General features: G+C 67.1%; 104 protein-coding genes and 1 riboswitch (2 of these 105 only partly in view). Of the genes, 53 read left to right on the forward strand and 51 right to left on the reverse strand.

Annotated elements, in window-relative coordinates; all coding sequences use genetic code 11:
• Positions 1-2358 carry the 3' portion of a penicillin-binding protein 1C gene (gene pbpC, locus K5K93_RS17680; protein WP_222388562.1) on the forward strand. The gene continues 27 nt to the left of window position 1, outside the view, so the window shows 2358 of its 2385 coding nt (coding positions 28-2385); the start codon falls outside the window, past its left edge; its stop codon occupies positions 2356-2358.
• A 274-nt stretch (positions 2359-2632) separates the two neighbouring features.
• Here pbpC and K5K93_RS17685 read toward each other — a convergent pair whose 3' ends face one another.
• Entirely contained in the window at positions 2633-3214 is a 582-nt protein-coding gene (locus K5K93_RS17685) for a ferritin-like domain-containing protein (protein WP_033831761.1), read from the reverse strand.
• 30 nt (positions 3215-3244) lie between these two features.
• Complete coding sequence (locus K5K93_RS17690) at positions 3245-3727, reverse strand: peroxiredoxin (RefSeq protein WP_222388563.1); 483 nt, start codon at positions 3725-3727, stop codon at positions 3245-3247.
• A 258-nt stretch (positions 3728-3985) separates the two neighbouring features.
• Between K5K93_RS17690 and K5K93_RS17695 the strand changes: the two genes are divergently transcribed.
• Entirely contained in the window at positions 3986-4876 is an 891-nt protein-coding gene (locus K5K93_RS17695; protein ID WP_025877033.1) for a DnaJ C-terminal domain-containing protein, read from the forward strand.
• A 249-nt stretch (positions 4877-5125) separates the two neighbouring features.
• On the opposite strand, the gene pilH is transcribed toward K5K93_RS17695, so the two are convergent.
• Positions 5126-5497 carry a twitching motility response regulator PilH gene (pilH, locus tag K5K93_RS17700; protein WP_005410644.1) on the reverse strand — a complete coding sequence of 124 codons (372 nt, stop codon included), beginning with the start codon at positions 5495-5497 and terminating at the stop codon, positions 5126-5128.
• A gap of 88 nt (positions 5498-5585) precedes the next feature.
• The gene (locus K5K93_RS17705; protein WP_222388564.1) at positions 5586-6581 is read right to left on the reverse strand and encodes a YhdH/YhfP family quinone oxidoreductase; all 996 of its coding nucleotides are present in this window, start codon (positions 6579-6581) and stop codon (positions 5586-5588) included.
• 152 nt (positions 6582-6733) lie between these two features.
• Here K5K93_RS17705 and hflK point away from each other — a divergent pair, with 152 nt between their 5' ends.
• From hflK to K5K93_RS17730, 5 genes are all read left to right on the forward strand, one after another.
• Positions 6734-7870 carry an FtsH protease activity modulator HflK gene (hflK, locus tag K5K93_RS17710; RefSeq protein ID WP_093818645.1) on the forward strand — a complete coding sequence of 379 codons (1137 nt, stop codon included), beginning with the start codon at positions 6734-6736 and terminating at the stop codon, positions 7868-7870.
• On the forward strand, positions 7867-8730 hold the full coding sequence (locus K5K93_RS17715) for a protease modulator HflC (protein ID WP_025877040.1): 864 nt from the start codon (positions 7867-7869) through the stop codon (positions 8728-8730). The genes hflK and K5K93_RS17715 overlap by 4 nt, the downstream gene beginning before the upstream one ends.
• Positions 8731-8796: 66 nt before the next feature.
• A complete protein-coding gene (locus K5K93_RS17720; RefSeq protein ID WP_089236459.1) occupies positions 8797-8982 on the forward strand; it encodes a DUF2065 family protein in 186 nt (61 codons plus the stop codon).
• 294 nt (positions 8983-9276) lie between these two features.
• Entirely contained in the window at positions 9277-10569 is a 1293-nt protein-coding gene (locus K5K93_RS17725) for an adenylosuccinate synthase (protein WP_025877044.1), read from the forward strand.
• A gap of 144 nt (positions 10570-10713) precedes the next feature.
• Complete coding sequence (locus tag K5K93_RS17730; RefSeq protein ID WP_222388565.1) at positions 10714-11370, forward strand: hypothetical protein; 657 nt, start codon at positions 10714-10716, stop codon at positions 11368-11370.
• A 30-nt stretch (positions 11371-11400) separates the two neighbouring features.
• Here K5K93_RS17730 and K5K93_RS17735 read toward each other — a convergent pair whose 3' ends face one another.
• Positions 11401-12057 (reverse strand): M23 family metallopeptidase, encoded by a 657-nt coding sequence (locus K5K93_RS17735; RefSeq protein WP_222388566.1) that lies wholly within the window; start codon positions 12055-12057, stop codon positions 11401-11403.
• Positions 12058-12061: 4 nt separating this feature from the next.
• Positions 12062-13027 carry a L,D-transpeptidase family protein gene (locus K5K93_RS17740; RefSeq protein WP_222388567.1) on the reverse strand — a complete coding sequence of 322 codons (966 nt, stop codon included), beginning with the start codon at positions 13025-13027 and terminating at the stop codon, positions 12062-12064.
• Positions 13028-13261: 234 nt separating this feature from the next.
• Between K5K93_RS17740 and K5K93_RS17745 the strand changes: the two genes are divergently transcribed.
• Positions 13262-15388 carry a methyl-accepting chemotaxis protein gene (locus K5K93_RS17745; RefSeq protein WP_222388568.1) on the forward strand — a complete coding sequence of 709 codons (2127 nt, stop codon included), beginning with the start codon at positions 13262-13264 and terminating at the stop codon, positions 15386-15388.
• An 84-nt stretch (positions 15389-15472) separates the two neighbouring features.
• On the opposite strand, the gene K5K93_RS17750 is transcribed toward K5K93_RS17745, so the two are convergent.
• The 3 genes from K5K93_RS17750 to K5K93_RS17760 form a co-directional block, all read right to left on the reverse strand.
• A complete protein-coding gene (locus K5K93_RS17750; RefSeq protein WP_222388569.1) occupies positions 15473-15763 on the reverse strand; it encodes a hypothetical protein in 291 nt (96 codons plus the stop codon).
• A 14-nt stretch (positions 15764-15777) separates the two neighbouring features.
• The gene (locus K5K93_RS17755; RefSeq protein ID WP_222388570.1) at positions 15778-16326 is read right to left on the reverse strand and encodes a hypothetical protein; all 549 of its coding nucleotides are present in this window, start codon (positions 16324-16326) and stop codon (positions 15778-15780) included.
• A 103-nt stretch (positions 16327-16429) separates the two neighbouring features.
• The gene (locus K5K93_RS17760; protein WP_222388571.1) at positions 16430-21313 is read right to left on the reverse strand and encodes an autotransporter domain-containing protein; all 4884 of its coding nucleotides are present in this window, start codon (positions 21311-21313) and stop codon (positions 16430-16432) included.
• Between the two features lie 370 nt (positions 21314-21683).
• On the opposite strand from K5K93_RS17760, the gene K5K93_RS17765 reads away from it, so the two are divergent.
• Complete coding sequence (locus K5K93_RS17765) at positions 21684-22364, forward strand: alpha/beta hydrolase (RefSeq protein WP_261311870.1); 681 nt, start codon at positions 21684-21686, stop codon at positions 22362-22364.
• Here K5K93_RS17765 and K5K93_RS17770 read toward each other — a convergent pair.
• A complete protein-coding gene (locus tag K5K93_RS17770; protein WP_222388573.1) occupies positions 22361-22849 on the reverse strand; it encodes a hypothetical protein in 489 nt (162 codons plus the stop codon). The genes K5K93_RS17765 and K5K93_RS17770 overlap by 4 nt on opposite strands.
• 21 nt (positions 22850-22870) lie before the next feature.
• Entirely contained in the window at positions 22871-24967 is a 2097-nt protein-coding gene (locus K5K93_RS17775) for a catalase (protein WP_222388574.1), read from the reverse strand.
• A 118-nt stretch (positions 24968-25085) separates the two neighbouring features.
• On the opposite strand from K5K93_RS17775, the gene K5K93_RS17780 reads away from it, so the two are divergent.
• From K5K93_RS17780 to K5K93_RS17790, 3 genes are all read left to right on the forward strand, one after another.
• Complete coding sequence (locus K5K93_RS17780; RefSeq protein ID WP_222388575.1) at positions 25086-25808, forward strand: AraC family transcriptional regulator; 723 nt, start codon at positions 25086-25088, stop codon at positions 25806-25808.
• Between the two features lie 75 nt (positions 25809-25883).
• A complete protein-coding gene (locus K5K93_RS17785) occupies positions 25884-27260 on the forward strand; it encodes an amino acid permease (RefSeq protein ID WP_025877063.1) in 1377 nt (458 codons plus the stop codon).
• Between the two features lie 102 nt (positions 27261-27362).
• A complete protein-coding gene (locus K5K93_RS17790) occupies positions 27363-27773 on the forward strand; it encodes a VOC family protein (RefSeq protein ID WP_222388576.1) in 411 nt (136 codons plus the stop codon).
• Positions 27774-27873: 100 nt separating this feature from the next.
• On the opposite strand, the gene gcvP is transcribed toward K5K93_RS17790, so the two are convergent.
• Positions 27874-30741, reverse strand: a complete 2868-nt coding sequence (gene gcvP, locus K5K93_RS17795; protein WP_093818633.1) for an aminomethyl-transferring glycine dehydrogenase — start codon at positions 30739-30741, stop codon at positions 27874-27876.
• 61 nt (positions 30742-30802) lie between these two features.
• Positions 30803-30905, reverse strand: a riboswitch (glycine riboswitch).
• A 299-nt stretch (positions 30906-31204) separates the two neighbouring features.
• Between gcvP and K5K93_RS17800 the strand changes: the two genes are divergently transcribed.
• From K5K93_RS17800 to K5K93_RS17810, 3 genes are all read left to right on the forward strand, one after another.
• The gene (locus K5K93_RS17800; protein WP_222388577.1) at positions 31205-32431 is read left to right on the forward strand and encodes a multidrug effflux MFS transporter; all 1227 of its coding nucleotides are present in this window, start codon (positions 31205-31207) and stop codon (positions 32429-32431) included.
• A 141-nt stretch (positions 32432-32572) separates the two neighbouring features.
• Positions 32573-33469, forward strand: a complete 897-nt coding sequence (locus K5K93_RS17805) for a siderophore-interacting protein (RefSeq protein ID WP_222388578.1) — start codon at positions 32573-32575, stop codon at positions 33467-33469.
• A 77-nt stretch (positions 33470-33546) separates the two neighbouring features.
• On the forward strand, positions 33547-33939 hold the full coding sequence (locus K5K93_RS17810; RefSeq protein ID WP_025877073.1) for a hypothetical protein: 393 nt from the start codon (positions 33547-33549) through the stop codon (positions 33937-33939).
• Between the two features lie 120 nt (positions 33940-34059).
• Here K5K93_RS17810 and K5K93_RS17815 read toward each other — a convergent pair whose 3' ends face one another.
• The 4 genes from K5K93_RS17815 to K5K93_RS17830 form a co-directional block, all read right to left on the reverse strand.
• Entirely contained in the window at positions 34060-36024 is a 1965-nt protein-coding gene (locus K5K93_RS17815) for a M2 family metallopeptidase (protein WP_222388579.1), read from the reverse strand.
• Positions 36025-36561: 537 nt separating this feature from the next.
• Complete coding sequence (locus K5K93_RS17820; RefSeq protein WP_222388580.1) at positions 36562-38211, reverse strand: phosphoethanolamine--lipid A transferase; 1650 nt, start codon at positions 38209-38211, stop codon at positions 36562-36564.
• Positions 38208-38960: a phosphatase PAP2 family protein gene (locus tag K5K93_RS17825; protein ID WP_222388581.1), complete on the reverse strand. Its 753-nt coding sequence runs from the start codon at positions 38958-38960 to the stop codon at positions 38208-38210. Before K5K93_RS17825 ends, K5K93_RS17820 begins: the two co-directional genes overlap by 4 nt.
• Before the next feature lie 112 nt (positions 38961-39072).
• Positions 39073-40776, reverse strand: coding sequence for a glycosyltransferase family 39 protein (locus tag K5K93_RS17830; protein ID WP_222388582.1), 1704 nt, complete (start codon positions 40774-40776; stop codon positions 39073-39075).
• Positions 40777-40908: 132 nt separating this feature from the next.
• Here K5K93_RS17830 and K5K93_RS17835 point away from each other — a divergent pair, with 132 nt between their 5' ends.
• Together K5K93_RS17835 and K5K93_RS17840 are read left to right on the forward strand one after the other, a co-directional pair.
• Positions 40909-41619 (forward strand): response regulator transcription factor, encoded by a 711-nt coding sequence (locus K5K93_RS17835; RefSeq protein ID WP_093818626.1) that lies wholly within the window; start codon positions 40909-40911, stop codon positions 41617-41619.
• On the forward strand, positions 41609-42889 hold the full coding sequence (locus K5K93_RS17840; RefSeq protein ID WP_222388583.1) for a sensor histidine kinase: 1281 nt from the start codon (positions 41609-41611) through the stop codon (positions 42887-42889). The genes K5K93_RS17835 and K5K93_RS17840 overlap by 11 nt, the downstream gene beginning before the upstream one ends.
• Before the next feature lie 87 nt (positions 42890-42976).
• Here the strand turns inward: K5K93_RS17840 and K5K93_RS17845 are convergent, their stop codons facing one another.
• Complete coding sequence (locus K5K93_RS17845; protein ID WP_025877085.1) at positions 42977-43366, reverse strand: VOC family protein; 390 nt, start codon at positions 43364-43366, stop codon at positions 42977-42979.
• Between the two features lie 156 nt (positions 43367-43522).
• On the opposite strand from K5K93_RS17845, the gene K5K93_RS17850 reads away from it, so the two are divergent.
• Together K5K93_RS17850 and K5K93_RS17855 are read left to right on the forward strand one after the other, a co-directional pair.
• On the forward strand, positions 43523-44773 hold the full coding sequence (locus tag K5K93_RS17850; protein ID WP_025877087.1) for a DUF819 family protein: 1251 nt from the start codon (positions 43523-43525) through the stop codon (positions 44771-44773).
• 173 nt (positions 44774-44946) lie between these two features.
• Positions 44947-46089: a DUF3103 family protein gene (locus K5K93_RS17855; RefSeq protein ID WP_222388584.1), complete on the forward strand. Its 1143-nt coding sequence runs from the start codon at positions 44947-44949 to the stop codon at positions 46087-46089.
• 329 nt (positions 46090-46418) lie between these two features.
• Here the strand turns inward: K5K93_RS17855 and K5K93_RS17860 are convergent, their stop codons facing one another.
• Both K5K93_RS17860 and K5K93_RS17865 read right to left on the reverse strand, forming a co-directional pair.
• Positions 46419-46643 carry a CstA-like transporter-associated (seleno)protein gene (locus K5K93_RS17860; RefSeq protein ID WP_025877091.1) on the reverse strand — a complete coding sequence of 75 codons (225 nt, stop codon included), beginning with the start codon at positions 46641-46643 and terminating at the stop codon, positions 46419-46421.
• The gene (locus tag K5K93_RS17865; protein ID WP_093818622.1) at positions 46643-48724 is read right to left on the reverse strand and encodes a carbon starvation CstA family protein; all 2082 of its coding nucleotides are present in this window, start codon (positions 48722-48724) and stop codon (positions 46643-46645) included. The genes K5K93_RS17860 and K5K93_RS17865 overlap by 1 nt, the downstream gene beginning before the upstream one ends.
• Before the next feature lie 269 nt (positions 48725-48993).
• On the opposite strand from K5K93_RS17865, the gene K5K93_RS17870 reads away from it, so the two are divergent.
• Positions 48994-49845, forward strand: a complete 852-nt coding sequence (locus K5K93_RS17870) for a pirin family protein (protein ID WP_025877095.1) — start codon at positions 48994-48996, stop codon at positions 49843-49845.
• A 195-nt stretch (positions 49846-50040) separates the two neighbouring features.
• Here K5K93_RS17870 and K5K93_RS17875 read toward each other — a convergent pair whose 3' ends face one another.
• The 4 genes from K5K93_RS17875 to K5K93_RS17890 all read right to left on the reverse strand — a co-directional run bounded on the left by K5K93_RS17875 (position 50041) and on the right by K5K93_RS17890 (position 55084).
• The gene (locus K5K93_RS17875; RefSeq protein WP_093818619.1) at positions 50041-50499 is read right to left on the reverse strand and encodes a hypothetical protein; all 459 of its coding nucleotides are present in this window, start codon (positions 50497-50499) and stop codon (positions 50041-50043) included.
• Between the two features lie 196 nt (positions 50500-50695).
• Entirely contained in the window at positions 50696-51415 is a 720-nt protein-coding gene (aqpZ, locus tag K5K93_RS17880; protein WP_261311871.1) for an aquaporin Z, read from the reverse strand.
• Between the two features lie 121 nt (positions 51416-51536).
• Positions 51537-52400 carry a pirin family protein gene (locus K5K93_RS17885; protein WP_222391114.1) on the reverse strand — a complete coding sequence of 288 codons (864 nt, stop codon included), beginning with the start codon at positions 52398-52400 and terminating at the stop codon, positions 51537-51539.
• 620 nt (positions 52401-53020) lie between these two features.
• Positions 53021-55084 (reverse strand): 3-hydroxyacyl-CoA dehydrogenase NAD-binding domain-containing protein, encoded by a 2064-nt coding sequence (locus K5K93_RS17890; protein WP_025877101.1) that lies wholly within the window; start codon positions 55082-55084, stop codon positions 53021-53023.
• Between the two features lie 235 nt (positions 55085-55319).
• Between K5K93_RS17890 and rpoE the strand changes: the two genes are divergently transcribed.
• The 3 genes from rpoE to K5K93_RS17905 all read left to right on the forward strand — a co-directional run bounded on the left by rpoE (position 55320) and on the right by K5K93_RS17905 (position 58412).
• The gene (gene rpoE, locus K5K93_RS17895) at positions 55320-55940 is read left to right on the forward strand and encodes an RNA polymerase sigma factor RpoE (protein WP_032977088.1); all 621 of its coding nucleotides are present in this window, start codon (positions 55320-55322) and stop codon (positions 55938-55940) included.
• Positions 55937-56812, forward strand: coding sequence for a sigma-E factor negative regulatory protein (locus K5K93_RS17900; RefSeq protein ID WP_222388585.1), 876 nt, complete (start codon positions 55937-55939; stop codon positions 56810-56812). The genes rpoE and K5K93_RS17900 overlap by 4 nt, the downstream gene beginning before the upstream one ends.
• 76 nt (positions 56813-56888) lie before the next feature.
• Complete coding sequence (locus tag K5K93_RS17905; RefSeq protein ID WP_222388586.1) at positions 56889-58412, forward strand: DegQ family serine endoprotease; 1524 nt, start codon at positions 56889-56891, stop codon at positions 58410-58412.
• 54 nt (positions 58413-58466) lie between these two features.
• On the opposite strand, the gene K5K93_RS17910 is transcribed toward K5K93_RS17905, so the two are convergent.
• Positions 58467-58628, reverse strand: a complete 162-nt coding sequence (locus K5K93_RS17910) for a hypothetical protein (protein WP_222388587.1) — start codon at positions 58626-58628, stop codon at positions 58467-58469.
• 314 nt (positions 58629-58942) lie between these two features.
• On the opposite strand from K5K93_RS17910, the gene lepA reads away from it, so the two are divergent.
• The 6 genes from lepA to recO are packed head-to-tail and all read left to right on the forward strand — an operon-like array spanning position 58943 to position 64304.
• On the forward strand, positions 58943-60736 hold the full coding sequence (lepA, locus tag K5K93_RS17915; RefSeq protein WP_049465871.1) for a translation elongation factor 4: 1794 nt from the start codon (positions 58943-58945) through the stop codon (positions 60734-60736).
• A 54-nt stretch (positions 60737-60790) separates the two neighbouring features.
• Positions 60791-61585, forward strand: a complete 795-nt coding sequence (gene lepB, locus K5K93_RS17920) for a signal peptidase I (RefSeq protein WP_025877111.1) — start codon at positions 60791-60793, stop codon at positions 61583-61585.
• A gap of 34 nt (positions 61586-61619) precedes the next feature.
• The gene (locus K5K93_RS17925) at positions 61620-62003 is read left to right on the forward strand and encodes a DUF4845 domain-containing protein (RefSeq protein WP_140228078.1); all 384 of its coding nucleotides are present in this window, start codon (positions 61620-61622) and stop codon (positions 62001-62003) included.
• The gene (gene rnc / locus K5K93_RS17930; protein WP_222388588.1) at positions 61993-62673 is read left to right on the forward strand and encodes a ribonuclease III; all 681 of its coding nucleotides are present in this window, start codon (positions 61993-61995) and stop codon (positions 62671-62673) included. The genes K5K93_RS17925 and rnc overlap by 11 nt, the downstream gene beginning before the upstream one ends.
• Positions 62670-63566: a GTPase Era gene (gene era / locus K5K93_RS17935; protein ID WP_025877117.1), complete on the forward strand. Its 897-nt coding sequence runs from the start codon at positions 62670-62672 to the stop codon at positions 63564-63566. The genes rnc and era overlap by 4 nt, the downstream gene beginning before the upstream one ends.
• 18 nt (positions 63567-63584) lie before the next feature.
• Complete coding sequence (gene recO / locus K5K93_RS17940) at positions 63585-64304, forward strand: DNA repair protein RecO (RefSeq protein ID WP_222388589.1); 720 nt, start codon at positions 63585-63587, stop codon at positions 64302-64304.
• Positions 64305-64943: 639 nt separating this feature from the next.
• Here recO and K5K93_RS17945 read toward each other — a convergent pair.
• Entirely contained in the window at positions 64944-65666 is a 723-nt protein-coding gene (locus K5K93_RS17945) for a response regulator (protein WP_025879186.1), read from the reverse strand.
• A 128-nt stretch (positions 65667-65794) separates the two neighbouring features.
• On the opposite strand from K5K93_RS17945, the gene rlmD reads away from it, so the two are divergent.
• Complete coding sequence (gene rlmD, locus K5K93_RS17950; protein ID WP_222388590.1) at positions 65795-67129, forward strand: 23S rRNA (uracil(1939)-C(5))-methyltransferase RlmD; 1335 nt, start codon at positions 65795-65797, stop codon at positions 67127-67129.
• Positions 67130-67190: 61 nt separating this feature from the next.
• Here the strand turns inward: rlmD and K5K93_RS17955 are convergent, their stop codons facing one another.
• Complete coding sequence (locus K5K93_RS17955; RefSeq protein WP_222388591.1) at positions 67191-67811, reverse strand: hypothetical protein; 621 nt, start codon at positions 67809-67811, stop codon at positions 67191-67193.
• Between the two features lie 94 nt (positions 67812-67905).
• Between K5K93_RS17955 and K5K93_RS17960 the strand changes: the two genes are divergently transcribed.
• The 8 genes from K5K93_RS17960 to K5K93_RS17995 all read left to right on the forward strand — a co-directional run bounded on the left by K5K93_RS17960 (position 67906) and on the right by K5K93_RS17995 (position 73987).
• Positions 67906-68391: a CYTH domain-containing protein gene (locus K5K93_RS17960; RefSeq protein ID WP_222388592.1), complete on the forward strand. Its 486-nt coding sequence runs from the start codon at positions 67906-67908 to the stop codon at positions 68389-68391.
• Between the two features lie 48 nt (positions 68392-68439).
• Positions 68440-69147 carry a DsbA family oxidoreductase gene (locus tag K5K93_RS17965; RefSeq protein WP_222388593.1) on the forward strand — a complete coding sequence of 236 codons (708 nt, stop codon included), beginning with the start codon at positions 68440-68442 and terminating at the stop codon, positions 69145-69147.
• 161 nt (positions 69148-69308) lie between these two features.
• Positions 69309-70316: a beta-N-acetylhexosaminidase gene (gene nagZ / locus K5K93_RS17970; protein WP_025879181.1), complete on the forward strand. Its 1008-nt coding sequence runs from the start codon at positions 69309-69311 to the stop codon at positions 70314-70316.
• Positions 70316-70870: a hypoxanthine-guanine phosphoribosyltransferase gene (locus K5K93_RS17975; protein WP_025879180.1), complete on the forward strand. Its 555-nt coding sequence runs from the start codon at positions 70316-70318 to the stop codon at positions 70868-70870. Before nagZ ends, K5K93_RS17975 begins: the two co-directional genes overlap by 1 nt.
• An 81-nt stretch (positions 70871-70951) precedes the next feature.
• On the forward strand, positions 70952-71698 hold the full coding sequence (locus tag K5K93_RS17980) for an S-methyl-5'-thioinosine phosphorylase (RefSeq protein ID WP_222388594.1): 747 nt from the start codon (positions 70952-70954) through the stop codon (positions 71696-71698).
• A gap of 88 nt (positions 71699-71786) precedes the next feature.
• The gene (locus tag K5K93_RS17985) at positions 71787-71993 is read left to right on the forward strand and encodes a cold-shock protein (RefSeq protein WP_019183439.1); all 207 of its coding nucleotides are present in this window, start codon (positions 71787-71789) and stop codon (positions 71991-71993) included.
• A 277-nt stretch (positions 71994-72270) separates the two neighbouring features.
• Entirely contained in the window at positions 72271-73539 is a 1269-nt protein-coding gene (locus K5K93_RS17990) for an NAD(P)/FAD-dependent oxidoreductase (protein ID WP_222388595.1), read from the forward strand.
• Between the two features lie 178 nt (positions 73540-73717).
• Entirely contained in the window at positions 73718-73987 is a 270-nt protein-coding gene (locus tag K5K93_RS17995; RefSeq protein WP_025879177.1) for a hypothetical protein, read from the forward strand.
• Between the two features lie 21 nt (positions 73988-74008).
• On the opposite strand, the gene pdeM is transcribed toward K5K93_RS17995, so the two are convergent.
• Genes pdeM through K5K93_RS18015 form a run of 4 tightly spaced genes read right to left on the reverse strand, consistent with a single transcriptional unit; the run spans position 74009 to position 79698 of the window.
• Positions 74009-74650: a ligase-associated DNA damage response endonuclease PdeM gene (pdeM, locus tag K5K93_RS18000; RefSeq protein ID WP_222388596.1), complete on the reverse strand. Its 642-nt coding sequence runs from the start codon at positions 74648-74650 to the stop codon at positions 74009-74011.
• Entirely contained in the window at positions 74640-77099 is a 2460-nt protein-coding gene (locus tag K5K93_RS18005) for a ligase-associated DNA damage response DEXH box helicase (RefSeq protein WP_222388597.1), read from the reverse strand. Before K5K93_RS18005 ends, pdeM begins: the two co-directional genes overlap by 11 nt.
• Positions 77096-78703, reverse strand: a complete 1608-nt coding sequence (locus tag K5K93_RS18010; protein ID WP_222388598.1) for an ATP-dependent DNA ligase — start codon at positions 78701-78703, stop codon at positions 77096-77098. Before K5K93_RS18010 ends, K5K93_RS18005 begins: the two co-directional genes overlap by 4 nt.
• Positions 78700-79698 carry a ligase-associated DNA damage response exonuclease gene (locus K5K93_RS18015; protein WP_033831729.1) on the reverse strand — a complete coding sequence of 333 codons (999 nt, stop codon included), beginning with the start codon at positions 79696-79698 and terminating at the stop codon, positions 78700-78702. The genes K5K93_RS18010 and K5K93_RS18015 overlap by 4 nt, the downstream gene beginning before the upstream one ends.
• Positions 79699-79812: 114 nt before the next feature.
• Between K5K93_RS18015 and K5K93_RS18020 the strand changes: the two genes are divergently transcribed.
• Positions 79813-81450 carry an acyl-CoA dehydrogenase family protein gene (locus K5K93_RS18020; RefSeq protein ID WP_222388599.1) on the forward strand — a complete coding sequence of 546 codons (1638 nt, stop codon included), beginning with the start codon at positions 79813-79815 and terminating at the stop codon, positions 81448-81450.
• A gap of 171 nt (positions 81451-81621) precedes the next feature.
• Here K5K93_RS18020 and K5K93_RS18025 read toward each other — a convergent pair whose 3' ends face one another.
• From K5K93_RS18025 to K5K93_RS18035, 3 genes are all read right to left on the reverse strand, one after another.
• Positions 81622-82032, reverse strand: a complete 411-nt coding sequence (locus K5K93_RS18025; RefSeq protein ID WP_025879171.1) for a hypothetical protein — start codon at positions 82030-82032, stop codon at positions 81622-81624.
• 149 nt (positions 82033-82181) lie between these two features.
• A complete protein-coding gene (locus K5K93_RS18030; RefSeq protein ID WP_025879170.1) occupies positions 82182-82523 on the reverse strand; it encodes a hypothetical protein in 342 nt (113 codons plus the stop codon).
• Between the two features lie 124 nt (positions 82524-82647).
• Positions 82648-83823, reverse strand: a complete 1176-nt coding sequence (locus tag K5K93_RS18035) for a thiolase family protein (protein ID WP_222388600.1) — start codon at positions 83821-83823, stop codon at positions 82648-82650.
• 181 nt (positions 83824-84004) lie between these two features.
• Here K5K93_RS18035 and K5K93_RS18040 point away from each other — a divergent pair, with 181 nt between their 5' ends.
• Entirely contained in the window at positions 84005-86842 is a 2838-nt protein-coding gene (locus K5K93_RS18040; RefSeq protein ID WP_222388601.1) for an autotransporter serine protease, read from the forward strand.
• Between the two features lie 81 nt (positions 86843-86923).
• Here K5K93_RS18040 and K5K93_RS18045 read toward each other — a convergent pair whose 3' ends face one another.
• Complete coding sequence (locus K5K93_RS18045; protein WP_093818602.1) at positions 86924-88021, reverse strand: Glu/Leu/Phe/Val dehydrogenase dimerization domain-containing protein; 1098 nt, start codon at positions 88019-88021, stop codon at positions 86924-86926.
• A gap of 272 nt (positions 88022-88293) precedes the next feature.
• On the opposite strand from K5K93_RS18045, the gene K5K93_RS18050 reads away from it, so the two are divergent.
• Positions 88294-89373, forward strand: a complete 1080-nt coding sequence (locus K5K93_RS18050; protein WP_093818601.1) for an HDOD domain-containing protein — start codon at positions 88294-88296, stop codon at positions 89371-89373.
• 3 nt (positions 89374-89376) lie between these two features.
• Here the strand turns inward: K5K93_RS18050 and K5K93_RS18055 are convergent, their stop codons facing one another.
• From K5K93_RS18055 to K5K93_RS18065, 3 genes are all read right to left on the reverse strand, one after another.
• Positions 89377-90945 (reverse strand): phospholipase D family protein, encoded by a 1569-nt coding sequence (locus tag K5K93_RS18055; protein WP_222388602.1) that lies wholly within the window; start codon positions 90943-90945, stop codon positions 89377-89379.
• 279 nt (positions 90946-91224) lie between these two features.
• Positions 91225-91923 carry an RNA pseudouridine synthase gene (locus K5K93_RS18060; protein ID WP_222388603.1) on the reverse strand — a complete coding sequence of 233 codons (699 nt, stop codon included), beginning with the start codon at positions 91921-91923 and terminating at the stop codon, positions 91225-91227.
• A gap of 46 nt (positions 91924-91969) precedes the next feature.
• Entirely contained in the window at positions 91970-92470 is a 501-nt protein-coding gene (locus tag K5K93_RS18065; RefSeq protein WP_059064772.1) for a M48 family metallopeptidase, read from the reverse strand.
• A gap of 61 nt (positions 92471-92531) precedes the next feature.
• On the opposite strand from K5K93_RS18065, the gene K5K93_RS18070 reads away from it, so the two are divergent.
• Both K5K93_RS18070 and K5K93_RS18075 read left to right on the forward strand, forming a co-directional pair.
• Complete coding sequence (locus K5K93_RS18070; RefSeq protein WP_105165037.1) at positions 92532-93089, forward strand: DUF2058 domain-containing protein; 558 nt, start codon at positions 92532-92534, stop codon at positions 93087-93089.
• A gap of 106 nt (positions 93090-93195) precedes the next feature.
• Entirely contained in the window at positions 93196-93462 is a 267-nt protein-coding gene (locus tag K5K93_RS18075; protein WP_025879161.1) for a DksA/TraR family C4-type zinc finger protein, read from the forward strand.
• A 628-nt stretch (positions 93463-94090) separates the two neighbouring features.
• Here the strand turns inward: K5K93_RS18075 and K5K93_RS18080 are convergent.
• Together K5K93_RS18080 and K5K93_RS18085 are read right to left on the reverse strand one after the other, a co-directional pair.
• Positions 94091-94684 (reverse strand): mechanosensitive ion channel family protein, encoded by a 594-nt coding sequence (locus K5K93_RS18080; RefSeq protein WP_222388604.1) that lies wholly within the window; start codon positions 94682-94684, stop codon positions 94091-94093.
• Between the two features lie 35 nt (positions 94685-94719).
• On the reverse strand, positions 94720-94899 hold the full coding sequence (locus K5K93_RS18085) for a hypothetical protein (RefSeq protein ID WP_032977115.1): 180 nt from the start codon (positions 94897-94899) through the stop codon (positions 94720-94722).
• A gap of 126 nt (positions 94900-95025) precedes the next feature.
• On the opposite strand from K5K93_RS18085, the gene K5K93_RS18090 reads away from it, so the two are divergent.
• From K5K93_RS18090 to K5K93_RS18100, 3 genes are read left to right on the forward strand one after another with little or no spacing between them, the layout of a single operon-like run.
• Entirely contained in the window at positions 95026-95604 is a 579-nt protein-coding gene (locus K5K93_RS18090) for an RNA polymerase sigma factor (protein ID WP_093821119.1), read from the forward strand.
• Positions 95601-96125, forward strand: a complete 525-nt coding sequence (locus tag K5K93_RS18095; protein WP_222388605.1) for a hypothetical protein — start codon at positions 95601-95603, stop codon at positions 96123-96125. Before K5K93_RS18090 ends, K5K93_RS18095 begins: the two co-directional genes overlap by 4 nt.
• A 12-nt stretch (positions 96126-96137) precedes the next feature.
• The gene (locus K5K93_RS18100) at positions 96138-97016 is read left to right on the forward strand and encodes a DUF4097 family beta strand repeat-containing protein (protein WP_117310986.1); all 879 of its coding nucleotides are present in this window, start codon (positions 96138-96140) and stop codon (positions 97014-97016) included.
• Between the two features lie 49 nt (positions 97017-97065).
• Here K5K93_RS18100 and K5K93_RS18105 read toward each other — a convergent pair whose 3' ends face one another.
• The 3 genes from K5K93_RS18105 to K5K93_RS18115 form a co-directional block, all read right to left on the reverse strand.
• Positions 97066-97248 (reverse strand): hypothetical protein, encoded by a 183-nt coding sequence (locus K5K93_RS18105; RefSeq protein WP_025879072.1) that lies wholly within the window; start codon positions 97246-97248, stop codon positions 97066-97068.
• Between the two features lie 11 nt (positions 97249-97259).
• The gene (locus K5K93_RS18110) at positions 97260-97508 is read right to left on the reverse strand and encodes a YkgJ family cysteine cluster protein (RefSeq protein WP_261311978.1); all 249 of its coding nucleotides are present in this window, start codon (positions 97506-97508) and stop codon (positions 97260-97262) included.
• Between the two features lie 275 nt (positions 97509-97783).
• On the reverse strand, positions 97784-99145 hold the full coding sequence (locus K5K93_RS18115) for an Hsp70 family protein (protein ID WP_222388606.1): 1362 nt from the start codon (positions 99143-99145) through the stop codon (positions 97784-97786).
• Positions 99146-99324: 179 nt separating this feature from the next.
• On the opposite strand from K5K93_RS18115, the gene K5K93_RS18120 reads away from it, so the two are divergent.
• Positions 99325-99660 (forward strand): zinc ribbon domain-containing protein YjdM, encoded by a 336-nt coding sequence (locus K5K93_RS18120; RefSeq protein WP_025879075.1) that lies wholly within the window; start codon positions 99325-99327, stop codon positions 99658-99660.
• Between the two features lie 7 nt (positions 99661-99667).
• Here K5K93_RS18120 and K5K93_RS18125 read toward each other — a convergent pair whose 3' ends face one another.
• Complete coding sequence (locus tag K5K93_RS18125; RefSeq protein WP_093821191.1) at positions 99668-100825, reverse strand: transglutaminase domain-containing protein; 1158 nt, start codon at positions 100823-100825, stop codon at positions 99668-99670.
• A gap of 229 nt (positions 100826-101054) precedes the next feature.
• Here K5K93_RS18125 and K5K93_RS18130 point away from each other — a divergent pair, with 229 nt between their 5' ends.
• The 4 genes from K5K93_RS18130 to K5K93_RS18145 all read left to right on the forward strand — a co-directional run bounded on the left by K5K93_RS18130 (position 101055) and on the right by K5K93_RS18145 (position 103931).
• Complete coding sequence (locus K5K93_RS18130; protein ID WP_093821129.1) at positions 101055-101657, forward strand: hypothetical protein; 603 nt, start codon at positions 101055-101057, stop codon at positions 101655-101657.
• Between the two features lie 49 nt (positions 101658-101706).
• On the forward strand, positions 101707-101886 hold the full coding sequence (locus K5K93_RS18135) for an oxidoreductase-like domain-containing protein (protein ID WP_222388607.1): 180 nt from the start codon (positions 101707-101709) through the stop codon (positions 101884-101886).
• Positions 101883-102500 carry a DUF998 domain-containing protein gene (locus K5K93_RS18140; RefSeq protein ID WP_222388608.1) on the forward strand — a complete coding sequence of 206 codons (618 nt, stop codon included), beginning with the start codon at positions 101883-101885 and terminating at the stop codon, positions 102498-102500. Before K5K93_RS18135 ends, K5K93_RS18140 begins: the two co-directional genes overlap by 4 nt.
• Before the next feature lie 96 nt (positions 102501-102596).
• Positions 102597-103931: an AcvB/VirJ family lysyl-phosphatidylglycerol hydrolase gene (locus tag K5K93_RS18145; RefSeq protein WP_314818555.1), complete on the forward strand. Its 1335-nt coding sequence runs from the start codon at positions 102597-102599 to the stop codon at positions 103929-103931.
• Between the two features lie 94 nt (positions 103932-104025).
• On the opposite strand, the gene mprF is transcribed toward K5K93_RS18145, so the two are convergent.
• On the reverse strand, positions 104026-106590 hold the full coding sequence (gene mprF / locus K5K93_RS18150; RefSeq protein WP_032977132.1) for a bifunctional lysylphosphatidylglycerol flippase/synthetase MprF: 2565 nt from the start codon (positions 106588-106590) through the stop codon (positions 104026-104028).
• Positions 106591-106782: 192 nt separating this feature from the next.
• On the opposite strand from mprF, the gene K5K93_RS18155 reads away from it, so the two are divergent.
• Positions 106783-107130 carry a RidA family protein gene (locus tag K5K93_RS18155; RefSeq protein WP_025879081.1) on the forward strand — a complete coding sequence of 116 codons (348 nt, stop codon included), beginning with the start codon at positions 106783-106785 and terminating at the stop codon, positions 107128-107130.
• Positions 107131-107213: 83 nt separating this feature from the next.
• Here K5K93_RS18155 and K5K93_RS18160 read toward each other — a convergent pair whose 3' ends face one another.
• On the reverse strand, positions 107214-107588 hold the full coding sequence (locus K5K93_RS18160) for a hypothetical protein (protein ID WP_222388609.1): 375 nt from the start codon (positions 107586-107588) through the stop codon (positions 107214-107216).
• Positions 107589-107745: 157 nt separating this feature from the next.
• Here K5K93_RS18160 and K5K93_RS18165 point away from each other — a divergent pair, with 157 nt between their 5' ends.
• Complete coding sequence (locus K5K93_RS18165; RefSeq protein ID WP_222388610.1) at positions 107746-108033, forward strand: hypothetical protein; 288 nt, start codon at positions 107746-107748, stop codon at positions 108031-108033.
• Between the two features lie 376 nt (positions 108034-108409).
• On the opposite strand, the gene rnfB is transcribed toward K5K93_RS18165, so the two are convergent.
• From rnfB to K5K93_RS18195, 6 genes are all read right to left on the reverse strand, one after another.
• Complete coding sequence (gene rnfB, locus K5K93_RS18170; RefSeq protein WP_032952130.1) at positions 108410-108823, reverse strand: Rnf electron transport complex subunit RnfB; 414 nt, start codon at positions 108821-108823, stop codon at positions 108410-108412.
• A 24-nt stretch (positions 108824-108847) separates the two neighbouring features.
• Positions 108848-109438, reverse strand: a complete 591-nt coding sequence (locus K5K93_RS18175) for an HAD family hydrolase (protein WP_025879084.1) — start codon at positions 109436-109438, stop codon at positions 108848-108850.
• 75 nt (positions 109439-109513) lie between these two features.
• Positions 109514-111586 carry a methionine--tRNA ligase gene (metG, locus tag K5K93_RS18180; protein ID WP_222388611.1) on the reverse strand — a complete coding sequence of 691 codons (2073 nt, stop codon included), beginning with the start codon at positions 111584-111586 and terminating at the stop codon, positions 109514-109516.
• Between the two features lie 102 nt (positions 111587-111688).
• Positions 111689-112138 (reverse strand): DUF2147 domain-containing protein, encoded by a 450-nt coding sequence (locus K5K93_RS18185; RefSeq protein ID WP_222388612.1) that lies wholly within the window; start codon positions 112136-112138, stop codon positions 111689-111691.
• A gap of 392 nt (positions 112139-112530) precedes the next feature.
• On the reverse strand, positions 112531-112935 hold the full coding sequence (locus K5K93_RS18190; RefSeq protein WP_222388613.1) for a VOC family protein: 405 nt from the start codon (positions 112933-112935) through the stop codon (positions 112531-112533).
• Positions 112932-113573, reverse strand: the 3' portion of a protein-coding gene (locus tag K5K93_RS18195; protein WP_222388614.1) for a serine hydrolase domain-containing protein. Its footprint extends 429 nt past the window's final position; only the last 642 of its 1071 coding nucleotides appear in the window; the start codon falls outside the window, past its right edge; it ends in the stop codon at positions 112932-112934. The genes K5K93_RS18190 and K5K93_RS18195 overlap by 4 nt, the downstream gene beginning before the upstream one ends.

The raw sequence follows: 113573 nt of genomic DNA on the forward strand, positions 1-113573 counted from the left end.
CTGCCGCGCCTGCGGCAGCGGCTGCAACCGCTGTGGCCTTGGCTGCGCTGGGGCACGGCAGCCTTGCTGGCGCTGCTGCTGATACTGGATTTCGCCTTTCCGCCGCCGTTGCCCCGGCAACGCGACACCAGCACGCTGGTGGTCGCCGCTGACGGCAGCCCGATGCGGGCGTTCGCTGATGCCGAGGGCGTGTGGCGCTATCCGGCGTCGGTCGACAGCGTATCGCCGCTGTACCTGCAGGCGCTGCTGACCTACGAGGATCGCTGGTTCTGGCAGCACCCGGGCATCAATCCGCTGGCGATCCTGCGTGCCGGTGGGCAGCTGCTGCGGGGTGGCCGCATCGTCTCCGGTGGCTCGACCCTGACCATGCAGGTGGCGCGCATTCTCGATCCGCATACGCGCACGCCCTGGGGCAAGCTGAAGCAGATGCTGCGTGCGGTGCAGCTTGAGGTGCATCTGTCCAAGCGCGAGATCCTCGCGTTGTATCTGGAGCGCGCGCCCTACGGTGGCACCATCGAAGGCGTGGAGGCGGCCAGCTGGGCCTACCTGGGTAAGCCGGCCGCGCAGCTTTCGCATGCCGAGGCCGCGTTGCTGGCGGTGCTGCCACAGGCACCCAGCCGTTTGCGCCCGGATCGTCATCCCGAAGCCGCGCAGAAGGCTCGCGACAAGGTGCTGGCGCGCATGGCCGAGCTGGGCGCATGGACGCCGGAGGAAGTGGAAGATGCGCGCATCGAGAACGTGGTCGCACGCTCGCTGCGTCCACCGCTGCATGCGGCACTGTTGGCCCAGCGCCTGCACTCGGCGCATCCGGGGCAGGCGCGGATCCAGAGCAGTATCGACATCGGCCTGCAGCGCACCCTTGAAGAGCGCGTGGCCAGCTATTTCTCAACGCTGCCCGAGCGCACGTCAGCCGCACTGCTGGTGGTCGACAACCAGACCCTGCAGGCGCGTGCGTATGTCGGCACGCTGTCTTTCGGTGATCGGCAACGACTGGGCCACGTGGACATGGTGCAGGCCTGGCGCTCGCCGGGCTCCACGCTGAAGCCGTTCCTGTATGCGATGGCACTCGATGATGGCCTGATCCATTCCGAGAGCCTGCTGGTGGATGCGCCGCAGAGCTTCGGCAGCTATCGGCCGGGCAACTTCGACATGGCCTTCAACGGCCCGGTCAGTGCTGCCAGTGCGCTGCGCCTGTCGCTGAACGTGCCGTCCGTCGACCTGCTGCAGCGGGTAGGTGCGGCACGCTTCGCCGCGCGCCTGTCGCACGCCGGCATCCAGTTGCGCTTCCCGCCGGGCAGTTCGCCCAATCTGTCGCTGATCCTCGGCGGCACCGGCGCGCGGCTGGAAGACCTGGTCGGTGCGTTCGCTGCGCTCAACCGCAATGGCATTGCCGGCCGCGTGCGCTACACCGATGACGAACCGATGATCGAGCGACGACTGGCTTCGCCTGGTGCCAGCTGGATCGTGCGCGAGATGCTGGAATCGAATCCGCGCCCGGGGTACGGCGTTGGCACGTTCGACGTTGGCGGGCGGCCGCGCGTGGCCTGGAAGACCGGCACCAGCTATGGCTACCGCGATGCGTGGGCGATCGGCAGTACCCGCCACTACACCGTGGGCGTGTGGGTGGGGCGCCCCGATGGCACGCCGTTGCCGGGGCAGTACGGCGCGGTCACCGCCTTGCCGTTGATGTTCGAGGTGGTCGACAGCCTGCCGCGCCAACGTGGCGATGCGGCGGCCGCGCCGATGCCGGCCAGCGTGACCCAGGCAGACATCTGCTGGCCAACCGGAGAACCGGCCGAAGGGTTGCCAGCGGCACTCTGCCAGCGACGCCTGTCGGCCTATCTGCTGGACGGTGCGGCGCCGCCGACGTTCCCCGAACGCGAGGCACGGCGATGGCAGCCTGGCCGCCAACGCTACCTGGCTGACGCGCGCACCGGACTGCGCGTATCGGCTGACTGCAGCGCGCCGCATGAGGAAGTCGCGCGTGAGATCGCGCGATGGCCGGCGCTGTTGTCACCCTGGCTGCCCAAGGCTACCCGCGATGCCTCACAGCTTCCCGCGCTGTCGCCGGACTGTCGCGATGATGGTCGCGAGGCCAGCGTGGCCCTGCACATTGATGGCCTCAACGAAGGCGCGACGCTGGCGCGTGCACCCAATGCCGAACATGGCGTACGCCTGCAGCTGCGCGCATTGGGCAGCGAACAGGCCGTGGACTGGCTGCTGGATGGTCGATGGATCGCGCAGACGCGCGGTGCGCAGCTGATGCAGCGCGAGTTCGCCGATCCCGGCGCGCATACATTGACCGCGCTGGCTGCTGACGGCGCCTGGACGCAGGTACGGTTCAACGTGCTGCGGTAGCGCCTGGCCATGCCCGGCGGATGTCAGGTGATCGGGCACCAGCCCGCCGGGCATGGCCCGGCGCTACCGGTCCACCGTGACCCGGTAGGTGCCCACCTTGGTTGGCACGCGCAGAGGCTGCCCACCAAGGTGGGCGACTATCAGGGCGTTCGCCGGGCATGGCCCGGCGCTACCCGTCCACCATGACCCGGTAGATGCCAACCTTGGTTGGCACGCGCAGAAGCTGCCCACCCAGGTGGGCGACTACCGGGGTGTTCGCTGGCACGGTGCGGCGTTACTCCCCGATCCACCCATCCAGCAGGTCGGCGAACTCATCGGCGTGCTCCTCCTCCTGCGCCAGGATCTCCTCCAGGATGCGCTTGGTGGTGGTATCGCTGTCGCCGATGAAGTTGATCATCTCGCGGTAGCTGTCGATGGCGATGCGCTCGGCCACCAGGTTCTCGCGGACCATGTCGCGCAGGTCGCTGCCTTCCTTGTATTCGGCGTGCGAGCGTGCGGTCAGCGTGTCCGGATTGAGGTCCGGCTCGCCGCCGAGCTGGACGATGCGTTCGGCCAGCTTGCCAGCGTGTGCCTGCTCCTGCTGCGCGTGCTCGAGGAACTCGCCCTTGACCGCGTCGGCCAGCATGCCCTTGGCCATGAAGTAGTGACGGTAGTAGCGCAGTACGCACACATATTCGGTGGCCAGCGCGTCGTTGAGCAGCTTGATCACCACCTTGCGGTCGGCGCTGTAGCTGTCGGTGATCGCCCCGTCCTCGATGTTCTTCCGGGCCCGCTCGCGCAAGGTCTGGCGATCGCTGATGCCGGCGACCTTGGCGGAAGGGGAAGTGTTGCTGGCTTTGGCTGGCTTGTTGGACATGGCTGGCCGGTTTCCTCTGCAGTCAGGGTTTCAGGTGGGCAGGTGATCCAGGACGTAGTCGGCTGAGGACACCTCGAACTGGCCGGGCTCCTCGATCCAGGCCGCGCGCACGGTGCCGTCCTCCACGTAAAGGGCAAAACGACGAGAACGCGTACCCATGCCGGATGAACTTGCATCCAGTTCCAGGCCAAGTGCACGGGTCAGTTCGGCATTGCCATCGGACAACATCAGCAGACCGTCGGGTACGTGCTGGTCGGTGGCCCAGGCTTTCATCACGAACGGGTCGTTGACCGCCACGCAGTAGACATCGATGCCGCGATGGCGGAACGCCTCGAACTTTTCCACGTACCCGGGCAGGTGGCGGGCCGAGCAGGTGGGGGTGAACGCACCGGGCACGGCAAACAGCACCACCTTGCGCCCATCGAACAGGGCGTGGGTATCGAGGGTCTCGATACCTTCGCGGATGCGCTTGAGGGTGACTTCCGGAATGCGGTCGCCGACATGGATGGTCATGGGAACTCCTTGCTGGGTGAGGGTAGGGGCCAGGAGGGGACGGGCGCGTCAAGACATTGGAAAACCCACGTATACACCCCATTTGTGTTTTCTGCGGGGGCCGTCAGCCACAGCATGGGGCAGGGCGACGGCAGGCGCATTGCGCTGGATCAGTCGGCCTCACTGCTGCCGCACGGCCGGCGGCGTAGCATCGCCGGCGCGTAGAATGAACCCGGGGCTGTGCCCACCGGCGCGGCCGAAGCGAATCGAGGTAGCTGGATGGAATTCAAGGATTATTACGCCACCCTGGGGGTGGAACCGAGCGCGGGCGAGGCGGAGATCAAGACCGCCTATCGCCGGCTGGCACGCAAGTACCACCCGGACGTCAGCAAGGAGGCCGGGGCCGAGGACAAGTTCAAGGCCATCAACGAGGCCTACGAGGCGTTGCGCGACCCCGAGAAGCGCGCGGCCTATGACCAGCTGCGTGCGCAGGGCTATCGCCCGGGCGAGGAATTCAACGTACCGCCGAACTACGGCGGTGGCGGTTTCAATTTCGAGGAAGTGTTCGGCGGCGGTGGCCCCAACGGCGGTTTCAGCGACTTCTTCGAGAGCCTGTTCGCGCGCCAGCGCGGCGGCCAGGGTGCAGGCCCGGGCCCGGGCTTCAGCAGCCATGGCCATGCGCCCAACCGCGATACCCGGGCCAAGTTGTCGGTACCGCTGGAGGCGGCCTACAACGGCGACAGCCTGCGCATTACCGTCAACGGCAAGCAGCTGGATGTGCGCGTGCCCAAGGGCATCCGCCCCGGGCAGGTGATCCGCCTGGCCGGGCAGGGCAACCACGGCGGCAACCTGCTGCTGGAAGTAGAGTACGCCGCCCATCCGCAGTTCGAGGTCGACGGCCGCAACATCCTGTACACGCTGCCGGTCACACCGTGGCAGGCCGCGTTGGGCACCAGCATCAGCGTGCCGACCCTGGGCGGCGCGGTGGAACTGAAGATTCCGGCCGATTCCGACGCAGGTCGCAAGCTGCGGCTGCGTGGGCGCGGCTTGCCGGGCAGTCCGGAGGGTGACCAGATCGTCGAGCTGGAGATTGTCGCCCCGGCGGCGACGGACGACGCGCAGAAGAAGGCCTATCGGAATCTGGCCAAGGCGTTTGGCGAAACGATCTGACATTCCCTTCGGTGAGTGCGGACCTCGGTCCGCACGCCTTGCGGTAGTGCCGGCCGCTGGCCGGCAGCGGCGTGCCAACCAAGGTTGGCAGCTACCAGGTAGTGCCGGCCGCTGGCCGGCAAGGGCGTGCCAACCAAGGTTGGCACCTACCAGAGCGGCGTCAGCCTTGACCGGCACGTGTTGCGGTAGTGCCGGCCGCTGGCCGGCAAAGGCGTGCCAACCAAGGTTGGCATCTACCGGAGCGGTGGGTCAGCCTTGACCGGCGAACACCCGCTCCAGCACTTCGGACAGTTCGTCTTCCGAGAACGGCTTGGTGATGTAGGCCTTGGCGCCCTGGCGCATGCCCCACATGCGGTCGGTGTCCTGGTCCTTGGTGGTCACCAGGATCACCGGGATGTGCCGGGTCGCCTCATCGCGGGCGAGCGTGCGGGTCGCCTGGAAGCCATTGAGGTTGGGCATCACCACGTCCATCAGCACCAGGTCGGGCAGCTCGGCCTTGGCGGTCTCCACCCCGGCCGCACCATCGGTGGCGGTCAGGATCTGGTGCCCGAGCTTTTCGACGATGCGCTGTATCCCCAACAGCTGCGACGGTGAGTCGTCGACGATCAGAATGCGTGCCATGTTGTTCCCCATGTGATGCCGGAAGTGTAGTGCCGGCATCACGTTGGCGGGAGGGCGACAGCTGCCGTCCGTCGCCTGCCTGCGACGTTCAGTCGATCCGCACCACCGTGCGGCCAAGCGAGCCGCCCGCCAGCATGCGATCGAACACCGCAGGCAGACCGTCCAGGCCGACTTCGGCGGTGCAGATGCGGTCCAGGTGTTGTGGTTTCCACGCGTCACCCAAGCGTGCCCACACTTCTTCGCGCAGCGCGCGGGGGGCATTGGCGGACGAAACGCCGAGCAGCGAGACACCGCGCAGGATGAAGGGCATCACGGTCATGTCCAGCGTCGCGCTGGCGGCCAGGCCCGCACTGACCACGCTGCCATAAGGCACGGTCTGGGCCAGCAGACTGGCCAGCATCGGCCCGCCGGCGTTGTCCAGGCCACCGCCGAAACGTGCCGACTGCAGCGGCCTGGTGTCGGCAAGGGCGTCACGCGGCAGCACCTCGGCAGCACCGATGCCGCGCAGGAAGTCGCTCTGTTCCGGTTTGCCGCTGATCGCGTGCACGGCATAGCCGGCGCGGCTGAAGATGTCCACGGCCAGAGCACCGACCCCACCGCTGGCGCCGGTAACCGCCAGTGGCCCAAGTTCGGGCGTCTGCCGGTTGTCCTGCAGGCGCAGCAGCGCCAGCGCGGCGGTGAAGCCGGCGGTGCCCAGCACCATCGCCTCGCGTGGGCTCAGGCCCGCCGGCTGGGCGATGACCGCGCTCGATTCCAGTCGCACGTACTGGCTGTAGCCGCCATCACGGGTTTCGCTGAGTCCGCAGCCGGTGGCCAGTACCGCATCGCCCTCGCGCCAGGCCGGATCGGTGGAGGCGACCACCGTGCCGGCCACGTCGATCCCGCCCACCAGCGGGAAGCGGCGCAGGATGCGGCCTTTGCCGGTGCCGGCCAGGGCATCCTTGTAGTTGACCGAGGACCAGTGGGCGCGGATCAGCACCTGGCCGGGGTTGAGGTCGTCCAGACGCAGCGGGACCAGGCCGCTGCGGTAGCCGGCGTCGTCTTTTTCGATGCGGAAGGCGGTGAACGGGGTGGTGGGGGCCATCGGCGTTGCCTGACTTCGAGGAAAACGCCACCTTACCCGCTCCGGCCCCTTTCAATCCTGCCGGTCCGCCCCATCTTGTATGATCGGTAGTGGTTAACGGCTGGCGTTGCGGGAAGGGCCCGCGTCGCAGCCCACATCTTGATGGAGCGTGCATGGCCTGGAATACACCCGGCGGCAACAAGGGCGGACAAGGCCCCGAGGACAATCGACGCGGGCCGTTCGGGTCGCGTGGCGGTGGCAATGGTGGCGGCTGGGGCGGATTGCCCGGACCGCTGAAGGACCTGTTCGACGGCGGCATCCTGCGTTGGGTGGTGGCGGCAGTGGTCCTGCTGGTGCTGTTCTCCAGCTTCCAGCTGATCGGCGAACAGCAGCGTGGCGTGGTGCTGCGCTTCGGCCAGTTCTCGCGCATCCTGACCCCAGGCCCGAACTTCAAGCTGCCCTGGCCGATCGAATCGGTCACCAAGGTCAACGCCACCGAGATCAAGACCTTCTCGATCCAGGTGCCGGTGCTGACCCGCGATGAGAACATCGTCAATGTCTCGTTGAACGTCCAGTACCGCATCGATGACCCGCAGCAGTACCTGTTCGGCACCGTTGATGCCAACCAGGTATTGGAGCAGTCGGCGCAGAGCGCGGTGCGCGAGGAAGTCGGCCGCGCCGACCTCAACGCCGTCCTGAACAACCGTGGCCCGCTGGCCGTGGCCGCCGAAGAGCGCCTGCAGACATTGCTGGGGGCCTTCAAGACCGGTCTGACCGTGACCGGCCTGACCCTGCAGGACGCCCGTCCGCCGGAGGAGGTCAAGCCGGCCTTCGACGAGGTCAACGGTGCCCAGCAGGTCAAGGAGCGCCTGATCAACGAAGCCCAGGCCTATGCGGCCAAGGTCGTGCCTGAAGCGCGCGGCCAGGCTTCGCGTGCCCGTACCACCGCCGAGGGCTACAAGCAGGCAGTGGTGTCCAAGGCCGAGGGTGATGGCCAGCGCTTCAGCCTGCTGCAGGCCCAGTACAAGGACGCACCGGAAGTCACCCGCAAGCGGCTGTGGCTGGAAACGGTGCAGCAGGTGCTGAGCGAGAACCGCAAGGTCATTGGTGGCGATGGCCGCCAGCTGATCTACGTGCCGATGACCGGTGATACCCGTGCCAGCACCTCGGCACCGGCGCCGGTGCCGAACCCCGACGTGGTGATGCCGTCGCTGCCGGGTACCACCGCAGTGGAAGCTTCCCGTGATCCGGGCCGGCCGGTGGGCCGCCCGACCGGGCGTTCGAGCGGCCGTGAGGAGGGCAGCCGATGAGAAATTCAATCTGGATCGCCGTTGTCGTAGCGGTGCTGCTGGGCCTGCTGGGTTCGGTGTACGTGGTCCGCGAGGACCAGACCGCCATGGTCCTGAACCTGGGCAAGGTGGTGCGTTCGGACATCAAGCCGGGCCTGCACTTCAAGCTGCCGGTGGTGGAAACGGTGCGGGTGTTCGACCGCCGCTTCCAGGTGCTGGACACCGCGCCGGCCCGTTACTTCACGGCCGAGCAGAAGGACGTCAGCGTCGACTTCTTCGCCATCGGTTACATCTCCAACGTGGGTGATTACTTCCGTGCCACCGGCGGCGATCCGCGCATCGCCAACGCCCGCCTGGCACCGATCATCACCGACTCGCTGCGTAACCAGATCAACTCGCGCACCCTGCAGCAGCTGGTCTCCGGCGACCGCAGCGAGCTGATCGCCGAGCAGCTGAAGGGCATCAACGAAGCCGTTGCCGGGCTGGGCATGCAGATGATCGACCTGCGCATCAAGCAGGTGGACCTGCCCACCGACAGCCAGGTGATCAATGACGTGTACGAGCGCATGCGCGCCCAGCGCAAGCAGGAAGCCGCCAAACTGCGCGCCGAAGGCGAGGAGCAGTCGCTGACCATCCGCGCCCAGGCCGACCGTGACAGCACCGTGCTGATCGCAGAAGCCGAACGCGATGCCCAGCGCCTGCGTGGTGAAGGCGATGCCGAGGCCGCGCGCATCTACGGCAAGGCCGGTTCGGCTGACCCGTCGTTCTACGCGTTCTATCGCAGCCTCGAGGCCTACCGCGGCTCGATGACCGACGGCAACGGCGTGATCGTGCTGGACAAGAACGACCCGTTCCTGCAGTACCTCAAGAACGATCGCTGAGTCCGCACGGCAGTACCTCACGGGGCCCGGCCATGCGCCGGGCCTCGTGCTTTTCCGGAGTTCCCCATGAAAGATCTGTTCGCCGCCGTCTGCCTGGTTGCGGTGCTGGAAGGCCTGTTGCTGTTCGCGGCCCCCGTGGCCTGGAAGCGCATGGCTGAACGCCTGCTGGACCTGCCCAGCCCGGCCCTGCGCAGCTTCGGTGGCCTGGTCCTGCTGGCCGGGTTGAGCCTGCTGTGGTGGGTACGGCATTAGAAGGGTAGTGCCGGCCGCTGGCCGGCAACCTGGGACTGCCGGCCAGCGGCCGGCACCACCGGGGCGGGGTGGCTGACCGGCTGGTGAAGCCGCCCGTCGGAAAGGTGGCACCGGACCCCGGAAACCCGGATAATGCACAAAAGCCGGACGGGCCTCCCCGTTCGGCTTTTTCCGTGTCTGGGCCTTCCATCGCCGGCCGCTCCCCGTTTGGAGCCGCCACCCAAGCGCTGGCCAGCCCCGCTGCGGTTTACCCGTCCGCGGCCCCGATGGCCGCAACAAATAGAGGAACCCGTCATGGGTCAGTCTGTCGTAGTGCTTGGTGCCCAGTGGGGCGATGAAGGCAAGGGCAAGATCGTCGATCTGCTCACTGAGGAAATCGGCGCCGTCGTGCGCTTCCAGGGCGGCCACAATGCCGGCCACACCCTGGTCATCAACGGCAAGAAGACCGTCCTGCACCTGATCCCGTCGGGCATCCTGCGTGATGATGCGCTGTGCCTGATCGGCAACGGCGTGGTGATCTCGCCGGCCGCGCTGCAGAAGGAAATCGCCGAGCTGGAAACCTCCGGCGTGGAAGTGCGTTCGCGCCTGAAGATCTCCCCGGCCGCGCCGCTGATCATGCCGTACCACATCGCCCTGGACCAGGCGCGCGAACGCGCTGCCGGCGGCAAGGCGATCGGCACCACCGGTCGTGGCATCGGCCCGGCCTACGAAGACAAGGTGGCGCGTCGCGGCATCCGCATCGCCGACCTGCATTATCCGAAGCAGCTGGAAGAACTCCTGCGCACCGCGCTGGATTACCACAACTTCGTGCTGACCAAGTACCTGAACACCGATGCGGTCGATTTCCAGAAGACCTTCGACGAGGCGCTGGCCTTCGGCGAATACGTGCAGCCGATGAAGTCGGATGTTGCCGGCATCCTGCATGACCTGCGCAAGCAGGGTAAGCGCGTGCTGTTCGAAGGTGCGCAGGGCGCGCTGCTGGACATCGACCACGGTACCTACCCGTACGTCACCAGCTCCAACACCACCGTCGGTGGTGCGCTGGCCGGTGCCGGCGTCGGTGCTGACGCGATCGACTACGTGCTGGGCATTGCCAAGGCCTACGCGACCCGCGTTGGCGGCGGCCCGTTCCCGACCGAGCTGGACGATGAAATCGGCCAGGGCATCCGCGACCGCGGCGCCGAATACGGTGCCTCGACCGGCCGCCCGCGTCGCTGCGGCTGGATGGACATCGTCGCGCTCAAGCGCGCCGTGGCCATCAACGGCATCAGCGGCCTGTGCATCACCAAGCTGGACGTGCTGGACGGCATGGAAAAGCTGAAGGTCTGCATCGCCTACGAATACAACGGCAAGCGTACCGAGTACGCGCCGCTGGACGCGCAGGGCTGGGAAGAGTGCACCCCGGTGTACCTGGAGTTCCCGGGCTGGACCGAAAACACCCATGGCATCACCAACTGGGACGACCTGCCGCCGGCCGCACGCGCCTACCTGCGTTCGCTGGAAGAGCTGGCCGGCTGCCCGATCAGCATCGTCTCCACCGGCCCGGACCGCGACCACACCATGGTCCTGCAGGATCCGTTCGCCTGAGCGATGCGGCGCTGCCAGACCCTGCCTGGCAACGCTGCCGCACCGGTAGCGCCGGGCCATGCCCGGCGTCGCTGAAAGAAGAAGCCCCGCGAAAGCGGGGCTTTTTCGTTAGTGTGTACGCAATGCCAGCAGGGAAGCGGATCGATGACCGGCGATGTCAGCGCGAAAGGGACGCGGGTGTTGCGGATCACCCTGTGGGTGTTCTGGGGCCTGTGGGCAGTCGCCTGTGTGGTGCTGGCGGTGGGCGCCGTGGCCAACCACCTGGCGTCACGCACGCAGACCCTGCCGTTGGTGCTGAGCCCCGGTGCGAGCGCGGAGATCACGGTCTACCGCTTCATTGATGATCGTCTGCGGTTGCGGCTGCGTTACCCGCCCAACGCCGCCGACCCGGCCCTCGACCCCGACGTGCTGATGCGTGTCGACACCCCCAACGAGCATGCGGACTTCCGTGCGGGCGTGCGTTCTGGCCCAGCCGGGACGGATGTTGTGCGCAGGCTGGAAACCGTTGAAACGGCTGTTTTTACCGCCGCGTACTTCGGCTATGGCCGCGGTGATGCATTGCCCCGTGGCCGCTCCTGGCTGCGGGTGACCGTGCTGGAAGTGGAGCCGGCGCTGGCCGGCAGGCCGGCAACGATCGAAGTGCAGCCGCCGTTGGATCTTCTGAAACTGACCGACCTGGACTACCTCTGGTTGTGGCCGTTCTTCTTCTGGAAACTGGCAGCGCTGCTGCTGCTGGTTCCAGGCATCGCACTGGCGATCTTCACCATCGCGCTGCGCAGGCAGCGTCCACGCGCTGCCTAGGCGCCACGACCAGACCGTGCGGGTTGCGACTTAATCCCCTCCGTCCCCTTTTTTCAGCAATGGATAGGGATTGATCGACTCGCCCTTCCACCACTGCTTCTCCGGGCCCAGCACGTGCACTTCGAAATGCAGGTGCGGCGCTTCGGGGTTGGCGTTGCCGGTGCTGCCGACGTAGCCGATCACGTCGCCGCGCTTGATGGTCTGCTTCTCGGCCAGGCCGTCGGCGTAGCGCTGCAGGTGCGCGTAGTAGTAGCACCAGCGGCCGCTGGGTTCGAACTGATAGATGGTCAGGCCGCCGCGTTCGCTGTCGAACAGCTTCTCGACATGACCATCGGCCACCGCCAGCACCGGTGTGCCGGCAGCAGCCATGATGTCGATCGCATCGTGCACGCGGCCTTCGCTGCGTGCGTCGGTGAAGGTGTCCTGCAGTTGCGAGGGCGTGATGCCCTGTACTGGCAGCAGCAGGCCGGAGGGCGTGTCGCCCGTTGCTGCTGGGGCGGGCGCAGCGATTGCCGTTGTCTCCTGCTCCACGGGTACGGCACGGGCGCTGTCGGCTGCAGCGGAGGTCTGCGCCACTGCAAGGGCGCCGGCCCCCGTGTCATCGGACGGCGCGCCATCACGCTGCAGCCACCATCCGGCTGCCACGCCCATCACCAGTCCCAGTACGATCAATTGCGCTAGTCGCATCGGCTCACTCCTGCATGACGACCGGTACCGACGTATCCACGGCTGCAGCCACGCGCAGCGCATCCCAGTTGGTCATGCGCACGCAGCCGTGCGATTCGGTCTTGCCGACATGGCCGGGCACCGGTGTGCCGTGCAGGCCGTAATGGGGTTTGGACAGGTCGATCCAGACCCGGCCGACCGGATTGTTCGGTCCGGGCGGAATCGTGGCCTTGCGATCGCCCTTCCTGGCATCCCAGAACAGCTTCGGGTTGTAGTGGAATGGCGGATCCGGGTAGACGCCGAGGATCTTCCACTCACCGATCGGCAGCGGGTCGTGCTCGCTGCCCGACGATACCGGTACCTGCGCGATCACCTTGCCCTGCGCGTCCAGCAGCTGCAGGGTGGAGTCGGATTTGTCGACCACCAGTTTGGCGGCCTTGGGCAATGCAGCGGGCGCGATGTTGGGCACCTGGATGCGGCTGCCGGCCTTGCTCAGATCCACACCGGGATTGAGCGCCTTCAGCAGCTCCGGTGCGGCATGGAAGCGCTCGCCCAGCGCTTCCTCCACGCTGCTGAAGCCCAGTGCCTTGAGCTTGGCCTGGTCGGCGGGCTTCTTTGGAATCGCGACGAACGGACCGGCCGCGTCTTCTGCGGTCAGCGTGTAGCTGGCAAGGGGGCCGACCGAGTCGGCCTGCAGGGCCTTCCAGGTGGCGTCGTCCAGTTCGCCACTGACTGTCAGCCCGTGCGCTGCCTGGAAGCCGGATACCGCGCGGCGTTGATTGCTGCCCACTTCGCCATCGATTTCGCCCGGAGAGAAATTGGCGCGGTCCAGAAGTACCTGGGCGTGCAGGGGCGAGTGCGCCGCCGTGTCAGGGCCGGCCTTTTCGGCGATGGGTGCTGGCAGGCCGGCGGGCGGGGGCGTCTGCGCAAAGGCGGGCGACATCAGCAGCGACAGGGCCAGCAGGGCGGGGCGGCATACGGGCATGGGCATCTCCAGGCAGATCACGCCTCCACCCTGCCCGTAGACGCTGCGCAGCCGCCGTGAAAGAAAACTGATGCCAGCATGAGCAGTGGGGCCGCGCCGCCGGGCCATCCTCCCGCCGCAGAAGCGGGAGGCCGGGTCTCACCAAGGTGAACGGCTTCCGACGCAGTCGAGCGGGAGGCGATCAAGATTCCCGGCTGGCGGGCCGATATGGGCGCATCCCCCCCGTTTTGGATTCACCCCATGAACTACTTGAGGAACGTCAGGGTCGCCTGGCGTCTTGGGCTTGGCTTTGGCCTGTTGTTGCTGCTGGTTGCCGCCGTGGTCGCTACCGGTGCCACCGCCACCATGGTGCAGAAGCGCGCGATGGAGCAGGTGGTCGAGGTCGGCGTAGCCAAGGTGCGGCTGCTGTCGGAGATGCTTGATGCCAACAACCAGATGATGGTCGTGCGCCGCGAGATGCTGATCCGCCAGGGCGAAGACCGTGCCAACGACGAGCAGCGCATTGCCGATCTGGTCAAGCGCTACGAGGCCAGTTGGACGGCCTACCAGGCCCTGCCCGGCGATGCCGAAGGCAAGGTGATCGGCGAGACCATCGCCGCCAAGCGCGCGCTCGCCCGTCCGCTCAACAAGCAGACCAGCGAACTGATGGAACAGGGCGATTTCCCCGGCGCCGTGGCGCTGACCCTGGGCCCGGTGCAGGAAGCGGCCAATGGCTGGAACAAGGCGCTGGCCGATGGCGTGGCCTATGAAGAAAAGGAAAGCCGCGAGGCCGCTGCCGAGGCGATCCGCCTGGGCGAGCGCAGCCTGCTGCAGCTGCTGGTGCTGGGTGGCGTGGCGCTGCTGGCAGGCATCGCCGCATCGGTGCTGATCGGTCGCAGCATGACCGGCCCGCTGGCGCGTGCAGTGCAGCTGGCCGAGCGCCTGTCCAAGGGTGAACTGGACCAGGAATTCCGCCTGGGTGGCCGTGACGAGCTGACCCAGCTCGGCGAGGCCATGGCCAGCGTGCGCCAGAGCGTTCAGGCCGCCATCGGCGCGCAGCTGCAGATGGCCGAGCAGCATGAAGCCGGCGCGATCCGTTACCGGATGGACGCCAGTGCGTTCCCCGGCGACTTCGGCCGCATGGTGCAGGCCACCAACCACCTGGTCGAATCGCACGTGCAGGTGCAGCTGCTGATGGCCGAGGTGATGCAGCGCTATGCCATCGGCGACCTCAGCCGCGATCTGCCCGAGTACCCGGGCGAGAAGGGCATGCTGACCCGTACCCTGGCGGCGGTGAAGCAGAGCCTGATGGCGATCAACGCGCAGATCGATGAACTGGCCCGTGCCGCGCGCGCTGGCGATTTCAGCGTGCGCGGCGACGCCGCGGCATTCCAGTACCAGTTCCAGGCGATGGTGAACCACCTCAACGGCATGATGGCCAGTTCGCAGGCCAGCATCGCCGATGTCTCCGACGTGCTGCGCGCCATCTCGCATGGCAACCTCACCGCGCGCATGGAGGGCGAGTACGAGGGCGTGTTCGCGCGCATGCGCGACGATGCCAATGCCACCACCACGCAGCTGACCGGAATCGTGCGTGGCATCCAGGTGGCCGCCGACAGCATCAACAACGCGGCACAGGAACTGGCGGCCGGCAACAACGATCTGTCGCGCCGTACCGAACAACAGGCCGCGAATCTGGAAGAGGCTGCCGCCTCGATGGAAGAGCTGACCTCGACCGTGCGCCAGAACGCCGAGCTGGCACGCCAGGCCGACAGCGAAGCGCATGCGGCCGGCGTTGCCGTGCGCGAGACCGAGCAGGCCATGGCACAGATGGCCACGGTGATGGGCGAGATCGACCAGTCTTCGGCGCGCATTTCCGAAATCTCCACGGTGATCGATGGCATCGCCTTCCAGACCAACATCCTGGCGCTGAACGCTGCAGTGGAAGCGGCGCGTGCCGGCGAACAGGGTCGCGGCTTTGCGGTGGTGGCCAGCGAAGTGCGTACGCTGGCGCAGCGTGCCGGTGTCGCTGCCAAGGAGATCAAGGAGTTGATCGAGGACGCCGCTGCCAAGGTGCAGAGCGGCCTGGCCGTGACCGTGGAATCGGAAGCCGCCATTGCCCGCGTGGCCCAGGCGAGCTCGCGTACCACCCAGCTGATGAGCGACATCGCCGCCGCCAGCAAGGAACAGGCGGCCGGCATCGAGCAGGTCAACCAGGTGGTGGTGCAGATGGACCAGGTAACCCAGCAGAACGCCGCGCTGGTGGAAGAGGCCACCGCTGCCAGCCGCGCGCTGGAAGAGCAGGCGCATGCGCTGACCACGTCGGTGTCGGTGTTCCAGCTGGAGCAGGGAACGCGCATGCCCATCGTGCCTGCACGCGCGGCGTAAGCCAACGACAGCGCGATGTTGGATGGCGCCCTGCATGCGATGACCCGCATGCAGGGCGTCGATGCACGCAATGGTTGAGGGCCGCTAGCGCCCGCGTGCCGAGCGTTCGATCAACCAACCGGCTGCGTACAGCAACAGCAGGGTTGGCGGGACCAGCACCGCATACGCGGTCGACCAGGGCTTGCCGTACAACAGGCTGCCTGCGCCGATGGCATCAAGCGCGGCAGACTGCAGGGTGATGGGGAGTGCCATCAGGATGTAGATACCCTTCGGGTCGGCGTCTGTCTGCGCGCCGTGGACCAGCCACGCGGTCAACAGCAGGTAGACCACGCACAGCGCAAGCCCGGTCCAGCTCAGCACTCGTCGCATCTTCATCTGCAGGCCTCCTGTCAACGGACCTCGAAGCGCGCTTGCAGTGGCAGGCTCACACCCCGCAACAGATCCTTGACCACCACCTGTGCCGTCCACGTACCTTTCGGATCGTCGGGTTCGGCGACGAACTTCAGCTGCACACTGGTCATGTACAACAGGGTGGGCGGACCCGGCAGGCGAGCGGTGAAACAGGGAACATCGCGTTCTTCCGCGCTGCTGCTGCCGTCCGGGCGAAGCATGCGCACGTCGCAGTGCACCTTGGCCGCGCCATCTTCGCCCAGTTGCGGGTTGGACAGGAATGTCAGCACGAACAGCTCGCCGCCCAGCTGCACGTCGCTGGCCTCGGTGAAGCGCGGCGTGGTGTCCGCGGGGGTTTCCCACTTGGCCTGCCAATCGGCGTCGGAGGTGACCAGCAGGGATGCCGCAAAGCCATCGCTGGATTTCATGGCATCGGTCTGCGGCACCGCCTTGCCGTCGCCATCTATCCAGCCATCGCTGGCAAAGGTGGTCAGTGGCAGCATCAGGGCCATCATGGCCATCATGGCCAGTGCGGATGTCCATCGCATCATCGCTTCTCCTTGGCAGCCGCGTCCTGCGGCGGGGGCGCAAGTATCGCCGATCCGGCATGCCCCCCAAAAGCGGCGGCGGCATGCCGGTTCCAGGACAGGCTCAGCGCGGTGCGGCGCTGGCCTGCGGCGGGCAACGACGCGGGTTGCAGCGTTGCTTGCCGGTGGCGTCGGTGCTGCCGACAGCGCCGGTCGCGGCAGCGCCGCCGACGGCACCGTAGCCGACACGCAGTCCGATGCTGCTGGCACGACCCGAGCCACGGGTCTGTTCATGGCCCAGCAGCAGCGACATGAACCAGCCACGCTGCAGGCGCACGTCCATGCCGGCGGCAATCGACAACGCATGGTCGTTGTAGCTCTGCATGCGCAGCTGATAGTCCTGCGCACGTGGGCCCACCGCGTAGTTCAGGTACGCATCGCCCTTGTCATCCAGCGCCTGGCGGTACTCGATGCTCCAGAACGGACGCACACGCGCTTCCGGGTCTGCCGGCAGATACGCACCCTCCAACCCCAGCGCAACCGCGCTGTTGCGCACCACCTGCTCGCGATAGACCAGGTCATACAGGCCTGCGCCATTCTCGCGGTAGCTGTCCAGCGTACTGCGGCTTGCTTCAATACGGCCGTAACCGGTCAGCGTCATCCCCGCGTTGCGGTGTTCGTAGCCGACGGCCAGCGAACCAAACCATTGGTCACCATCACGCTTGCCCTGTGCGAAGGCATCAGCGTCCGCGCTCCAGCGGCGGGTATCGAAATCCAGCGTGCCGGTCGCGATCACACCATCGACGAACAGGTGGTCGCCACCGCGCCACAGGCCGTAGGCGGCCAGCGAACGTTGATCGGATTTCACCCGCGCATCGCTGCCCTCCATGTCGCTGTTGTTGCGGCCGATACTACCGGCGACGCCGAACAGGAACTGGTCACCGAAGGCACGGTCCACACCCACGCTGAGGCCATCGGTGCGGAAGTCGTAGCTGCTGTGACCGGCACCGGTACCATAGCTGGCGCTGCCCGAAGCCCACATGCCCCAGCCGGCAGGAAGTGCGGGCAGCGCGTCGCCACCCAGCCGCGACATCGGCACCGACACGCTGGGCAGATCATTGCCACCGCTGTAGCTCAACGACAACTGGTTGCTCGACGCGTTGCTGCCGCTACGCACCTGGCGCAGGCGGTCGCGGATGTTGGCCTGCTGTGCGCTGGCGAAGCGTACGCTGGCATCGACCTGCGCCTGCACGTTGGCGATCACGCCGGGGTCGCGGCTCGGATCCGGGCGCTGGCTGACCACCAGGCGCAACTGCGCGGTGCCCGCCGCAAAGCCACCGGCGGCGGCCTGGCTGACGGTGAGAACGGCCACGCCTTCGCCGACCACGGTGACGGTACGGCCTTGTACGCTGGCGACCGACGTATTGCTGCTGCTGTAGCTGAAGGCGCCGCGGCTGGGGCTCTGCGGATCAACCAGGTCGAACGCCGCTTCACCGAACACCTTGTGCAGTTCCTGCGGCCACTGCAGCACCGGCACAGCGGCGGTGATGTCCACGTCCAGCGTCGCCTGCACGGCGGCCTGGTATTGCGCGTTGCCCGCCTGGTTGGCGGTCAGGCTGCAACGTCCAGCTGCCAGCATCACTACGGCGTTGCCTTCCACGCGGCATATGTCAGGGGTGGTGCTGGCGAAGACCACCGGACTGCCCGACGCGCCGCCGTTGGCGGAGACTGAGAAGCGACCATCGACGCTGTAAAGCGGCGCCGTGGGATTGGCCACGAATGCGGTGATCTGCTGGACGGCCTCGATCACCTGCAGGGTGAATGCCTGGCTGGCGGTGAAGTTGTTGGCGTCGGTGACAGTCACGGTGAATGCATAGCTGCCGGCGCCCGTCGGCGTGCCGGAGAACGTGCCGTCGCTGCCCAGGCTCAGACCGGAAGGCAGAGCGCCGGACGTCACCTGGAAAGCATACGGCGCGGCACCGCCGGAAACCTGCAGTTGCTGTGTGTAGGCAACGGCGGTCGACGACTGCGGCAGGCTCGACAACGCGAAGCCGATCTGCGGTGCGGCTACCACCACGGTGTAGCTGCGGGTAACGGAGAACGGACCGGTACCGGTACTGCTGTCGGTGGCGGTGATGTCGAAGCTGTAGCTGCCGGCCGTGTTCGGATTGCCGCTGAGCTCGCCGCTGGCCGACAGGCTGATGCCTGGCGGCAGTGCGCCGACCGGCTGGTAGCTGTAGGGTGCCGCGCCTCCACTGCTGGACAGGCTCTGCTGATAGCTGCTGCCGGCCGTGGCGCTGGCCAGCGTGGCCGGTGTCAACGCCAGCGTCGCTGCGCCGACGGTGATGCTGACCGTAGCCGGTGCCGAGGTCATGTTGCCGTCGGTCGCGGTGTAGGTGAAGGTATCGGGCCCGGCGTAACCCACGGTCGGCGTGTAGGTGGGCGTGATGCCGGAGAGCGTCAGGTTGCCGTGCGTCGGCGCGCTGCCGACGGTTACCTGCGTGGCCACGCCACTGATGCTCAGAGTGATGGTGCTGGGCGTGCCATAGGGTACCGCGGCGGTGGAGTTGCTGGCGACGATGGCATCGGCCGCCACCGCTGCATTGGACGCGGTGGACGGGCCACCGGTGCCGGCGCTGTTGCTGGCAGTGACGGTAAAGGTATAGGACTGGCCGACCGTGAGGCCGCTGACCGTGAGTGGGCTGGCCGCACCAAATGCAGTGATGCCACCGGGGCTGGAGGTCACCGTGTAGCCGCTGATGGTGGCGCCACCGTTGCCCGCCGGTGCGGTGAACGCCACCCTGATTTCACCGGTGCCCGATGGCGTCGCGTTGACCGCTGTAGGCGCGCCCGGCGCCACGGCATTGACGGTGAACGACTGGCTGACCTGAGCCGCAGCCAGATAGGCGCTGTCGCCCGGCTGATTGGCATTGATGGTGCAGGTGCCGGCGCTCAGGAACGCCAGGGTGCCGCTGCTGATCGTGCAGACGCCAGCGGTGGACGAAGTGAGCGACACCGGCAGATTCGACGTCGACGTGGCCGTCAGCGTCGGTGTCGTGCCGTAGTTCTGTGCACCCGGATTGGCGAAGGTGATGGTCTGCGGCGAGGCGGGAATGATGGCGTTGGAGGCGGATGATCCGCTGCCGGTGCCGGCACTGTTGGTGGCCGTCACGGAGAAGGTATAGCTCACGCCGTTGGTAAGGCCGGTCACGGTGATCGGCGAACCGCCGCCGGTGCCGGTGGCACCGCCTGGGTTTGCAGTAACGGTGTAGCCGGTGATGGCAGCGCCTCCGCTGCTGGCGGGGGCGCTGAACGTCACTGTCGCTTGGCCATCGCCCGCCGTCGCGGTGCCCATGGTGGGTGCGGTCGGCACGACGGCATTGACCGTGAAGCTCCGCGCAACGGTGGGTGCCGCAGCGAACGTTCCGTTTCCACTCTGGTCGGCATCGATGCTGCAGGTGCCGGCGGTGGTGAACGTCAGTGCGCCGCCGCTGGTGATCGTGCACACGCCGGTGGTGGTGGAGGTGAACGTCACCGGCAGGCCGGAGCTGCTGCTGGCGGTCAACGTCGGCGAGGTGCCGAAGTTCTGCGAGCCAGGATTGTTGAAGGTGATGGTCTGCGTGCCCTTCGGTGTGACGGCACTGGAGCTGGCCGATGGTGCGCCGGTGCCGATGGCATTGGTTGCGGTAACGGTGAAGGTGTAGGTCGTGCCGTTGTCCAAGCCAGTGACGACCAGTGGCGAGCCCGCGCCCGAGGCGGTGAAGCCACCCGGTGCGGAGGTTGCCGTGTAACTGGTGATGGCCGAACCACCGTTGCTTGCCGGTGCGGTGAAGGCCAGCGACACCTGGCCGTTGCCGGCCGTGGGCGCACCGATGGTCGGCGCATCCGGTGCGACGGCGTTGACGGCAAAGGAACGACTGACCGTGGGCGCGGGATTCCAGGCGGAATCGCCAGCCTGGTGGGCATCAATGGTGCAGATGCCCGTGGTGGCAAAGGTCAGGGTGCCGCCACCGGTGATGCTGCACACCCCCGTGGTGCTGGAGGTGAACGTCGCTGCAAGGCCGGACGTGGTGGAAGCGGTCAATGTCGGGTTGCTGCCGAAAGCCTGCGCACCTGGATCGGCGAAGGAGATCGTCTGGTCACCCTTGGGGATTGCCGGTGCCGAGGCCGCCGAAGGTTCGCTGGTCCCGATCGAATTGGTAGCTGTGACCCTGAACGTGTACGAGGTGCCATTGGTCAATCCGGTCACCACCAGCGGAGAACTGCTGCCGTTGGCGAGCAGGCCGCCAGGTGAGGAGGTCACGGTGTATCCGGTGATGGTCGCGCCGCCATTGTCGGCAGGGGCTGTGAAGCTCACCGATGCCTGCGCATTGCCGGCCGTCGCAGCACCGATCTGTGGAGCGTCCGGTGCCTCAGGCACCGGCACCGGATCGATCACCAGGTTGTTGATCGTGTGCCAACTGGGGTTTCCGCTGGCGGTGTACAGGCGGACCTCATCGACGTTGGTGAAGTACGGCAGAGTGACCTGCACTGAACTGAAATCTGCCTTGTAGGCTTCGAATGATGTCGAGGCGACCTGACGACCATTGCGAAAGCCCGCGACGATGATCGGGGCACTACTGGTCTCCCCCCAGTTGTAGTAGCGGAATGCCGTCAGCTGGAATTCCTTGCCGTCGGCAGAGCGGACAATCATGCCGCGATAGCCATCGACAAGCGCGGCGTCGGTCAGACCGTCGAAGTTGTCACTGTCATAGAGCGCCGCCGCCGATTGCCAGCCGATCATGCCGGAGGGCGTACCGTTGCTGTCGGAGATATGGCCGATCTGGATGCTGAGCCCGGGTATGGTGGCGGAGCCGCCCTGGCCGCTGCTGGCAATGGGGCCGCCGAGACCGCCGTTGTTGCTGAACGTCAGGACCGTAGGTGCGGCATGCGCGGTCAGCGCCACGGCAAGGCACAGCAACAGCAGCGCCGCCCGCAGCAGCGGACGGGCAAAGTTTGGTGCGGACATGCGATCCCCCTGATCAATCCACGAATGTCAGCCACCGCACTGCGCTTGGGCGCCTCTGCCGGTGGGCCGTTCCTTCCTGTCAGATTCCCGATGTCGGCCGGGTTGCCGGTCGACAGTCCATTGCCGTGATGCAATTTCCGTGCCGTGGCACGTCCTTCCTCAATCCCCTGGGCCACCGCTGGCGACCCGTGTGGCGGCGATTCTATCCGTTTCTTCGCCGTTGCCAACGGGGGCTTCTGAACCGGTCATGCCGCATGCCCGCGTACCCCTGCGTATGGCGTACCTGTGCGCGTTCGATCATGCTTGATGTCCTCCGTTGCGGACATGGGCCGGTTTCGCATTGAGTGCGGCGTTGACACTGCAGGTCGTCATGTTGCCGGGGCTGGATGGCACCGGGCGGCTGTCAGTGCCTTTTCTGGGGGCGCTGCGCACAGGTGGACTCGATGCGCGCGTACTGGCGCTGCCCAGCGTGGGGGCGCAGGACTACAGAACATTGGCAGAGGTGGTACGTCCGCAACTGCCTGCGCAGCCGTTCGTGCTTGTTGCCGAGTCCTTTGCCGGCCCTCTTGCGGTTGAACTGGCCGCAGGCCTGCTTCCCGGTCTCCGGGGACTGGTGCTGTGCACGACCTTCGCACGGCGGCCGGTGCCATTGCCCCCCGCCGCCGCGATGGCGCTTGCGCTTGCATGGCCGATGCCGCCGTTGCCGCTGCTGGCGCGACTGCTGCTGGGGCAGTGGCGCACCGGCGAGCACACGTCGATGCTGCGCGATGCGTTGGCTCAGGTTCCAGCGACCACGTTGCGGCAGCGCGCCGCAGCGACCCTGCGGGTCGACGTACGCGCATTGCTGCCGCAGATCGGGGTGCCGACGCTGTGCCTGCAGGCAGGCCATGACCGGCTGCTGTGGCCGCCGAGCGTAGCCGAGCTGCAGACCCTGCTGCCGGACGCGCGGCACGTGGCCCTGGACGGGCCGCATCTGCTGCTGCTGGCCTGTGCCGAACCGGCCGCCGCGGTGGTGGCCGGTTGGGTGAGGGCGCTACCCGCTACCGGCTAACTGCCGGCGCGGGTGCGTGCGGCCTTCTTCGCCGCAGTCTTGCGTACCGCCTTTTTTGCTGCACGGGTTTTGGCGGCCTTCTTCGCTGCGGTGCTGCGTGAGGCGCTCTTCTGCGTTGCCTTCCCGGTGGCCGCCTTCTTTGCAGGGGCCTTCTTAACCGCCTTCTTTGCAGCCTTCTTTGCAGCCGTCTTCTTTGCAGGTGTCTTCTTCGCAGGCGTCTTTTTCGCGGCGGTCTTCTTCGCCACCTTCTTCGCCGGCGCCTTGCTTGCGGAAGCCTTCTTCGCCGTTGTCTTTCTGGCCACCTTCTTCGTTGCCTTGCGCGCGCTGCCGCTGCGCTTGCCACCCCCATCCTGCTTGTTCACGGTGGCCCAGGCGATACGCTCGGCGGTGCCTTCACTGGCACCGCGTTCGCGCTCACTCTCTTCGATATGCTCGGCCTGGCGCTTCTGCTTGTCGGTATAGGCGGATTTGTCACCACGGGGCATGGGGATTCTCCTGTCGGATGGTCAGGCCAGCAGGCGCAGCTTCGGCTCGCGAGCCCACTGGCGGGTGGCAGCAGCGGTGAGGAAGGCCTTGCTGTCCTCGGCCTCGACGGTGCCGGCATCGTTGCCGACGCGCGCTGCCTTCAACAGGGCCTGTGCGCCTTCGTCACTGGCGATGGCTTTCAGGTGCGCCCAGGCATCGCTGACAAAGCCCACGGCTGCCGCTTCCTTGGCCAAGGCCTTGCCGGCGTCGGCACTCAGCACGACCGCCACTGCGTCGAACACCACCGACGGGGTACCGGCCAACTGTCCGTCGGCGGCCTGTACTTTGCCGTCGCTGAGCGTGGCGCCACCGACTTTCGGTGCGACCAGCTTGACGCTGGCGCCGGCCTTTTCGGCGGACTTGCGCAGAGTGGCGATCACCCGTGCATCGGAGCCCTCGTCGAACAGGATGCCGATGCAGCGCCCCTGCAGCAGGGGCTTGTTGCGGCCGATCACGCGGACCTCGGGTGCGGCGGGCAGGTCCTGTGCTGGGGTTGCCGTCGGTGCCGGGGCGGGCAGGGTGCCCAGTGCCAGCCCGTCGGCCACGCGCTTGGCCAGGCCTTCGTCGATGTTGCGCAGATGGCTGACGGTGCGCACGCGCACCTTCTCGGTTTCCACCTTCGACAGCTCGAACACCAGCGCCGAGGCCAGGTGCGCCTGTTCCGGTTTTTCCAGGCTGCGGAAGAACATCCGCGCCTGGCTGTAGTGGTCGGCAAAGCTCTCCGCGCGGGTGCGGCCCTTGCGCCCATCATCGGCACTGGCGTGGCTGCGGAAACCGGCGGGCGTTTCGCGCGGGCTGTCCTCTTGCAGCGAACTGGGGTCGTAGGCCACGCGCCCCTTCGGCACCTGCATCTGCATATGGCCATCGCGCTGGTGGTTGGCGAAGGGGCACTTCGGTGCGTTGATCGGAATCTGGTTGAAGTTCGGTCCGCCCAGGCGGATCAGCTGGGTATCCAGGTAGGAGAACAGCCGCCCCTGCAGCAGCGGGTCGTTGCTGAAATCGATGCCCGGTGGCACGTTGGCCGGGCAGAAGGCGACCTGCTCGGTTTCGGCGAAGAAGTTGTCCGGCCAGCGGTCCAGCACCATGCGTCCGATCACCTGCAGCGGCACCAGCGACTCGGGGATGATCTTGGTCGGGTCCAGGTGGTCGAACGGGAAGCCATCGGCCTGTTCTTCGGTGAACAGCTGCACGGCCAGCTCCCACTCGGGGAAGTCGCCGCGCTGGATCGCCTCGAACAGGTCGCGGCGGTGGAAATCGTTGTCGGCGGCCTGCAGCTTCAGCGCCTCGTCCCAGACGGTGGACTGCAGCCCCAGCTTCGGCCGCCAGTGGAACTTGACGAAGGTGGAGTTCCCTTCTTCATCCAGCAGGCGGAAGCTGTGGATGCCGAAGCCTTCGATGGTGCGCAGCGAGCGCGGAATCGTGCGGTCGCTCATCGCCCACATGATCATGTGCATCGATTCGGGCATCAGCGAGACGAAATCCCAGAACGTGTCGTGTGCGCTGGCCGCCTGCGGGAAGGCGCGGTCCGGTTCCATCTTCACCGCATGGATCAGGTCGGGGAACTTGATCGCGTCCTGGATGAAGAACACCGGAATGTTGTTGCCGACCAGGTCCCAGTTGCCTTCCCCGGTGTAGAACTTCACCGCAAAGCCGCGCACGTCGCGCGGGGTGTCGACCGAGCCGGCGCCGCCGGCAACCGTGGAGAAGCGGGTGAACACCGGCGTCTTCACCCCGACCTCGGTGAGGATCTTCGCCCGGGTCACCTTGCCCAGCGACCGGGTCAGCTCGAAGAAGCCGTGGGCAGCCGAACCGCGCGCGTGGACGATGCGCTCGGGAATACGCTCGTGGTCGAAGTGGGTGATCTTCTCGCGCAGCAGGAAGTCTTCCAGCAGGGTGGGGCCACGCGGTCCCTGGCGCAGGGAGTTCTGGTTGTCGGCAACCGGAATGCCCTGGTTGCTGGTCAGTACCGGATGGGCGCCTCCTGCGAGCTGATGCAGTTCATCGCCCTGGCCGCGGCTGTCACGGTCAGCGGAGGTGGTGGCGGGAGCGCGCTTGCCGGTCGGCTTGCTGGCGGCCATGGAGGATCTCCTGGAGCGGGTAGGGGGCAGACCCCAGACAGTGGCGCCGCCGGCGTTAATGCACGGTCCCGTGGGAGTGAACGCGCAGACAAATCGGCGGCTCGGGTATGCTTGCCGCATGCGAGTCGAACCCGCCGACATCGAAGCCCTGTTCGACGCCATTCCGGACGTGCTGTTCTTCATGAAGGACCGCCAGGGCCGCTACACCTACGTCAACCAGACCATGCTGCGACGGCTGGGCCTGCGTGCGCGCAAGGACGTGATCGGACGCACCGCGGCCGAGATCTACCCCACCGGCCTGAGTGCGGACTATGTCGACCAGGACGCACGCGTGCTGTCCGGCGAGGTGATCGAGAACCTGATGGAGCTGCACCTGTTCGCCAACCGCGAACCGGGCTGGTGCCTGACCTGCAAACGCCCGCTGCTGGTGGACGGGCAGGTCGAGGGGCTGATCGGCATTTCCCGCGACCTTGGCCAGAAGGACAGCCTCGGGACCCAGTACGAGCAGCTTCGTCTGGCCTTGGCCCACCTCAATATGCACTACGCCGAGAACGTGCGGATGCAGACGCTGCTGGACATCACCGGATTCTCGCTGTCCAAGCTGGAGCGCAGCTTCCGCAAGGTGTTCCAGATGACGCCGCAGCAGGTGCTGACCCGGCTGCGGATCCAGATGGCCATGCACCTGCTGCATGGCAACGAGAGCATCGCCTGCATCGGCCAGGCCTGCGGTTTCAGCGACCAGAGCGCGTTCACCCGCAAGTTCAAGGCTGAAACCGGTTTCTCCCCGCGTGCCTACCGCGCCCGCATCGGCGGCAATGTCGGCGAGCCGGTACCGGCCTGAGTTTCCTGCTGCGCTGTGCCTATCCCCGCGGCGGCTGGACACGGTAAGGTGTCGCCCTTGTAGCCGCCGCCAGCCCTGCCGATGCCCGCCACCCCCGATACCACCGCTTCGCCCTCCCGCCTCGGCCATTCGCTCAAGCCACGCCAGCTGATCATGATGGGGCTGGGCAGCGCCATCGGCGCCGGCCTGTTCCTCGGCTCCGGCGTGGGCGTGCAGGCGGCTGGCCCGGCGGTGCTGGTGTCCTACCTGGTGGCCGGCGCGCTGGTGATCATCGTGATGAACGCGCTGGGGGAAATGGCTGCGGCCAAGCCGACCAGCGGTGCGTTCTCGGTGTATGCGGCCGATGCCATGGGCGCCACCGCCGGTGCCACCGTGGGCTGGCTGTGGTGGGTGCAGCTGGTCATCGTGATCGCCGCCGAGGCGGTGGGTGCGGCCGGGTTGCTGGCCACGGTCTGGCCGGTGGTGCCGGTACCGATGGCGGCATTGGCCTTCATGCTGTTCTTCACCGCGATCAACCTGCTCGGGGTGAAGAACTTCGGCGAGTTCGAATTCTGGTTCGCCATCCTCAAAGTGGCGGCGATCCTGGCCTTCATCGCCGTGGGCGTGGCGCTGCTGATGGGCTGGCTGCCGCAGGTGGCCTCGCCAGGCCTGAGCAACTTCACCGAGCACGGTGGCTTCGCACCGAAGGGACTGGCCGGCATCGGCGCGGCGCTGCTGGTGGTGGTGTTCGCCTTCGGTGGCACCGAAATCGTGGCCGTCGCTGCGGCGGAGACCGAAGACCCCGAGCGCAGCATCGCCCGTGCCATCCGCACCGTGGCCTGGCGCATCCTGGTGTTCTACATCGGTTCGCTGAGCGTGATCATCGCCGTGGTGCCGTGGACCAGCGAAGCGCTGAAGTCGCCGTTTGCCGCTGTTCTTGATGTCGCCAATATTCCGGGCGCGGCCACCGCCATCACCCTGATCGCGGTGATCGCCCTGCTGTCAGCGCTCAATGCCAACCTCTACGGCGCCTCGCGCATGATGTATTCGCTGGCGCAACGCCGCGAAGCACCGGCCGTGCTGGGCTGGACCGATCCGCGCCAGGTGCCGGTGATCGCGGTGCTGGCCAGCGTCCTGTTCGGCTTTGCCGCCACCATCATGGAACTGCTGTTCCCGGACAAGGTGTTGCCGGTGCTGCTGAACATCGTCGGCTCCACCTGCCTGCTGGTGTGGACGTTGTCGCTGGTCTCGCAACTGGTGCTGCGCCGTCGCGCCGACCGCCTGGGCACGCGCCTGCCGTTCCGCATGGCGGGCTTCCCGTGGCTGACTGTCTGTGCGCTGGCGATCCTGGCGCTGATCTTCGGCCTGTTGCTGAGTGAAGCGCATACGCGCCTGCAGTTCCTGTCCATGGTGGCGCTGACGGCGACCATCGCGGCCAGCAGCGCCATCGCCCGGCGCATGCGCGAGGCGTGATGGGGCCGCCGGGCATGGCCCGGCGCTACCACGGGGGCTGCACATCCGCCGTGCCATCCTGATCGGGTGGGCCATCACCGGCCCGACGAACGGGAGCACCGCATGCTGCGCAGCCGTCCCTTCCTGATGTTCACCGGCCAGGCCGAAGCGGCGCTGGCCGTGTATGCCGAAGCCTTCGCCGAATTCCGCCTGCTGGCCCTGCAGCGCCACCCGGACGGGGCGGGCGCGGGCGTGCCCGGGCAGGTTCGCCAGGCCATTTTCCTGCTCGGCGGCACCCACTACCTGTGCTTTGACAGCCTGGATATGCACGACTTCACCTTCACGCCCTCGATCTCGCTGTTCGTCGAGTGTTCCGGCGCCGAATCATTCGAGCGTGCCGCGCGCGTGCTGGGTGACGGCGGGCACTGGCTGATGCCGGTGGGCGAGCAGGATTTCAGCAGCCGCTACGGCTGGGTGCAGGACCGCTTCGGCGTGTCGTGGCAGTTGAGCCTGGGGCAGATGCCCGACCCGTGACGCGTTCTGCCGCTGCGCTCGCCGGGCATGGCCCGGCGCTACCGGAAAACAAGAACGGCCCGCTTGCGCGGGCCGTTCTCATTTCCGATGCCGCGATGGCTTACGCCTCGACTTCATCATCCTTGTAGGCATCGACCGGGATGCAGGCACACATCACGTTCTTGTCGCCGTACACGTTGTCGACGCGGGCGACCGGCGGCCAGTACTTCTGCAGCTTCAGGCTCGGCAGCGGGAAGGCGGCCAGCTCGCGGGGGTAGGCGTGGGTCCACTCGCTGGCGGTCACGGCCGTGGCCGTGTGCGGGGCGTTCTTCAGCGGGTTGTCCTCGCGGTCCAGGCGGCCGTCTTCGATCGCGGTGATCTCTTCGCGGATCTGGATCATCGCGTCGATGAAGCGGTCCAGCTCGTGCAGCGATTCGCTTTCGGTCGGTTCGACCATCAGCGTGCCGGCCACCGGGAAGCTCAGGGTGGGGGCATGGAAGCCGAAGTCGATCAGGCGCTTGGCCACGTCTTCGGCACCGATGCCGCTGGCCTTCTCCAGCGGACGCACGTCCAGGATGCACTCGTGCGCGACCAGGCCGTTGCGACCGGTGTACAGGGTCTTGAAGTGCGGGGCCAGGCGCTTGGCGATGTAGTTGGCGTTGAGCTGGGCGACCTGGGTGGCCTTGCGCAGGCCCTCGGTGCCCATCATCGCGATGTACATCCAGCTGATCGGCAGGATCGAGGCGCTGCCGAAGCTGGCGGCGCTGACCATGCCGACCGGACCGTTGTCACCCAGCTTGCCCGGCAGGAACGGGGCAAGGTGCGACTTGACCGCACACGGGCCAACGCCCGGGCCGCCGCCGCCGTGCGGGATGCAGAAGGTCTTGTGCAGGTTCAGGTGCGAAACGTCCGAACCCCACTTGCCCGGCTTGGCCACGCCGACCAGGGCGTTCATGTTGGCGCCGTCGGTGTACACCTGGCCGCCATGCTTGTGGATGATCTCGCAGATCTCCACCACCTCTTCCTCGAACACGCCGTGCGTGGACGGGTAGGTCATCATGATCGCGGCCAGGCGGTCGCTGTACTTCTCGGCATTGAGGCGGATGTCTTCAACGTCGACGTTGCCGTTGGCATCGGTCTTGGTGACCACGACCTTCATGCCGCACATCTGCGCCGAGGCCGGGTTGGTGCCATGCGCCGAATCCGGAATCAGGCAGATGTCACGGTGATCTTCGCCACGCGAGCGGTGGTAGGCGCGGATCGCCAGCAGGCCGGCGTACTCGCCCTGCGCACCGGAGTTTGGCTGCAGGCTGACGGCGTCGTAGCCGGTGCACTCGACCAGCATCGCTTCCAGCGAATCGATCAGTTCCTTGTAGCCCAGCGCCTGCTCGGCCGGCACCAGCGGGTGGATCTGCGAGAACTCCGGCCAGGTCACCGGGATCATTTCGGCGGTGGCGTTGAGCTTCATGGTGCACGAGCCCAGCGGGATCATCGTGCGGTCCATCGCCAGGTCCTTGTCGGCCAGCGAACGCAGGTAGCGCAGCAGTTCGTGCTCGCTGTGGTGGGTGTTGAACACCGGGTGGGTCAGGAACGCGGACTGGCGCAGCAGGCCGGCCGGCAGCGCATCGGCGGTGCTGGCATCGAGCGCGTCCACATCAACGGTGGCACCGAACAGCGCGCCTACGGCGACGATGTCGGCGCGGGTGGCGGTCTCGTCCAGGCTGATGCCGACCGAACTGCTGTCGATCGCACGCAGGTTGTAGCCGGCGGCACGGGCCTTGGCATGGATCGCGTCGGCGTCGACACCGGTGACGTGCAGCGTGTCGAAGAAGTCGGCACCGACCTGCACACCGGCAGTGCGCAGCGCGCTGGCCAGGATGGCGGCCAGGCGATGGGTGCGGCGGGCGATGCGGGTCAGGCCTTCCGGGCCGTGGTAGACGGCGTACATCGAGGCCATCACCGCCAGCAGCACCTGTGCGGTGCAGATGTTGGAGGTGGCCTTCTCGCGGCGGATGTGCTGTTCGCGGGTCTGCAGGGTCAGGCGGTAGGCCGGGTTGCCCTGTGCGTCGATCGAGACGCCGATCAGGCGGCCCGGCATCGAACGCTTGTAGGCGTCACGGCAGGCCATGAACGCCGCATGCGGGCCACCGAAGCCGAACGGCACGCCGAAACGCTGGCTGTTGCCGACCACGATGTCCGCACCCCATTCGCCCGGGGCGGCCAGCAGGGTCAGTGCCAGCAGGTCGGTGGCCACAGCCACCAGGCCGCCGCGCGCGTGCACGGCATCGACCAGCGCCTTGTAGTCGCCCACCTGGCCGAAGGTGTCCGGGTACTGCAGCAGCAGGCCGAAGGCTTCCGCTTCCAGCGCTTCGGCCGGGGTGCCCACGCGCAGCACGATGCCCATGGGTTCGGCGCGGGTGCGCAGCAGTTCCAGCGTCTGCGGGTGCACGGCGTCGTGCACGAAGAAGGTGTCCGACTTCGACTTGGCCGAGCGCTTGGCCAGGGTCATCGCTTCAGCGGCGGCCGTGGCTTCGTCCAGCAGCGAGGCGTTGGCGATTTCCATGCCGGTCAGGTCGGCACACAGGGTCTGGAAGTTGATCAGCGCTTCCATGCGGCCCTGCGAGATTTCCGCCTGGTACGGGGTGTAGGCGGTGTACCAGGCCGGGTTTTCCAGGATGTTGCGCAGGATCACGTTCGGCGTGTGGGTGCCGTAGTAGCCCTGGCCGATGAAGCTGCGCAGCACGGTGTTCTTGTCGGCGATCGCGCGGATCTTCGCCAGCGCCTGCACTTCGGTGATCGACTCCGGCAGCGCCAGCGGTGCCGGCGACTTGATCTTGGCCGGCACGATGGCATCGGTCATCGCATCCAGCGAGGCGTGGCCGATGACGCCGAGCATCTGCGCGATCTCGGCATCGTTGGGGCCGATGTGGCGCTCGACGAACGCCGAATGGTGCTCGAGCTCACGCAGGGAAGGGGTGTTCTGGGACATGGCGAAGGATCCGTCAGGAAAGGGCACACGCACGGGCACAAGCCGCCGGTCGGCGGTCTGCGGGCGCCCCTCTGTCCTTTTGCCTGAGAGTTTAAAAGCGCGGAAAACCGCAGCTTCGTGCCCCTTCGGCGCCGGATCGAACCGGTCTCTCCAGAGTTCTGTTACGGGTGGTATCGGGCCTGAGCGATTACGGGCGTTGCGCCTTCGGCAGCGGTGACCTGCTTCTCCCACCGTGTTGCCCGCCGATTATAGCTCGTTGCCGGCGCCTGACGGTGGCCCGGGCTGGCCTCACGGGGCTGAATGGCCGATGGTCCGGGCGTGCGTTCTGTGCATCCTTGCATGGCATCGCGCGCATTCCCCACCTATGATGGTGGGATTCTCGTATTCATCTGGCGCCGTCCCTGCTGCAGGGGATCGGCGCCCGCCGTGCGTGTCATGCATGGCCCTGCCGGACGCTTGCCCGATGACCGCCGCCGTTGCTCCTTCCACCCGCCGCATGGCCCTGTTGCTCGCTGGCCTGGCCATGTTCGGTCCGTTCTCGATCGACACCATCTTTCCCGCGTTTCCGCAGCTGGCCCAGCGCCTGGCGGTGGACGAGGTGGCGGTGCAGCAGACCATCAGCGTCTACCTGCTGTTCTACGGCCTGATGAGCCTGGCCCATGGCCCGCTGTCCGATGCGTGGGGGCGCAAGCGGGTGATCCTCGGCGGCCTGGTGATCTTCGTCGGCGCCTCGGTGGGCTGTGCGTTGTCTACCGACCTGACCACGCTGCTGGCGTTCCGCGCACTGCAGGGCCTGTCCGCCGGCGTGGGCATGATCGTCGGCCGCGCGGTGATCCGCGATCTGTACCACGGCCACGACGCGCAGCGGCTGATGAGCCAGGTGTCGATGCTGTTCGGTATCGCCCCGGCCATCGCGCCGATCATCGGTGGCTGGATCCTGCTCAGCGGTGCCGGCTGGCCGCTGATCTTCTGGTTCCTGGTGGTGTTCGCGCTGGTGCTGCTGGCGGCCACCGCGCGCTTCCTGCCGGAAACCCATCCGGTGCAGGCGCGGATCGCCCTGTCGCCACGCACGTTGCTGCGCGATTACGTGCGCATCGGCTTCAACCCGCGGTTCCTGCGCCTGGCCCTGGCCGGCAGCATCGGGTTCGGCGGCATCTTCCTGTACATCTCCTCGGCGCCGGCCATCGTGATGCAGCACCTGCATCTGGGTGAAGGTGGCTTTGCGTGGTTGTTCATTCCCACCATCGGCGGCATGACCACCGGTTCGTTCCTGTCCGGGCGCATGGCCGGGCACAGCACACCGACCCGGCAGGTCGCGCTCGGTTTCAGCCTGTGTGCGGTCTCTGCCGTGCTGAACATCGGCTACGTCACCCTGGCGCCGCAGTTCGCGCTGCCGTGGGCGGTGATGCCGATCTTCCTTGGCGGCATGGGCATGGCGCTGATCTTCCCGATCCTGGCGCTGGCGGTGCTGGACATGTATCCGCTGCAGCGCGGCCTGGCGTCGTCGCTGCAGGCGTTCGTGCAGCTGATGATCAGCACCGTGGTGGCCGGCGTGGTATCGCCGCTGCTGCACAACAACCCGCTGCACCTGGCACTGGGACAGGCGGGCTTCTTCGCGGCCGGCTTCGTGTTCTGGTACTGGGAGCACCAGCGCGAGCGCGCATCAGAGGCAGCCAGCACGGCGCATTGAGCGTCGTGCAGGGGTAGGGCGCGTCATCACGCGCGGATCCGTTGCGGCGCTGCGGCCAGGGATTAGGCTGGGGTTTCCAGCGAGCCGGTTCGTGGGTGCACGACAGCCAGCCATTCCGATGTCGTCGCATGAGGTACCCGCATGGCTGCGCAGCAGACCTACCGGATGTTCGAGGTGGCGCTGAAGGAGCGCCGCGTTCTTTCTCCTTCCCTGGACCGCATGGTGTTCACCGGCGCCGACGTGGCGCACATGAAGACCGAAGGCCCGGACCAGCGTATCAAGGTGTTTTTCCCTTTGCCCGGCCAGGACGCGCCGGACGTGCCCAGCGGCGAAGACTGGTATGACCGTTACCGGGCACTGCCCGATGAGGCGCGGCCGCCGATGCGCACCTTTACTCTCCGCCAGCTGCGTGCCGGCGAGTGCGAGGTCGACGTCGACTTCGTGCTGCATGGCCAGACCGGACCGGCCTCGCGCTGGGCCACGCATGCACGGCCGGGCGACCGCGTGGTGCTGCTGGCCCCCGATGCCGACTGTGCGGACAGCAGCGAGGGCTGGGAATGGAAGCCGCCAGCCGGGGTAGGCCAGGTGCTGCTGGTGGCCGATGAGACCGCGTTGCCGGCGGTGGCCGGCATCCTCGAGGAACTGGCCGGGCTGGCCGATCCGCCGCGCACGCTGGCCCTGCTGGAGATCGCCCAGGCCGGTGATGCGGTGCCATTGAAGGCCCCGGCTACGGCCGAACTGGTGTGGTTGCCACGCGGGGAGCAGGCCCATGGGCAGCGGTTGCTGCAGGCGGTGCAGGCGCGGCTGGCGGCGGCCGCGACCGTCGCCGGGGCTGCCGAACTGGACGACATCGACGTTGATGCGCAGATCCTGTGGGAGCAAGCGGACGCCAGCGCGGACGGCGCGCTGTATGCCTGGGTAGCGGGCGAGGCCGGCGCGGTGATGGCGATCCGCCGGCATCTGCTGAAAGACTGCGGCCTGGATCGCCGCGCGATCACCTTCATGGGGTACTGGCGGCAGGGGCGGGTACTGGACTGAGCCGCTACCGCATCGGCGTGAACCGGCATGCAGGGGGTGTGGGTTATCCTTGCGCCCCCGCAATGCAAGCCCCACTGATGTCGACCTCTTCCAAATCCCGCCGCGACCAGCGCCGTCGCCAGGAACAGCAGGCTGCCAACAAGGCCGCCGCCACTGCCTCGCCCGTCGAGCCGCACGCCGAGCTGCGCGACACGCAGCGCACGCTGCTGGCCGGCATCGTCCGCCGCGACGGCGAATGGGTGCTGGGCATGGATGGCCGCATCGCCGGCCAGAGCGAAAGTGCGGCCCAGGTGCTGGCGCTGATCATGCAGGCCGGTGAGCTGCACGAACGGCAGGGCACGCCCGTGCGCTTGATTTACTCGGATGCGCTGCGCGATGCGGCGCAGGCCGAAGCCAACGAGAAGGGGCAGACCTTCGAGGAATTCAAGGCCGCACTGGCTGCGCAGCTGGCGGCGAAGAAGAGCAACTGATCCTCATTGCGGTAGCGCCGGGCCATGCCTGGTGGCTTTTCATTACGCCGCTGCGCTCGCCGGGCACGGCCCGGCGCTACCGAAAGGGAAAGGGCGGATCCTCGCGGATCCGCCCTTTTTTCATTTCGCTGCCGGTGCCGCGCTGGCCTGCCAACCGCACATCTGGCCTTCGTTCTGCTGCTTCAACCAGGCATTGACCGGGCTGAAGTACTCGATCATCGGGCCGGCATCGAGCTTGTCCGAGCCGGTCAGTTCCTTCAGCGTGGCCTGCCACGGCTGGCTGGCACCCTTGCTCAGCATCGCCCAGTATTTCTGGCCGGCTTCCTTGTTGCCGTAGAAGGTGCACTCGTGCAGCGGGCCCTTGAAGCCGGCGGCATCGCACAGGCCCTTGTAGAACTGGAACTGCAGGATGCGCGCCAGGAAGTAGCGGGTATACGGGGTGTTGCCCGGCACGTGGTACTTGGCACCCGGGTCGAAGAATTCCTCGCCACGGGCGCTGGCCGGGGCCACGCCCTGGTACTTGGCCTTCAGGTCCCACCATGCCTTGTTGTAGTTGTCCGGGGTGATCGAACCATCGAACACGCCCCAGCGCCAGCGGTCGATCATCAGGCCGAACGGCAGGAACGACACGCCCGACAGCGCCATGCGCATCTGGTTGTTGATGACCGCTTCGCGGCTCTCGGTCGGCGCGTCGACCAGCCCGATCGAGCTGAGGTACTTCGGCGTCATCGCCAGCACGATGGTGTCGCCGATCGCTTCATGGAAGCCATCGTTGGCGCCGCCCTGGAACAGCGGCGGCAGCGGGTTGTAGGCCAGGTCGTAATAGATGTGGCCCAGCTCGTGGTAGATGGTGGTGAAGTTCTCTTCGTTGGGCTTGATGCACATCTTGGTGCGCACATCGCCTTCCATGTTCATGTCCCACGCACTGGCGTGGCAGACCACGTCGCGGTCATCGGGCTTGATGAACTGGGTCTTGTCCCAGTACGACTGCGGCAACGACGGCATGCCCAGCGAGACGTAGAAATCCTGTGCACGCTCGGTCATCTGCTTGGCGGTGCGCAGTTCGGCCTCGCGTTGCGCCTTGTACTGCGCGGCTACGTTCGCATCCTTGCCGGCCTTGGCCAGCGCCGCGCTCAGGTTGGTCTGGTACTGCTTTTCCAGCGCCGCGGTGATGTCCAGGCTGCCGGCGCCCGGGTACGGTTCCAGCTGGTCCCACAGGTTGGACCAGTCCTGCTGCCACATGTTGCCCATCAGGTGCGCGGCGATCAGGCCGTTGCCCACCTCGGCCTTGTCCTTGCCATAGGTCTTGTCCAGCTTGCCGCGCGCGTAGCAGTGCAGCTGCTCGTACATCGGCTTGACCTGCTCCCACAGGCGATCGGTTTCCGGGCCGATCTGCTCCGGCGGCATGTCATAGCCACTGCGCCACATCTGCCCGGCATCGGTGAAGCCCATGCCCTTGGCACCTTCATTCACCAGGCCGACGAACTTCTGGTAATCACCGCGCATGCTCCTGGTGGTGCTGTGCCAGCCCTGCCAGGCATCGAGCTGCTGGTCATAGTCGCGGCTGCGCGCCAGCACCTGCTCCAGTTCGCCCAGCTGGCGGCAGGAGTTGGGATCGTTGGCGTCGGTGCAGTACTTGCCTGCGCCGTAGCTGCCTTCCATGCGGGTGGCGATCTGGGTCAGCTCGGCCAGCTTGGCCGGGTCGCGCGGCGCCGGCATCGACGACATCAGCTTCAGCAGATGGATCGCGCGCTTGCTGTCTTCGCTCATCGGCTTGCCATCGAACTTGCCGGCCTGCTCGATCCAGCTGTTGAGCTGGGTCAGCGAACGCTCGTTGGCCTTGGCCGCGATGCGCTCTGAATCGCTGTTGATGTAGGTGGAGGACAGCCACTGCGCCGAGGTCATCTCCGGGTAGGCCGCCTTGAATTCGGCATTGATGCGGGCCACGAACTGGTCAGCGGTTTCGCCGGCCGGTGCGCTGCTGCTGGCGGTCTCGGCGCCTGGGGTGGGTTCCTTCTTGCAGGCGGCCAGGGCCAGCGTGGCGGCGGCGATTGCCGAGGCCAGCAGGAGATGACGGTGTTTCACGGGCGGTCCTTGGGTGGTGAACGACCGCCGAAGGCTAGTGGGCAGGCGTTGCCACCGCAAGTGGCGGAAGTCGGCCGGGCGGCGCCCGGGGACCGCGACATCGCATGCGCGCTGTCGCTCCCACGCTTCGCTGCGCGAAACGTGGGCCCCACTTACCCGCTCCCAGACCCCCGCCGCTTCGCGGCCGCCCCCTGACTCAGGGGGCTTTGCCCCAGACGCAATTCGGTGATGGCAGTAGATCCACGCCATGCGTGGATGAGACCTGTCAGAAATCGAGACTCAAATTCGGATCCGACCCCGTGCCGACCAACGGTCGGCACCCACCAACAGCAGCGGAAATCTGTCGAAGGCGGGGTGGGTCCGGTGGCGGGAGTGTCCGCGGCATGGATGCCGCGGCCAAGCCCCCATGGACGGGTTTACGGCGTCTCCCGCCACCGGACCCACCCCGCCATCCCTCAGGAAAACCGCTTCTGCGTCTGCTTCGGCTGTTGCTGTTGCTTGCAGCAGGTGCAGGGCTGCTAGCCCTGCCGAACAACTCTAACTCTCGCAGTTGGCGAACAGGTCGCGATCGCGCTCGTACAGCGAGGTCTTCACCTGCATCAGCCCCAGCACCGACGGGAACAGGTTGTCGTGGTCGGTGTAGCTGGCCGAGCGCTTGCGCACGCACTGCAGGTCCAGTCCACGGCTGCTGGCGAAGCCCGGCGAGAACCACATCGTCATCGGCACCCGGGTCTGCTCGGCCGGTGCGATCGCGTACGGCACACCGTGCAGGTACAGGCCCTTTTCGCCCAGCGATTCACCGTGGTCGGACAGGTAGATCATCGCCGTGTCGTAGTCCTGCAGGCCCTGCAGCGTGCCGATGGTCTTGCTCAGGAAATGATCGGTGTACAGCACGGCGTTGTCGTAACTGTTGGTGATCTCTTCGCGCGAGCAGCGACCAATGTCCTGGGTGTCACAGGTCGGGGTGAAGCGGCGGAAGGCGGGCGGGTAGCGCTCGAAATAGGCCGGGCCATGGTTGCCCAGCTGGTGCAGCACCACCACCCGATCACCCGGGCGCGCACGCACCTGCGTCGCCAGGTCCTGCAGCAGGATCTCGTCCATGCAACGGCCATCGGCACACAGCCCCGGCGTGGTCGCGTCCGACAGCGACTGGAAGTCCAGGCCCTCGCATACGCCCTTGCAGCCGGACTGGTTGTCGCGCCACAGCGGCGCGATGCCCGCGCGGTTCAGTACATGCAGCAACGACTGGTGCGCACGGATCTTCTTCTCGTCGTACTCGTGGCGTCCCCAAGGCGAGAACAGGCAGGGCAGCGAAACCTCGGTGCTGGTACCGCAGGAGTGCATGTCCGGGAAATTGACCACCGCCGCCTGGGCCAGCTCCGGCGTGGTATTTCGGCCACCATTCAGGCCCCAGTTCTGCGCACGCACCGTTTCGCCCATCACGATCACCAGCAGGCGTGGCTTGCTGGTCGCTGCGCGCGGGGTCGCCTTGGCATCGGTACCGATCGGCAGCTTCGGCGCGCGCTGCACCGGGTTGTCGCCGCGCAGCGCACGTGGCAGCCCCAGCAGCACATTGGCCGGCGTGGCCAGGTAGCGCACTTCGCGCTGGTTGCGCATCAGCGCCGACACATCCTGGAAGGACACCAGCGCGCCGCCGAGTGCGGTGGCCGCAGCGACCAGCAGGAAGCCGATGCGCCATAGCAGGCTGCGGCCCCAGCTGCGGCGGCGCAGGTCAACGCGCCACAGCACCACCATCGGCAACACAGCCAGCAGCAGGACCGGCCACAGCAGCGACACCGTCATCAGCTCGCGGCTTTCCTTGGGGTCGGTAGCCAGCACGTTGCGCAGCATGTCCGCATCCAGATAGATGTGGTAACGGCTCATGTAGTGCGCGGCAAACGCGGTGACCAGCAGCAGCACGCTGACCACCACCTTGGCATTCCAGCGCCACACCAGGATGCCCAGCAGCACACCGTGCGCGCCCAGCAGCAGCAACAGCAGCGAGAGTGCATAGCGCAGGCTGCCCGGATGGCTGGCCATGGCGCTGTGCCAGAACAGGCCATTGCCGGCCACAGCGAAGAACAGGCTGGTCAGCACGATCAGTGCTTCGGTGGACAGCTGCGGCCGCCATGCGCGGATGCTGGCCAGCGTGGGTAGACGGAAGGAGCGTTGGACCGATGCGTTCATGCAATCGCCTCCTGGCGGGTCGAGCGATCCAACTGGTGGCGGACCATCAGGTACAGGCCCAGCGACAGCAGCCAACATATCAAGGCGGTGGCAACGTCATGCGAAAGGAAGTGGGCGCCGCGCAGCTGCTGGCCGATGCCGAACACCAGGCCGCTGCCGAGGCCGATCCACAGCCCGGCCCAACGCCAGGCCGGGCGCCACAGCAGCGCGAAGAAGTACAGGCACATCCACGCGTATCCCGCACTTGCGTGGCCGGCGGGGAAACAGGCGCGGGCGGCCATGCCGGCCGGGCGGCTGCTGAAAAGGCCGACGAACGGGTCGTGTCCGCCATAGCGCAGCAGATCCCATGGGCAGTCCATCGGCACCAGCGACTTCAGCAGCGAGATCAGCCCGGTGCCGAGTGCCACGGCCACCACCACGTACAACAGCGCCCACCGCAGCTCGCGATCACGGCCGCGGCGCCAGTGGTGGAAGCACAGCAGCATCGCCACCAATGCTGCAGCGGTGCTCAGCCACTTGCCGGCCTTGTGCACCACCGAACGCGTCAGCCACGCATCCTGCAGCGCCCAGCGCCCGCCTTCCAGCCGGAACAGGTGGTCGGCCAGCCACTGGTCGCCCCCCAGGCCCATCAACACGGTGAACACCGCAACGCCGATAGCAGAGGGCAGCCAAAGATGGGTAACGGCAAAACGCGACGCGAGCAGCGAGGGCGCAAAGGAGACTGCCGGGACAAGAGGGCGAGCGGGCATGCAGGGAAGGGGCCGTTACGGGAATCCGCAGCCATGCTCGTCACTGGCATGTCGGAGAAGGGTCGTACACGCGTTCGCGCCGGGTTAATCCGTGCCCGGCGCGAATCATCATTCAGTCTTCTTCGTCGTTGGCGCCTGCACGCTCGGCATGGCAGGCCGCATTCCAGGCGGTGCCCGGAAGCAATTGCCAACGATTGCGATTGGCAACACCGATCTCGATGACCTGGGTCGGATCGACACAGGGGCTCATCGCCTTGTCCAGCACCAGCAACCAGCGCTTGTCCGGCGCCTCGGCCAACCAGGGACCGGCGTCGTGCCACTGCTCTGCCCACGGCCGCTTGAAGCCGAACTCGCGCACCGGCCGGTCGGCCTGCAGCAGGTTCTGTTCGCGCCAGGCCACCAGCGCCAGCTCCGCATCGGGACCGATCCGCGTGCCCACCCGGCGCATTACCGCCGACGCCGAGGCGTAGGGGTCCAGCGCCGGTATCAGCACCAGTCCGTACAGCATCCACAGCAGGCCGTGGGTGAGCAGCACCAACGTGGCCGCGCGTCGTATCCGCAGCCACACCGCCAGCGTCGCCACGGCGATGGCGAAGGTCAGCAGGCCATCGCCGAATACGGGCAGCAGGGTGTCGGGCATCGCCCGCCGTGCCAGCTGCGCCTGCGCCCAGGGGCTGTCGGTCAGCATCATCACGCCAAGCACGCCGGTGGCCAGCATCAGCAGCAGGCTGTAGCCGAACAGGTAGCGGCGCACGCACAGGCGACGCAGCAGGCCGGGCAGCAGCGGCGCCACCGCCAGTGCCATCGCCGGCAGCATCGGCAGCACGTATACCTCGCGCTTGCCGGGGCTGGCAGTGAAGAACAGCAGGACCAGCGCGGCCCAGCCCAGCAGCAGCCACTGCCGCTGGTCGCCGCGACGCAGCCGGCGCCACCACGGCGTGACCATCAGCGGCAGCAGCAGCGCACCTGGCAGCCACAGCGTGGCGATCACCTGCAGGTAGTACCAGGCCGGCTGGCGATGGTGCCAGGCGTTGGCATAGCGGGTGCCGGTCTGCTTGAACAGCAGCTCGTGCGCGTACGACTGCAGCGATGCGCTGGGTTCGTGCAGCAGCGCCCAGCCCAGCGGCGCCAGCCATACCGCCGTGCCCAGCAGGAAGGCCGGAATCAGCCACAGCAGGCTGGCGGGGTGGGGGCCGTCCACCCGCTGGCCGCGACGGCGCTGGTACAGCCGCCAGCCCAGCCAGGGCAGCACCATCAGCAAGGGCAGGAAGCCCACCCCCTTGGTCACCGTGCCGACGCCGGCGGCAAACCCCGCCAGCCACAGGGCCGGCAGGTTGCGACGCTCGCAGAGATGGCGCAGCAGCCCCCACAGGGCCAGCGTGGTCATGCCCACCAGCACCATGTCGATCTGCGCGCGCTTGGCCATCAGCCCGAACTGCAGGGTGCAGAACAGTGCGCCAAGTGCATACAGCGAATGCCGTGGCGACCATAGCCGGCGTGCCAGGTCGGACACCAGCCACAAGCTGAGCAGCGCAGCCAGCAGCGACGGCAGCAGGAACGACCACTGCCAGCTGCCGACCACCTGGTGGGCGGCGGCCTGCAGCCACATGAACACCGGCGGCTTCTCGGCGTACAGTTCGCTGCCCCGGTGCGGCAGCAGCCACTCGCCGCTCTCCACCATGGCACGTGCGGCCAGCACGAAGCGTGGTTCGTCCGGTGGCTGCGGCTGGCGCATGCCAAGCCCGGCCGCCAGCGCCATCACGATCAGCAGCCACAGCAGGGGAAGGTGCCAGCGACGGGGCAGGGCTACGGGCACGGCAGGCTCCAGGAGCAAAACGGCCATTCTGATGAGAGGGGCGTGGGAAAGCCGTCGGAGCCGCCGTGAAGGCGACCGCATTCCGACATCCACGGCGCTACCATGGTGGCACTTCCCGTGGATGTTTCGTGCATGCGCCTGTTGGTGATCGAGGACAACCGCCAGCTGGTGGCCAACCTGTTCGACTATTTCGAGTCGCGCGGGCATGTGCTCGACGTTGCCCCGGACGGCATCACCGGCCTGCACCTGGCCGGCAGCCACCCGTATGACGCGGTGATCCTGGACTGGATGCTGCCACGCATGGAAGGCCCGGAGGTGCTGCGCCGGCTGCGCGCCGAGCACGCCTCGGAAGTGCCGGTGATCATGCTGACCGCACGCGACGAACTGCCGGACAAGATCGCCGGTTTCCGGGCCGGTGCAGATGACTACCTGACCAAGCCGTTCGCACTGCCCGAGCTGGAAGTGCGCCTGGAGGCGCTGCTGCTGCGCGCGCAGGGCCGCAATCCACGCAAGCGCCTGCAGGTGGGCGACCTGGTGCTGGACCTGGCCAGCCTGGAGGCGCAGCGCGCCGGCCAGGTACTGCACCTGTACCCGGCCTGCCGCAAGCTGCTGGAAGTGCTGATGCGCGCCAGCCCGGGCGCGGTCACCCGGCAGCAGCTGGAATTTGCCCTGTGGGGTGACGAACCACCGGACGGCGACCTGCTGCGCTCGCATGTGTACGAACTGCGCCGCAGCGTGGACGGCCCCTTTGCCGACAAGCTGATCCACACCCTGCCGCGGGTGGGCTACCGGTTGGCGTCCACCGCAGGCGCGGACGCACGGAACGATGACGATGGCGCGTAAGCCCGGGCCGCTCTACCGCCGGGTGGTGTGGTGGCTGCTGGGCTACCTGGCGCTGATTTCGCTGGCGGTGTTCAGCGTCGGCAACTACGTGCACGAACACGCCGAGCACGCGGCGTGGCGCGCGCTGCTCAATTCCGAACTGGACAGCATCGTCGAGCACACCGAGCACGAGCCGCACTATCGCTGGCAGGACTCGGACACGCTGAGCCTGTTCCGCTTCAACCAGGCCAACTTGCCCGCCAGCCTGCGCACCCTGCATCCGGGGTTGCATGACGGGGTGATGATCGGCGAGCGCGAGACGGCGGTGATGGTGCGCGATACCGGCTCGATGGGGCGGGTTGCGTTGGCCCTGGACATCTCCGATTTCCACGATCTGGAACAATTCGCAACGCGCTGGGTGATGCTGGCCGGCATCATCATGATCTTCGTCACCGTGTTGATGGCCTCCTTCGGCATGGAGCGCATGGTGCGCCCGTTGAGCCTGCTGGCCCAGCACATCGGTGCACTGCGGCCAGGCGTGCAGGGCCAGCGCATTGACGTCGATCCGCGTGGCAGTTCCGAGCTGCACACCATCGCCGATGCGCTGAACGATTACCTTGATCGCAACGAGCAGTTCGTCGAGCGCGAACGGGTGTTCATCAGTACCGCAAGCCATGAACTGCGCACGCCGATCGCCGTGATGACCGGTGCCGCCGAACTGGCGCTGGAGCAGCCCGGCCTGCCTGAGCGCGCACGACAGCAGATGCAGCGCGTGCTGCGTACCGCGCAGGGCGTTGAGCAGCTGATCGAGCTGCTGCTGGTGCTGGCGCGTGATCCCGCTCGCCTGGCTGCCCGTGCCGAGCGCATCGCGCTGGACCAGCTGCTGCCGGAGATCGTCGACGACCATCGCCACCTGCTGGGCGACAAGGACCTGAGCATCGGCATCCAGGCCGCGCCGGTCGACATCGTCGCGCCGCTGGCGGTGGTGCAGGCAGCGATCGGCAACCTGCTGCGCAATGCCATCGAGAACAGCGGCCGCGGTCATATCGAGCTGCGCCTGACCTCGGCAGCGGTGTTGACCCTGCAGGATCCCGGCCATGGCATGAGCCCGGAGGAGATCGCAGCGATCCACGCGCGGATGGCCCGCGGTGGGCGCGGCGACCGCGGCGGCATCGGCCTGGAGCTGATTGCGCGGCTGTGCGAGCACCTGGGCTGGACCCTGCAGCTGCAGCCCTGCCAGCCGCGCGGTACCCTGGCCTCGCTCGACTTTGGTACATCGCGGCCAGGCTGACCTGTCCCTCGACCAAGGTCGACGCCTACCAGGCAATGGCCGCGTGCGTTCTGGTAGGCGCCAACCCTGGTTGGCACGCTGGCCGTGTCACCGCCCCGTTGGCCGCGCCACGTGCTGGTCGATCAGGATCACGTTGCCATCGGGATCGGTCAGCTGCAGATAGGCCGGACCTTCGCCATCGGGATCGGCACGCGCCGTGAGCGCGATGCCCTTGGCGTCCAGCTCGGCCTGCACCTCACGCACGTCCTGGAAGGACGCCAGTTCCTGCTTGTGCTGGTCCCAGCCGGGATTGAAGGTGAGCAGGTTGCCTTCGAACATGCCCTGGAACAGGCCGACCACGATGCCATTGTTGCGCAGTACCAGCCAGTTCTGCGCCGCATCACCACCGGTCACCGAGAACCCCAGCGCTTCGTAGAACGCACGTGAGGTGGCCAGGTCCTTCACCGCCAGGCTGACTGAAAAAGCGCCGAGTTGCATGGGGCAGGCTCCAGTAGGGAATGCAGCGATTCTCGGCAGGCCCACGCGCTGCCGCAAGCAGCGCAGCATGACCCTGCGTGAAGACTATGTTAATTTCGACCCGCGCCGCTTATGCGGCGCTTTTCTTTTCCGCTCTTTCGATCGACAGAGGATCCCATGCCGACCGAACCCGCTACTGCCCTGATCAGCAACGACATCGTTGGCCTTGGTCTGATCGCCGCCACCCTTGCCCTGATCTTCTGGGCCGCCAGTGGCCCGACGCCCCTGCTGAAGAAGATCTTCGCCTGGGTGCCTGCACTGCTGCTGTGCTATTTCATCCCCGCCATCTACAACACCGCCGGTGTCATCGATGGCCACAACACCTCGCTCTACAACCCGGTCGCCCGCGATGTGCTGTTGCCGGCGGCCCTGGTCCTGCTGACCCTGTCGATCGACCTGAAGGGCATCGCCAAGCTGGGGCCGAAGCTGCTGCTGGTGTTCTGCGCCGGCACCGCCGGCATCATGCTCGGCGCAATCGTCTCCTTCCAGGTGATGAAGCTGATCCATCCGGAAACCGTGGCTGGCGACACCTGGGCCGGGATGGCCGCGTTGGCCGGCAGCTGGATCGGCGGTGGCGCCAACATGGTCGCCATGCGCGAAGTGTTCGGTACCGATGCCACCACCTTCGGCCAGTTCGCGGTGGTCGACGTGGCCTGCGCCAGCCTGTGGATGGCGATCCTGTTGTTCATGGCCAACCGCGCCCAGCAGATCGATGCACGCAACGGTGCCGACACCCGCGCCATCGATGAGATGAAGGCGCGCATCAGCGCTTACGAGGCACAGAACGCGCGCATCCCCAGCATGACCGACCTGATGGTGATCGTCGGCGTGGCACTGGGCGGCGTCGGCCTGGCCCATGCCATCGCCGCACCGCTGTCGGGCTGGTTCAAGGCCAATGTCAGCTGGGCCAGCCAGTTCAGCCTCGACAGCCAGTTTGTGTGGGTGATCCTGCTGTCCACCGCGATGGGCCTGACGCTCAGCTTCACCCGTGCACGCCGGCTGGAAGCGGCAGGCGCTTCGCGCCTGGGCACCGTGTTCCTGTATTTCCTGATCGCCTGCATCGGCATGCAGATGAACCTGTTGTCGCTGCTGGATCGTCCCTGGCTGTTCCTGCTGGGGGCCATCTGGATGGCCACCCACGTGCTTGTGCTGTGGATCGTGGCCAAGCTGGTGCGTGCGCCTTTGTTCTTCTTCGCGATTGGTTCGCAGGGCAACATCGGCGCCGCCGCCTCGGCACCGGTGGTGGCGGCAGCATTCCATCCGACGCTGGCGCCGGTGGGCGTGCTGCTCGGTACGGTCGGTTATGCCACCGGTACCGGCCTGGCGTATGTGACCGGGCTGATCCTGAAGTGGATGGCCAACGGCTGAGCCCCCTCGCGGCCAGCGACGGAAATCAGGAACGGGCAGCGCCGAGCCCACGCTCGGCTGCTTTTCGCCGCACACTGCCGGAACTGTGCGGCACATACCGGAACGTATGGCGCGTGCGTCGTAGCGTGGGAAGCTCCTGCCGGGGTTGCCGGCGACGTTCGATGGGGCCGTCGATGACGAAGCAATGGAGGTTTCGGGTTTCCGCACTGGTGCTGTTGCTGGCCAGCACGGGGGCCTTCGCGCAGGGACAGGTGAGGGCCGGCGGCGCCGATGTGCAGGTGCTGACCGATGCCGGTGCGCGCGAGGTGGCGGCACTGATCGCCCAGCCAGGGTTCGCCGATGCAGTGCGCAGCTCGCTGCATGCGGCGCCCGAGCAGGGCGTGCCGGTGCAATCGTTGATGGGCCGTTTCGATCCGCAGGCGCAGACGCTGGCCAGTGCATCGCTGGCTGCCGGCGATCGCCAGCTGCGCCAGCGCAAGGGGCTCCCGGCACAGGGGCAGGGGCTGCTGCAGCTGCGTGCGTACGTGCCCGAGGGTCACTCGCTGGCGGCCATCAATGTGCATCCGCTGTGGGTGGCCAGTCTGCCGCGTGGCAATGATCGCGACTGGACCACGATCACCGCCTACGATGCGCAGGGCCGCGCGCATGTACTGGATGCGAAACGGGCCCCGGACTTTCCGGTGCTGATCGTCGACGTCGACACGCGGCGTGCCGTACAGGAGGGCATGGCCCTGGTCAATGCGGGGCTGAAGGCCCGCGGCCTGCAATCGCCCGAACGCATCCAGCTGTCGGCTGACGGTACGCAGGCGTCGCTGGATATCACCCGCCTGGACCGCATCCGCCTGGCCGACGACCAGGAGCCGTGGGCGCTGGGGGCAGCCGAGGTGTTCGCTGTTGTTTCCGGTCTGCAGGTGGGCGCCACCGCACCGGAGATGGTCACCGTCGACATGCCGTACCTGGACTACGACGGTACCGACTACACCCCGCAGCAACCGCTGATCATCTGGGGCAACTATCGCTTCAACGCCGCCAACGTGCAGCTGTTCGAAGATGATGGCGATACCAACTACCAGGAACTGCTGGTGGCGCTGAGCAACGGCGTCAAAGCCGCGCTGGGCGCCTTCGCCCCTGAGTATGCCGTCATCGCCGACATCGCAGGCGCGATCCTCAAGGCCATGCCCACGTCGTGGTTTGCCAATGACATCGACTATCTCGACAGCTACTACCTGCTGCAGCGCGGCCAGGCTTACCAGGACCGCATGGGCGCGGCCAACAACGCCAAGGTCACCCTGACCCCGATCACCCTCACGGAGTAGTCCCGCCGGGCGGGGCCCGCAACTGCCGGCATCCACGAACAGACACGGGCCTGATCCGCTCTCCAGAGAAAACGGATCAGGCCCCGGATGATTCGCACCGTCACCGGAAATCTGTCAAAGGCGGGGCGGTGTGGGCTTGCAGGACCGTTGGCGCCATGGATGGCGCCATCGAGCCCCCATGGACGGGTTTACGGCGTGTCCTGCAAGCCCACACCGCCCCGCCAAACCCACAGAACCCCAGAGCCGACGCTTCAGCAGTTGCGGTTGCAGTTGATGTTGCCGTTGCCTCTGCGGGCGCCGGGCTGCAAGCCCGGCACCCACCGGAAACCTCAACAGCAGCGACCACCGTTGCGCCCGCCATACCGCGCTTCCTGCCGCTCGCGGAAGAACGTCTTGTAGTCCATCGGCTCGCGGTCCGGATGCTTCTCCCGCACATGCCGCACATAGTTGTCGTAGTCGGGAATGCCGCAGCACAGCCGCGCCGTCTGCACCAGGCGTCGCCAGATCCGGCGATGCGCCTGGTACTGCCCCACCGGAACCAGTTGTGTACTCATTACAGGTCCACCATTTCATGCGGCTTCAGCGCCACGTAAGGGGTCTCGCGGTCGCTGCGCTGCGGATTGCGGCGCGCCGCCACGATCGTCTTGATCGAATACACCAGCACCGACGCCACCACCAGCAGGAACAGCGCGGTCAGACCGGTGTTGACGTAGGCATTGACCACGATCTGCTGCATCTGCGCGACCGACTTGGCCGGTGCGGTGATCGTGCCGCTGGCCAACGCGTCCTGGAACTTGTGTGCCTGTGCCAGGAAGCCCTGCGCCGGATTGCTGTCGAAGATCTTGATGAAACCGGCATAGGTGGTGCAGATCAGCAGCCACACCGCCGGCACCGCGGTGACCCACGCGTAGCGGTCACGCTTCATCTTGAACAGCACCACCGTGCCCAGCATCAGCGCGATGCCTGCCAGCATCTGGTTGGAGATGCCGAACAACGGCCACAACGTCTGGATACCGCCGAACGGATCGACCACGCCGGTGTACAGCAGGTAGCCCCACAGCGCCACGCAGCCGGCAGTGCCGATGATGTTGGCAGTCCACGACTCTGTCTTCTTCAGCGCCGGCACGAAATTGCCGAGCAGGTCCTGCAGCATGAAACGACCGGCGCGTGTACCCGCATCCACCGCGGTGAGGATGAACAGCGCTTCGAACAGGATGGCGAAGTGGTACCAGAACGCCATCATCGCGTCGCTGCTGCTGGGGATCGCTTCATGCAGGATCTGCGCGATGCCCACCGCCAGGGTGGGTGCACCGCCGGCACGATGCAGGATGGTCGGCTCACCGATCGCTGCTGCCGTGGCGGTCAGCTGTTCGGGGGTGATGGTGAAGCCCCAGGTGTTGGTGATGTAGTGCGCGGCCGAGGCGGCATCGGCACCGATCACCGCCGCCGGGCTGTTCATCGCGAAGTAGATGCCCGGATCGATGATCGAGGCCGCCACCAGCGCCATCACGGCCACGAACGATTCCATCAGCATGCCGCCGTAGCCGATGTAGCGCATGTGCGCTTCATTGGCCAACAGCTTGGGCGTAGTGCCCGAGGAAATCAGTGCATGGAAACCCGACACCGCGCCGCAGGCGATGGTGATGAACAGGAACGGGAACATGCCGCCCTTCCACACCGGGCCGTCGCCGCTGGCCGCGAACTGGGTCAGCGCGGGCATCTTCAGTTCCGGCATCACCACCAGGATGCCGATGGCCAGCGCGATGATCGTGCCGATCTTCAGGAAGGTCGACAGGTAGTCGCGCGGTGCCAGCAGCAGCCAGACCGGCAGCACCGAGGCGACGAAACCGTAGCCGATCAGCATCCAGGTGATCTGGGTGCCGGTGAAGGTGAACGCCGGGCCCCAGGTCGGGTCTGCCGCCACCTTGCCACCGAACCAGATCGCGGCGAGCAGCAGCACCAGGCCCACCACCGAGATCTCACCGATCCTGCCCGGCCGGATGTAACGCATGTACACGCCCATCAGGATCGCGATGGGCATCGTCGCGATCACCGTGAACATGCCCCACGGGCTTTCCGCCAGTGCCTTGACCACCACCATCGCCAGCACGGCCAGGATGATGATCATGATCAGGAAGGCACCGAACAACGCGATGGTGCCGGGCACCTGGCCCATCTCCTCGCGCACCAGGTCACCCAGTGAACGGCCGTTGCGGCGGCTGGACAGGAACAGGACCATGAAGTCCTGCACCGCACCGGCCAGCACCACGCCGACCACCAGCCACAGCAGGCCGGGCAGGTAGCCCATCTGCGCGGCCAGCACCGGTCCGACCAGTGGGCCGGCACCGGCGATGGCGGCGAAGTGGTGGCCGAACAGCACGTGCTTGTTGGTCGGTACGTAGTCCAGGCCATCGTTGTTGATCACCGCCGGGGTGGCCCGGGTCGGATCGAGCTGCATCACCTTGTCGGCGATGAACAGGCTGTAGAAGCGGTAGGCGACCAGGTACAGCGATACCGCCGCGACCACGATCCACAACGCGTTGATGTGCTCACCGCGCCGCAGCGCCACCGTGCCCAGGCAGAACGCGCCGAGCAGGGCGAGGGCCGCCCAGCCTATTTTGGAAAAACCTTTCATGAGGTGCTCTCTCCCGGAAAGACAGGCAAAGAGTCCCGCGTGCCCCTGGCAGGGTCAATGTGCACGGGACCATTGTGCGGTAGTACTTTGGTCGTACATGTGTGTGGCAGGTGGCGATGTTCCCTCGCAGCCGACAACGCAGGCGCTGCCGGCGTGCGGACATGACGTGCAACGAACATCAGGAATGGAACAATCGGTTGCGACGGCATCCATTGGCGTTGCGCGCTGCAGCGTCCATTTTTACCGGCATCCATCCAACAGGAGTCACCATGAGCCTTCCCGAGCCGGTCCGCGTCCTGCGTACCATCCGTGGCATGCCCACCTCCGACGGTGCCGGTGTTCGCCTGACCCGGGTCATCGGCGGCCCCTCGCTGCCCGACCTCGATCCGTTCCTGCTGCTCGACGAATTCGGTACCGATCGCGCCGAGGACTACATCGCCGGTTTCCCCGAGCATCCGCATCGTGGTTTCGAGACCGTCACCTACATGCTCGATGGCCGCATGCGGCATCGCGACAATCACGGCAACGAGGGCCTGCTGACCCCGGGCAGCGTGCAGTGGATGACGGCCGGCCGTGGCCTGGTGCATTCGGAGATGCCCGAGCAGGAAAGCGGGCAGATGCGCGGCTTCCAGCTGTGGGTGAACCTGCCGGCGCGCGACAAGATGACCGCGCCGAAATACCAGGAATTCGCTCCCGGGAAGATCCCGGTGGTGCAGCCGGCGGAAGGCGTGCAGGTCAAGGTGATCGCCGGCACGGTCGAGGGCACGGCGGGGCCGATCGCGCAGCCGGCGACCGATCCGCTGTATCTGGACATTGCACTGGAGGCCGATCGTGCCTGGACCTATTCCCTGCCCGAAGGCCACAACGCGTTCGTCTACGTATTCGAAGGCGGGTTGACGGTGGGCGAGCAGGATGCGGCGCGCGACGTGGCGCGGCAGGAACTGGCGGTGCTGGGCGGCGGCGAGCAGCTGCATCTGTCGGCAGGCAGCGACGGTGCGCGGTTGATCCTGGTGGCAGGTCGTCCGCTGCGTGAGCCGGTGATGCGGCATGGCCCGTTCGTGATGAACACCCGCGAGGAATTGATGCAGGCCTTCGTCGATTTCCAGGAAGGCAGGTTCTGAGGTCGCGCTGCGGGCCATGCCCACAGCGCATCGGTAGCGCCGGGCCATGCCCACAGTACATTGGTAGCGCCGGGCCATGCCCGGCGGATGTCCAGAAGAGCCGACACGGCCGAAAGCCGCCGGGCATGGCCCGGCGCTACCGATGCATCGGGTGGAAGTGCGGGAATGCTGCCAGGCAGTCATCCCCGCAGCGCCTCAGCGGCCGTCGGCCACGGCAGAGGGCGTCAGGTTCATGCCCTGCGCAAGCTGCTGCAGCGTGCCCAGTTCCTGGGGGCTGTCGGGATACAGCGCGATCTGCGCGTAGCGGCCCTTGTCCAGCTTGACCACGCTGATGCGGCGCTCGGCATAGCCCGGCGGCTGCTGGCCGCCCAGATCCGGCTGGTACCAGTACAACGATTCACCGGCAAAGCTGCCTTTTTCCTGGCGCAGCGAGCGGGTCAGCGGAATGCCCGGATCGCGCTGGCTGAGCATCAGGCTCAGTACCTCACGCCCGTCACTGGTGGCCGCGCGGCAGACCAGGAAGCCGGACTGTGCCTGCTGCTGCCATTGCAGGCCGCTGCTGGCGGGCAACGAAGGACAGTCGACCGGGGCCTGCGCGCAGGCAGACGACGCAACGAACAACAGGCTCGACAGAACAACAGGCGCGAACTTCATGCATCCCCCAAGGTGGCGTGTCGTTGGCACCGCCGGTGACACCGGCGGTCGAGGCATCCCATCCCCGGATGCCGTCCTGCCCGGCGAAAGCACGGGCGGATGACCAGACCTTAACGGAACGTGAGCGATCGCACAAATCGCGGTTACATCCGTAACCATTGCGGCCGAGGGGCGGCCGCAATGGCACGGTCATGGCTCAGCGGTCGTTGCCGATCCACTTGTAGATGATGCCGCCGATCGCACCGCCCAGCAGCGGGGCGACCCAGAACAGCCACAGCTGGCCGGTGGCGCCACTGCCGGCGAAGAAGGCCACCGCCGTGGAGCGGGCCGGGTTCACCGACGTATTGGTCACCGGAATGCTGATCAGGTGGATCAGGGTCAGGGCCAGGCCGATGGCCAGCGGCGCGAAGCCCGCCGGCGCCTTGCCATGGGTCGCGCCCATGATCACGATCAGGAACACGGCCGTGAGCACCACTTCGCACAGGAATGCGGCCGCCACGCTGTAGCCGCCGGGCGACAGCGCACCATAACCGTTGCTGGCGAACGCACCGGCCTGGCTGCCATCAATGGCGAAGCTGCTGGCACCGGAGGCGATCTGCAGCAGGATGAAGCCGGCCAGCAGGCCGCCGGCCACCTGGGCGATGATGTAGGGCACCAGATCCCGGGTCGGGAAGCGGCCACCGGCCCACAGGCCCACGCTGACCGCTGGATTGAAGTGCGCACCGGAGATATGGCCGAACGCGTAGGCGCCGGTCACCACGGTCAGGCCGAAGGCCAGGGCCACGCCGAGGAAACCGATACCCAGCGGATTGCCGTCGCCACCGAACTTGGCGGCCAGCACCGCACTGCCACAGCCACCCAGAACCAGCCAGAACGTGCCGAGGAACTCGGCGGACAAGCGTTTACCCATGCTCATGTGTTGCACTCCTTTGACGGTCTAAAGTGTGATTTATGTCACATTTCAGTGATCAGCGGGTGACTGTAGCGTCAACGCCGGGTGCAGGGATACACCTTCGGATGTGTGCAACACGCGATGCTCAGTACTGGGGCAGGGGAATGAATTCCTTGTCGTCGCCGGGAATGGTGCCGAAACGTCCGGCTTCCCAGTCGTGCTTGGCCTGCTCGATACGTTCCTTGGAACTGGAAACGAAGTTCCACCACAGATGGCGCGGGCCATCCAGCGGTTCGCCGCCGAACAGCATCGCCTTCACCGGCGTCTTCGCACGCAGGCGGCCGCGCGCACCGGCCTCGGGAATCACCAGATGCTGGGCGGGAATGTCCACACCATCCAGCTGCGCTTCGCCCTCGAGGATGTACAGCGCACGTTCGCGGTGACCATCATCGATGTCGATCTCTGCATCCGGGTCCAGGTCGATCGCCACGTTGAGCGTGTCGGCGAACACCTTGACCGGCGACTCCTCGCCATAGGCGCGTCCGGCAATGACGCGCAGCCAGGCGCCGTTGCGGCGCTGCTCGGGCAGGGTGGTGGCGGCATGGTGGTAGAAGGCCGGTTCGATTTCCTCATGCGACTTCGGCAACGCAACCCAGGTCTGCATGCCGTGGATCGGGTTGTCATGGTCGCGGTCCGGTTGCGGCGTGCGCTCGGAATGGGCGATGCCGCGGCCGGCGGTCATCCAGTTGACGTCACCGGGACGGATCACCTGGTCCGAGCCCAGCGTATCGCGGTGGCCGATGGCACCGGACCAGAGGTAGGTGACGGTGGCCAGGCCGATATGCGGGTGCGGGCGCACGTCGATGGCGGTACCAGGGTGCATGAGTGCCGGGCCCATCTGGTCGACGAACACGAACGAACCGATGCTGCGGGCCTGCAGGGTGGGCACGGCGCGGCGCACTTCCAGGCCGCCGATGTCGTGTACGCGCGGGGCGATGATGGTGGTCATGCGGGCGTTCTCGCTGGCAGGGATCAAGGCGGTCAGCATCGCATGCGGTGGTGGCGGTGACATTCCCCGTCCGGGTAACAGGGTGTTCCAGCCAACGGCGCAGCCCCTCGTGGCTGAACGCATAAAGCAGATCATGCGCTTGGCCGTGCGGGGTGGGTTCGCAGGGCACGCCGTAAACCCGTCCATGGGGGCTCGATGGCGCCATCCATGGCGCCTACGGTCCTGCGAACCCACCCCGCACGGCCTTAGACAGTTTCCGTGGGCGTCCAGCCACGGAAAAGAAAAAAGAAAATCAAAATCAAAATCAAACGCCGGTCGCTTCGCTCGCATCCACGCAGAGCGTGGACCAAGCGTGTCGCCCAAGTTCGACAGCTACAGGAAATCGCGATTTGCCTACCGTCACCGGAAAACTGTCAGGGGTGGGGCGGTGTGGGTGGGCAGGACCGTTGGCGCCATGGATGGCGCCATCGAGCCTACAGGGACGTACTTGCGGCGTGTCCTGCCCACCCACACCGCCCCGCCAAAAAACAGAAAAGCCAGAGCCGGCTGTTGCTCCGGCTCTGGCTCTGGTTTTGGCTTTTGATCCAGCGGGTGCCGGGCCGCAGGCCCGGCCGACACACTTACACCACCGGTTCACGCAGGACCGGGTTGTCCCAGCCCGGGCGCGGTGCGAAGCGATCACCGTGGCGCTGCTGCAGCGCCTTCAGGCGCTCCACGATGGCATCGGCACCCACCGCACGGATGTGCTGGATCGGACCGCCGCGGAACGGTGCGAAACCGGTGCCGAAGATCACGCCCGCATCCAGCAGGTCCGCGTCGGCCACCACGCCTTCGTGCAGGCACGCCACCGCCTCGTTCAACAACGGCAGGATCAGGCGATCTTCCAGATCAGCAGGCGCCTGATAGTCGCGCGCCACGTCCGGCTTCTTGGCCCGGCCGTTCTCCCAGGTGTAGATGCCCTGGCCATCCTTCTTGCCGCGCTTGTCCGGTTCCACCGTCTGCAGCGCCGCCGGAATCTGCAGGCCCAGGAACGGCGCCAGTTCCTTGCCCACGCCAGCAGCCACATCCAGGCCCACGGTGTCGATCAGTTCGATCGGGCCCATCGGCATGCCGAACTTCACCGCCGCCTTGTCGATCACCGGGCCCGGAATGCCTTCAGCGTATGCGGTGGCCGCTTCCAGCATGTACGGGAACAGCACGCGGTTGACCAGGAAGCCGGGAGTGCCGGCCACCGGCACCGGGAACTTGCCCAGCGCCTTGCAGAAGGCTGCCAGGCGGCGCTCGGTTTCAGCCGCCATGCCGTCGTGATGGATGATCTCCACCAACGGCATCTGGGCCACCGGGTTGAAGTAATGCAGGCCGGCGAACTGCGCCGGGCGCTGGATGTGATCGCGCAGCTCCACCAGCGGAATCGACGAGGTGTTGGTGGTCAGCAACGCGTCGAGCTTCATCTTCGGCTCCAGCGTCTGGTATAGCGCACGCTTGGCTTCCGGGTTCTCGATGATCGCTTCGATGACCAGATCGGCCTGCGCCACGCCATTGCCCTCCAGGTCCGCACGCAGGCGCGCGGCGACGGCCGGACGCTTGCTCTCGTCACGCACCTTCTTGGCGAACAATGCCTGCGCACGCTCCATGGCCGGGTCGATGAAGCGCTGCTCGCGGTCCTGCAGGGTCACTTCAAAACCCTTGTAGGCGGCCCACGCAGCAATGTCACCGCCCATCACGCCGGCACCGACCACGTGCACGTGGCGGATGCCGGAATCGCCACCGCCCAGGCCCTTCAGGCGTTCGGTGAGGAAGAAGATGCGGATCAGGTTGCGCGCGGTCGGCGTGCTGGCCAGCTTCACTACGGCGCGTCGTTCGGCATCCAGGCGTGCCTGCACCGGCTTGCCGCCGCTGCGCTGCCAGGTGCTGATCAACGCATACGGCGCCGGGTACTGGTCCTTCTTCGCCTTGCGTGCGACCTGCTTGACCATCTGCGGGGCCAGCAGCTGGCGTGCCGGCCAGGTATTGGTCGCCCAGGCCAGCGCGCGCTGCTTGAACGGGCGGGTGGTGCCGGACAGTGCCAGCGCCACGGCGGTATCGAGCACGACGGCCGGTGCCACCACCTTGTCGACCAGCCCGATGCCGCGTGCGGCCGAGGCCGACAACGTGCGTCCGGTCAGCATCATGTCCATCGCCGCCGGTGCGCCGACCAGCTGCGGCAGGCGCGCGCTGCCACCCCAGCCCGGGAAGATGCCCAGCTGGGTTTCCGGCAGGCCGATGCGGGTGGAACTGTCATTGGAAGCAACGCGATAACGGCAGGCCAGGGCCAGCTCGGTACCGCCGCCCAGGCAATGGCCATGGATGGCGGCCACGGTCGGGCAGGGCAGTTCTGCCAGCTTCTGGTAGGTCGACTGGCCGCGGCGGATGGCATCGTTGACGGTGCCGCGGCGATCGAACTCCTGGAACTCCTTCAGGTCGGCACCGGCGATGAAGCCTGCCTTCTTGAGGGACTGGATCACCACGCCCTTCGGTGGGTCCATGGCGATGCGCTCCAGCAGGTCGCCCAGCTCCAGCAGCACATCCTGCGACATTGCGTTGACACTGCTGTCCTGACGATCCAGGGAGAGGACCACCACGCCATCGTCGCGGATCTCGGGGTGCCAGTGGCTGAAGCGGAGACCATCGAAGCTTGAGAGCATGGACGTTCCATCCGGTTGTGTATGGAGAAGGGGGCTATGATCCAGAGGTTGTTTCCCCCGCGTCAAATCCCAATAGCAGGGGTGTGGCGCCCCGGATCGCAGGCCTTGGACCGGAACGTTAACGGAACGGTGGTTAAAAGCTGGTGCGGCGCCAGGTGATCGGCGACTGAACTTTTCCCGGGATTGGCAGTCTCATTGCCCGACGTCGGTTGGGCTGACAGGAGTGCGGCCCCTCATGGCCGATGTTGATACACCTCAGGAGCTGGATCTGGAACTGGTCCGGCGCGTGCAGCACGGCGAGAGTGCCGCCTTCGATGTCCTGGTGCGCAAGTACCAGCATCGGGTCGTGGCCCTGGTCGGTCGCTACATCGCCGACTGGAGTGAATGTCAGGACGTGGCCCAGGACACTTTCATCCGTGCTTACCGTGCGATTGGAAGCTTCCGCGGCGACGCCCAGTTCTCAACCTGGTTGCATCGGATCGCCGTGAACACCGCCAAAAACCATCTGGCTTCGCACAATCGCCGCCCGCCGACCGATGACATCGACATCGGCGACGCCGAGCAGTTCGACACCGGCACACGCCTGCGCGACACCGATACGCCCGAGCGCGAGTTGATGCGCCAGGAACTGGAACAGACGGTGATGAAGGCCGTCAACGCGCTGCCGGAAGAACTCCGGTCGGCGATCACCCTGCGCGAGGTGGAAGGCCTGAGCTACGAGGAAATCGCGCAGAAGATGGGGTGCCCGATCGGCACCGTGCGTTCACGGATCTTCCGGGCGCGTGAGGCGATCGACACCGAACTCCGGCCGCTGCTGGACATCGGCAGTGCCACCCGCGAGAAGAGCCGTATATGACCCGCATTCCGAACAACGAGTCGCACAACCATCAGTCTCCCGCCGGGCAACGCCTGGATGAACGCCATCGCCAGCAGCTGTCGGCGCTGGTCGACGGCGAGCTGGGGGCAGACGAGGCGCGCTTCCTGCTGCGCCGCATGGAACACGATCCGGAACTGGCTGGCTGCCAGGAGCGCTGGCAGCTGCTGGGTGATGTCATGCGCGGCCAGGCGTCGCTGCTGGCACCGGCCGGTTTCAGCGCCGCCGTGGCTGCCGCCATTGCCGCCGAGCCCGCACCGCTGGCCGAGCCGAAGCGTCAGGCCCGCCGTAGTGGTTGGCGTGCCTGGGGCGGCGGTGCGCTGGCCGCATCGGTTGCCGCCGTAGCGCTGTTCGTCGGCCGCGAACAACTGCAGGAGGCGCCGCCAGTGGATGTCTCCGCACCGCAGGTGATCGCCAGCCAGGCGCAGTTGCCACCGGCATCGGAGCAACCGGCCGCCGTCACCGAGGCATCGGTGGACACTGCCGCGATGGCCGTGGCCAGCGTGCCGGCGGTGGCCATGGCCGCCGCCAGCCGTCGCCAGGACGTGCGCCGCGCCAGCGCCACCCGCAGCCAGCAGGCCGCGCGCGTGGCCCAGCGCGATGACGCGCCGCTGCGCGCGGTTGCCAGCCAGGCGCCGCTGACCCCGACCATGCCCGCCGGTAGCGCGCGCACTCTGCCTTTTGGCGAGGTCGGCAACCTGCAGGCACGGCCATGGCCGCGCTCCAGCCTGGCGCCCGCCGCCGGTGGCGCCCTCAATGCCAGTTTCCCGGCCCACGCCGGTGGCACCGCGTTCTATCCGTTCGAGCCACGCCTGCAGGACGAACTGCCGGCGTCGCAACGCCCGCGCGACTGAGCCGGGTAGCGTTCCACGCCCCGCCGTCGGCGGGGCGCTTCTTTCCCTTTCCATCCGACCCGGAGGTTGCCGTCCGATGACTCCCCGACTCCGCACACATGCCATTGGCCTGTTCGCCCTGACCCTGCCGCTGGTGGCCTGTGCCCAACCGGCGGCGCCTGCCGCCCAGCCGCAGGCCGCCGCCGCCGCTGCCCCACGCGCACCGGCGCAGCCGTTGGTCAGCGGTCTGCCCGACTTCACCAACCTGGTCGAGCAGGTCGGCCCCGGCGTGGTCAACGTCGACACCACCATCGTCCGCAGCACCCGCCAGGCGCGGGGCGGCATGGGCCCGGGTGATGACGAGATGCCCGAGTTCTTCCGCCGCTTCTTCGGCCCGGATTTCCCGATGCCCGGGCAGGGCCCCGGCGGGCAGGATGGCGGTCCCAGCATCAAGGGCCGCGGCATGGGCTCGGGCTTCATCATTTCCCCTGACGGCTACGTGCTGACCAATTACCACGTCATTGCCGACGCCAGTGAAGTAAAGGTAAAGCTCGGCGACACTCGCGAATTCACTGCCAAGGTGGTCGGCAGCGACCAGCAGTACGACGTGGCGCTGTTGAAGATCGACGGCAAGAACCTGCCCACCGTGCGCGTGGGTGATTCCAACAGCCTGAAGCCTGGTCAATGGGTTGTCGCGATCGGCTCGCCGTTCGGTCTCGACCACTCGGTTACCGCCGGTGTGGTCAGCGCCCTTGGCCGCAGTACCGGCGGCCCGGACCAACGCTATGTGCCGTTCATCCAGACCGATGTGGCGATCAACCAAGGCAATTCCGGCGGCCCGCTGCTGAACACCCGCGGTGAAGTGGTCGGCATCAACTCGCAGATCTTCTCTGCCTCGGGTGGCTACATGGGCATCAGCTTCGCGATCCCGATCGATCTGGCGATGAGCGCGGTCGAGCAGATCAAGAAGAGCGGCAAGGTGACCCGTGGCCAGATCGGTGTTGCTCTGGACCCGAAACCCATCGACGCAACGATGGCCAAGGGCCTGGGGATGTCTGATACACAGGGTGCCCTGGTCAATGAGGTCGTTGCGGGGAGTCCCAGTGCCAAGGCCGGCCTGCAGCCACTGGACGTCATCCGTTCGGTCAACAAGACCCCGATCCGCGACTCTTCCCAGCTGCCGCCGATGATCGGCGTCATGGCGCCGGGTTCGTCCGTTGTGCTGGAAGTTCTGCGTGATGGCAAGCCCCGCAACATCACGGTGGTCGTGGGTGCCGAATCAGTGGCTGCCGAGGCGGTCGGAACGGGCAACGGGGCCGGCGACCGCTCAGCCAACGCGGCTGATCGCCTGGGACTGACCGTCGAAGACCTGGATCCTTCTACGAAGAAGCAGATGGGTCTGAAGGCAGGCGGTGTGCGCATCGCGCAGGTCTCAGATGCGGCGCGTGATGCCGGTCTCGGCAGGGGGCTGGTCATCACCCAGGTGGGCAGGACCCCGGTCGAAAGCGCATCCCAGTTTAATGGGCTGGTGGCGCGTGCCCGTCCGGGCGATGCGCTCGTCGTGCTGGTCTACAACCCGCAGAATGGGGCGAGTCGTTTTGTCGCTCTTGCCGCCAAGTAACTGATTTACAAGCCCGGACGCAGGATTCGGTGCGTCCGGGCGTGGCCCTCCGATTCAGACCTGGAGGTTCCTGTCCACACAGTAGCCGTTGCCGCCACCGTCAATGAAGCAGCACTCGTGGATGTCACAGACCTTGTAGATCCGCGCGAATGCCGACGCGGGCAGCAGAGTGCAGGCACAGGTTACAGCGAGGAGAGCGATTGCTTTGATCTTCATTCATTCAGTCCTTTGTTCGCGAGTTCGTGAGTGGCGGCGTCTACCGCCATTGATTTGTCGCATTCCTGCCAAGGATTGAAAATGAGATGTGTTGCATTTTCCTCAATTGTGGCCGCGGTCAGGCGCAAAATGCGCGCCTGCTGATACGCGGACAGGATTGTCCAGGTCCCCGAAGCCCCGCCCCGGCGGGGCTTCGGCCATTCCGGGGCCGTGCTGGCAGGCCAACCACGCGGCGGCCCTCCGGGCATGCGATAATCGACCGTTACCCTGACGACGCCGCGCGCCGCCGCCACCTCTCTATGTCCTCTGATTCGATGCGGAACATCCGCAACTTCTCCATCATCGCCCACGTCGACCACGGCAAGTCCACGCTGGCCGACCGCATCATCCAGCTCTGTGGCGGCCTCCAGGCCCGCGAGATGGAAGCGCAGGTGCTCGACTCCAACCCGATCGAGCGCGAGCGTGGCATCACCATCAAGGCGCAGTCGGTGTCGCTGCCGTACGTGGCGAAGGACGGCCAGACCTACCACCTGAACTTCATCGACACCCCCGGCCACGTTGACTTCTCCTATGAAGTCAGCCGCTCGCTGGCCGCCTGCGAGGGCGCGCTGCTGGTGGTCGATGCGGCCCAGGGCGTGGAAGCGCAGTCGGTGGCCAACTGCTACACGGCCGTGGAGCAGGGGCTGGAAGTGGTGCCGGTGATCAACAAGATCGACCTGCCCACCGCCGATATCGAGCGCGCCAAGGCCGAGATCGAGGCCGTGATCGGCATCGATGCCAGCGACGCCGTGCCGGTCAGCGCCAAGACCGGCCTGAACGTGCAGGACGTGCTGGAAGCGATCGTGCATCGCATTCCGGCGCCGGTGCCGCGCGATACGGACAAGCTGCAGGCGCTGATCATCGACTCGTGGTTCGACAACTACCTGGGCGTGGTGTCGCTGGTGCGCGTGATGCAGGGCGAGATCAAGGCCGGTGACAAGCTGCAGGTGATGTCCACCGGCCGCAACCACCAGGTCGACAACGTCGGTGTGTTCACCCCCAAGCGCAAGGTGCTGCCGGCGCTGCGTGCGGGCGAAGTGGGCTGGGTCACCGCCAGCATCAAGGACGTGCACGGCGCTCCCGTGGGCGACACCCTGACCCTGGCCGGCGACCCGGCACCGAAGCCGCTGCCCGGCTTCCAGGAAATGCAGCCGCGCGTGTTCGCCGGCCTGTTCCCGGTCGATGCCGAGGACTACCCGGACCTGCGCGAAGCGCTGGACAAGCTGCGCCTGAACGATGCCGCGCTGCGCTTCGAGCCGGAAAGCTCCGAAGCGATGGGCTTTGGTTTCCGCTGCGGCTTCCTCGGCATGCTGCACATGGAAATCGTGCAGGAGCGCCTGGAACGCGAATACAACCTGGACCTGATCAGCACCGCGCCGACGGTGGTGTATGAAGTCCTCAAGACCGATGGCACGATCATCAACATGGACAACCCGGCCAAGCTGCCACCGGTGAACCATGTGCAGGAAATCCGCGAACCGATCATCCGCGCCAACGTGCTCACCCCCGAGGAGTACATCGGCAACATCATCAAGCTGTGCGAAGAAAAGCGCGGCAGCCAGATCGGCATCAACTACCTGGGCAGCCAGGTACAGATCAGCTACGAGCTGCCGATGGCCGAAGTGGTGCTGGACTTCTTTGACAAGCTGAAGTCGGTCAGCCGTGGCTACGCCTCGCTGGACTACCACTTCGTGCGCTTCGATGCCGGTCCGTTCGTGCGCGTGGACGTGCTGATCAACGGCGACAAGGTCGATGCGCTGTCGCTGATCGTGCATCGCAGCCACGCCGATCGTCGTGGTCGCGAGCTGTGCGAAAAGATGAAGGACCTGATCCCGCGCCAGCAGTTCGACGTGGCCATCCAGGCCGCCGTCGGCTCGCAGATCATCTCGCGCACCACAGTCAAGGCCATGCGCAAGAACGTTCTGGCCAAGTGCTATGGTGGCGACGTTTCGCGCAAGAAGAAGCTTCTGGAAAAGCAGAAGGAAGGCAAGAAGCGCATGAAGCAGGTCGGCCGCGTGGAAATTCCGCAGGAAGCGTTCCTGGCCGTGCTGCAGATGGACAACAAATAAGCCCCGAAACCGGCCTTCGGGCCGATCGTCCGGTGACGTTGCAAAGGACCCTGAATGAAACTGTTTGAGATCCTCCTGGTCGTGCTGACCCTGGCCTCCGGCCTGATCCTGCTGGCCGACAAGCTGTACCTGGCCAAGCGTCGCGCCCAGCGCGCCGGCCTGCTCGACACCGAGCCGGTGCTGGTGGACTACTCGCGTGCGTTCTTCCCGGTGCTGGCGATCGTGCTGATCGTGCGCAGCTTCATCGCCGAACCGTACAAGATCCCGTCCAGCTCGATGATGCCGAACCTGCTGATCGGCGATTTCATCCTGGTCAACAAGTTCTCCTATGGCCTGCGCCTGCCGATCACCAATACCCGCTTCGTGCCGGTCGGCGATCCGGCACGCGGTGACGTGGTGGTGTTCCACTTCCCCGGCCATGGCGACAATGACCCGGCCAAGGGCGAGAACTTCATCAAGCGCGTGATCGGCGTGCCGGGCGACACTGTCGTGTTTGAAGGCGACGGCGTGATCCTCAACGGCGAACCGCTGAAGTACGACAACAAGGGCATCTACGCCGGCCACAAGGGCCAGGGCGAGGGCGCCAACCTGCTGGTCGAGCACCTGCCGGGCCGCACCCATACCGTGCTGGAGACCGACTATCCGCGTGGCCAGGGCCAGTGGACCGTACCGGCTGGCAAGTACCTGGTGATGGGCGACAATCGCGACAATAGCGACGATGGCCGTTTCTGGGGCCTGCTGCCGGAAGAGAACCTGCGCGGCAAGGCATTCCTGATCTGGCTGAACTGCCAGGGCTGGTTCTGCAAGGACGGCTTCGAACCGTCGCGGATCGGCTCGAGCATCAACTGATTTCACATCCACTCGCGTATCTGGGGAGAACGCAATGAAGACGATGAACACGCAGCGCGGCATGACCCTGACCTCGTTCCTGGTCGTCCTGATCGTGGTCGGTTTCTTCCTCTACATCGGCATGAAGCTGTTCCCGATGTACCAGGAGTATTACGCGGTGCGCTCGGCGATGAAGAGCCTGGCCAAGGAACCCGGCATCGGCAGCATGGAGCCGGCAAGCATCCAGTCGATGTTCTTCAAGCGCCTGGACATGAACTACTCCGACAGCCTGAAGCCGGCTGACGTCAAGTTTGACCGCCGCGACAATGGCTGGACCCTCAAGGTCAACTACGAAGTGCGCCGCCCGCTGGTCGGCAACCTGGATGTGGTTGGCAAATTCGATTCTTCCCAGGACCTGACCCGTAGCGGTGCCGAATAAATCTTTCCAACGTGAAGACCTGATCGGTCACGCCTTCCGCGATCCAGACCTGCTCAAGCAGGCGCTGACCCATCGCAGTGCCGGCGCGCCGCATAACGAGCGGCTGGAGTTCCTTGGTGACAGCATCGTCAACATGATGGTCGCCGAGGCGTTGTACCTGCGCTGGCCCAAGGCCGACGAAGGCGCGATGACCCGCGCCCGTGCCGAGCTGGTGCGCGAAGGCGCGCTGGCGGTGATCGCGCGTACCCTGCAATTGGGTGACCGGTTGACAATGGGGCCCGGTGAAATGAAGTCCGGGGGCCATCGCCGCGATTCGACGCTGGCCGATGCACTCGAGGCCGTGGTCGCGGCAATCTACCTGGATGCAGGCTTCGAATCCTGCCGGGCGAAGGTCCTGCCCTGGTTCGCCGCCTCGATGGAGGCCCTGCCGGCCACCGGGCGGCCGGAGAAGGACCCCAAGACCCGCCTGCAGGAATGGCTGCAGGGCCGACAGAAGGCCTTGCCACAGTATGAACTGGTGTCAGAATCCGGTGACGACCACGCCAAACACTTCCGGGTACGCTGCAACGTAGCCGACCCCGCCGCCAGCACCGAGGGCGAAGGTTCCTCGCGGCGGATTGCCGAACAACAAGCGGCTGCGGCCGTCCTTGAACAACTGGATTCCAAGTGAGCGAACAAACTCCCCATCATTGCGGCAGCGTGGCCGTCATCGGCCGCCCCAACGTGGGCAAATCGACCCTGACCAATGCCTTGGTCGGGGCCAAGGTCAGCATCGTGTCCAACCGGCCGCAGACCACCCGTCACCGCCTGCTGGGCATCGCCACCTACCCGGAAGGTCAGCTGGTGCTGGTCGACACGCCCGGCCTGCACAAGGTGCAGAAGCGGGCGATGAACCGGGTCATGAACCGCGCTGCCCGCGGCTCGCTGGAAGGCGTCGACGCCGGCCTGCTGGTGATCGAAGCCGGTCGCTGGGACGAAGAGGACAGCCTGGCCTTCAACGTGCTGCGCGATGCCGGTATCCCGGTGGTGCTGGTGGTCAACAAGATCGACCGCATGAAGGACAAGGGCGCATTGCTGCCGTTCCTGCAGGAAGTGACCGCCGGCCGTGATTTCTCGTCGGTGCATCCGATTTCGGCGCAGAAGCGCAACGGCCTGGAAGCCCTGGTCCGTGACGTGCTGGCGCTGTTGCCGGAAGCCCCGCCGATGTTCGGCGAGGACGAAATCACCGACCGCAGCCAGCGCTTCCTGGCCGGCGAACTGGTGCGTGAACAGCTGATGCGCCAGTTGGGCGAAGAACTGCCGTACGCCACCACGGTGGAGATCGAGCGCTTCACCGAGGATGGCAACCTGCTGCGCATCGGTGCGGTGATCTGGGTCGAGCGCGAAGGCCAGAAGGCGATCGTGATCGGCAAGGGCGGCACCCGCCTGAAGGAGATCGGGGCCAAGTCCCGCCTGCAGATGGAGCGTCTGTTCGGTGCCAAGGTGTTCCTGGAAACCTGGGTGCGCGTGCGTGAGGGCTGGTCCGATGACGAGGCCGCGCTGAAGGCCTTCGGCTACGAATAAGCCGCGACGGTCGCTTCGATGCTGATCGAGGACGACACCGGCTTCGTGCTGCATGCGCGGGCCTATCGCGAGACCAGCCTGCTGGTCGAGGTATTGAGCGCCGAGCACGGCCGGATCGGCCTGCTCGCGCGTGGTGTTTCCACGGCCAAGGGCCAAGTGCTGCGAGCGGCCCTGCAGCCCCTGCAGTGGATCCGCTTCAGCGCGCTGCAGCGTGGCGAACTGGCCCAGCTGCGCGGCGCTGAAGCGTTGGATGTGGCGCCGCGCCTGCTCGGCCAGGCCATGCTGGCCGGGTTCTATCTCAGCGAATTGACCCTGCGCCTGGCACCGCGGCAGGACCCGCTGCCGGAGTTGTACCTGGCCTTTGGTGAAGCGCGTGCGCGCCTGGCCGTGGGGGCCGGACTGGCTTGGACCCTGCGCCGTTTCGAACGCGAGCTGCTGGCGGCGCTGGGCGTGGCTTTCGATCTGGAGACCGCCAGCGATGGCCAGCCGATCGACCCGGCCGCACGCTATGAACTGGACCCGCAGGAAGGACCGCAGCGCCTGCTCAGCGAGCGTGGCGGCGAGCGTCGCGCAGCGGCTACCGGTTCGGCACTGCTGGCCCTGGCAGCCGACGACGAACCGGAAGCCGCCGATCTGGCCAGCCTGCGCCTGCCGATGCGGCGGGTGCTGGCCCATCACCTGGGCGCGCGCGGGTTGAAATCGTGGGAGATGCTGGAGCAGCTGACACCCCGGCGTTGAGGGGTGTTCGGCAGGGCTTGCAGCCCTGCACCTGCCGAATCAACGTCAAAAGCTGGCTATCCGTGGGTAGGCGGGGTGGGTCCGGTGGCAGGGGACGCCGTAAATACGTCCCTGTAGGCTCGGTCGCCGCTTGCTCGTGTGCGCTGTCCTGCGCACATGGCAAGACCCGGGTTGGGCTTCCTGCCCAACCCGCCCGAGGCATGCCTCGGGGCCCATGCGGCTCACGCCCCTGCCACCGGACCCACCCCGCCTTCGACAGATCTCCGCAATCTGTCGGGATGGCATGGCCTGCTCCTGGTAGGTGTCGACCTTGGTCGACACGTAGATCCACGCCATGCGTGGATGCTCTTCGATCCAATATCGAAATATTCGATTTCGATGGAGATTCATCCACGCATGGCGTGGATCTACCAGCCGTCATACGCAATCTGTCGGGAGGTGGGGCGGTGTGGGGTGGCAGGACCGTTGGCGCCATGGATGGCGCCATCGAGCCCCCAGGGATGGGTTTACGGCGTGTCCTGCCAACCCACACCGCTCCGCCCAACAAGCAGAAGGCCAGAGCCGCTCTGGGTGTGGCTTTGGTGTTGCTCTGGCTTGAAAGCCTCTGTAGGTGCAGGGCGCAGCCCTGCCGACCAACTCTCAGTGCAGCAGGGCCGCTACCGCCGCGCGGAACCCCGCCTGTGCCTGCCCCGATTCGGGCGTGTGATGCAGCTGCCGTACCGCACGTGCCAGTCGCGCTGCACCCACGAACCCGCAGCTGGCCTGCAACCGGTGCAGCTGGCTGCGCAGCTGGCGCTCATCATGCTGGTCCACCGCCTGTTCGACCGCATCGCGCACGCCCGGCAGTTCGGCCAGGAACAGTTCGCGAAGGGCGATCAGGTGGTTGCGTTGGCCATTGAGCGCGGCCAGGGCGGCGGTTTCGTCCCAGTCCTCCAGGGCCAGCTCGACCGCCGCCGGCGGCACCGTGGAACCGGCGGGGCTGTTGACCAGCGCACGACGGACCGCCTTCAGCAGTTGGTCACGGCCCAGCGGCTTGACCAGGGTGTCGCTGAAACCGGCCTCGCGCAGGCGAGCGTGAATGGCAGCATCGCCGTCGGCGGTATGCGCCAGCGCCGGGGTGTCCGGGTGCGAGCGGCGCAGCTGGTGCAACAGCTGGGCACCATTGCCATCAGGCAGGTTGACGTCGATCAGCCACAGATCGTGGGCACCGGGCTCGGCGCGCGCCAAGGCGCTGGCCAGTGAGTCGGCGGTGTCCACATCCGCTGGTAACGTTTCCAACGCCGCTTTGAAAAAACCGCGGCTGATGATGTCGTCCTCGACAAGCAGGAAGCGGGGTCGACTGGCCCGCGGGGTCATCTGCATCAGGGCTGCCTCCATGTCAGCTGGGGTCAATCATCAAGCACGGCGGCGGCGGGCGCAAGCGGCCAGCGGCCCCGCTGGTCAGGATCTGCGACAATACGCCCCCACTTTTGCCCGCAGCCTGTTGCCACGTGGCCCGATCCCGCTCCCGCATCGACCGTACTCCCTTCCAGACCGAGATCCTCGACCTCAGCCATGATGGTCGCGGTGTTGCCCGCCGTGAAGGCGAGGGCGGCAAGGTCACCTTCATCAGCGGCGCCCTGCCGGGCGAAGTGGTGATGGCCGAACAGACCGCCCGCAGCCGCCACTTCGATGAGGCGCGCACGGTGGAAGTGCTGCAGGCCTCGCCGCAGCGGGTGACCCCCAAGTGCCCGCATTTCGGCACCTGCGCCGGCTGCGTGCTGCAGCACCTGGACGAAGACCAGCAGATCGTCGCCAAGCAGCGCGTGCTGATGGACAACCTGGAGCGCATCGGCCATGTGAAGCCGGGCACCGTGCTGCCGCCGCTGGTGGGTGACAGCTGGGGCTACCGCCGCAAGGGCCGGTTCTCGGTGCGCCGGGTCGAGAAGAAGGACAAGACCCTGGTCGGCTTCCGCGAGCAGGACCCGCGCTTCGTCGCGGACCTGCGGCAGTGCCTGACTGTGATCCCGGAAATCGGCACCAAGGTGGAGGTGCTGTCGACCTTCATCGAATCCCTGGATGGCAAGCGCGACATCCCGCAGATCGAGTTCATCGCCGGTGACCAGGCCGTGGTGCTGACCGTGCGCCACCTGCAGCCGCTGAGTGATGCCGATCGCGTCGCCTGGGCGGCCTTCGGCCAACAGCACGGCTTTGTCATCTACCTGCAGTCGGGCGGCGTGGATACCGTGCAGCCGCTGGACGGGCAGGGCGTGGCGCTTTCGTTCCGGCTGGCGCCGTGGGATGTCGAACTGGCGTTCCGTCCGCTGGATTTCATCCAGGTCAATGCCAAGCTCAACGAGAAGATGATCGCCCACGCGCTGGACCTGCTTGAACCGGGTGCCGACGAGCGCGTGCTGGACCTGTTCTGTGGCCTGGGCAACTTCACCCTGCCGCTGGCGCGCAAGGTGCGCGAAGTGGTGGGCGTGGAAGGTGATGCCGGGCTGGTGGCGCGTGCGCGTGAGAACGCCGAGCGCAACGGGCTGGGCAACGCGCAGTTCTACAGCGCCGACCTTACCCAGGACCAGCGCAGCACGGCCTGGATGCGCCAGGGCTTTGACAAGCTGCTGCTGGATCCGCCGCGTTCGGGCGCCATCGAAGTGCTGCAGCAGCTGCCGTTGAAGCAGTTCAAGCGCATCGTCTATGTCAGCTGCCATCCGGGCTCGCTGGCCCGCGATGCCGGCTACCTGGTCAACGAACAGGGCTTCACCCTGGTCAGCGCCGGTGCGATGGACATGTTCCCGCATACCGCGCACGTGGAGAGCATCGCGGTGTTTGAAAAGCGCTGATGCCTGCAGCGCCGGGGGGCTGCCCGGCGCCTGCCTTGCCGCTTGCAGGCCGGCAATGCGGTCAGTCGGCCGGGGCGTTCTGCCACTGGCCGTCCACGCGCACGAAGGCCATGGACTGCTCGCCGTGCTCGCTGCCGTCGCCTGCGCGCACGGTGCATTCGATGGCGGCCCTGTCGCTGGCGACCTCGCAGTTCCTCACTTCCTGCACCTGCAGGGTGCCGGCAGCCTGTTCGAAGCGTGCGCGCAGGGCGGGGTCGGCCTGCTGTTGCGCCTGCCCGGCGATCCGTTCCCGCAGCAGCACCTGCACTCTTTCCCGGGGCGGTGCCGGTACGGGCACATTGCGCTGGTCAGGCAGTGTCCACGCGCCATCTACCAGCGCCAGCCGCAGCAGCTGTGGTCGTGAGTTGATGCCTGCGCTGGCGGTGGCGATGCAATCGACGGCGTCGCCGGCTTCGGCGGGTGCACAGCTGTCCAGGGTCTGCAGACGGGGCCGGAAGGTCTCGGCAACCAGGCGGCTGCTGTCGCTGGCGGGGCGATCGGCAACGGCCTGGTCGAACATCCGGTCCATCGCCGCCTGTGCCTGCTCCAGCGAAGGTACGGCCGTCGATCCGGCGCTGGCAACGGCGCACGGCAGCAGCGCCGACAGGGCGAGACCGCGACGAAGGCGATGGGAAAGCGTCATGAGCGACCATTCCATGGTTGGGGGGCCGCGCAGTGTAGTCCTGCCCGTCGCCGCGCCGATAGGCAGCGTCTGGCGTGAGCCGCATACTGTGCCCATGGGCATCGAAATCGAACGCAAATTCCTCGTCACCCATGATGGGTGGCGCACTGCCGCGCACCGGGTCATCCCGATGGCGCAGGGCTACATCAACGATCTGGGCGCGCTCGACCGCGGCACCCAGAACGCGTCGGTGCGGGTCCGCATCGAAGGCGACAAGGCCGCGCTGAACCTGAAGTCGCGCACCCTGGGCCATACCCGGCAGGAGTTCGACTACCCTATTCCGGTGCAGGATGCGCGCGACCTGTTGGCGCTGTGCGTCGGCGGCCTGATCGACAAGCGCCGGCATCTGGTCGAGTACGCCGGCCTGACCTGGGAAGTGGACGAGTTCCTCGGCGACAACGCCGGCCTGGTGGTCGCCGAAGTCGAGCTCGACAGCGCCGACCAGGCCATCGACCTGCCGGACTGGATCGGCGCCGAAGTGACCGATGACGCCCGCTACTACAACGTCGCTCTGGCCAGCCACCCCTATTCACAGTGGTGAACCCCGCCGTCCCCTTTTTTCGAAGGTGGCGGCCCCCATGTCGGGGGGATGAGAATCGACATCTACTCCGACGTGGTCTGTCCCTGGTGCTGGATCGGCAAGCATCGCTTCCAGCAGGGTGTGCAGCTGCTGGGCGCCGAGGCGCCCGAACTCGAGATCCACTGGCAGCCGTTCCAGCTTGACCCGGATGCGGACGCCACCCCGGTGCCGCTGCGTGAGGCCTATGTGCGCAAGTTCGGCGGTGCCGAGCGCACCGAGCAGATTCTGGGCCAGACCCAGACCACTGCGCGGGCCGAGGGCCTGCCGATGGACTTCAGCCAAGGCCAGGTGCGGGTAACCACGCTGCCGGCGCATCGCCTGTTGTGGCTGGCCGGCCAGCACGGCGTGCAGGAGGCCGTCGGTGAGGCGCTGTTCCGCGCCCATTTCGAGCATGGACAGAATCTGGCCGACCCGGCGGTGCTGGTCCAGGCCGGCGCCGCCGGTGGCCTTGCGGCAGACGAGATCCAGCAGATGCTGGCCGGCGATCGTGGCCTGGCCGAAGTGGAAGCGAGCCTGGCACAGGCCCACGCACTGGGTATCTCCTCGGTGCCCACCTTCGTCATCGACGGCCGCTGGGCGGTTTCTGGAGCCCAGCCCCCGGAAGCCTTCGCCAACGCGCTGCGCCAGATCGCCGCCGAGCAGGCGGCAGGGCAGGGCGCGGAGGGTGCCCCGGACGGCGGCGACGACGCCTGCGGCGCGGACGGCTGCAAGGTCTGACCGACCCGCAGAAGGGGACGGAGGGGGTTGAGTCGCATCCGGCACCAGTGGGTCGATTGCGCCTTGATCCCCTCCGTCCCCTTTTTGACCACTGCGCCTGTTGGCCGGTTCTGCGACAATGCGGCACTGCGCCATGCGGGCGCCCGTTGTGGAGATCGACCATGCTGCTGATCGGCGTTGCCGGTACTGAACTGACCGCCCAGGAACGTGAGTGGCTGCAGCACGATGCTGTGGCCGGGGTGGTGCTGTTCAAGCGCAACTTCGCTTCGCGGCAGCAGGTGACCGAACTGTCCGCGGCGATCCGCGCTGCCGCACCGCGCCCGCAGTTGATCTGCGTGGACCAGGAAGGCGGTCGCGTGCAGCGCTTCCGTGAGGGCTTCAGCGAACTGCCGCCGCTGCAGGACATCGGTGTCCAGTACGCCAGGGATCCCGACGCTGCGCTGGCATTGGCCGAGCAGCACGCTTGGCTGATGGCCAGTGAGGTCCGTGCCAGCGGCGTGGACCTGAGCTTCGCCCCGGTGGTCGACCTCGGCCGTGGCAATCGCGCCATCGGCAATCGTGCCTTCAGTGAAGACCCGCAGGTCGTGGCCGCGTTCACCGCCGCCTACGTACGCGGCATGCATGCGGTCGGCATGGCCGCCACCCTCAAGCATTTCCCCGGCCATGGCACCGTGCTGGAAGACACCCACGTGGATACCGCGATCGATCCGCGTGCGCTGGATGAACTGCGCGCACAGGATCTGGTCCCGTTCACGGCCGGTATCGCCGCCGGCGCCGATGCGGTGATGATGGCGCACGTGATCTACCCGCAGGTCGCACCGGAACCGGCTGGTTACTCGCCGCGCTGGATCCAGCAGATCCTGCGTGGCGAGCTCGGCTTCCGCGGCGTGGTGTTCTCCGATGACATCGGCATGGCCGCCTCGCACAGCGCCGGTGGCGTGCCGGCACGCGTGCACGCACACCTGGATGCCGGCTGCGATGTGGTGCTGGTCTGCCACCCGGAGCTGGTCGATGAAGCCCTGCACGCGGTGCAGGGACGCTCCCTCAATACCGCTGCGCTGCTGGGCCTGCTCGGCCGCGGCGCGCTTGGCTGGGATGGCCTGCTGGCCGATGCCCGCCATGGCGACACCCAATCCCGTCTGCTGCAAACCCTTGGAAGAACCGTCTGATGCCGAACCTCACCATTTCCCAGGCCCTGGCCCAAGCCGACCTGCTGGTCGACCGCCCCACCATCGACAAGGCCATTGCCGGCATCGCCGACGCCATTGCGCGCGACTACCAGGGCGAGGTGCCGCTGTTCCTGTCGATCATGCACGGTGCGCTGCCGTTCGCCGGCCAGCTGGCACTGGAGCTGGGCGCGCGTGGCCAGGACGTGCAGTTCGATTACCTGCACGCCACCCGTTACCGCGGTGAGACCACCGGCGGCGACCTGGTGTGGAAGCACAAGCCGGCCACGGCGCTGTTCGGCCGCCGCGTGCTGCTGGTCGATGACATCCTCGACGAGGGTTACACCCTGCAGGGCGTGCGCACCTGGTGCCTGGAGCAGGGCGCGACCGACGTGCGCATTGCCGCGATGACCGTGAAGAAGCACGATCGCGCGCTGCCGGACGTCACCGCCGACTATGCCGGCATCGAGCTGCCGGATCGCTACGTGTTCGGTTTCGGCATGGACGTCAACGAAACCCTGCGCTGCGTGCCGGCCATCTACGCGATGAAGGAATAACAACGCCGCCGCCTGCGGCCTGCGTTTCCTGCCGCCGGCATCCTCGGGTGCCGGCGTTCTTTTTTCTCTGGAGTGCTTTCCATGCAACAGATCGCCCTGGCCGTGATTGGCGGTACCGGTGTCTACAACCTGGCCAAGCTTGACGACGTGCAGACCCACGAAGTCGACACCCGCTTCGGTAAGCCGTCCGGCCCGGTGCGGGTCGGGACATTGCTCGGTCATCGCGTGGCCTTCCTTGCACGCCATGGTGAAGGCCATTCGCTGCCGCCGCACAAGATCAACTACCGGGCCAACCTGGCCGCGCTGCAGCAGATCGGCGCGCAGCGGGTGCTGGCGCTGAACACGGTCGGTGGCATCTGTGACGATTTCGGTCCGCGCGTGCTGGCCTGCCCGGATCAGGTAATCGATTACACCTGGGGCCGCATCAGCACGATCTGCGAAGAAGAGGGCACCGACGTGGTGCACGTCGACTTCGGTCATCCGTATACGCCGATGCTGCGCAGCAAGATCCTGGCGGCGGCGAAGGTGACCGGTGTGAAGGTCCACGATGGCGGCTGCTATGGCGCGACCCAGGGCCCGCGGCTGGAAACCATCGCCGAGATCGCGCGCATGCGCCGCGATGGCTGCGATCTGGTGGGCATGACCGGCATGCCCGAAGCGGCGCTGGCGCGTGAGCTGGGGCTGGATTACGCCTGCCTGGCGATCGTTGCCAACTGGGCCGCCGGGTGCGGTGATGGTGAGGAGATCACCATGGCCGAAGTGCTCGCCAATGTGCAGGCCGCCAGCAACGGACTTCCGGAACTGGTCGGCGAATTGGCGCGGGGGTGATTGTCTTCGCGTAACAAGCTTTGCATACTCAGCTTGTGCGCGGGTTCAGCGTACACCACCCATTCATTGCATAAGGTCACGCATCACCATGCCGAACGGTACCGTCAAGTGGTTCAACGACGCCAAGGGATTTGGCTTCATCTCGCCGGAGGACGGCAGCGCCGACGTCTTCGCGCACTTCTCCGCGATCAACTCCAAGGGCTTCCGCAGTCTGCAGGAAGGCCAGAAGGTCACCTACGACGTGACCCAGGGCCCGAAGGGCGCCCAGGCCTCGAACATCGTTCCGGCCGAGTGATCCACTCGATAGTGCGTTGAAAACCCCGCTTCGGCGGGGTTTTTTTTGCTGGCCGTGAAGATGCTCTTGCGGCGGGAGCGCGCGCCAACAGAGGCCATGAAAGCTGAGCGTCGCCACCATTGCCGGCTCTCCTGCGAAGTAAAGGAGGAGGCAGCCGCGCAGAGGCTGCCGGGGGACATTCGCAGGAGAGCCGGCAGTGGTGGCGGGGCCCGATGCACCTCTGCTCGGAAGAGGGGCAGCTGATGTACCGCCCCTGCGCCGATGGCACAATGCGGGCATGACGGAACGACTGCGCATCGCCGTGATTGGATACGGCACCGCTGGCCAGGCATTGGCCATCCTGCTCACCCGTGATGGCCACGAGGTGGAGATCTTCGAACGCGTGCCGACCCCCGGGCCGGTAGGTGCGGGATTCCTGCTGCAGCCCAGCGGACTGCAGGTGCTGTGGCAGATGGGCCTGCTTGAGGCCGTGCGTGGCTACGCCATGCCGGTGCGACGGCTGTATGGCGATACGCCGTGCGAGCGCGCGGTGATGGACATGGGCTATGACGGCCTGGATGCGCGACTGCACGGCATGGGCATGCAGCGCGGGGCGTTGTTCTCGGTGCTGGACCAGGCGCGTGAAGGCGCCGGCGAGCTGCACGTGGGCACGACCATCGTCGAGGTCGATCACCAGCAGGGGCGGCTGCGCGACAGCGACGGTCGCACGCACGGACCGTTCGATCTGGTGGTTGCCGCCGACGGCGCCGCCTCCACGCTGCGCAACGCCGTCGACGGTGGCGCGGCGCTGGACCGGGTGTACCCGTGGGGCGCGCTGTGGTGCCTGTTGCCGGCCGAGGACTGGCCGCACATGCAGCAGCTGCGGCAGCGCTACGTCGCCGCGCGCAAGATGATCGGCCTGCTGCCGGTGGGCACCCGGCCCGGTGACGACACGCCTCGCCTGAGCTTCTTCTGGAGCCTGCCGCGTGCGGATTTCGACCGCTGGCAGGGCGACGGCATGGCGCCGTGGCTGGAAGAACTGCATGCGCTGTGGCCACAGGCGGGCGCGCGCTTCGCCCATCTGCGCGACGCCGGTCAGCTGGCGCGTGCGGTGTACCGCGATGCCGTGATGAAGCGTTGGCATCAGGGGCGGCTGGTGCTGGCAGGCGATGCAGCACATGCGATGAGCCCGCAGCTGGGGCAGGGCGTGAACATGGCGCTGCTGGATGCACTGGCACTGCGCGACGCGTTACGCGCCCACGGTGCTGGCGAACCGGCACTGCAGGCCTACCAGGCGCAACGGCGTGCGCATGTGGCGGTCTATCAGCGCTGGAGCCGCTGGCTGACGCCGCTGTTCCAGTCCGATCGCGATGCGTGGGCAAAGGCGCGTGATGTGCTGCTGGGACCGATGGGACGACTGCCTGGTGGGCGCGGGCACATGCTGCGCGTGCTCAGCGGCACCCAGCACGGATGGCTGGGCGCGTTGCCGCTCGATCCGGCATTCATCCAGGCGCTTGCCGCTGCGCCCCTGCCGCTACCGAGCGTGGAAATGCCGGCCACCGCGTGAAGCCTTTCGTTACGGCACTTAACGATTGCCTCACCCCGGATGTGCGACAAGAGATGAGCACGCGGCAGCCGCGTCGCCCGCTTTCCTTTTCGTGATCGATCATCGCGTGGCCCGGGTGGCGCCGCCGTCGTTGCCTGCTGCGGCCCGGATGCGCCGCACGAAGCACGAGGAGGATGCCATGTTGTTCGCGGTCGAGAAGCTGGAATCGGAAATCTGCAAGCTGCGCGGTCTGCTGCGGATGCTGCACGAGGACCAGCCCGACGTACTGGAAGATGTGTTCGAGTTTCATGTCGGCAGTCTGATCAGCCACGCATCACCGGAAAGCCACGGCCATATCCGCGCCTGCGCACAGGAAATGCTGATGGCGATACAGGCACTGCCGCGCCATGCCGACGAGGCGACGCAGGATTTCAGCCTGATGCACGGAATCGCCGCCCGCCCGTCGTAATCCCGCGCAGGTCTCGACGCCTCAGCGAACCGGTAGCGGCACTACGCTGTCTTCCACACAGGCGAGCAGCTGTTCGCCCGGCGCCAGTACAGGCACCACACCGGCGGTGAATGCCGAGAATGCCGGCAGGATGGTCACGCCCTGGCGCAGCCAGAACGCGGGGAAGCGCCGACGCAGTGCCGGCAACGCAACCTGCGGATGCACATGGCCCGCCAGCACGTGCGCGGAGGCATCGGCCAGCGGCTCGTGCCGCAGCAGGAACGGGCCCCATCGCGCGTCGTCATGCATCTGCACCTGCAGCGCCGCCTTCGGCAGATCCCGGTCGTGATTGCCGCGCACCACGTGGATCTCCAGCGCGGCGTGATGTTCGCGCCAGCCGAGCCATTGCTGATACCAGGCCGCGCGATGCGCCGGGCCGTGCAGGACGTCGCCGAGGATCCACAGCTGTTGGCACCGGTGCGTGGCCACCAGGTCCTGCAGGCGCTGCAGGTCATTGCCGGTGCCGCCCGACGGCAGGGCGATTCCCGCACGCCGGAACACGTCCGCCTTGCCCAGGTGCAGGTCGGCGATCAACAACGCGCGCTGCGCCGGCCACAGCAGCGCCCGGCCGCCGAGCAGAAGCATCGACTCACCTCCCAGCTGCAGCGGAAGATCAGCGGCCATGGCGGCGCTCCAGCTGCTGCGCGGCACGCTGCACGCGCGTGCGCCAGTCTTCATTGCTGAACTGCCCACGCAGGCGTTCGGCCCACAGCGGAAACGCCAGTGGGGTCAGCGACGATGGCTGCTGCAGCGACAACGAACGTGTGGCGATGCGTGCCAGCACCTGCTGCAACCCTGGCAGGTCCAGGCTGTCGTGCAGTACTTCCTGCTCGGCCAATGCCAGCAGCAGATGCCCCGGGTCGTGCTCGCGCAGCACGTCATGCAGCAGTCCGGCGGAGGCCTGCAGCTGGCGCAGCGAGCGCGGCATGCCACCCGGCAGGCTGGGTACCAGCAGGCCCGCCACGCGCGCGATGCCGCGGAACTGGCGGCGCGCCAGCTCGCCCAGGTTCACCGCTTCGCGCAGGTCCTGCAGCAGGTCGCCAGCATCCAGCATTGCCCGCCAGTCTGGTTCCTGCAGATCCACCGGCGTGGCCGGAGCGAGCACCAGGCCATGGTCATTCACTGCATAGCCGATGCTGTTGCGCTGCCGACGGGTGCAGCGCAGGGCCAGCAGCGCGGCCAGCGCTTCGTGCACATGGCGGCCGGCAAAGGGATAGACGAACAGGAACTGGCCTTCGCGTCGGCGCACGTCTTCCACCAGCAGGTGGTTGGGCGATGGCGGCGCAGACAGGTGCGACTGCAATGCAAGGAGTGGCGCAAGCCACCGCGACTCCGCGCTCTGGTCGGCGCCTGACAGCACCTTTTCCAGTTCGCGGCCCAGCGGCATCGACAGTGGCAGCTGTCCGCCCTGCCAGCGCGGAACCACGCCATCACCACCACCGCGCGCCACGCGCACGAACGCGGTCATGTCGCGCAGCTGCACCAGCTCCAGCAGCCGCCCTGCAAACTGGAAACGGTCGCCGCGGCGCAGGCGGCTGGCGAACTGCTCTTCCACCGCGCCCAGGCTGCCGCCACGCAGGAACTGCACGCGTACGCTGCCGTCGCTGCTGATGGTGCCGATCGACAGCCGATGGCGCAGCGCCTGGCGGCGATCGGGCATGCGGTACATGCCGTCGGCATCGCGTACCACCTTGTGGAACTCCGGGTACCGGGACAATGCACGTCCGCCCTGCACGATGAAATCGATCACCGCATTCCACTGTGCGTCCTCCAGCGCGGCGAAGGCATGCGTGCCACGGACCTGTTCCAGCAGTGCATCGGCGTTGAAGCCGCCCGCCAGCGCGCGGCTGACGGCGTGCTGGGCCAATACGTCCAGCGACAACGTGGGAGGACGTCGCGCTTCGATCACCCCGTCATGCAACGCGTGCCGGGCCGCCGCGTACTCGGCCAGTTCCAACGCATGGCTGGGGATGCACAGTAACTGGCCGCTGGCACCGGGGCGATGGCGTGCACGCCCGGCGCGCTGGCGCAGGCGCGCCACGCCCTTCGGGCTGCCCAGCTGCAGCACCTGGTCCACTTCCGGAAAGTCCACGCCCAGATCCAGGCTGGAGGTGGCCACTACGCATCGCAGCGTGCCCGCACGCAGTCCGTCCTCAACCTGCTGTCGCAGCGTGGGATCCAATGATCCATGGTGCAGGGCGAGCGTGCTGGCATCTTCCGGCCATACGGCTGCGAGGGCCTGGTGCCACAGCTCCGCCTGCGCACGGGTATTGGTGAAAAGCAGGCTGCTGCGTGCACGGAACAGCGCGTCGAGCACGCGCGGAAGCTGGGAGAGGCCAAGATGCCCGGCCCATGGAAAGCGTTCGCCGGGTTCGGGCAACAGGCTGCGGATCGTCACCGGCCGCTGCCGAGCACCTTCCACGATCGTTGCCTGTGGACGGTGTGGCAGCAGTACGTCGCGTGCCTGTGGCAGGTTGCCCAATGTGGCCGACAGCCCCCACAGCTGCATCGCCGGGGCTGCCTCACGCAGCAGCGCCAGATTCAACTGCAGCAGCACGCCGCGCTTGTTGCCCAGCAGTTCGTGCCATTCGTCCACCACCACGCAGCGCAGTTGGCGCATGCGCTCAAGGGTATCGGGATAGCTGAGCAGCAGCGCCAGCGACTCCGGCGTGGTGACCAGCACGTCGATGCGACCTTCGCGGGCCAGGCGCCGGTCGCGGTTGCTGGCATCGCCGCTGCGCAGCCCCACGCGCCAGCCCAGGCCAAGGCCGTCGATCGGTGCCTGCAGCGCACGTGCGGTATCGCTGGCCAGCGCACGCAGCGGCGTTACCCACAGCACCTGCAGCGGGCGTACCGCGCTGGCGCGACGCGGTGCGGGGGGCGGGTCGAGCATCGCCTGCAACAAGGGGCCGCCGAACATGGCAAGGGTCTTGCCGCTGCCGGTGGGCGTGTGCAGCAGGCCAGATTCGCCCGCCAGGTAATGACGCCACATGGCGTGCTGGAAGGGCAGGGGGCGCCAGCCGCGGCTGCCGAACCATGCGTGCAGGCGCTGCAGCGCATCGCTGCGCTTCATCGCGCCAGCGCCTGCAACTGGGCCAGGTGGTCGGCTTCGGCAGCCGGCTTGTCGTGGCGCCAGCGCAGGATGCGTGGAAAGCGTACGGCGATGCCGGACTTGTGGCGCGCGCTGCGGTTGACTGCTTCGAAACCAAGTTCGAACACCTGTTCAGCACTTACGCTGCGCACCGGGCCGAAGCGTTCACGCGTGTGCGCGCGGATCCAGCGGTCGAGGGCGAGGATTTCCTTGTCGTCCAGACCGGAATAGGCCTTGGCCACTGGAACCAGTGTCTCGCCGTCCCAGACGCCAAAGGTGTAGTCGGTGTACAGCGTGCTGCGCCGACCATGGCCTGCCTGCGCGTACAGCAACACCGCATCGATCGTGAGCGGTTCGACTTTCCACTTCCACCAGTCGCCGCGGCGTCGCCCGGACTGGTAGGCCGAATCACGACGCTTGAGCATCAGGCCTTCCACGCCGCGCTCGCGCGATGCCTCGCGCAGCTGCGCGGCATGCTGCCAATCGTCGGCAGCTACCTCGGGCGATAGCTGGATGCGCGGATCGCCGAGCGCACCGACCACCTCGGCCAACTGCACGCGTCGCTGCTGCAGCGGCAGCGCACGCAGGTCCTCCCCGTCGCGCTCAAGCAGATCGTAGGCGAGCACGCGTACCGGCGTATTGCGCAGGGTCGCCGCTCCCGGTTTGCGGCGCTGGATGCGCGTCTGCAGCGCGGTGAATGCTCGCGGAAGATTGTCGGCGTCGTCCCATGCCAGCAGCTCGCCATCGAGCACGCAGCCATCTGGCAGCGATGCTGCCGCCTGTTCGATCTCCGGGAAGCGACCGTCCAGCCGTTCTTCGCCGCGCGACCACAATGCCACCTCACCCTGGCGCCGCAGCAACTGCAGGCGGATGCCATCCCACTTCCATTCCAGCAGCCAGTGGCTGATGTCGTCCAGCCGCTCGGTGGGCTCGCCCTCCAGCGGCGAAGCGAGGAAGAACGGGTAGGGCTGCTGACGATCGGTCGGCAGTTCTCCGGCAGACAGCAAGGTGGTAAGCAGGCCGGGGGAGGGCACCCAGTCGCCGAGCATGCGTTGGGCGATGCGGGCGATATCCAGCCCGGACCACTCGGCCAATGCCTGCTGCACCACGCGCTGCGATACGCCAACGCGCAGGGCGCCGGTCAGCAGCTTGTTGAAGACCAGGCGTTCGGCCGATGCCAGCTGTCGCCAGCCGTCGACCACGGCGGCACGACGCACCGGCTCCGGCTGGTTGGCAACGGCAAGCAGGTGCTGTTCGATCCAATCGGCCAGAGGCCGATCCTCGGCTTCGGTGGCCGGATCATCCAGCAGCAGGGTGAGTGTTTCAGCAAGGTCGCCGACCTGCGCGTAGCTGTCTTCGACCAGCCAGGGTGGCAGGCCGGATTCGTCGGCGATCCACGCCCGCAATTCGCCGCTGCCGGCAATCTTCCGCCGCGCGCCGCCCACTTTGCCGCCGCTGAGCAGGTACAGCGCCCACGCCGCATCGTGCGGACGTGCGTGCTGGAAGTAGTCGATCAACGCCGCGCGCTTGTCCAGCGTCGCCGTGCTGCGATCCAGCCGCTGGTACAGCGCGGCGAAGGCCTTCATTCCTCGCCTCCGAAATCGGTGCGGAACGCTTCGGCGGCGACGCCGCGTTCGCGCAGGTACGGAATCAACGCATCGGTGTTGCCGTGGGTGGCAATGACCCGCTGCGCGCCGGTCTGGGTGATGGTCTGCAGCAGCGCTGGCCAATCGGCATGGTCGGAGATCACAAAGCCACGGTCGACGTTGCGCCGGCGGCGGTTGCCGCGCAACTGCATCCAGCCCGAGGCGAAACCGAGCTGGTGACGGCCGAACCGGCGCAGCCACGGCGTACCGGCGGCCGAGGGCGGGGCCAGGATCAGCTGGCCGGCCGCATCGGGCTGACGCCCCTGTTCGGCAACGGTGAGCGTGTCGAGCATGGGCACACCGGCCTGGCGATAGACGGCCACGCCGTTGGCGATGGCGCCATGCAGCCAGGCGGGCTGGTCATCCACCGCACGCAGCTCGGCAAGCACGCGTTGCGCCTTGCCCAGCGCATAGCAGAGCAGCACTGCCGCTTCGCCCCGCTGCGCGCACTCGCGGCGCCAGGCGGCGATCTCGGCCGCCACGGCACGGGTATCGGGCCAGCGGTAGATCGGCAGCGCAAAGGTCGCCTCGGTGATGAAGGTATCGCAGGGCACCACTTCGAATGCAGTGCAGGTGGGGTCCGGCTGGCGCTTGTAGTCGCCCGACGCCACCCAGACCTGCTCACCATCGTCGATGCGCACCTGCGACGAGCCGAGCACGTGGCCGGCCGGATGCAGCGATACCTGCACCCGGCCCAGCGCGAACGGCACGCCCTCGGCATGCGCGTGCAGCGGCACATCGCCCAGACGCCAGCGCAGGATCGGCACGCTGCCGGTGCTGCAGTGGTACTCGCCCATGCCCGGACGCGCATGGTCGCCATGGCCATGGGTGATGACCGCGCGCGGTACCGGCCGCCAGGGATCGATATGGAAATCGCCTGCCGCGCAGTACAGCCCTTCCGGCCGCAGTACTACCAGATCGTCGTTGCCTGCCATGCCGTCACTGTGGCGGTCCGGTCGTGCACGTGGCGAGAATCGGCCTGAACGCGGGGTTGCCGGGCGATACGGCACAATCGGACCGCACACCTCTTGCCGGCGGGGAAGGAACCGATGAGTGGACCGAGCTTCAACAGCAGCGCTCCCTACGAAACCCATGTGGTGCTCAACCAGCCGCCGCCGTTCGCCGGCCGGCAGCTGTGGACCGACGACATCGCATTGATGGAGGCCGTGCAGCGCGAAGGCGCGGCGGCGTTCGCACCGCGGCTGGCGGCGTACGGAGGGCTGGCTGGCGATACGCTGTACCGGCTGGGCTTCGATGCCAACCGCGATCGCCCGCGCCTGCGCACCCATGATGCGCAGGGGCATCGCATCGACACCGTGGAATTTCATCCGGCGTATCACCAGTTGATGCAGACGGCGAAGGAACATGGCGTTGCCGGGCTGTCCTGGCACGAGCCGCAGCCCGGCGCGCATGTCGCGCGCGCTGCACTGAGCTACCTGCACCACCAGGCCGAGGCCGGCACCAGCTGCCCGTTGACCATGACCCACGCCGCGGTAGCCGTGCTGCGCGGGCAGCCGCATCTGGCCGAGTGGTCGCGCAAGGCTGCCGCACCGGTATACGACCCGCGCGATGTGCCAGTGGCCGACAAGGCCGGCATCACCCTGGGCATGGGCATGACCGAGAAGCAGGGCGGTTCGGATGTGCGCGCCAACACCACCCGCGCTGAACCCATCGACGGCGAGCGCTATCGGCTGATCGGCCACAAATGGTTTTTCTCCGCTCCGATGTGCGATGGCTTCCTGGTACTGGCACAGGCGCCGGCCGGATTGACCTGCCTGCTGATGCCACGGCGCCTTGCCGACGGCGACCGCAATGCGTTCCGCCTGATGCGCTTGAAGGACAAGCTGGGCGACTGGGCCAACGCATCCAGCGAAGTGGAGTTCTGTGGCGCACAGGCCTGGCGGGTGGGCGAGGAGGGACGCGGGGTGGCCACCATCATCGGCATGGTGATGATGACACGGCTGGACTGCATGCTCGGCGCTGCGGCGGAAATGCGCATGGCGCTGGCGCAGGCGCTGCATCACGCGCGGCATCGACGCACCTTCGGCAAGCCACTGATGGACCATCCGCTGATGGGCAACGTGCTGGCCGATCTGGCGCTGGAATCGGAAGCGGCAACGGTGCTGGCGATGCGCATCGCGCGCGCGGTCGATCGCGCTGGCAGCGATCCGGCCGAGGCCGCGCTCGCGCGGCTGGGTACGGCCTTGGGCAAGTACTGGATATGCAAGCGCGCACCTGCGTTCGTCAACGAAGCGCAGGAATGCCTGGGTGGTGCCGGCTACGTGGAGGAATCGATGTTGCCGCGGCTGTACCGGCAGGCACCGTTGAATTCGATCTGGGAAGGCAGCGGCAACATCCAGTGCCTGGATGTGCTGCGCGCGCTGGCGCGCGAGCCGGAGGTGCTGGCGGCGCTGCACGGTGAACTGGAGGCGGTGGCCGATCGTGATGCGCGTTATGCGTCGGCACTGCAGCAGTGGCGCGATGCGGCGGCGCCGGAGGAGGCACAGGCACGGGTGTTCTGCGAACGCACTGCCTTGCTGCTGCAGGCGGCGCTGTTGCTGCGTGCCCGCAGTCCGATGGCCGAAGCGTTCATCCGCAGCCGGCTGCACGGCGAGCATGGGTTGGCATTCGGCACGCTGCCGGCGGGGTTGGATGTGGCGGCGATGCTGGCGCGTGCGCTGCCGTAGGTGACGGCCAACGGCGAAGCCCCTCGTGGTGGGCGCTGCTGGAGCGCGGCCTTGGACGGTTTCCGTGCGCGCCCAGCACGGAATCAACAGGAGAAGCGAAAAGCAGAAAAGCCGCGGCGATGCCGCGGCTTTTCCGGTAGCGCCGGGCGATGCCCGACGAACGCGAGGGCCTTAGTGCTTGGCTTCTTCCTTGGCGGCAGTGGCCTTGGCGTCGTCGGCCACATCGCGGGCCTTGTCTGCAACCTTCTGCGCGGCATCGGCCGTGGCGTCGCTGGCGTGGGCGGCGGCATCGGTGGCTGCGACCTTGGCCTTGTCGGCGGCGGTGGCGGTCGCGGCTGCGGCGCTGTCCAGGGCCTGCTGGGTATCGGCGGCAGCCTGTTCAGAGGCGGCGGCGGTCTTGTCGGCAGCGTCGCGGGTGGCGGCAGCGGCCTTGTCGACGGCATCGCGCGCGGCGACACCGGCGCTGTCGGCGGCCTGCGCGGCATCCTGCTTGGCCTGTTCGGCTTCCGGGCCCTTGCAGGCAGCCAGTGCGAGCAGCAGGGAGGCGGCCAGCAGGGTAGTGGTCAGCGGACGGATCTTCATGGCGGTCTCCGGTACTGCAATGGATGGGGACGCCAGCCTATTCATACCGTTGTGAAGACCTGGTGGTGACCTGCGCACGGAACTGCGCGCAAAGAAAAAGCCGCTGGCGAACCAGCGGCTTTTTCAGAACAGCTTGAAGAAAGAAGTTATTACTTCTTGGCTTCTTCAGCAGCGTCCTTGGCCTGCTCAGCGGTAGCTTCGGCAGCCTTGGCGGCGTCCTTGGCTTCGCCAGCAGCGGCGTCGGTGGCAGCGCCAGCAGCCTGGGCAGCGGCGTCGACCGAAGCGTCAGCAGCGGTGGCGGCGGTGTCAGCGGCCTGCTGGGCAGCGTCGGCGGTCTGGGCGCCAGCAGCGGCGGCCTGGTCGGCAGCAGCCTGGGCTTCGGTGGCGGCCTGGTTGGCCGAAGCAGCGGCGTCCTGGGCAGCTTCCTGCTTCGAGCAGGCGGCCAGGGCCAGAGCCAGGGACATCGCGACCAGCAGCTTGTTGATGCTCATTGTGTAAATCCTCGTCGTTAGAATTAGGCAACGCGCATGCTGCGCGCCGACAACATGATGACAAGCCAAGATTGGGTGTCAAGCGATCCCGCATTCATTTTTGCGAAATAGTCGTTAAACCCTTTCAGATCAATTCGATGGCGATAGCCGTCGCTTCGCCGCCGCCGATGCACAAGGTGGCAATGCCGCGCTTGCCGCCGCGCGTGCGCAATGCGTTGACCAGGGTGACCACCAGGCGTGCGCCGGAGGCGCCGATCGGATGGCCCAGCGCGCAGGCACCGCCATTCACGTTGAGCTTGTCGTGCGGGATGCCCAGTTCGCGCATCGGTGCCATCGCCACCACGGCGAAGGCCTCGTTGACTTCGAACAGATCGACCTGGCCCAGCGTCCAGCCGGTCTTCTCCAGCAGGGTGTGGATGGCACCGATCGGAGCGGTGGTGAACCACTCCGGCTCCTGCGAATGGGTGGCATGGCCGACGATGCGCGCCAGCGGCCGCAGGCCGCGTGCGGCAGCATCTTCTTCGGTCAGCAGGACCACGGCGGCAGCGCCGTCGGAGATGCTGGAGGAACTGGCGGCGGTCACGCTGCCGTCCTTCTTGAAGGCCGGGCGCAGGGTCGGGATCTTGGCAATGTCCGAACGGCCGGGCTGTTCGTCGCTGGAGACCTCGACTTCACCCTTGCGGGTGGCGACCTTCACCGCAACGATCTCGTCGGCGAAGGCGCCGTTGGCCTGGGCTGCCTGTGCGCGCTTGACCGATTCGATGGAGTAGGCGTCCTGCTCTTCGCGGGTGAACTGGTACTTGTCCACGGCGCATTCGGCGAACTCGCCCATGGCCTTGCCGTCATAGGCATTGACCAGGCCGTCGTGGGCCATGTGGTCCACCGCCTGGAAGTTGCCGAAACGGTTGCCGGTGCGTGAATTGGGCAGCAGGTGCGGCGCGTTGGACATCGACTCCATGCCGCCGGCGACCACGACCTTGGCCGAACCGGCCTTGATCAGGTCATGCCCGAGCATGATGGCCTTCATGCCCGAACCGCAGACCTTGTTGAGGGTGGTGGCGCCGACCGACAGCGGAATACCGGCGGCGATCGCTGCCTGGCGGGCAGGGGCCTGGCCGAGATTGGCCGGCAGCACGCAGCCCATCAGGACTTCGGAGACGTCGCTGGCAGGCACGCCCGACTGTTCCAGCGCGGCGGCGATGGCGGCCGCGCCGAGGGTCGGGGTCGGAACCCCGTTGAACTGGCCGAGGAAGGAGCCGATGGCGGTGCGCTTGGCGGCGGCGATGACGATGTTGGACATGGCAATCTCGTTGATGCGTGAGCAATGTTCGGAAAGGAGACGACGGGCGTTGGATACGGCGCCGTTTCCCGGCAGACTGCGTGGGGGTCGGCCCAGTATAGAGGGTCGGCGAAGACTGCCGCTGGGCAGTACTGGATGCCTGCCCGGATGGCGGCAGGCCAACGTTCATGGGAAGGAAACGATGGAACGTAAGACGATGGGAAGGTCGGTCCTGGCATCGGCGCTGGCGGTGGCGCTGTCGGCGTGCGGCGGTGGAGGCGGCGGCGGCAACGTGCGCATCGACCCGCCCCCGACCACGCCGCCAGTCACGCCCCCGGTTACCCCGCCGCCCGCTGCCAGACCGCTGGAGCCGGCCGTGGATGCGCATCTGGCACAGACCAACGCGCGTGCCGCACAGGCCACTGGCGCGACCGGCCGCGGCGTGCGTATCGGCATCGTCGATTCGGGCGTGCTGCGCAGTGCCGAGGCGCTGAACGGGCGGGTGGTGGCCAACCTCAACTACATCGACCCGAGCCGCAACAACCTCAACGTCGATGACGTGCTCGGCCATGGCACGGCCGTTGCCAGCCTGGCGGCCGGTGTACCGGTGGGGGTCTGGCCAGGCGGCATCGCACAGGGGGCGGAGATCGTCTCGGCACGCATCATTTCCGACACCACGCCCAAGGATGACGGCAGTGGCCGGGGCAATTCCTTCAGCGGCACGCTGGGCGTGGCCGGGGTCCACCAGGACCTGATCAACTACGGCGTGAAGGTGATGAACAATTCCTGGGGCGGCCTGTACTGGACCGACCTCGGCACCACCGCGCAGGTCGCGGGCGAATACCGCCCTTTCATCATCAATCACGGTGGCCTGGTGGTGTTCGCCGCAGGCAACGAAGGGCGCGACCAGCCCAGCAGCGTGGCCGCGCTGCCCAGCCAGCGTGGCTTCGGCGGATCGCTGCCGGCAGCGGATCTGGAAAAAGGCTGGCTGGTAGCTACTGCGATCGATCCGAACAAGCCCGGTGAACGTGCGCCGTGGGCCAATGCCTGTGGCGACGCCGCGCGCTATTGCCTGACCGCTCCCGGCAGCGCGGTGTTCCCGGAGCCGGGTACCGGCAAGTACCTGTGGAACTACGGTACGTCCTTCGCCGCGCCGCTGATCTCCGGTGCTGCTGCACTCGTCTGGCAGCGCTACCCGTACTTCGACAACGACCTGGTGCGGCAGACCCTGCTCGGCACCGCCACCGACATCGGGGCGCCGGGCGTCGATCCCATCTACGGCTACGGCATGCTCAACGTCGGCAAGGCGGTGAACGGTCCCGGCCGCTTCGACTGGGGCGATGTCACGGTCAATGTCGACGCGGCCTCTTCGGGCTCGATCTGGAGCAACGACATCGCCGGCACTGGTGGCCTGATCAAGCGCGGCGATGGCCGGCTGGAGCTGAGCGGCAACAACAGTTACAGCGGTGCGACCCGCATCGAGCGCGGCAGCCTGGCCCTGCGCGGTGGCGCCGTGATCCGGTCCAATATCAGCGTTTCCGGTGCCGGCGGTGCCTCGATGGCCGGCCTGCAGTTCATGCCCGGCACGCCGCGGGTGATCGGCAACGTCGACAACGGCGCCAGCGTGGTGCTGGTCAACGCCAACACCACCGCGACCATCGAAGGCAATTACAGCCAGCGGCCGGATGCGCAGCTGATCGTCGCACTGGGTGTGAACGCGCTGCAGGTGACCGGCACCGCACGCCTGGCCGGTGGCGTGGTGGTCGATGGCATCGTGTCCGGCTACGTGCCGCAGGTCGGCAGCCGACAGGGCCTGGTCCATGCCAGCGGAGGCATCAACGGTACGTTCACCACGCCGGTGGCCAACACCGGCGCCAACGGCCTGACCCTGCTGCAGGCGCAGTACAGCTATGGCAGCAACGATGCGTGGATGGACCTGACCCAGGTCAACGTTTCGGCAGCCGCATCGGGCCTGGGCGCCAATGCACAGGCATCGGCACTGCGGGTGCAGTCGGCTTTCACCGCGCTGGACCGCAATGCGGATCTGCAGGGCTCGGCGTTCGGCATGGCCGCAGGCGCGCTGCAGCGTACGGCTGGCGGAACCGACGGCCTGTCGGCGAGCCTGGAGAGCCTGTCCGGACAAGCTCATGCACGCGCTGAAGCATCGACCTTCGACAGCGTGGACATGTCGCGCCGCGCGGTTGCCGAGCGCTTCGACCGCGTGCAGGCTGCACCGAAGCTGCGTGGCGCCTGGCAGAGCGCGCTGGGCGAAGCCGGGCAGGGCAGCTTTGCCGGCAACGCCGCCGACAGCCAGGGCTGGATGGCCGGCCAGGACATGGCACTGGGCAGCAACGGCCTGCTGGGCATGGCCTTTGGCGAGACCCGCAGCAACGGCGGCAGCAACTTCAGTGGTGATCGTGGGCGTGACCGCCAGGCGCAGGCGCAACTGTATGCCGGCTGGAACCTGGGGCGCGGCTATGCGCTGGCCCAGTTCGGCACCGGCCAGTTCACCCGGGAACTGGATCGCCAGTTGCTGCTGGGTGCCGGTGCCTACGGTGTGTCCGCGCGCTACGGCGGACGTTTCAGCAGTGCCAGCGTTGAAGGCGGCTACCGTTTCGGGCGCATTGGTGCGTCGTTGACCCCCTACCTGGGGGCCAGCAGCACCCGCCTGGATACCGATGGCTTCAGCGAGCAGGGCGGTTTCGGCTTCGGCCTGCGCGGTGAGGCGTCGCGTACACAGCGCAGCCAGATGCTGGCGGGCCTGCGGGGTGAGCGGCAGTGGGGGCGCTGGACGCTGCGCGGCCATGCCGAATGGCAGCAACGGCTGGATGGCGGTGATCAGGCCTGGCAAGCGAGTTTCGTCGGCGTTGATGCCTGGGCGCCGTTGGCCGGTGTTGACGCACCGCGTGGCAGTGCCTTGTTCGGCCTGGCGCTGGAATCGTGGTGGGGCCGCAATGGCCGCCTGAGCCTGGGCATCGACCAGCGCGTGGGTGGCGATGATGCACGTCAGGCGGCGCTGCGCTACAGCACCGGCTTCTGATCAGGGCGCCGGGCTTGCCCGGCGCGTTCATCCGGCGGTGCCGACCCACGGTCGGCACCGCCCGGTTGCCGAGGGCGGCGATCAGCCGCCGCGCAGGTTGCCCAGGCGCGGCGTGCTGCGGCCCAGCGGCATCTTCAGCTTGCCGATCGACAGGATGCGCGTTTCGGCGATCCGGTCAGCCGCGCGCTGCGGGGCAATGTTCTCGCGCTGCGACAGTTCGAAGATGCGCGTCAGGTTGTGGTAGATGCTGCGGATCAGCCGCATCGCGCGCTCGCGGTTGTAACCGTCGATTTCCAGCGACACGTTCATCACGCCACCAGCGTTGACCGCGTAGTCAGGCGCATACAGGATGCCGCGCGCATGCAGCTCGTCGCCGATCTCCAGGCTGGACAGCTGGTTGTTGGCGGTGCCACAGATGATCTTCGCCTTGATCCGCGGCAGCGTGTCGGCGTTGATCGCGCCTTCCAGCGCGCACGGCGCGAACACATCGGCGTTCACTTCGTGGATCTCGTCCGGCTTGACTGCCTCGGCGCCGAAATCGTTGACTGCACGATCCACCAGCGCGCTGTCCAGATCGGTGACATACAGCTTGGCGCCACGATCGCGCAGCAGCTTCACCAGTTCCATGCCGATATGGCCCAGGCCCTGCACCGCGATGCTGGTCTTGCCCACTTCCTCATGGCCGAACTTGAAGCGCATCGAGGCCATCAACGCCTGCAGCGCGCCATAGGCGGTGAACGGCGCCGGATCTCCCGAGCCGCCATGGACCTGGTGCACGCCCGTGACGAACTGGCTCTCCAGGTAGATGTTCTCCATGTCGTTGACGTCGGTGCCGACGTCCTCGGCCGTGATGTAGCGACCACCCAGCGAATCGACATAGCGGCCGAACGCGCGGAACAGCACCTCGGTCTTGTCGACCTTGGGGTCGCCGATGATCACCGCCTTGCCGCCACCGACATTGAGACCGGCCAGTGCATTCTTGTAGGTCATCGTGCGGCTCAACCGCAGCACATCGGCCAGCGCATCGTCGGTGCTGGCGTAGGGGCGCATGCGCACCCCGCCCAGGGCGGGGCCCAGGGTGGTGTTGTGGATGGCGATGATCGCCCGCAGGCCGGCATCCTGGTTGTGGCAGAACACCACCTGTTCGTGGCCGGTGGTTGCGAGGGTTTCGAATAGCATGGGGTCTCCGATGGCGCGATCTGCGGTGAACTGCGGCGAACTGCCAATGAACGGTAGGGTCCGAAAACAAAAAAAGCGACGTCGTCGGTACAGGGGGACGGGTCGCGCGGCGCCATTCTAGTCCATTCGCCCGGGATATGCCGTCGACGCCGGAGGCGCCCGGGTTAAAGAAGATGAAAGTGCGGCCGATGCTGCGACGACGGCAGGTCGCCGGATGTGATGAAGGCGCAGGGGCAGGCAGTGGCGGCAGGACAACGACAGGATGGGCGGCGATGACCGCAGCGTGGTGGCGATCTGTGCTCCGTTGGCTGTCGCAGCTGACCGGGCAGGCCCCGGCACGCCTGGCCGCAGCCCCCCGCCAGGCCGTGGCGGCCGCAGCGGCCACCCTGCAGGGCGATGCCCTGCCGTCAGCTGAGGTCGCCGGCCACCTGCAGCGCGGGCTGCATGCGCTGGCCCTGTATCCGCGCTTGGCCGGCGAACCGGCGGCGGTCAGCGCGTCGGGCCTGGCCGAAGCGGTGGACCGGGCACTGCAGGACCGCGGCTGGGCCACCCGCCAGCTGCCGCGGCGCCCGCAACTGCTGCCGCAGCTGATCCAGACGGTCAATGACGACGTTGCATCGGCGCGGGTGATGGCCGCGATCATCGGCCAGGATCCGGTGCTGACCGGCAACCTGCTGCGCATCGCCAACAGCCCTGCCTACAAGGTGCACGAGCGGCCTGTGGAAAGCCTGCAGCGTGCAGTGACCCTGGTCGGCACCGAAGGGGTGCGGCAGATCATCAGCGCCGTGCTGGTGCAGCCGGTGATGCAGGTGCAGTGCCAGGTGTTCCCGCAGTTCAGTTCGATCATATGGGAGCACGCGCTGCTGGCGTCACGCGCGGCTGCCGACCACGCCCGCACGGTCACTTTCGGCGATGCCTTCGCTGCGCAATGGTTGGGCCTGGTGCAGGGGCTGGGCGCGGCGCTGGTCATGCGTCAACTGCTGCATGAAGCGCAGCTGCGTGGCGAAGAGGTGGAGCCGGCGCTGGCCCTGCAGTTGCTGCAGCGATGGTCACTGCCGTTGGCGCAGCGGGTGGCAGCAGCGTGGGAACTGCCCGAGCCGGTGCATCAGGCGCTGGCGCCTGATGCAGACGGTCCGCTGGCCGACAGCCTGCGCCTGGCCAGTGCCGCTGCGGCGGCCAGCCTGCTGTGCCGGCACGGGCACGCCAGCCAAGGCCGCATGCTGGCCTTGCTGGAACAATTGCCGGCAGCGCCGCCCCACGCGCTGCGCTGGATCTGGCGGCGCCTGCATGGGCGCAATGTGGAAACCCTGGACGAAAGCCTGCACGGCGACGGCGAGGGGAACGCCCCCTGATCGTTACAGCTGGGATTCCAGCGGCAACCAGCTGATCACCCGTGCCGTCCAGCGTTTGCCGAGGCTGCTGCCGGGCTCGGCATCGACCCAGTGCGGCGGCGGCTCGCGCTGCAGCCAGCGCAGCTGCTCATCAGCGCCGAGCGCAAGCCACCAGCTGTGTTCCGGGCTGGCCAGGCGCAGGTATTCCGCGCGCAGCTGTGCGCCCAGCACCGGGTCGTCGAACAGCACGCCCATCTCGGTGTTGAGATAGGCCGAACGCGGATCGAGGTTGAACGATCCGACGAACCCGCGCCGGTCGTCGACCAGCAATGCCTTGGTGTGCAGGCTGGCGCCGCTGCTGCCGAACAGGCTGCCGTCACCGGCCTGGCCGTTCGCCTTCAGTTCGTACAGCTGCACGCCGGCCTTCAGCAGCGGCACCCGGTAGCCCATGTAGCCACCGTGCACGGCAGCCACATCGTTGGCCGCCAGCGAGTTGGTCACCACGCCGACCTGGGCGCCGCGGCCGGCCATCGCCGAAAGGCCGTCCAGCCCTTCGCTGCCGGGGACGAAGTACGGCGAGATCAACAGTGCCTTGTGGCGCGTCGACTGCAGCTGTTGGACCAGCTCGGTGACCAGCCAGTCGTCGTGTGCATCGCCGTGGTGCTTCATCGGTGGATCAGACACGATCCGTACCTGCCTGCTCCAGTGCAGCGGCTCCGGGCTGGCACGCTGGCGCTGGCGCGACTCGGCCACGCGCTGCAGGTACGGTTGGGCCTGCGCATGCAGCGCGTCCAGATCGGACTGGCGCACCAGCTGGCGCAGCTGTGCATCGGTATAGGTCGCCAGCGCCGAGATCGGAATCGCCGCGTCGCTGTTCCAGTAGTCGTCGAAGATCTGGTTGGCCTGCTGCACGGCCGGGCCGGCCACCACCAGGTCCAGGTCCTGGAAATTCACGTCGCTGCGCGCGCTGAAGTATTCCTCGCCGATGTTGCGGCCACCCACGATCGCGATGCGGCCATCGGCGATCCAGCTCTTGTTGTGCATGCGGTGGTTCACGCTGAAGGCGCGTTGCACCAGCTCCAGCGTGCGGGCGATGCCACTGCGGTTGCGGAACGGGTTGTACAGGCGAAGCTCGATGTTGGGATGCGCATCGAGCGCCATCATCAGCGCATCCTTGTCCTTGGCGTTCATGTCATCAAGCAGGATGCGCACGCGCACGCCACGTTCGGCAGCGTCGTACAGCGCCTTGGCCATCAAGTGGCCGATCAGGTCGTCGTGCCAGATGTAGTACTGCAGGTCCAGGCTGCGGCCGGCGTGTTCGGTGATCATCGCGCGGGCAGCGAACGCATCCATGCCATCGCTGAGGAAGGCCACGCCCGACTGCCCGGGATGGGCGGCCTGCAGGGGCATTATCTGCCGATCGATGGGCGTCTGCGCAGGTTGCAGCGGCAGTACCTGCGATGCTTCGCCGCGCGCCTGTGGGGCCAGGTGGTCGGCCAGCAGCAGGCCGGACAGCACCAGCAGAAGCAGGGCGGCGATGATGATCGCGGCCACGCGCAGCAGGCGTCGCCAGAGGGGTTTGCGCAGACTCATGGCGCCGATGGTAGATCCTGGCTACGCATGGAGGTAGACCCACGCCATGCGTGGATGAACTGTCACCGGTAGATCCACGCCATGCGTGGATGAACTGCCACCGGTAGATCTAGGCCATGCGTGGATGAACTGTCACCGGTAGATCCAGGCCATGCGTGGATGAACTGCCACCGGTAGATCTAGGCCATGCGTGGATGAACTGTCACCGGTAGATCCACGCCATGCGTGGATGAACTGTCACCGGTAGATCCACGCCATGCGTGGATGAAGCGCCGTGACTCAGAACCGCTCGTCGCTGCCCAGATAGCGCCACTGGCCCACGGCCAGCGGGCCCAGCGCCACCCGGCCGATGCGCAGGCGGCGTACGGCCACCGCCTGCAGGCCGGCAGCTGTCACCGCAGTCCTCAGGCCCTTCGCGGTCAGCCCCTTGCCTGCAAAACGCAGGCGCTGCTCGCTCTGCCAGCTGACCTTCGGGCCGCCTGCTTCATGCTGCAGCCGGGCCATCAGCCACGGGCCACGTTCCGGGCCGCCTTCAGCCACTTCGACCAGGTACTCCTGTTCGGTGCGGCCCAGGTTGCGCTGCAGGTGCGCGAGCACCGCCGGATCCTGGCTGACCACCACCAGCCCGTTGTCGTCGGCCGGCAGCGAGGATGCCAGCTGCAGGCCGTGGAAATGCCGTTGCAGCGGACGGATGTCACTGGCATCCAGTTCGCTGCGGGTCTCGGTACGGATCAGCGCGCACAGGGCATCGGCCGGCACGCCCGCCGGTTTGTGCAGCAGCATGCTGGCGCGCTCGGCCTTGCTGTCGCTGGCCTGCTCGGCCACCACGATGCTGGCGCTGTCGTCCACCGGGCGCTGCGGCTGTTCCACCACTTCGCCATCGACGCTGACCCAGCCGCCCTCGATATAGCGCCGCGCTTCACCACGCGGGATGCCGAGCAGGGCGGACAGGCGTTTGTCGAGTCGGGTCGGTTCCATGGCGAAAGGTCGGGCAGGGGGCGCGCAGTGTAGCCGCTACGCCGGCTCAGCGCTGGCCGCGGTTGGCCAGCTCGGTCAGGTACAGGCGGGTATCGAACTCCAGCTGCAGGTAATCCGGCTCCATGTGCTGGCACAGCTGGTAGAAGGCCTTGTTGTGGTCGGCCTCCTTCAGATGGGCCAGCTCGTGCACCACGATCATGCGCAGGAAGGCCGCTGGCGCCTGCCGGAACACGGTGGCGATGCGGATCTCGCGGCTGGCCTTGAGCCGGCCGCCATGTACGCGGGAAATGGCGGTGTGGGTGCCCAGGGCATGCTTGATGACCTCCAGCGTGTTGTCGTAGCAGACCTTGTTGAGCGGCACCGACTTGCGCAGGTAGCGATCCTTCATGTCCTGGGTGTAGTCGTACAGCTGGCGGTCGCTGCGCACCTCATGCGGGTCGGGGTAGCGCTGCTGCAGCCAGGGGCCGAGCTTGCCCTGTGCCAGTAGATCGCTGACCTGGGCGACCAGGGGTTCGGGGTAGCCGGTGAGGTACTTCAGGACAGCCATGCAGGGGCTTCGGCGCGTCGGTAGAATGGGACATCCAGATTACACGCGGTACGTATCGACCATGGCAAAGCCCAACGCGCTGCAGGAACAATTGCTCAAGGCCGGCCTGGCCAAGAAGTCGCAGGCCAGCGCCGCCGCGCGTGAACAGGCCAAGGCCCGCCAGGGCAAGGCCGAGTCGACGTCGGCGGAGGTCCAGCGTGAAGCTGAACGTGCCCGGGCCGAGAAGATCGAGCGTGACCGTGCGCTGGCTGCTGAGCGCAACGCGCAGGCCCGGCAGGCTGAACGCAAGGCGCAGGCCAAGCAGATCATCAGCGCCCACGCCGTGCCGCACAAGGGCGAGGACGAGTACCGCTTCAGCGATGGCGCAGTGATCCGCACCCTGTTGATCGATACCAAGCTGCGCAAGGCGTTGTCGGTGGGCGTGCTGGTCATTGTGGCCCATGGCGATGGCTACGCGGTGCTGCCACGCGCGGCAGCGGAGAAGGTGCGTGAACGCGCCCCGGAAGCCATCATCGTCGACCATGGCACGCCCGGCTCCAGCGCCGAGATCTCCACCGGCAACGCCGAGGACGACGCCTACTACGCACAGTTCCAGGTCCCCGACGACCTGGTCTGGTAAGGCGGCGCTGAACCGGCCGCAGCGTCCGCCGGGCATGGCCCGGCGCTACCGATTGCGGCGGGGTGTATTGTCCCCATATCAGGCGACACACCTGCGGAGGATGGCCATGGCTACCGGTTGGGCCGGAGATGGCGCGGTCCAGGACCAGATCGACGCCACCGTCGACGATGCGATTGCCCGCGCGCGGCGCCAGCTGCGCCAGGGCCCGGGTCTGGAACACTGCGAGGAATGCGACGCGCCGATTCCCTTGGCGCGGCGCCAGGCAGTGCCTGGCGTACGGCTGTGCGTGAACTGTCAGCAGGCGCACGACGAAGAGGAACAGGCGCAGAGTGGCTACAACCGCCGGGGCAGCAAGGACAGCCAACTGCGGTAAGGGTGTTTGGCAGGGCGGCGCCCTGCACCCGCAGTAGTGCCGGCCGCTGGCCGGCAACCTTAAAAGCAATAGCAACAGCAACAGCGGCATTCCGTGGGATGGCGGGGCGGTGTGGGGTTGCAGGACACGCCGTAAACCCCGCTCCGCGGTCCGGCCCAGCCGCTGGCGGCTGTGCGTTCGGGCGCTTGCGAAGCAGTGCTTCGCAAGCAAAGCGCCCTCACCCTTGGGGGCTCGATGGCGCCATCCATGGCGCCAACGGTCCTGCAGCACCACACCACCCCGCCTCTGACAGTTTCCAGGAGGCTGTTGGATCCACGCCATGCGTGGATGAATTCCGATGGAAATCGAATATTTCGATATTGGATCGAAGAGCATCCACGCATGGCGTGGATCTACGTGTCGACCAAGGTCGACACCTACCAACAGCAGCCGGGAATTGTCGAAGGCGGGGCCCTGCGGGTTTGCGGGGTGTGAGCGGCATGGATGCCGCGACCAAGCCTCCAGGGATGGATTCACGGCGTCCCCGCAAACCCACAGTGCCCCGCCATCCCACGGAATGCCGGCTTTTGACGTTGCCTTGGTTTGAAGGCCTCTGCGGGTGCAGGGCGCCGTCCTGCCGAACACCCCCTCAGCCGTCGCCCTGGATGCCGCCGGGCGCCTGCGTCGGGTCGCGCCAGCGCCGCACCGTGCGCTGGAAGAACAGGTTGTTCGGCAGCTGCAGCACCGTGCCCTCGTGGCCGTTGCCGGTTTCCTGCAGCGTGGTGTAGATCAGGTTCACGTCGATTACCCGGCCCTTCAGCCCGGGCTTTTCGCCGTTCTCGAGCACTTCGATGTAGTCATGCAGGCGGAAGGGTCGCGTGGTGAAGATCAGCAGCGTGCAGAAGATGTTGGACAGCACGCTCCAGGCCGCGAAGAACGCCACCGCGCCCACCGCAGCAAAACCGGTGAAGGCCGTCCACAGCACCGATGGCGATGCACCGAGCAGGCTGAGGATGTACAGCACCGCGCTGAAATAGACCACGAAGCTGGTGATCCGGCGCGCGCCCATCACCATTTCCGGCGGCAGCGTGTAGTGGTCGGCGAAGCGGCGGATCAGGCGCCGCGCCAGTATCCGCAGCAGCCAGGCGGCGAGCAGGGTGATCAGGATCTGCAGGGCGATCCCGATGTCATGCAGCCAGGGGTGGGTCCAGGCGGGCAGGTGGTCCTTCAGCGACAACATCATGGGGCGACAACGTGTGACGGAAACGGGGCTTGATGTTACCCGGCGCGTGTCGACGTTTCGACCGCCTGCGCCCAGGCAAGGCAGACAAGGTCCTGCTTGTGCTGCTGCAGGCAGGCGCGGCCGCTTTCGGCACGCCAGTGCAGGGAAACGTCGAACGCCTGCAGCAGCATGCAGGCCGCGATCGCCAGCAGGGCGGCGCAGGAAGGGCTGGACATGGGAGGCTCCTGGCCGGGCAGGCCTGCGGGGGACCTGTGATGGATGCAGCCAGGCGCGAAAAGGTTGCAACCGAAAAGCGCTCCGGAAGCTCTAAACCTTTTTCCGGCGGGCCGCATCCAACGGATATGCTCGACACCACCATGCCCGCGCCGCCTGCCGCCAACGACGTCGTCGACGAAACCGCCTTGGTACGTGCAGCGGCGGCCGGCGATACCGCTGCCTATGAACAGCTGTATCGGCAGCATGCGCCGCGGGTGTTTGCCACCCTGTGGCGGCTGTGTGGCGGGCAGCAGGCGCGTGCCGAGGATGCACTGCAGGAAGCGTTCCTGCAGGCATGGAAGGCACTGCCCGGCTTCCGTTTCGAGAGCAGCCTGTCGACCTGGCTGCATCGGTTGGGGGTGAACGCCGCGCTGATGGAACTGCGCGGTCGTGCCGCCGGGCATGACCACGACAGCCTGGACGAGGTGGACGGTGGGCTGCCGGAGATGGCGGTGCATGACGGCTGCGCCGGCACCGAACGCGACCTGGAGCGCGCGTTGGCCACCCTGCCGCCGCGCGCGCGTGCGGTCTTGGTGCTGCACGATATCGAAGGCTGGAAACACCATGAAATCGCCGGCCAGCTGCAGATGGCGGTCGGCAGTTCCAAAGCACAGCTGCATCGCGCGCGTGGCCTGCTGCGCGCGCGCCTGGGAGACATGACATGAGTACGCACGACCCCGATCACGACCTGCTGGCGCGCCTGCGCGCCCTTCCCGCGCAACGCAGCGCCCCGGCTGATGGCTGGGAACGCCTGTCGGCGCGGTTGCCACCCCGCGAACCGGTTGCCGTGCAGGCGCCGGTGGACAACGTGGTGGCCTTGCCACTGCGCACCCGTCGACGCTGGTGGTTGCCGGTTGGCGCGGCGTTGGCAGCCAGCCTCGGGCTCTACGCGGTGGCGCCGTGGCGGCACGCGCCCGAGTTGCTGCCTGCACCCAGCGGCCTGCAGCTGCAGGCCGATGCGATGACCGAACAGTACCGGCAGGCAGTGGCGTCGCTGCCTGATGGCACTGCGCCGGAGTGGCAGCCCGCGCTGCATGAACTGGATCGCAGCGCGGAACAGATCCGCGCCGCGATGGCGCAGGACCCGCGTGCGCCGCACCTGCTTGGACAGCTCAAGCGGACCTATGCGCTGCGGCTCGAACTGACCCGGCAGGCGGCCCAGGCCGCCTCCGGTCTGACAACCTGAGGAGACCCCCCGATGCGAACCCTTTTCCCTCTCTGCGCGGCCCTGCTGCTGGTGCCCGCCATGGCGCTGGCCGATACACGCGTCGATGAACGCCACAATGTTGCTGCAGGCGGCCGCATCGAACTGAGCAACGTCGCTGGCAAGGTGACCGTACGCGGCTGGGACCGCAATGACGTGCAGCTCACCGGCACGCTCAGCGACGGCCTGCAGCTGCGCCAGGAAAAGAGTGCCAACCGGGTGCGCTGGGAAATCGAGTATCCGCGACGCGGCAACAGCGGTGGCGCGACCTTGACCCTCAACGTGCCGCGCTCGGTGGAGCTGCTGCTGAGCACGGTCAGTGCCGACCAGGACATCAGTGGCGTGGACGTGCGGCGGCTGCAGGCAGATACCGTCAGCGGCAACCTTGCCGCCGCCGGTCGTAGTGGCGACAGCGTGCTCAATACGGTCAGCGGCAATGTCACTGCGCGGTTGCAGACCCCGCGGTTGGACGTGAACACGGTCAGCGGCCGGATCGAGGCCGGCGGGGGCGTTTCCGGGGAGATCGGGGCGCAGACGGTGTCTGGCCGGGTAGGCGTCGATGCTGGTCGCATCCAGCGCCTGGTGGTGGAGACGGTATCCGGAGGCATCGACCTGTCGGCGACCGCCCTGGCACCAGGCGGGCGCATCAACGTCGAGTCGGTCAGTGCCTCGGTCAGCCTGCGCCTGCCGCGCACGGTGTCGGCGCAGCTGTCAGTGAACAGCTTCAGCGGGTCGATCAACAGCGACGCCGGCAAGGTGGAGCGGCCGCGCTATGGGCCGGGCAGCAGCCTGGATGCGCGGCTGGGCAGCGGCGACGGCGATATCCGCGTGCAGTCGCACTCGGGCAGTGTGCAGGTGCGCCTGGACCGCTGAGCGCGGCCCGGCAGGCCGCGGCGGCAGCGCCGCCGCGGTCGGGGGAGGGTCAGCTGGCTTTCTTCAGCGCCCAGGTGGTACCGAGAACTTCAATCTTGCCACCGCTCTTGCGGAACGCGGCCAGGTCGGAGGCGATCGAGTCGCTGTTGACCACGGTGCTGGCGGATGCGCCCTTGCGTTCGCTGCGGATGCTGTTGCTGGCCTTCGCGGGGGTCTTTGCCTTGCGGGGCATGGTTGCTCCTGTCAGGTGGAAGGGGAGGAAAGCGCGCAGGATTCAGCCTGGCGCAGGTAGTCCTGCCGCTCGCGGCGGCAGTCGTCGCCGCCCATCGAAAACTGGCGGCAGATCGCCGGGCGCTGCGAATAGATCGTGCAGCGCAGGTGATACGGATCGATCGCCGCGCACCAGCCTTCCTCGTTGCGCGCCATCACGGCACGGCCGTGTGCATCGCGCGACAGGAACTGGCCGGGCACGTGGTCGCTGGGCTGCAGCAGGACCGGCAACCGGCAACAGACCGCGTCACAACGGCGGCAGTCGATGGGTGCTGGTTCAGCGTCAGGTTGTACGGCCACAGGGGCCTGGCGGGTGCCCAAAGCGGGTCTCGATGGCGGCTCGGGTAATACGCGGACCATGATCGAGCCAGAGGGCATGGTCGCCAGACCCGCTGGGCGGGTCAGGCTGCACCATGGGTACACACACCGGCGAGGCCAGCGGAAGGTGCAGCGGTTTTCTAGCCGGCCAAGGGTAGCTCAGACCGCGTAACGTTTTGTTAATCCCGGCTGGCTGCCGCCAGCGCGAGGCCCTGGACGACCCCCAGCGAGGGCTCGCCGTGCACCATCCGGGCGCCCGGGAACGCCTCGGCAGCGGCCTGCCGCAGGTAGCCGGCGCGGGACATGCCGCCGGTCAGGAATACCGCGTCAGGGTCGCCGCCGATGTCATTGCGGACCTGGGCCAGCAGTTCGCGGATCTGGCTCAGGTAGCCATGGGCGGCGGCGGCCAGGCCGTCGGCGCTGTTGTCCACGTGCAGGTCGCGGGCGATGTAGTCCAGCGTGCTGCGGTGTTCGCTGGCACCGCTGAGAGCGATCTTGGCGCGCTCGACATCGCGGTACAGGCGGGCGGTGTTGCCGGTGTCCTGCAGCGCCTGCAGGCGCTCGCCCCACGGCGCGTCGACGTTGTCGTAGTTGTGCTGGCGGAACTCGCGCTGGCGGGTCATGTCCTGCACGGTGGCCGCTTCCACGTAGTGGTGGGTGGGCACGCGGGTGATGCCGCGGCCGAACAGCGGCATGTAACCGGACAGGCTCAGGGCCAGGTCGATATCGGTGCCGCCGCGGGCAAAACCCCAGGCACGGTGGATGCGCGGGGCCTGGCTGCCGCCCACTTCGGCGTGGGCGATATCGGTGGTGCCGCCGCCGATATCGACGATCACCGCCTGATGGCGATCGCGGCTTTCAGCGTGGTAATGCATCGCTGCGGCGGCAGGCTCTTCAAGGAAATCGATGTGGTCGAAGCCGGCCTGGCTGGCCGCTTCGCGCAGGATGTCCAGGGCCTGGTCGTTGCCGGCCTCGCCGATCGAGCTGCGGAACTTCACCGGGCGGCCGAGCAGGGCGCTGCGCAGCGGCTGGCCGACCTGGGCGCTGGCGGTCAGGCGGATGTGTTCGAGGATGTGCGCGGCAATGCCGGTGATGGTCTGCCGCGCGCGTGGGTGCAGGTTGTAGCCGAGCATGGACTTCGGGCTCTGCACGAGGTTGCCTTCGTGCTCCTCGAAATACGCTTCCAGCGCGTCGTCGCCATAGACGGCGTTCTGCAGCAGGTCGCTGGCGCTGCGTTCCTTTCCGGCGCGAGCCTCCATCCATTCCCGGCGCAGGGCGCGCAGTGCCTCGCGGCGCAGGGCCTGTGGCGTGCGCTCCTGGCCAGCGGCGCGGGCCGCGCGAGCGGCGCTGTCGATCAGCTGCTGCAGTTCGTGTTCCTGCCCGGCGTCGAGCTGGAAATCGTCCGGGTCGGGCACCACGCCGGGGAAGTACACGCTGGTGCGGAACTGTTCGGCCTCGCCGAAGCGGATCGGCAGCAGCGTCCCTTCACGCACGATGGCGGCGGCGGAGTTGCTGGTACCGAAGTCGATGCCGAGGCGCATGGGGAGGTCCGGGGGACGATCAGGGGCCGCGCACTCTGCTGGAGTTTGCCGCGCGCTGCAAGTTCCGGTGCCTGCCTCGGGCGGGCGGGGCGAGGTCCGGTCCGGACCGACGCCGGAAAATGAACGAAAAGGCAGGGCGGTTACAATGGCCGCTGTTGATTCATTTTGAGGTACTTGCAATGTCTTCTGTTCCCGCCTGCCCGCAGTGCACCCTGGAAAACACCTATGCCGATGGCGCGCTGTGGATCTGTGCCGACTGCGGCTTCGAATGGACGGCCGAAGAAGGTACCGGTTCGACCCTGGTCGTGCGTGACAGCAACGGCAATACCCTGCAGACCGGCGACACCGTCACCGTGATCAAGGACCTGAAGGTCAAGGGTTCTTCGATCCCGCTCAAGCAGGGCACCGTGATCCGCAACATCCGCCTGGTCGAAGACGATGCCGAGCACATCGAGGGCAACTCGGACAAGATCAAGGGGCTGGTGCTGAAGACCTGCTTCCTCAAGAAGGCCTGATCGCGCCTCAGCGCTTGGCCTGCTGCGCTCGCCAGCGGGCCAGGCTGTCCAGCTTGGCCTGGTAGCGGGCCTGCTGCGTTGAACCGCCCAGTTCCTGCGCCCGCAGCAGCTCGCGGTCTGCACGCTGCAGCCGGCCCGTCAGGAAATACACCCGCGCCAGGCCGAAGTGGAACTGGTGCGCGGTGTCGTACAGGCGTACCGCCCGCCGGTAGTACGTGATCGCCTTGTCCAGGTCGCCAGCGCGTTCGGCCTGGGCACCCTGCATGTACTGCGCGAACGGGTCCTCGCGCTGCACCGACTGCAGCTTCTTCTGCATGGCCTGCGCCTGCGCCGTCATGCCCAGCTTGCGATAGAGCGCACTGGCGTTGTTCAGCGCTGCGCTCTGGCGCCCGTCCAGGCGCAGTGCCGTGTCCAGCGCAGTGCGGGCCGCCTGGTCATCGCCCAGGCGGTTGTCGAGCACGCCGATGTTGTTCCACGTCGGGGCGAACTCCGGGTCCTGCCCCAGCGCGGCATCGAAGAAGGCACGTGCTCCGCTCAGGTCGCCATCGGCCAGCTGCTCCGCGCCCCGGTTGTTGTAGTAGTGCGCCAGCGCCCGTTCGCGGCCGATGGGCTGCGGCCCGTGGCGGTCGTACAGCACGTTGCGGTCCAGGTCGACCGTACCGTAGCGGCCGCCGACATCCACGCCAGCGTTGACGTGCCCGACGTTGTAGACCACGCCCTGGTCCTGGTCCTGGTACCACGACACCACCTGGCCGACTTCCTGTACCCGCGCCTGGATGCCGGCCTCACGGGCCAGGGTGACAAACAGCAGGGTGAAGGCGAGGCAGTTGGCACGCTGGTGCTGCCAGATCTCGCTGATGGTGTAGGTTGCATCGGCGTCGTACTGCAGGTCCAGGCCATGCTGGCTGAAGATCATTTCCACCAGCGCCTGCAGGCGCTGGTCACGCGAATAGCTGCGGCTGATCACCTGCTTCTGCAGCATCTCGCGCATCGCCGGCGGGATCGCGAACACCTGTTCGGGTGTCGGCACGCTGGCGGCGGTGACCTTTACGGTGGAGATGGTCGGGATGGCTGGCGCGGCAGCCGGCGCATCCTGCGCAGACAGGGCGGGGGCGCCGAGTGCGAGCAGTGGCAGGAGAAAGCATCGGGCGGCAAGGCGGCGCATGACGGTTTCCGGCAGCGGCGGGCGCTCCCGCCTGCGGCCAGTGTAGACCTGCATGTGGCGGTCCGCATCCACCGGCGATCAGCGCTGCGCTTCGTCCACAGCCGGTGTGGACCAGCACGCGACAAACCTGTGGACAACTGCCCTGCGCCCTTGCCCGGCACGGGATGTGAGTGGGTGGTGAAAAAACCGCCAGCTTGCCCGGCGGTGCCAAGGGCGGGATCATCCCCGCATGGACTTCGCCCCGCTGACCCTCGCTCCCGCGCATTGGCAGGCTCTGCAGGATGCCTATGCGACGCCACCGCGCGCCTACCACCACTTCGGCCATGTGCGCGCGGTCCTTCAGCATTGCCAGGAGGTGGCTGCAGGTCCGGGCTGGCAGCAGCCGGCCGAAGTCTATCTGGCAGTGCTGTACCACGATGCGATCTACCAGGCCGGCCGCAAGGACAACGAGGCCAGGTCGGCCGCGCTGGCCCTGCAGGCGATTGCGGACTGGCCCGAGTTGGCATCGGTCGATGCCGGCCGGGTCGAGCAGTTGATCCTGCTCACCGCCTGCCATGGCGAGCTGGGCCCGGCCGATGTGGATGCCGAAGCGGCGCTGTTCCTCGACTGCGACATGGCGATCCTGGCGGCACCCGAGGAGGTGTTTGCCGCGTATGACCGCGGCGTGGCCGAAGAGTACAAAGGCGTGGTGCCGGGCTTCCTGTACCGCGCCGGGCGCCGCCGCTTCCTGCAGGGGCTGCTGCGCGCGCCGCGGATCTTCCTCAGCGACTTTTTCGACCAGCAGCTTGATGCCGCCGCGCGAGCCAACCTGCGCCGCCAACTGGGCGCCTGAGCGCGCCGCTACACTACCCACCTGCCATTGCGTGGTGTTGTTTGCAGCCGTGACCGTCTCCGATACCCCTGCCGATCCCCGTCCGCTGCCGCCGGAAGAACCCGGCCCCAACGAGTGCTGCGGCAGTGGCTGTCCGTTGTGCGTGCTCGACCTGTACGCCGAGGAGCTGCAGCGTTACCGCAAGGCGCTTGCTGACTGGAAGGCACGGCATCCGGACGCTGGCCCATGACGCGGGCCCGTCCGGCCGCGACGCTGGCGCTGGTGGCACTGCTGTTGTTCGTGGCGACCGCGTTGTGGACGCAGTTCGCGCGGGCCGACCTGGATTGGGTGAAGGCCACCCTCAGCCTGTACCTGCATGGGCCGTGGGGCCTGGCGCTGCGCAGCGCCTACTGCCTGCTGGCACTGGCCATCGCCGTGCTCGGCATCGCGTTGTATCGGCACAGCGTGGGACCGCGGCGCAGCGCAGCGGCACCGTTGTTGTTCTGCGTGGCCGCCGTTGGCCTGGCCACCGTCGCCATCGGTGACAGCTGGCTGCCTGCGGCAACGCCGTTGCTGGCGCCGTTGATCCACGGCCTGGCCGCCAATACCGCCTTCCTGTGCGCCAGCGTCGGCATGCTGCTGCAGGCCTGGTACCTGCGCCGCGAGCCAGGCTGGCGAGGCACTGCAGCGCTGTTGTGGGGCTGGGCATGGCTGGCCTTCGTGCTGCTGTGGGTACACGTGCTGTGGCGCGGTGGCCCACCGCGTGGGCTGGGGCAGAAACTGGTGATCGCGGTGATCGTCGGCTGGCTGCTGTGGTTGGCGCTGGCGCTGTATCGCCGTGGGCGTCCTGCCGGCACCCGCTGAATCAACCACCTGCCTGGGTGCAGGCCGCCTGTACCGGTACGTGCCGTGCACGCAGCGGCGGCGTATCGTGTGCGCATTCCAACGGGATGCAGAACGATGCGTGCAGGGCTGGGCAGGGCGATGGGACTGGTGTTGGCGCTGGCGGCGGTGCCAGCGATGGCGTCAGTGCAGCAGGTCAGCCATGGACGTTTCGATCAGGTGCCGGTGCATGTGCCGGCCGGTGCCCCGCAACGGGTGGTGATCTGGTTCCATGACGGCGCCGGTGCCGATGACAGCCGCCTGCCGATCGAAGCGCTGCGCGCCGATGGCGCACTGGTCGCATCGGTGGACGTAGCCCACCTGCGTGGCGTGCTCAAGCGCGAAGGCAACAGCAGCTGCGCGTTCGGCGCGGGCGATGTCGAGAATTTCTCGCGTTGGGTACAGGCGTTCCTGCATCTGCCGGGGTATCACCTGCCGTTGGTCGGCGGCAGCGGCGAAGGCGCCGAACTGGCCTATGCGCTGGCAGCGCAGGCCGACACCCAGGTCTTTGCCGGCCTGCTGACCTCGGGATTCTGCCCGGCACATGTGCACGAGCGCATGGTCTGCGGTGATGGCGTGAAGCACGACCGCCTGCAGCCCAGCGAATTGAATTTCCCGTGGTTGAACGCGGCCGGTGCGCCTGGCTGCGCGACCGATGCGGCTGGCCCGTTCGTGCAGCAGGTTGCAATGGCGCGTGAATTCAAGCGCACCGCCGCTGGCGATGCGACCCCGGGGCTGGTGGCGGCCGCGCGGGTGATCGGCGCGCAGGCCGGGGTCGCGCTGGCACCGCCGCCGGATGCCCTGAAGGGGCTGCCGGTAGTGGAAGTTCCGGCGCAGGGCAGCGGTGACACCTTGGCGGTGTTCGTTTCCGGCGATGGCGGCTGGGCCGGCCTGGACAAGGACGTGGCCGGCGCTCTGGCCGAACATGGCGTGGCGGTGGTTGGCCTCGATTCACTGCGTTACTTCTGGAGCGAACGCACGCCGCAGGGATTCGCTGTCGATCTGCAGAAGATCATCGGCCACTACCGCCAGCAATGGCAGCGCGACAAGGTGATGCTGATCGGTTTCTCGCAGGGCGCCGACGTGCTGCCGGCCACCATCAACCAGATGGATGCAGGCACCCGCGCCGGCCTCGAACGCATCGTGCTGCTGTCGGTGGGCAGGAACGCCGACTTTGAATTCCATGTCAGCAACTGGCTGGGCGGCGGTGGCGGCGGCCTGCCGATCGCGCCGCAAGTGGCGAAGCTGCCGGCGGCCAGGACCCTGTGCGTGTACGGCGACAAGGACGAGGATGCGCTGTGCCCCGATCTGCCGGGCAACGACGGCGTGCACAAGGTCAAGTTGCCGGGTGACCATCACTTCGGCGGTGACTACGATCGCCTGGCCGAGGTGATCCTCAAGGGCGGCGCGTAATCGGTCTCATGGGACCACCGCCGGGCATGGCCCGGCGCTACCCGTGCGGACGATCCATCAGGTAGCGCCGGGCCATGCCCGGCGGATCGGGGCGTCAGTTGCGCCGCGGGTCCAGCGAGATCAGCCGCGTGGCATCCAGCAGGGCGGCGGGCAGATGCATGCCGCCGGGCGCGGCCAGGTAGCGCGGTCGCCACTGCGGATCGAACTTCGACTTGAACCTGCGCAGGCCGCTGAAGCCATAGAAGCGCTCGCCGTGTCGTGCGAGCAGGCCGGCCAGGCGGTTCCAGCGACCGGCCAGACGGTGCTGGGCCAGGCCGGAGAGCGGTGCCATGCCCAGCGAGAACCGTGCGTAGCCCTGCGCGCGGCCCCACAGGAACAGCTCGATGAACAGGAAATCCATCGTGCCCTTCGGTGCATCGCTGACATGACGCATCAGATCCACCGACAGTTCGGCGCCCGCCGGTGCCTGCCACAGGTTGGCAAAGGCCACGATCCGACCTTCAGCTTCGACCAGGGCGATCGGGAAACGCACGAGATAATCCGGGTCGTAGCTGCCCAGCGAGAAGCCCTTCTCGTCGCCTGACTTGTCCTCCAGCCAGGCGTTGGAAATGGCATGCAGGCGTGGCAGCAGGGCAGGGATCTCTTCCGCCGGTGCTACGCGGAAGGACAGCCCTCCGCGCTTGCCGCGGTTCCAGGCTTGCCGCAGGTCGGCACGCTCGCGGCCTTCCAGACCGAAGTCGTGCAGCGGCACCATGGCCTCTTCGCCCAGCTTGACCAGGCCCAGGCCGAGATCGAGATAGGTCTGCCAATACGCCTCACCCACCTGGTAGAACACCGGGCGCAGTCCGAGCCGGTCGGCTTCTTCGCGGAAGCGCCAGATCAGTGCGCGCGCCACCTCCGGTGGCCCGACCGGATCGCCCATCGCGATCAGCGAGCCGCCGTAGCGCTGCATCATCACAAAGCCCTTGTGCTGCTCATCGCGCAGCACCGCCTTGTCGGCAGTCAGCACCAGGCAGGCCTGGGTGTCGGTGGCGCCGGCCAGCACCGGTGCCAGCGCCTGCAGGGTTGCGTCGTCGGCAGGCGGCAGCGGGCTGCGCGTGCTGTGCAGCAGCCGCGCCAGGCCGAACATCACCAGCGCCATCGCCACCAGCAGCAGTGCACGCAGCGCGCGCGGCGCATTGCCGGACACGGCGAACTGCCACCACAGCTCGTTCTGGTATTCGACGTGGCTGTAAGTGAAGAACAGCAGCCACGTCACCGCCACCAGCACCAGGCCGAGGTTGCGCAGCCATGGCCACGACCAGGCTTCGTCCAGCAGCGCGCCCTGGCGATAGAACTCGCGACGTGCTGCCCACAGCGCCATCGCCACCAGCAACGCCGACAAGGCGATCAGCGGTTGGCCACCGCGCAGCCAGATCGGCAGCGGCGCGATCACGCAGATCGCCATCGCCAGCATCCAGGCTGCGTGGCTGCGGCGGGCCAGGCCCTGGCCGATCAGCAGCAGGGCGACGCCGGCCAGGCTGCCGATCAGGTGCGAGGTTTCCAGGATCGGCAGCGAGGCATTGATCAGGTGCCGCCGCGGTGTGGGCAGGGTGCCGTCGATGACCAGCGCGGCACCGACACTGAAGGCGGCCAGCGCGATGATCTGCGGCAACCACGGACGCAGCGCGTACCAGCCGGCGCGAGTGGCACCTGCGCTGGCCTGCAGCGGCTGCCGCAGCGCGGGCGCCAGGGCCAGCACAGTCGCCAGCAGCAGCGGCAGCACGTAGTAGCTGACGCGGTAGATCAATGCCGCCGCCAGTACTGCAGCCGGCGCCACCTGCGGCAGCAGCTTCAGCAGGCTCCACTCGAACACGCCAAGGCCGGCCGGTACCGTCGACACCAGGCCGGCCAGCACGGCCACCAGATACAGGCCGACGAAACCGGGCAGGCCGGTCGGCGTGGAATCGGGCAGCAGCACATAGAACGCGGCACTGGCCAGGACCAGTTCAACCACGCTCAACACGGTGACCCCGAGCATGGTGCGCCGGTCGGGCAGCCACAGGCCATGGCCGAAGATGCGGAACTGGCGACCGTTGCGGCCGACCAGGACGAAGGTGGCCGCATAGGCGAGCAGCGCGACGATGCCGACCACGCGCACCGCGCCGGGGTCCAACGGCAGCGCAAGCGCGGCAGCGGCCGGCTCCATGCACAGCGCAACGCCGATCAGCAGCCACGCGCCGAAGATGAAGCCGAGCGTGCTCATCAGCACCACCTGGCCGATCTGCGCCAGGTCCAGGCCGGCACTGCGGTAGCCGCGCAGGCGCACTGCGCCGCCGGTGAGGGCGGCAAAGCCCACGGTCTGGCCCAGGGTGTGGGCGAGGAAGGCGGTGATGCCGATCCGTGCCGGGTGCACGCGGATGCCACTGCGGCGCAGGCCGATCGCATCGAAGCCGATCAGGCAGGCGTAGCTGGCCAGGCCAAGCAGCACGGTCAGCGCGATCTGCGCAGCGCTGAGCTCGCGGAAGGCCTGGCGGATGGCGCGGTAGCCATGCTCGTCGAATTCGCCGGCCAGCCCATGCAGGGCCAGCGCGAGGATCAGCAGCGGGACGACGATGGTGACGACCCGCTTCCAGGTCGGTGTGGAAGGGGAGGCAGTGGAATCGGTGGGTGCGGTCATCGGCGCAAGGGTGCGTCAGGAAGGGCGAGGGCGGTGTCAACGCAGGCGTGGCGCATCGTGCGCCTGTCCACGCCGTTTGACCAGCACTGCCGCTGTGCTGGTGGTGGCGGTATCCAGTGGCCGCACCGGGCACACACTTCCAACGCCGGCTGGGTGAGAATGCAGTTCAGACCACCCGCAGGAGCCACGCCCATGATGGAGCGTTACGACGTCGGACCGCGCATGTCCGAGATGACCGTGTACAACAAGGTCGCCTACCTTTCCGGCCAGATTCCGGAAGACACCAGCCAGGACATCACCGGCCAGACCCGGCAGGTGCTGGCCGAGATCGACAAGCTGCTGGCGCTGGTGGCCAGTGACCGCCAGCACGTGCTGCGTGCGGAGATCTTCCTGGCCGACATGGCCGATTTCGAGGGCATGAACAAGGCGTGGGACGAGTGGGTGGTGGAGGGCGCGACCCCGGCCCGCGCCACGGTTGAAGCCAAGCTTGCGCACGCCGAATGGAAGGTCGAGATCATCGTTACGGCGGCAGTGCCGTAATGACCGGACAGGGGTCAGATCCCATTTCCTCCGGAAAAGGGATCTGACCCCGTTTGCCGGGGGGGCTGACGCCGCAACATCTGTTACAGCTGCGGCTGCAGTCGTGTGCTTGCCTGCGTGCACAAGGCCAGGCAGGCCAGCATCAGGCCTTCCATGACCCGGTCGCCGACGTACTCCTCCGGCGCGCCATTCTGCCGGGTGCGTTCGGCGGCCAGCAGGACCTCCTGCACCACGCGCAGCCCGGCCAGCGCGCAATCGGCATCGGCCAGCGCCATGCACCGGCTGGGAAGTTGATGCCGCTCCGGCCACGGCTGACCGTCAGCGGCGGCGCCGGTACCGATGCGCCGCAGGGTCGCAACCAGCGTGGTGGGATCAAGCGCTGGCGACGATTCCGTGTCCTCGCCAGCAGCGGCCGGGCCGAGGTAGGCGTGCAGATGGGGCAAATCCGATGCGTTCATGGCAAGGCTCCGTGCAGGACAGACGGTAGCCGCCACTCAAAGGTGGCGGACGGAGACGTGGCTCGAAAACCGGTGTCGAACGCTCCGGCTGGCCCGAAGGCCCCCACGCCCCGCCCGCCATAGCCGGCAGACGGATTGCCAGCCGGCGCCACGCAAGGTGACGCCGGCTGGCAAGCGTAAACAACGTTCGACAAAACGGGTTTTCGAAGCCCGGCCACCTTTTTTCGGTGGCTCATCATCTGTAAACCTGCTGCTGCGCAATGCCAATCAGACGAGTTGCATTGCTCGCACCATCAAGACGCTTTCAGCATTTTTGCATGCTGTTGAAGGGCCTCAAGCGCAGCTGGCGCAGGGGGCGCGAATGATCGAGCAATCTGCGACAGACATCCTGATTCGGCAGTTGCCAGCGTGCGCAGGCAAGGTCGATTGCGACGAGGGTTCATGACATCGGACAGATAGTGCGGCCTAAGGTCCGCACCCACCAACACCCCAGCCATGGCATTGCAGTTGCTCGACCGTCCGCCACGGATATCTGTCGGGGGCTGGTGGGCGGGGGCAAGCGGGACCGTTGGCGCCATGGGCCAGGCGCATGCGCTTGGCGGGTTGGGCAGGACGCCCAACCCCGGTCTTGCCGTGTGCGCAGGATAGCGCACACGAGCAAGGCGCCATCGAGCCCCATGGATGGGTTCACGGCGTGTCCCGCTTGCCCCCGCCCACCCGCCCAGATCATCAAACCCAGGCAGCCGACGCTCCCAGCTGTTGCCGTTGCCGTTGCCGTTGCTCTCAGCGCAACGCGACGCCGCGGCGTCGCAAAAAAAAACCTACACCAACACCAGCTCGATGCAATCCACCGGGCACGGTGGAATACACAACTCGCACCCCGTGCACAGATCGGCAATCACCGTGTGCATGTACTTCGCCCCGCCGACGATCGCATCCACCGGGCACGCCTGTATGCACTTGGTGCAACCGATGCAGTCAGCCTCCACGATCAATGCCACCTGCGGCGGCTTGTGCTCGCCCCGGCTGCGATCGAACGGCAACGCCGGCACACCCAGCACCTGCGCCAACGCCCGCGCACCGGCATCGCCGCCGGGCGGACAACGATCCACGCCAGCCTCGCCACGTGCCATCGCCTGCGCATACGGGCGACAGCCGTCGTAACCGCATTGCCCGCATTGGGTCTGCGGCAGCAAGCGGTCCAGGCGTTCGGTCAGGGGCGGAATCAGGCTCATGCGTGGCGAAGGCTGCGCGTTGGGTTACTTCAGGGGTTTGCCGCGGTACCAGCGCTCGTGCGCCAGGGCCAGCATCGGGCGATCCTCCGCGCTGTCACCGTAGGCATGGATGCGTGTGTAACGTGACAGGTCGAACTGGCGGCGGATGTGCTCGACCTTGCGCGGACCACAATCGCCACCGGCGTAGCGGCCGGTCAGGCGTCCGCTTTCGCTTTCCAGCCGATTGCAGATCAGCTGCAGGCCCAGTTGTTCGCACCACGGCCGCAGGTACAGGTCCAGTGAACCGGACACCACCACCACGGTGTGCTGCTGCTCCTTGTGCCAGCGGATCTGCTCCAGCATTTCCGGACGCACGACATCGGGCAGGAACTCGCGGGAGAAGCCCGCAGCCAGCGTCTCGATGTCATCGGCGTGGCGCTCGCTGAAGGTCAACCGGGTCACCCGTGCGCGGATGCGCTCGGCGGAGATCAGTTTCAGCTTGTAGGCCAGCAGCCACGGGCCGACCTTCCACCAGGCCTGTGCCAGCTGTTCGGCGGTGGCGACCCGGCGCAGGAAGCGGCCATAGGTGTCGCAGGTGGTGACAGTGTGGTCGAAGTCGAACAGCGCCAGTTCCAACGCAGCATCTCCCATCACGGTACCCCCTTCGCGGTGCTCAGGACCGGGCGCGGCCAGGGCCGCGCCCGTACTGCATCAACGAACCGGCATGCCCGGCTGCGCGCCGCTGTCGGCGTCCAGCAGCGCCAGCGCGCCGCCATCGAAACCGGCCGACAGGATCATGCCTTCGCTCAGGCCGAAGCGCATCTTGCGCGGTGCCAGGTTGGCGATGAACACCACGCTGCGGCCGACCAGCGCTTCCGGCTCGCCGTAGCTGGCGCGGATGCCGGAGAAGATCTGGCGCTTGCCGAGGTCGCCGGCATCCAGTTCGAAGCGCAGCAGCTTGTCCGAGCCTTCCACGAACTCGCACACCAGCACCTTGCCGATGCGCAGGTCGAGCTTGGCGAAGTCGTCGATGCCGATGTAGGCCGGCGCGTCGGCGCTGTTTGCTTCGTCCTTGGCCACCACCGGTGCGGCGGGCCTGCTTGCTTCAACCTTGGCAGCGGGGGCGGCGGTGGTCAGGGTGTCCTTGGAGGCGTCGATCATGGCGTCAATCTTCTTCGGGTCGATACGGGTGAACAGCGGGGTGTAGTCGGTGATGCGGTGGCCCAGCAGCGGCTGCGCCAGCTCGGTCCAGTCATTCACCGGCGCGGCCAGGAAGACCTCGGCCTGGGCCGCGGTGGCCGGCAGCACAGGCTTCAGGGCGGTGACCAGTACGCGGAACAGGTTCAAGCCCTGGCTGCAGACCGCCTGCAGCTGCGCGTCGGCGCCTTCCTGCTTGGCGATCACCCACGGCTTGACGTCGTCGATGTAGCGGTTGGCTTCATCGGCCAGGGTCATGGTCAGGCGGATCGCCGCGGCCGGGTCGTTGCGCTCGTACGCCTCACGGATCGGCGCCAGGCCATCGACGAAGCGCTGGTACTGCGCCGCGTCGGGCAGCTGCGCGGCCAACTGGCCATCGAAGCGCTTGCTGATGAAGCCGGCGCAGCGGCTGGCGAGGTTGACGAACTTGCCGACCAGATCGGCGTTGACGCGCGCGATGAAGTCGCCCAGGTTCAGGTCGAGGTCGTCGACGCCACCACCGGACTTGGCGGCGAAGTAGTAACGCAGTGCCTCCGGCTCCAGGCCGGCATCGAGGAACGTACGCGCCATCACGAAGGTGCCGCGCGACTTGCTCATCTTCGCGCCATCGACGGTCAGGTAGCCGTTGACGTGCAGGCGGGTCGGCGCGCGGTGGCCGGTGCCGTGCAGCACCGCCGGCCAGAACAGGCCGTGGAAATTGACGATGTCCTTGCCGAGGAAATGATGCAGCTCGGTGCTGGTGCCGGCGCGCAGATGCGCTTCGAAGTCCTCGCCGATCCTGCTGCACAGGGTCTGGAAGCTGGACAGGTAGCCGATCGGCGCGTCCAGCCAGACGTAGAAATACTTGCCCGGCTGGCCGGGAATCTCGAAACCGAAGTACGGTGCATCGCGCGAGATGTCCCACGCCCGCAGGCCGCCTTCGGCGTTGAGCCATTCACCCAGCTTGGCCTTCACGCCCGGCAGGGCGACATCGCCGGCCAGCCAGTCGCGCAGGAAGCCGTCGAAATGGCCGACCTCGAAGAAGAAGTGCTCCGAATCGCGCATTTCCGGGGTGGCCCCGGAGATCACCGAGCGCGGCTCCTTCAGGTCGGTCGGCGCATAGGTGGCGCCGCAGACCTCGCAGTTGTCGCCGTACTGGTCGGCGCTGCCGCAGTTCGGGCAGATGCCCTTGACGTAGCGGTCGGGCAGGAACATGCCCTTGGCCGGGTCGTAGAACTGCGCCACCGAACGGCGGCTGATGTGGCCGGCCGCTTCCAGCTTCAGGTAGAACGCTTCGGTCAGCGCCTTGTTGGCAGCGGAGTTGGTCGAGTCGTAATGGTCGAAGGCGACGCCGAAAGCGGCGAAATCGCGCTCGTGGCTGGCCTGGATGTTGGCGATGAAGGTTTCCGGGGTGACCCCGGCCTTTTCCGCAGCCAGCATGATCGGCGTGCCGTGGGTGTCGTCGGCGCACACGAACCAGGCCTTGCCGCCACTCATTCGACGCGCCCGCACCCAGATGTCAGCCTGGATGTAGCCGACCAGGTGGCCCAGGTGCAGCGGGCCGTTGGCGTAGGGCAGGGCGGTGGTGACGAGCGCGGTACGGGTCATGGTCACGGGGTGCAGCCAGGGGGAACCGGGGATTATCGCATGCCCGCAACGCGGTGACCCGGCCGGAGCCGGGTCACCAGGGCATTGCCGGGGCCGTGACGCTTACTCGCGGACCCAGGTCTGCGCGCGGCAGATGAAGGCGATGCAGCCGGACACGTCCAGCTTGCCGCCGCCCGGCTGCAGCTCGATCTTCGAGCGGTAGGTCTTGCCGTTGGCCGGGTCGAGGATGGTGCCACCGGACCACTTGCTGGCGGTGCCCTTGTCCTGGCTCAGGTTCCAGAGGATGGTCATGCCCTTCACCGGCTTGTTCCTGTTGGCGCCCTCGCAACCATCGCAGACCGGGTTCGGGCCCTTGTCCGAGTGCAGGATCTCGACCACCTTGCCGGACAGCGTGCCGTTGGCGGCCTGGCTGATCTCGACGATCGACTTCACCTTGCCGGTCTTGTCGTCGATGGTCTTCCAGCGGCCGGCGGCACTGTCGGCGGCCTGCGCGGAGAGCGCGGCCAGGCACAGCGGCAGCGCCAGCAGCAGGGTCTTGAAGGTCTTGCGCATGGTCCCCTCCCAGGGTTCATTCCGGCACGATGCCGGTACGGTTCGACTGTATACCCATTCGGCGGGGTATGGGGAAGGGGGGCGTTGGCCGGGTTGCACCCGGCACCCGCAACGGCAACGGCAACGGCAACGGCAACGGCAACAGCAACGGCAACAGCGTGCATTCCGTGGGATGGCGGGGTGGGTCCGGTTGCGGGGGACGCTGCAAGTACGTCCCTGTAAGCTCGGTCGCGCCATCCATGGCGCTCACGCCCCCGCAACCGGACCCACCCCGCCTTCGACAGTTTCCCGCGATCGGTTGGAATGGCGTTGCCTGCTCTTGGTGGGTGTCGACCTTGGTCGACACGCAGATCCATGCCATGCGTTGATGAATTTCCGCGATTGAAAATCGCTCAACCGGTCTCGTACAGCTCCAGCGGCAGGTCGTCGGGGTCGGCGAAGAAGGTGAAGCGGCGGCCGGTGTATTCGTCCACGCGGATCGGTTCGCACTCCACGCCGTGGCGCGCCAGGTGTTCGATGAGTGGTTCCAGCGCGGCTACCCGGAACGCGAGATGGCGCAGGCCCTGGGCTTCGGGGCGGCTGGGCCGTGCGGGGGGCGAGGGGAAGGAGAACAGCTCCAGCTGGCCGCCATCGGGCAGGGCCAGGTCCAGTTTCCACGAGTCGCGTGCCGCGCGGTGGTTCTCGGCCAGTATGCGCAGGCCCAGCACGCGCACGTAGAAGTCTTTCGAGCGGGCGTAGTCGCTGCAGATCAGTGCGGCATGGTGGATGCCCAGCAGGCCGGTGGTCGTGGTGGTCATTGCAGGGTGTCCAGCCAGCGCTGGGCGATCTTCAGCGCCAGCGGATAGGGTTCGGGGGCGTTGCGGTTGCTCAGCACGATGACTGTCAGGTGCTTGTCCGGGTAGCGCAGGATCACGTTGCGGAAGCCGATGCTTTCGCCGCTGTGCCAGTGCATGCGGCCATTCAGGCGCCAGCCGAAGCCGTAGTGCGGTACGTCCGCTTCGGTGGTGGCGGTGGCCGGGCTGAACATGGCCTTGCGTGATGCGGTCGACAGCAGGCGGTCGTCGTACAGGGCCGCGTCCCAGCGGGCGAGGTCGTCCAGCGAGGAGTAGATGCCGCCGTCGCCGAGCACGGCGCTGGTGGTGCTCTGGTCGGTACGTTGCCAACGTCCGTCAACTTCGCTGTAGCCATAGGCACGCTGCGCGACCTGGTCGATCCCGTCCTGGTGGGCTACGGTATGCGCCATGCCCAGCGGCTGGAAAATGCGCTGCTGCAGGAAGCTGGCAAAGTCGCTGCCGGCGGCGCGGCCGACGATCAGCGCCAGCAGTGCGTAGCCGCTGTTGCTGTAGCGGTACTGGCTGCCGGGTGCGAAGGCGAGTCGATCTTCGCGGGCCAACAGCGCCAGCACATCGGTGTCGTGCATCTGCCGGCTGTCGGC

The sequence above is a fragment of the Stenotrophomonas sp. DR822 genome, assembly GCF_019793815.1.
Classification (GTDB): Bacteria; Pseudomonadota; Gammaproteobacteria; order Xanthomonadales; family Xanthomonadaceae; genus Stenotrophomonas; species Stenotrophomonas indicatrix.

Bases quoted from the DNA above. Each gene is read 5' to 3' on its own strand.
- K5K93_RS17685 (WP_033831761.1), bottom strand. From the start codon at position 3,214: ATGTCCAACAAGCCAGCCAAAGCCAGCAACACTTCCCCTTCCGCCAAG.
- K5K93_RS17690 (WP_222388563.1), bottom strand. From the start codon at position 3,727: ATGACCATCCATGTCGGCGACCGCATTCCGGAAGTCACCCTCAAGCGC.
- K5K93_RS17695 (WP_025877033.1), top strand. From the start codon at position 3,986: ATGGAATTCAAGGATTATTACGCCACCCTGGGGGTGGAACCGAGCGCG.
- pilH (WP_005410644.1), bottom strand. From the start codon at position 5,497: ATGGCACGCATTCTGATCGTCGACGACTCACCGTCGCAGCTGTTGGGG.
- K5K93_RS17705 (WP_222388564.1), bottom strand. From the start codon at position 6,581: ATGGCCCCCACCACCCCGTTCACCGCCTTCCGCATCGAAAAAGACGAC.
- hflK (WP_093818645.1), top strand. From the start codon at position 6,734: ATGGCCTGGAATACACCCGGCGGCAACAAGGGCGGACAAGGCCCCGAG.
- K5K93_RS17715 (WP_025877040.1), top strand. From the start codon at position 7,867: ATGAGAAATTCAATCTGGATCGCCGTTGTCGTAGCGGTGCTGCTGGGC.
- K5K93_RS17720 (WP_089236459.1), top strand. From the start codon at position 8,797: ATGAAAGATCTGTTCGCCGCCGTCTGCCTGGTTGCGGTGCTGGAAGGC.
- K5K93_RS17725 (WP_025877044.1), top strand. From the start codon at position 9,277: ATGGGTCAGTCTGTCGTAGTGCTTGGTGCCCAGTGGGGCGATGAAGGC.
- K5K93_RS17730 (WP_222388565.1), top strand. From the start codon at position 10,714: ATGACCGGCGATGTCAGCGCGAAAGGGACGCGGGTGTTGCGGATCACC.
- K5K93_RS17735 (WP_222388566.1), bottom strand. From the start codon at position 12,057: ATGCGACTAGCGCAATTGATCGTACTGGGACTGGTGATGGGCGTGGCA.
- K5K93_RS17740 (WP_222388567.1), bottom strand. From the start codon at position 13,027: ATGCCCATGCCCGTATGCCGCCCCGCCCTGCTGGCCCTGTCGCTGCTG.
- K5K93_RS17745 (WP_222388568.1), top strand. From the start codon at position 13,262: ATGAACTACTTGAGGAACGTCAGGGTCGCCTGGCGTCTTGGGCTTGGC.
- K5K93_RS17750 (WP_222388569.1), bottom strand. From the start codon at position 15,763: ATGAAGATGCGACGAGTGCTGAGCTGGACCGGGCTTGCGCTGTGCGTG.
- K5K93_RS17755 (WP_222388570.1), bottom strand. From the start codon at position 16,326: ATGCGATGGACATCCGCACTGGCCATGATGGCCATGATGGCCCTGATG.
- K5K93_RS17760 (WP_222388571.1), bottom strand. From the start codon at position 21,313: ATGTCCGCACCAAACTTTGCCCGTCCGCTGCTGCGGGCGGCGCTGCTG.
- K5K93_RS17765 (WP_261311870.1), top strand. From the start codon at position 21,684: ATGTTGCCGGGGCTGGATGGCACCGGGCGGCTGTCAGTGCCTTTTCTG.
- K5K93_RS17770 (WP_222388573.1), bottom strand. From the start codon at position 22,849: ATGCCCCGTGGTGACAAATCCGCCTATACCGACAAGCAGAAGCGCCAG.
- K5K93_RS17775 (WP_222388574.1), bottom strand. From the start codon at position 24,967: ATGGCCGCCAGCAAGCCGACCGGCAAGCGCGCTCCCGCCACCACCTCC.
- K5K93_RS17780 (WP_222388575.1), top strand. From the start codon at position 25,086: ATGCGAGTCGAACCCGCCGACATCGAAGCCCTGTTCGACGCCATTCCG.
- K5K93_RS17790 (WP_222388576.1), top strand. From the start codon at position 27,363: ATGCTGCGCAGCCGTCCCTTCCTGATGTTCACCGGCCAGGCCGAAGCG.
- gcvP (WP_093818633.1), bottom strand. From the start codon at position 30,741: ATGTCCCAGAACACCCCTTCCCTGCGTGAGCTCGAGCACCATTCGGCG.
- K5K93_RS17800 (WP_222388577.1), top strand. From the start codon at position 31,205: ATGACCGCCGCCGTTGCTCCTTCCACCCGCCGCATGGCCCTGTTGCTC.
- K5K93_RS17805 (WP_222388578.1), top strand. From the start codon at position 32,573: ATGGCTGCGCAGCAGACCTACCGGATGTTCGAGGTGGCGCTGAAGGAG.
- K5K93_RS17810 (WP_025877073.1), top strand. From the start codon at position 33,547: ATGTCGACCTCTTCCAAATCCCGCCGCGACCAGCGCCGTCGCCAGGAA.
- K5K93_RS17820 (WP_222388580.1), bottom strand. From the start codon at position 38,211: ATGAACGCATCGGTCCAACGCTCCTTCCGTCTACCCACGCTGGCCAGC.
- K5K93_RS17825 (WP_222388581.1), bottom strand. From the start codon at position 38,960: ATGCCCGCTCGCCCTCTTGTCCCGGCAGTCTCCTTTGCGCCCTCGCTG.
- K5K93_RS17835 (WP_093818626.1), top strand. From the start codon at position 40,909: ATGCGCCTGTTGGTGATCGAGGACAACCGCCAGCTGGTGGCCAACCTG.
- K5K93_RS17840 (WP_222388583.1), top strand. From the start codon at position 41,609: ATGGCGCGTAAGCCCGGGCCGCTCTACCGCCGGGTGGTGTGGTGGCTG.
- K5K93_RS17845 (WP_025877085.1), bottom strand. From the start codon at position 43,366: ATGCAACTCGGCGCTTTTTCAGTCAGCCTGGCGGTGAAGGACCTGGCC.
- K5K93_RS17850 (WP_025877087.1), top strand. From the start codon at position 43,523: ATGCCGACCGAACCCGCTACTGCCCTGATCAGCAACGACATCGTTGGC.
- K5K93_RS17855 (WP_222388584.1), top strand. From the start codon at position 44,947: ATGACGAAGCAATGGAGGTTTCGGGTTTCCGCACTGGTGCTGTTGCTG.
- K5K93_RS17860 (WP_025877091.1), bottom strand. From the start codon at position 46,643: ATGAGTACACAACTGGTTCCGGTGGGGCAGTACCAGGCGCATCGCCGG.
- K5K93_RS17865 (WP_093818622.1), bottom strand. From the start codon at position 48,724: ATGAAAGGTTTTTCCAAAATAGGCTGGGCGGCCCTCGCCCTGCTCGGC.
- K5K93_RS17870 (WP_025877095.1), top strand. From the start codon at position 48,994: ATGAGCCTTCCCGAGCCGGTCCGCGTCCTGCGTACCATCCGTGGCATG.
- K5K93_RS17875 (WP_093818619.1), bottom strand. From the start codon at position 50,499: ATGAAGTTCGCGCCTGTTGTTCTGTCGAGCCTGTTGTTCGTTGCGTCG.
- aqpZ (WP_261311871.1), bottom strand. From the start codon at position 51,415: ATGAGCATGGGTAAACGCTTGTCCGCCGAGTTCCTCGGCACGTTCTGG.
- K5K93_RS17885 (WP_222391114.1), bottom strand. From the start codon at position 52,400: ATGACCACCATCATCGCCCCGCGCGTACACGACATCGGCGGCCTGGAA.
- K5K93_RS17890 (WP_025877101.1), bottom strand. From the start codon at position 55,084: ATGCTCTCAAGCTTCGATGGTCTCCGCTTCAGCCACTGGCACCCCGAG.
- rpoE (WP_032977088.1), top strand. From the start codon at position 55,320: ATGGCCGATGTTGATACACCTCAGGAGCTGGATCTGGAACTGGTCCGG.
- K5K93_RS17900 (WP_222388585.1), top strand. From the start codon at position 55,937: ATGACCCGCATTCCGAACAACGAGTCGCACAACCATCAGTCTCCCGCC.
- K5K93_RS17905 (WP_222388586.1), top strand. From the start codon at position 56,889: ATGACTCCCCGACTCCGCACACATGCCATTGGCCTGTTCGCCCTGACC.
- K5K93_RS17910 (WP_222388587.1), bottom strand. From the start codon at position 58,628: ATGAAGATCAAAGCAATCGCTCTCCTCGCTGTAACCTGTGCCTGCACT.
- lepA (WP_049465871.1), top strand. From the start codon at position 58,943: ATGCGGAACATCCGCAACTTCTCCATCATCGCCCACGTCGACCACGGC.
- lepB (WP_025877111.1), top strand. From the start codon at position 60,791: ATGAAACTGTTTGAGATCCTCCTGGTCGTGCTGACCCTGGCCTCCGGC.
- K5K93_RS17925 (WP_140228078.1), top strand. From the start codon at position 61,620: ATGAAGACGATGAACACGCAGCGCGGCATGACCCTGACCTCGTTCCTG.
- recO (WP_222388589.1), top strand. From the start codon at position 63,585: ATGCTGATCGAGGACGACACCGGCTTCGTGCTGCATGCGCGGGCCTAT.
- K5K93_RS17945 (WP_025879186.1), bottom strand. From the start codon at position 65,666: ATGCAGATGACCCCGCGGGCCAGTCGACCCCGCTTCCTGCTTGTCGAG.
- K5K93_RS17955 (WP_222388591.1), bottom strand. From the start codon at position 67,811: ATGACGCTTTCCCATCGCCTTCGTCGCGGTCTCGCCCTGTCGGCGCTG.
- K5K93_RS17960 (WP_222388592.1), top strand. From the start codon at position 67,906: ATGGGCATCGAAATCGAACGCAAATTCCTCGTCACCCATGATGGGTGG.
- K5K93_RS17965 (WP_222388593.1), top strand. From the start codon at position 68,440: ATGAGAATCGACATCTACTCCGACGTGGTCTGTCCCTGGTGCTGGATC.
- nagZ (WP_025879181.1), top strand. From the start codon at position 69,309: ATGCTGCTGATCGGCGTTGCCGGTACTGAACTGACCGCCCAGGAACGT.
- K5K93_RS17975 (WP_025879180.1), top strand. From the start codon at position 70,316: ATGCCGAACCTCACCATTTCCCAGGCCCTGGCCCAAGCCGACCTGCTG.
- K5K93_RS17980 (WP_222388594.1), top strand. From the start codon at position 70,952: ATGCAACAGATCGCCCTGGCCGTGATTGGCGGTACCGGTGTCTACAAC.
- K5K93_RS17985 (WP_019183439.1), top strand. From the start codon at position 71,787: ATGCCGAACGGTACCGTCAAGTGGTTCAACGACGCCAAGGGATTTGGC.
- K5K93_RS17990 (WP_222388595.1), top strand. From the start codon at position 72,271: ATGACGGAACGACTGCGCATCGCCGTGATTGGATACGGCACCGCTGGC.
- K5K93_RS17995 (WP_025879177.1), top strand. From the start codon at position 73,718: ATGTTGTTCGCGGTCGAGAAGCTGGAATCGGAAATCTGCAAGCTGCGC.
- pdeM (WP_222388596.1), bottom strand. From the start codon at position 74,650: ATGGCCGCTGATCTTCCGCTGCAGCTGGGAGGTGAGTCGATGCTTCTG.
- K5K93_RS18005 (WP_222388597.1), bottom strand. From the start codon at position 77,099: ATGAAGCGCAGCGATGCGCTGCAGCGCCTGCACGCATGGTTCGGCAGC.
- K5K93_RS18010 (WP_222388598.1), bottom strand. From the start codon at position 78,703: ATGAAGGCCTTCGCCGCGCTGTACCAGCGGCTGGATCGCAGCACGGCG.
- K5K93_RS18015 (WP_033831729.1), bottom strand. From the start codon at position 79,698: ATGGCAGGCAACGACGATCTGGTAGTACTGCGGCCGGAAGGGCTGTAC.
- K5K93_RS18020 (WP_222388599.1), top strand. From the start codon at position 79,813: ATGAGTGGACCGAGCTTCAACAGCAGCGCTCCCTACGAAACCCATGTG.
- K5K93_RS18025 (WP_025879171.1), bottom strand. From the start codon at position 82,032: ATGAAGATCCGTCCGCTGACCACTACCCTGCTGGCCGCCTCCCTGCTG.
- K5K93_RS18030 (WP_025879170.1), bottom strand. From the start codon at position 82,523: ATGAGCATCAACAAGCTGCTGGTCGCGATGTCCCTGGCTCTGGCCCTG.
- K5K93_RS18035 (WP_222388600.1), bottom strand. From the start codon at position 83,823: ATGTCCAACATCGTCATCGCCGCCGCCAAGCGCACCGCCATCGGCTCC.
- K5K93_RS18040 (WP_222388601.1), top strand. From the start codon at position 84,005: ATGGAACGTAAGACGATGGGAAGGTCGGTCCTGGCATCGGCGCTGGCG.
- K5K93_RS18045 (WP_093818602.1), bottom strand. From the start codon at position 88,021: ATGCTATTCGAAACCCTCGCAACCACCGGCCACGAACAGGTGGTGTTC.
- K5K93_RS18050 (WP_093818601.1), top strand. From the start codon at position 88,294: ATGACCGCAGCGTGGTGGCGATCTGTGCTCCGTTGGCTGTCGCAGCTG.
- K5K93_RS18055 (WP_222388602.1), bottom strand. From the start codon at position 90,945: ATGAGTCTGCGCAAACCCCTCTGGCGACGCCTGCTGCGCGTGGCCGCG.
- K5K93_RS18060 (WP_222388603.1), bottom strand. From the start codon at position 91,923: ATGGAACCGACCCGACTCGACAAACGCCTGTCCGCCCTGCTCGGCATC.
- K5K93_RS18065 (WP_059064772.1), bottom strand. From the start codon at position 92,470: ATGGCTGTCCTGAAGTACCTCACCGGCTACCCCGAACCCCTGGTCGCC.
- K5K93_RS18070 (WP_105165037.1), top strand. From the start codon at position 92,532: ATGGCAAAGCCCAACGCGCTGCAGGAACAATTGCTCAAGGCCGGCCTG.
- K5K93_RS18075 (WP_025879161.1), top strand. From the start codon at position 93,196: ATGGCTACCGGTTGGGCCGGAGATGGCGCGGTCCAGGACCAGATCGAC.
- K5K93_RS18080 (WP_222388604.1), bottom strand. From the start codon at position 94,684: ATGATGTTGTCGCTGAAGGACCACCTGCCCGCCTGGACCCACCCCTGG.
- K5K93_RS18085 (WP_032977115.1), bottom strand. From the start codon at position 94,899: ATGTCCAGCCCTTCCTGCGCCGCCCTGCTGGCGATCGCGGCCTGCATG.
- K5K93_RS18090 (WP_093821119.1), top strand. From the start codon at position 95,026: ATGCTCGACACCACCATGCCCGCGCCGCCTGCCGCCAACGACGTCGTC.
- K5K93_RS18095 (WP_222388605.1), top strand. From the start codon at position 95,601: ATGAGTACGCACGACCCCGATCACGACCTGCTGGCGCGCCTGCGCGCC.
- K5K93_RS18100 (WP_117310986.1), top strand. From the start codon at position 96,138: ATGCGAACCCTTTTCCCTCTCTGCGCGGCCCTGCTGCTGGTGCCCGCC.
- K5K93_RS18105 (WP_025879072.1), bottom strand. From the start codon at position 97,248: ATGCCCCGCAAGGCAAAGACCCCCGCGAAGGCCAGCAACAGCATCCGC.
- K5K93_RS18115 (WP_222388606.1), bottom strand. From the start codon at position 99,145: ATGCGCCTCGGCATCGACTTCGGTACCAGCAACTCCGCCGCCGCCATC.
- K5K93_RS18120 (WP_025879075.1), top strand. From the start codon at position 99,325: ATGTCTTCTGTTCCCGCCTGCCCGCAGTGCACCCTGGAAAACACCTAT.
- K5K93_RS18125 (WP_093821191.1), bottom strand. From the start codon at position 100,825: ATGCGCCGCCTTGCCGCCCGATGCTTTCTCCTGCCACTGCTCGCACTC.
- K5K93_RS18130 (WP_093821129.1), top strand. From the start codon at position 101,055: ATGGACTTCGCCCCGCTGACCCTCGCTCCCGCGCATTGGCAGGCTCTG.
- K5K93_RS18140 (WP_222388608.1), top strand. From the start codon at position 101,883: ATGACGCGGGCCCGTCCGGCCGCGACGCTGGCGCTGGTGGCACTGCTG.
- K5K93_RS18145 (WP_314818555.1), top strand. From the start codon at position 102,597: ATGCGTGCAGGGCTGGGCAGGGCGATGGGACTGGTGTTGGCGCTGGCG.
- mprF (WP_032977132.1), bottom strand. From the start codon at position 106,590: ATGACCGCACCCACCGATTCCACTGCCTCCCCTTCCACACCGACCTGG.
- K5K93_RS18155 (WP_025879081.1), top strand. From the start codon at position 106,783: ATGATGGAGCGTTACGACGTCGGACCGCGCATGTCCGAGATGACCGTG.
- K5K93_RS18160 (WP_222388609.1), bottom strand. From the start codon at position 107,588: ATGAACGCATCGGATTTGCCCCATCTGCACGCCTACCTCGGCCCGGCC.
- rnfB (WP_032952130.1), bottom strand. From the start codon at position 108,823: ATGAGCCTGATTCCGCCCCTGACCGAACGCCTGGACCGCTTGCTGCCG.
- metG (WP_222388611.1), bottom strand. From the start codon at position 111,586: ATGACCCGTACCGCGCTCGTCACCACCGCCCTGCCCTACGCCAACGGC.
- K5K93_RS18185 (WP_222388612.1), bottom strand. From the start codon at position 112,138: ATGCGCAAGACCTTCAAGACCCTGCTGCTGGCGCTGCCGCTGTGCCTG.
- K5K93_RS18190 (WP_222388613.1), bottom strand. From the start codon at position 112,935: ATGACCACCACGACCACCGGCCTGCTGGGCATCCACCATGCCGCACTG.